The organism is Streptomyces sp. NPDC127038 (assembly GCF_042725875.1).
Lineage (GTDB): Bacteria > Actinomycetota > Actinomycetes > Streptomycetales > Streptomycetaceae > Streptomyces.
In genome coordinates, this window is sequence record NZ_JBHXDQ010000010.1 from 88,647 (window position 1) to 175,686 (window position 87,040).

Sequence of the window (87,040 nt, forward strand, 5' to 3'; positions counted from 1 at the left end):
CGGGCTCCCCCCCCACACCCCCCAACCACCCCTCACCCGGCCCCCGGCGCCCCGGCCCCTCCCCCCCCCCCCGCCCCGCCCCCCCCGCCCCCCGCCCCCCCCCCCACGGCCCGCCTCCCACCCCCATCGGGCCGGTGGTGGGAGGGGGACCGTGGCGGATCGTCAGGCGGCCGGCACGTAGGCGGCCGGGGTCCGGCCTTCGCGCAGCAGGTAGTCGGACGTCGTCCACGCCGAGCCGACCGCGAACGGGATCCCGTCGGGGCGCAGGGTGTCGCGGACGATGACCGCCCATCGTGCGCTGGTTCGGCGCAGGAGCTGCGCAGCCTCGCGTGGATTGGTGACGAGCGCGAGCACCTCGAAGCGGCCGTCCACGTTCTGGTAGATCGCGCCGGGGCGGCGCGGGCCGATCTCGGCGTCGGCCCGGGCGTGACGCGGATGCGGGCGGGGGTTGGTCGGAGTCGGCCGGTCCGGCGTCTTCTCGTGCAGGACCGGCCGCTTCGGCAGGGGCGTCCTAGTGGTCAGGGCGGGTACGGCTGTCATGCTGAGCATGCGGGTCGTCCTCTCAGGAAGGGTGACCTGCGACAAAGAACCCCCAGGGGCGCAATCCCTGGGGGTTCGTCGCGTCACGGCCCCGCCAGTTGAGGCGGGGAGTGCGTCCTGCGCACTCCGCCGACTACCGTGCCTCGCTCATGGCAGGCGCGGTCGCCAGCGGGCAGCGTAGGCTGCGGATCAGTTCTGCTGTTCGGCGTCGCGGGCGTCCATCTCGGTCATGAACTGCTCGAATTCGGCCAGGTCCGTCTCCTCGTAACCAGCGCACAGTTCTTCGAATGTGACGTCGTCGTCCATGCGTGCTCCTTGCTCGTGCTCGGGTGGATGTCGTACGGGACGCCAAGGGGCTGGTCACCCTGTGGGTGCCAGGGCCTTCGTCGTTCATCCGGATTGGCTCAGCTCGCGCGGTGTTGGGGATGCAGAGTCTCGAGTGGTACTGGCGGTGCGGCCAGCGGTGCATCGCCGTCGGGCTGCTGCGCGCGGCGGGCGTCGGCATCGCGAACCGCGGACTCGGTCAACGCCCACTGCATCTCGCGCAGCAGCCACATGGGGCGGCCGTCGCTGTCCGGCGGCGCCTGCTTCTGCGCGGCGATCTGGCTGACGGCCAAGGCGGGGGCGACCTTCGGCTTGCGCAGCACAGTGGTTGGGCGGCGATGGCCAGTTTGGGCGTGGCCGTCTTCCAGGCGCTCCTGCCACTTCTTGACCGTGACATCGACGATAAGTAGGCGGTTGCTGCCCAGGCGGCAGCGCACTGCGGCGTCCTTGCCCGCGCGGCCGGTGTCGTGCGGGACGACCTTCGGTGTCTTGGTCCCGAGGCCGGTGATCGGCACCCACGTCTCACAGTCGGGGCAGACCAGCGAGGCGCAGGCGGGACGCAGGTCAACCTGGTGGGGTTTGAGAGTAGAGAGTGATAACGCCGGGCGACCGTTGACCGTGCGGGAACGGGTCCGGCTCTGGCGGGGGCGGGCGGTGCGCTCAAAGGGCGAGGTAGGCATCTGGACTCCTCATATACGCGTGGCCGGGGCGCGTCGCGATGCTTTCTCTGCCCTGCGGGCCGCACGGCACGAGGCCGGCGTCCCGCAGGACAGACAGCGCACAGCGCTGCGACGTTCACGCAGTCGTCGCGGCCGTCAGGCTCCGGGGGAGTTCGATGAGGCTCTCAACCCCGGCCGTCCCGAGGGACGGACGACTACTGCGGTGGTGCTGAGGGGCGTAGCCCCTGCTCAGCGGTTGGGCTGATCAGTCGTCTAGGGCCGGGGGCTGAAAGCTCTCAAGAGCCGCGGCGGGAATCTGGAGTGCCCCGTCGCGAACTCCCGCGCAGCGAGCGCAGCGCCGTTGGCTGGGTTCAGCCTTCAGCTTGCCGCTCGCGATCCATCGATAGACCGTTGCGGGGTGCGTCCGCATCCGCCTGGCTACTTCCTTCACGGAGAAGTGGGTCGGCGGTGACAACGGTTCCATGAGTCCTCTCCCTCGTCGGGAACGCGACGAACGTACTACCTTTCGCGAAAAGTAGCAAGGTTCTGCATCGGCGTGCAGTTGAGCCACCAGGGCACTTATCGTGAAAGGCGGTAAGGTTCGGCGATCGCAGGGAGCGGGAGGACAAGCTGGTGAGCGACGAATGGATCAGCGCTTCGGAGCCGTATCTCGCACCGCGCAGCGTGGGGGAGCGAGATGCCTGGTCGGATGAATCCGCAGCTCGGGAACGCAAGGGCGGTCAGCAGTTGACATTCGCTGGCCCTATCGAGCCCCCAGCCGACGTCGCACGGGCTTTGGGTATCCAGGCCGGCGAGGAAGCGGTCGCACGAAAGCGGATCATCACGCTCGACGGGCAGCCAGTGGAACTCACCGACACGTACTACCCGTCGGCCATCGCGCTGGACACCCCTCTTGCCACCCCACGCAAGATCAGGGGTGGAGCTGTCACGCTTCTGGCGAGCCTCGGCTTCACGACAGCGCAAGTCCACGAGGACGTCAGCGCGCGCATGCCCACTGCCGCGGAACTGGAAGCCCTACACCTTGATGGCTCCGAGCCTGTCCTGACCCTGCTTCGCGTGCACGTCGCCGCCGACGGAAAGCCGCTGCAGGTGGACGCCATCACCATGCCGTCGAACGATCGCCACCTCCACTACAGCTTGAAGAAGCAGGGATGAGCCCCACGGCCGAAAGTGCAACCGCCGACCCGCGCCCTCTCCACGAGCGGATCGCTGCCGACCTACGCGACCAGATCAATGCCGGGGACTACCCTCCGGGCACCGCCATCCCGTCGACTGAGCAGCTCAAGACGCGCTTCAATGCCTCGAACGCCACGGTTCAGAAGGCGCTGGGTCTGCTCAAAAGGGAGGGTCTCGTCGTCGGGCGCGCGGGAAGTTCCGTGCAGGTGCGCGGACTTCGCCGCCAAATCATGACCCCGGCCTTGTACTCGGCGCCAGCAGCGCCGGGTGGGCGGTACCGGTGGATCGCTGAAGCAGAGAGGCGCGGTCAGTCCGGCACTTCAAAGCTGCTGGAGGTGGGAGAAGTCGTTCCCCCTGGCGACGTACGGGAGGCACTCGGCCTCGATGAAGGCCAGAGAGCGGTTCTCCGGAAGCAGATTCTGTTCCTGAACGAAGAACCGTGCGAGTTGGTGAAGTCGTACTACCCGTTGGATCTGGCGGCCGGCACAGCACTGATGCTGAGGAAGCGGATCCGTGGCGGTAGTCCAGCGCTGCTCGCCGAAGCTGGCTACCCGCCGGCCCGGACCCTGGATCGCGTCTCAGCCTGTATCGCTACACAAGAGCAGTACGAGGCTCTGCAGTTGCCCAGCGATCTACCGGTCCTTCGCACCCTGCGCGTGGTCCTTAGCCAGGACGATCGGGTGATCGAGGTGACTGAGATGGCAAAGGCCAGTCACCTCTACGAGCTTCAGTACGAGTTCTGACGCGGCGCAGGGCGCCTGGTGCATCCTTGCCGCATTTCGCGAAAGGTTGGTAGCTTGAGCGCGGCAGGTGGATCTCGGGAGGGGAGGCCCAACCACGGGCATCCCGCCCCTGGGCCCAACCACGGGCATCCCGCCCCTGCCCTCGAGATCGCGGCTATGGAAGGAGGCGCCCGCCGATGAGTCTTCAACCGGGCCCAGTCCAACTCCGCTCACAGGGGGAGTTGATGGATCTGGCCTCTCCGGCCCCTCGCACTCAGCGGCGAGCCGCGCGCAAATGCATTCGGGAGATTCTTCAGAGACCGACAGTTCAAACACCTGTACGTCGCCGGTATTTGCGTGCGATTCCAAGAGGAAACCGGGTCTGCCGCCCATTCCCCTTCTGACGACACGTCGTCCCTGCCATAACGGCGGCTGCCTCGGGGGAGTATCGTGGGCCCGAGCTTGATCAAAAGAATGGCCCCCACGACCTTGGACAAGTCGAGGGGGCGGGCACGACGGGTCTTGTGATGGGGACCCGACGGCCGGACGACCACCCTTTTCACAAGTCAAGGTGATCGACATGCATCAGGGTACCCGCACCCTGGCCTCGACACACAGCACCCCGCCGTGGGGTCAGCAGCGCCCGTGCGCAAGCTGGCCCTTCAGCGGGGCGTTTGCGTTGGGGCGAGCATCTCTGCCCACGCTCTCCCGCGAAGGGAGCAAATTGGCGTAATCGCGACAGGCGGCGCCCGCACAGCGGGTCTTCTAGCCGCCGAGACGCCCGGCCACCCAGGTGATTAGCCGTCACCTCGGCTATGGCGCCTCATCTGCCACCAGGGGCTTAGCAGGCCCCTGAAGGAACCGGCGAACAGTTAGCAGCTGCTGCCGGTTCGAGCTTGGTTCTCACCGAACCACGAAGTGCCAGAGGGCCCTTCGCTATACCCACTCTCATGTGAGAGAAGGACAGAACCCATGTTGCAGCATCGTGCTGCTCTTTGTCAGCCCAGCCATGCCCGTTTGGCGCATTTTATGGCGTCTATCCGGTCACAGTTTCTCTCCTGGTCCGGAGGTCTGCCACGCGAGCGGGCCACACGGAGGCTCTCGGTTGCGTTCATGTGGGCCCCCCTGTGAGCGCCGTGGCGGTTCCCGCTCCGCGTTCTTCCGTCGACAGGACACCTTGCGCTGCGGGACCCTCGCGCCAACGGCGTCGGTTGAGGGCGGTCCCGGAGGCTGCCGACCGGCCGGCTTCCACGGAGTTGGGCGACCCTCTCCAGTTGTCGAAGGGGATGCGGACTCGGCTGCTCGCGGCGGTGCGCACTCTGCTGGCCGACCCGTCGTTGGCCGGTGTGCCGGACGCGGCCCGGCTGGCGGCGGTGGTGTTGTTCGCGAAGTCGCGTGCGCCACAGGGCCGCCCCGACGACGGCCAGACGTCGACGTGGGGTGCTGAGCTGGGGCGTTGGCTCGGGGTGACGGAGTCGTCTGTCCATCACGACGTGCTGCCTGCGCTCCGGGAGTCCGGTGCGGTGCGGACACGGGTGGTGATGGACGCGAAGGGGCATCCGACCGGGCTGGACTGTCTGGTGATGCCGCTCTGGCGTGCCCGTCGTGCCGGTGTCGCCGGGCACGCGCTGGCGTTGTCGCGGGCGGAGCTGGCGGTGTTGCTGCGGTTGTGCGAGGTCTTGTTCGGGCCCGGCTGGATGCCGAAGGACAAGGCACCGATTCCGGCCGGGATGCTCGCGTCCCGTACGGGCCGGGGGGCTGCGACGGACCGGCTCGGGCTGCTGCTGATGGTGCTGTCGACGGGGTCGGCGGGCTGGCTTCAGCTGTGCCCCGGTTCGGTGGACACGTCCCGGGGGCGTCCGGCGGCGACGGTCGCGCGGCTGCTGGGCTGTACGGCGGCGGCCGGAGCGAAGGTACTCAAGCGCCTCCAGGAACACGGTGTCGCGGACGTGGTACGCAAGCAGACCGGCTCGGGCCTGAACGCGCAGTCGCGGGTCCGCTTGGTGCCGGTTGCCCAGGCCCACGGCGTGGCCGTGCGGGAGGCCCGCCCGGCGGCGAAGGCCCTGCTTTCAGACCTCGCCGATACTGCATCCGGAGATCGTGAGTCCGGCGAGACGAGCGAGACCCTTGCTCCGACTGGGATCGAGGGCCCCGGCCAGGACGGGATGACCGGATCGGCAGACCTCGCCGCAACTGCACAGCACCACGCTCTCCACGCCTCTGTTGTCGCTCCTGGTGGTTCTCTCCCGCTCTCTGGTGGCTTTTCCGGCGAAGGCCGTGGTGGGATCCACGGTCTACCGGACCGCGCGTGCGCGGGCGAGGACGGCGGCCCGCTCCGCGGGGAACAGCAGGAGAACTCCCGGTCGATCAGCAGCGAGAAGCCCGGCCGCGGGCCGGTGGACGACGGTTCGGTGCGGGTCGGGGCCGGTGAGGGCCAGGGCAGGCAGCAGCGGGGCAGGGTGCCGCTGCCACCAACGGATCTGCTGGCCGTCCTGGACCCGGTGGACCTGGTGTGGGCGCGTCTGGAACGTCCGGCCGCCCGCCGCCTGGTGGCGGCCGCCGCCCGCAGCGAGCTGGGCAAGGTGGTCGGGTTCGCCGGCCGCGTCGATGCGCCGCAGGTCCTCGCCGACCGGCTCGCCCGGCGTCTGGCCGACCAGATACGGCTGGCCGGGCCGATCAAGGACCCGGTGGGCTGGCTGATCGGCCTCGGGCTCCCGCAGCGTCAGCAATGCGGCGACGTACGGTGCGACGACCGAGTGCTGCTCGACTCCGGCCAGGAATGCCCCCGGTGTTCAGAACGGCAGGAAGACCGCCGGGAACAACGCCACGCTGTCGCGGCCGCCGTCGACGCTGCGATGCCCGGTGCCTCGCAGGCGGAGCGCCGAGCGGCCACCGCTACGCAGCTGCATCAGGACGTGACGGCCAGGGCGTGGGCGCAGGTGTACAAGTGGGACCAGGTCCGCGCCCGGCAGGCCGCCGCAGCTCAGAGCCGTATCAAAGCCGCGGCCGCGCAGCCCGAGGGCCGGGCCCCGGCCGCACCGGTGGCCCTGGTCGCGCTGCCCGCGCCCCGTCCGGCCGCCGTCGCCCCGGTCCCGGAAGTCGCGGACGTCTACGACGACCAGGAGCTGGTCCTCGAGGACCTGACCCGCGAGCAGGTGCTGGACTGGCGCAACCGCGCCGCCGCAGACCACCAGATCGTTCACGACCACATCGCCCGGTACGGCGAGCACTCCGCGCAGCGCCTGTTCACCAGGTCGTTCGTCGCGACCGTGCAGCGCCTCGCGGGCCTTGGGCACCTGGACCTCGGCTACAGCTCGTGGGGGCAGGCATGAACGGCAGCGAGGTGTCCGGCGTCGACCTGGCCCGGGTCGCGCTGCGGGCCGCGATGGAGGCGGCACGCGCCAACGGCGGCGGCCCGAAGGCGAAGGCGAAGCCGCGGATCGTGCGTACGGTGCGCCGCGACGGACGCGAGCCCATGGGCCTGGGTGCCGCGATCGGCGCCCTGGTCACCGAGCGCGCGTGGGAGCTCCCAGCCGCCGGTGCGACGCTGCGCGAACGGTGGGCGGCCATCACCCCCGAGCTCGCCGGGCACGTCGCCGCCGTGTCCTACGACGCCGACTCGGGACAGCTCACCGTATGCCCGGAGTCGGCTGCCTGGGCGACGAAGGCCCGGCTGGAGCAGACCCGGATCATCGCGGCCGCCAACCAGTCGGCAGGCCGCACGGTCGTACGCACCCTGCGGATCCTGGCGCCCGGCACGGTGTCGGTGCCCGAGCCGGCCGACTCCGATCCGGAGCCCGCGGCCGCCGGGCAGCCACGTACTCGGGAGACCGCCTCGGATGGCTACCGCCGCGCGCTCGCCGCGCACCAGGAGGCGGCACCACCGTCGCGGATGGACCCGCACATCACGGCGGCGGTGGAGCGGCAGACCGCCGCGATGCGCGAGCTGTCCCGCAGGGCGTTTCCCGAGCCCGACGCCGTTCAGGACGCTGCGTCGGCCCCGATCGAGCAGGCACTCACCGAGCGTCGCCGCCAGGCCGCGGCGACCGAGGCCGCCGCGTTACGCCGGGCCCGCGTCGAACGCCCCAGACCCGATCCAGAACTTGGGCAACGGGCCCTCTCCATCGTCTGTGAGCAGCAGCGCTGTCCGCCCGAGGTCTGGTCTAGTCGGTTTCCACCAGCTGTCCCGAGGGATTGACCCGGCAGTGGAAGAGATGGAACGGGCCGCCCCGCTCGGACAGAACAGTGGGATTGCTCGTGAGCTGCAGTACCCGCTGGCGGTAGCGCCAGCCCGTTCCGTACTGCGCCCGCCGGACACCGGAGGGGTTGGTCTCCCATTCGGCCAGGTGCTGGACCAGGGCCTCGAGCGTCTCGCCGTCCTGGAGTGTCAGGAGCGGCGAAGCGGGGGCTTCCTGCAGTACGGCGACGATGGTGTGCGCAGTCTGGGCGCTGAACCAGATCGCCGGGTTCGCGTCGGCCGCGCCGGACCGCAGCCGGACCAGGGTGTTTTCCAACGGGTCGGCCGCCCACGGCTTGCTCTTGGACAGCGCCGGCTCCTCGCTCAGCCAGGCCAGCAGAACGCGGCACTCGTGCCCGTTCAGACCGAACCCGTCGCCGGCGAACAGGGCGTGGAAGATGCGCAGCAGGACGTCGCGGCGGCGCGGCCGCTGGCGGCGCTGGACAAGGCAGTGCCAGCACAGCCAGCCCATCGGCGTGTACGGGATCTCCTCCGCGAACGCGACGCGGCCGATCATCTCGCCCGCTTCGTAGCAGTCACCGCACAGCCCGCACCTGCCCGCGACACCGGCCGCCTTGACCCACCGGGGCCGAGGCAACCGGCCGATACCTCCAGGGCGGTCGACGCGAGTGACCCGCCGCAGACGTGCGCGATAGCCCCTCCGGCCCTCCTGCTCACACACACCGAGCTCTCGGAGAACCTCCCGCAGGTCGTCGTCATCGGCGTCGGACAGGCGGGGCACGTTGACCAACTTGAAAACGCGGTCCCACAGGGCTCCGGACTCCTCGCCGACAGCCTTGGAGAGCGTGTCGACCGCCAAGGTCACCTGCTTGCGCAGGGCGGTCCCAGTCAGGGCTTCCGTCTCGTCGTCACGAGCCTGGATGTCCTCGACGGCGAACAGGGTCATCAGTGGGGGTCCGTCTCTCTGAGCAGAATCTTCGCTCACACCCTGCACCTGGTGCCCGGGGGCCGTCGGACCTCACCACCCGACGAGGGGAGCAGGATTCACTCGCCCGGCGGAGCGCGTAACCGGATGTGGGCGCGCCCTGCCGAAGTGCACTGCAGGCAGTACCCCCACGAAACTGACGTCGCCCGTGCAGCGGCCCCTCACCGCGCCCCAGCTGAACGTGCACAGTGGCAGATACGCCGAAGCTGCCGCGCGTCACCGCGCCGCGACGCGCCCCAGTGAACTCGACGCAGACGTAGTGGCGTTGAGACCTTCAGAGGCCGCGGAGACCGCCCGCTTCCTGCCCTCGCGATGGGCCGTCGACGTCGGCGATAGGCCAAATGTGCAGGTCAGGAGCCTGCATGCGTCGGCTTCAAACTGTGGACAAGATCACACTCCCTCGGGGAACCCATGATCGAACCCCTCTGTTCACACCTGATTCACAAGAACTACTGTCCCAGTTCACTGATCGAATTCAGGCCACGCCGATCCCACCACCTCTCGTAGGTGTCTTCGGCATGCCCTGGAGCGGTGGTTGTTTTGTTGGGCTGCCCTTGCACGTGCTGCAAGTGGCACATGCAAGGGGGGTTCGGGTGGCTGCAAAGCGCGCGAGATACCTGTCAGTTGGGATAGCCGGCGCACTGATGGCCGGCTTGCTGTCGACGATGTCGGTGGTCTCGCCAGGCGACGCCGCGGCTGCGGAGGATTCGACACCTGTCGTACCGTCGCAACCGCTCGGGGCGGTGCAGGCGCAGCATGCAGAAGAGGCGGGCAAGGCGCTGCCGGCGCCGAAGTGGCCGAAGGCCGCGGAGGCGATCGTTGACCTGTCGCAGGCGGCGCCCGGCGATCCGGGCACGGTGACCGCCAGCCCGTCGGCCTCTGCGGGCAGCGACGTCACTGAGGTCGCGAACGTCGTCGAGGTCGCCCCCGCGGACGACGCCAGTTCCGCCTCGACGCAGCTGTCCCGTTCACAGCTCGCCGCGGACGACACCCCTACGGCGCAGCCGACCACGTCACCCGATGCGTCGCTCCAGCCGGACGACACCGACGATCCGACCGCGGAACCCTCCGTCACGGACACGTCCGACGCGACGGCTTCGGCCTCCTCGGCCTCCGCTGACCCTGTGGCGAGTGCGTCGCCGCAGCCTTCGGACTCGGAGTCCACGCCGCCGCCCGCCACCGACGCGGATCCGGTGACGCCGGACCAGGTCGAAGTACGGGTCCTGGACCACAACGACGTCGCCCCGGCCGGCGGCATCGGCCTGGGCGTGCAGGTGACCCGTACCGACGGTGTCACCACCCCCGGGCAGGTGCAGGTCTCGATTGACTACTCGGGCTTCAAGTACGCCTACGGCGGCGACTTCGCCGACCGGCTGCAGCTGGTGAAGCTGCCCGCGTGCGCCCTGCAGACGCCGGAAGCCGAACAGTGCACGCAGCGGGAATCCGTGCCCGTGGACAACGACACCGCCAAGGGCACGCTGACCGCGACGGTCGAGGCCGAGCCCGACAGCGACGGCCTGTCCTCCCAGCTGGGCAGCGGCTCGGCCTCCGTCTACGCGGTGACCACGGGATCGTCCTCGACACAGGGCGACTACCGGGCCTCCACCCTGTCACCGACCGGGTCGTGGGACGTGTCGGCAGGCTCCGGCGCCTTCACCTACAACCTCCCCGTCAGCCTGCCCAAGCCCGCACAGGGCAGTGCGCCGTCGTTGTCCCTGTCGTACAACTCGCAGTCGGTGGACGGGCGGACCTCGGCGACGAACAACCAGGCGTCCTGGGTCGGGATGGGCTGGGACCTGAACGTCGGCTACATCGAGCGCCGCTACCGCAACTGCTCCAAGGACGGCCTGAAGACCATCGGTGACATGTGCTGGGACTCTCCCAACAGCTCGAAGGAGCCGGACGGAGCCGTCTATGTCATCAGCTTCAACGGCGTCACCTCCCAGCTCGTCCAGGACGGCACCGGCACCGGCTCCTACCACATTCAGGACGACCCGGGCTGGCAGGTTCAGCACCTCTTCGGTGGGTACGGGGCGGACGACGAGTACTGGGTGATCTCCACCCAGGACGGCAGCCGCTACTACTTCGGCTGGGGCCGCAACGAGCGCACCCAGGGTCTGACCGGATCGGTGTTCACCGAACCGGTGGTGGGCAATGACGTGGGCGAGCCGTGCCACGCGCAGTTCCCCGAGCCGTGCACGCAGGCCTGGCGGTGGAACCTCGACCGCACCGTCGACCCCAACGAGGTGGAGGCCGCCTACTACTACGACAAGGAGACGAACTACTACCGTTCCGTCGCCAACACCGACAAGGCCCGCTCCTACACCGCCTCCGGCTATCTCTCCCGCATCGAGTACGGCTGGGCCACCCAGATCACCGGCTCCATGCCCACGGGCAAGGTGGAGCTCAGCCACGTCAAGCGGTGCGTGGAACGCATGGCGGACACGGACCCACTGCGCAACGAGCCGGACCCGTGCCCGTCGATATCCTCCAGCCCCACGTCCTACCCGGACGTTCCGCTAGACCTGCTGTGCGACGGCACATCCGCGGACTACTACTGCGCGGGCAAGACGTACTACCCCACGTTCTTCAGCACGGACATGTTGTGGGACATCAAGACCTACGTGCTGAAGACCACCGGCGTTGACTGGGACCTGGTGCAGCAGTACCAGACCAAGCACGCCCTGCCCAACCCCGCAGGAACCATCGGCAAGACGCTGTGGCTCGACTACGTCCAGCACGAGGCCTACGGCACTGGCGAGGACAAGATCCTGCCCGTCGTCAACTTCGACGGCGTCGACCTGGACAACCAGGTGGGCTCCAGCGAGCTGAACTTCCGCCGCGTCAACACCATCCACGGCGACCTGGGAGCCACCACCACCGTCACCTACGGCCAGCCCGACCCCTGCGACATCGCCAACCTGCCCGACGAGTCCACCAACACCAAGGACTGCTTCTGGCAGAAGTGGACGCCCGAGGGCGGCAGCGAGAAAACGGGCTGGTTCAAAAAGTTCCTGGTCACCAAGGTGACCGTCGACCCGACGGTCACCACCAGCCAGGACGGCGCCCCGGAGATGACCACCAGCTACACCTACGGCGGCGGGGCAGGCTGGCGCTTCACCAACGACCCCCTCACGGCCGACAGTGACGAGTCGTGGTCGGACTGGCGCGGCTACCACACCGTGGAGGTCACCAGCGGCAGCGGCGCGGTCCAGCACACCGCCGTCAGCTGGCTCTACCGCGGCCTGGACGGCGACCGCACCTCCAAGACCGACCCGTCCAAGACCCGGTCGGTGACTGTCGCCGATGGTCAGAGCACCAGCTACACCGACTCGGCCTGGCTGGCGGGCCAGACCATCGAGAGCTCGATGCGCGACGACACAGGCAACTCCCACCAACGGGTCTTCCACCACTACTGGGTCCACACCACGGCCACCTACGACGGCCTGCCCGACGCACGCTTCGTCCGCGAGGACGAGACCACCACCGACACGATGGTCTCCTCCGGAACCGGATGGCGCACCCACGTCGTCCAGCACGAGTACGACGACACCAGCGACCGGTCCACCACCTACGGGCTGCCGCTGCGCATCGACGACCAGGGCGAAAAGGGTGTCTCCGACAACCAGTGCACGACCTGGGGCCGCACCGTCAACACCGACACGCTCGACAGCACGGGCGTCAAACGGTGGATGATCCTCATCCAGGACACCCGCCACTACAACACCGCCGGCGGAAGCTGCGCCGACCGCGCCTCCACCAACCAGGACTCCTACAGCTACACCCTCTACGACAATGCCGCCTCGGTGTCCGCGAACCACCCGGTCGACGGCAACACCACCGAAACCGGCGTCTACACCGTCGCCGGTGACACCGACCCGCAGCGGGAGACGTTCGGCTACGACGGCGCCGGCCGGCAGATCTGGTTCCAGGACGCCGACTCCAACCGCACCACCACCACCTACAACCCGCCCAGCAACTGGCCGGTGGACGGCATCGTCACCACCAGCGCCGACCCGGACGGATCTCCCAACTGGGCTCTTCCGCTCACTCCCTTGACCACCACTGTCTGGCTCTCGCGGCTCTGGGGCGTGCCGTACAAGACCCAGGACGCCAACGGAAACATCACCAAGATCACGCTCGATGCGGCCGGACGCGCCACCGAGGTGTGGGAGCCCACCGAAACGGGCGACAACCCGTCACTGAAGTTCGGCTACACCATCCCCACCGCGACCGGTGGAACCGTCCCGGACGCCGTCGTCGGCTACCCCATGACGACGACGTCCACCCTGCAGTCCGGCAGCACCTACCTCACGACCTACGACTACACCGACGGCCTCGGCCGCGCCCGGGAGACTGAGGCCAATATCCCGGACGGAATACCGTGGACGTACCGGCAGGTCGCGGTGACCCGGTACGACTCAGCCGGCAACGTCACCGGCACCTCCGCCAGCTTCAAGAGCGCAGGCCGCGCAGGCGGCACCGACCCGGTGAGCCCGGCCGTCGCAGACCTGCCGTCCTACACCGACCTGACCCTGGACTGGGCCGGTCGCACCACCATGTCCCAGATCCTCGTCGGTAACGGCACCAGCACCCGGGCCATCGCCGAAGGCCAGACCTGGACCGCCTACCACGGCGACTACAGCACCGTCACGTCGAACGAGCCCGGGGCCACCGACACCTACACCAACGTCTTCGGCCAAACCTCCCAGGTCGTCGAGCACAACGGCACCAGCACCTACAGCACCAAGTACACCTACGACGACAAGGGCCAGCTCAAGCAGATCACCGACCCGCGCAACAACACCACCGTCTACACCTACGACTGGGCCGGCAACGGCACGAGCGTCACCGACCGGGACTCCGGCAGCTCCACAACGAAGTACGACCACAACGGCCGCATCAGCTCGGTCTCGAACAAGGTCGACCCGCTCAACCCGCAGCTGATGACCAACACCCGCACCTACAGCTACGACCACCTCGGTCGACAGACATCCGTCAGCAGGGGCACCACCACGCTGGCGACCTGGCAGTGGGACGGGGTGAGCGGCGGCAAGGGGCAAATCACCTCCGCCACCAGCACCGACACCAACGGCAACAGCTACACCACCAAGACCGACGCCTTCGACAGCCGCGGCCGACCGACCAGCACCACCATCACCCTCCCCGCCGCCCTCACCGGCCTGGCCGGCAACTACACCACCACATACGACTACGACGCCGCCGACCACATCACCGCCGTCACCTACCCCGCCGCCGGCGGTCTGGACCCGGAGAAGGTCACCACCACCTACAACACCCTCGGTCAGCCCACCAATCTCGCCTCCGCCACGCAGACCTACGTCAAGAACACCGACTACTACGACGACCTCGGGCTGATCAAGGAGCGCGACTACGGCTCGCCCCTCGTCGGCGCCAACAAGGTCACCGCACAGCGCAACTACACCTACGACACCACCGACGGCACCCGACAGCTGACGGGCATCACCACGACCACCAGCGTCGACCAGGTCACCACCCAGCAGAGTCAGCAAGACGCATACACCTACGACAACGCCGGCCGTATCACCGAGATCCGGGAACAGGCCACCGGCCAGGACCCCCAGTCGCAGTGCTTCACCTACGACGACCAGGGCCGCCTGACCAGCGCCTACACCCGAGGCACCATATGCAGGTCCCCGGACTGGGTCGGCAACTCCGGTGGCGAGGCCCCGTACAACACGGCCTACACCTACGACCGCCTGGGCAACCTGCAGTCCGTCAAGGACACCAACAGCACCGGCACCGCCGTCAACCGGGACTACCTCTACCCCGGCTACGACGACGCCGGGACCTGGACGACGGCCAACGCCGCCCAGCCGCATGGCGTCCGCAAGATCAACATCAAGACCGACACCACGGTCACCGGAACCGAGGACTTCTTCTACGACACCGCCGGCGAGATGCTCAAGCACATCGAGCCCGGCAAGACCTCCGACTACACCTGGACCCCCCAGGGCCAACTCGCCACAACCACCACCACCGACTCCGGCGGCAGCAAACTCACCGGCTACACCTACGACGCTGGCGGAAACCTCCTCGTGCGGACCACACCGACGGAGACAGTCGCCTACCTCGGTGGCATGGAGGTGCGCAGGGCAGACAACAAGACCACCGCCACCCGCTACTACACCTCCGGCGGCGCGACCGTCGCCATGCGCACCACCACCGGCACCACCACGGGTGACACTCTCACCTACCTGATGGCCGACAGCCAGGCGTCCACCCAGGTCACCGTCGACGCCGTCACCGGCGCCACCACCCGCCGCCGCTACACCCCCTTCGGCGACGAACGCTCCGGAACCCTGCCCACCGGCACCAGCAACGGCTTCCTCGGCAAGACCGAGGACACCAGCACCGGCCTTTCACTCCTTGGCGCCCGCGCTTACGACCCGCACCTGGGACGCTTCCTCAGCCCCGACCCACTCGTCGCCCCCTACGACCCACAGAGCCTTTCCGCATACAGCTACAGCAACAACGACCCCATCAATTTCTCTGATCCCAGCGGCCTCAAGCCGGTCGGCCAATGCGGAACTAGCGGCATCTGCGCGGACGGCACCAGGGAGTGGTACACCCCCAACTCGGACGGCACCTGGACGCCCCAAACGTACGAGCAGGAGGTCGGCGATGACCGCAGCGATGGCACAAACATCACCACGACTACTGTTTCTTCAGGTGGTACAAAAATCGTCTACAAGGAAACCTCGTTCGGCAACGGGCTTTCCGTTCCCGGCGTCCTGCCCGTAGGCGAAAGTCGCAGACTTACCCAGGGCAAGGACCTCTTCAAGTTCCTTGTCTTCGACTATGCGGCGGCAGCTCAGTGCGCCAAACACCCGACCTTGAGCTGTACTGCCCGGGTCGCCGCCGACGCAATGCAGGTCAAAGTAGCAACGCTGTCAAAGCTAGGAAAGCTCGCCCTATCGGACTGTAAATGCTTCCTGGCGGGCACCGGCGTTCTCATGGCGGACGGAAAAGCAAAGAATATCGAGGATGTCAAGGTCGGTGACGAAGTACAGGCCACCGACCCGAAGACACGCAAAACAAGCCCTCGCAAGGTAACCCGACTGATCGTCACCGATAGCGACAAGCGCTTCAACAAATTGTCCATCGCTACCGCTGACGGCATCGAGTCGCTCACAGCAACAAACGGCCATCCCTTCTGGTCCCCATCAGAAGACCAGTGGATCCCTGCTGGCAAGCTCAAAGCAGGGATGACCTTGCTCACCATCGACGGTGACACAGTCATCATTACGGGGAACCACGCATACACCCGCCACGCCCGCACGTACAATCTCACAGTCGATGGTCTGCACACGTACTATGTGCTGGCGGGACAGACTCCGGTCCTCGTGCACAATTCCGGCGGATGTCCGACGGTGGGCCTCCTCAGCTCATCACACCAGGCCATCGGTGACCCCAATGCCAGGGGCGGCATCTACGCATTGGTGTCGGAGAACGGAACGGTGATGCGAACGGGTATGGCCACGGACCTGCAGTCCCGTCTTGCCACGCATCGACGGGACTACCCCGGTCTGACGGGCGTGGTTCTCTACAGGACGGATAATCGGGCTGCGAGGCGAGGTCTGGAGGAGATGGCCGAGAATTGGTACACGCCAATCTTGGCCAATCAAAGGGCGATACGTCTCATCAATCCGCGACGTCAACAATACTTGCAAGCGGCACGCGATTTTCTGGATGAATGGAGGTGAGTGGACGGTATGAGCGCTTCAGGTGTAGGGCCATTCGAGAACGACTCAGCGATGGATCTACTCGATGAGCTGCGAGGGCTTGATGAGGGCGAGGTAATCAACGCGCTGCGTGAGGCATTGTCGTCCGCGACTGAAGTCGAGCCCGGAGACTACCTTGATCGCGACTTGGGCGAGCCGGCGGTAGCTGCTTCGGCCGTTGCTTTGGCGAAGATCAAGGGAAGAGACAGTGTCCTCGAAGAGGTAGAACTGTTGGATGCGGTCCCCGAGATTCCGCCCTCCTTCTTCTCGCTGGTTGTTTCGGCTCTTTCCAGGGTGCTGGAAGAGGATTCCGAGGCTTATGGCCTGTGGGTCGATGAAGGCCGCGGGGACGAGTGGAAAGCCGAAGTGGAACGTCTCCTGAATGAAGCCAGCGAGGTCGCCCAAGGGGCATCAGGCTGACGAGACGTCTAGGTTTTTCCACTGCCGTATCTCGGCATGATTGGTGCAGAAAGTCAGAAGCCCCATCGGAGAATCCGGTGGGGCTTCTGGCGCGTCTGACGGCAACGTCCGCGGACGACGGCTACGGCGGTGGGTCGTCAGGGTCGTCGTCTTGGCCGCCGAGGGCGTGGCCCAGTGCATCGATGGCGTCACGCTGGAGTCGGGCGTGGGCGAAAACGCCGGCTATGACGCCGACGTGGGCGTGACCGGAGAGGGTGAGACCACTGGTCACAGACGGCCGACCGCTGTTGATGCCCGCAATTGGGGTCCACGCATGCGATCGTGAGGTGTGGTGTGATCCGGCGGCATCCCCCGAACGCCGGGTCACACCAGCCTCCCGTCGGGTGATGACCGCACCGCAGCCGCCTACAAGCAAGGCGTGAGGGCTGTAGCGGGCGCTGCGCCGCGCAGCGAACACACCCGAGGGCCAGCCTGGTGACCGTCGGCCCCCACCTCGCCCGCAGGCGAGTGCCTCCACTCAGTGCTGGCGCACCTGGGTCGTGCGTGACTGGACAGCTGCATCGACGATTGGCGTGCGGACTGCCCGGGACAGGCTCAGCAGCGACGGCTGTCCGGTGTCCACCACCGGTGCTCCTCCGCTGGGGGAGCGTGCTACGTACCCGCTCATCGGAACCACGAGGTCGATGTCGCCGACGACGAGAGCCAGCGTGCCTGATGGCGTGGCGGGGGAGGGGACTTCCGCGAGGGCGGCGACGGCGATCATCGCGGCTGTCCCGATCGCGTCGGCTGCCGCGGGGCTGGAGCCGGCCGCCAGTGCTTCCCGGTAGGCGTGTTGGCGGACCTGGTCGTCGAGGTGGCCGGAGAGTCGTTTGAGACCGTCGCGGATAGCGGTCTCCCGGGTGGTGAGCCGAAGGCGGACATCGCCGATCGTCCGCCAGGACGGCGGGGTACCTGGGCGCGGGGATTTGGTGGGTGCGGCCAGCAGGCGGAACAGCGGTCGCAGGCGTACGTAGGCGAGGGTGGAGTCAACGCGTGGTCCGATGACCGGGAGGATGTAGCCGGCTGATGTGAGGCAGGCGCCGAGGGCGATCAGCGGGGCGACGCGGGTGCTGAGGCCGTCCCAGGGGTGACCGAGCCAGTGCGCGGCCAGTGCCACGAACTTGACGATGCTGTAGGCGGTGGTGAACAGCCAGCCCAGCACGAGCAGGACCATGGAGGCGCGGGACCAGCGCTTGACCTGGCGGGTCCAGCGCCAGCACAGGATCGTGGTCGTCAGCGCCGCGACAGCGTGGGCGGCCAGGTAGAGAATGATCATTTCGCGGATGAACGGAGTGCTGGCGTAGTAGGTGTCGAAGTCCTCCCGGCGTTCGACCGGGGTGTGGCCCAGGGCGAACAGGATGCTCTCGGCGAGGATCACGGCTGCATAGCTGAACAGCCAGGCCCGGGCGGTACGGAAGTCGCTGCCTCGCCACTGCACGATGAGGATGAGGGACGCCGCGCTGAAGGCTGTCACCGCTCCGTACGTCAGGGGTGCCGCCATGTTCGGGACGCCGGTCACACCGTTGACCATCGCCACGGTGGGCGGTGCGCCCAGCAGGAAGCACAGTCCGGACAGGAAGATGACCGTGCAGAAGGTCCACTTGATGGGGTCTCGTCGATGACGGACCAGATCCGGGATCTGCACGGCGAGCCCGGTCCACAGAACGGCGGCCGCAACGTAGTAGATCAGCCCGTTCACTTCAGGCCTGCCGTTCCTGAAGGATGGTGGGCCATCCCGTACGGGAATCAGCCACGCGCTGCCTGGAGGGCGCCGAAGCGATGAATATCGCTCGATGCCGGCTCCGTCCGATGAGAGTCACCTTTACCCCAGCTCCTTGCCTCAATGGGGCAAATGGATGCCCTCTGGGCGACCAGCGCGCCGGGGCCTCCAGGTACGGGTCTGCCGTGCCCTTTTCGGCCTCCTCATCCTTGTTCACAGGAGGCACGCTGTCACCCGAACGGGCAGGTTCTGTAGAACAGTTGACTGTTCATCTGCTCGACCTGGGCCTATCCGGTTGGCCGCGATGCCTTGTGGCGACAGGGACGGCGACTCGGCACTCAGACGATCTTGCTGACCGGCGCCACAGCCGTGGGCCGGGGGCCGTGCTGCCGCGCCAACGGGACCGGCGTCTGCCCTGCGTCGGCGGACGCGGACGGGGGGTGTTCCGGCCTTCCTGTTGATCTCTGGCTGCCGGGACGAAGTACGAGGGTACGGTGAAGTCCCGCCCGATCATTGACCTTTGAGGAGCAGCATGTCGCATAGTGCAGTCGTCATCGGCGGTGGCTTGGCTGGCATGCTGGCCGCGTCAGCCCTGTCCCGGAGCGTCGAGGAAGTGATTGTCCTTGAACGCGACGTGCTGCCGCAGGGGCCGGAGCCCCGCAAGGGCATTCCGCAGGGCCTTCATACGCACATCCTGCTGCCCAGCGGCCGCGATGCGATCGAATCACTGATACCGGGCGCGGGCATAGGTGAGCGTCTCTCTGCCGCCGGCGCCCGTATTTCGTCCCTCACCTCGCTCCTCACCTACGGCGTTGAAGGCTGGTTCCGCCGCTGGGGGCGTGACACTCACCCGCTGACCGTCTGCAGCCGGGACCTGCTGGAGTGGACGATCCGCGAGGCCGTCCTGGAGGCAGCGAACATCACCGTCCGAACCGGGCAGGTCGTGGCGTTGGCGGGAAGTTCAGCGCGGGTCACGGGGGTCCGGCTGCGCGACCAGGACGGCCAGGAGAGCGAACTGTCTGCGGACCTGATCGTGGACGCGAGCGGGCGCGGGTCCCGGGCCGTGCACTGGCTCAAGGACCTGGGCATCACCGATATTGCGGAGTCCGTTGTCGACTCGGGGCTCGTCTACGCCAGCCGGCGCTTTCGCATCCCCAAGGGCGCCGAGGACTGGCCCCTGACTCAGGTGAACGCGGATCCGAACTCCGGGGGGCCCGGCCGCTCCGCGAACCTGGTGCCCCTCGAGAACGGCGAGTGGCTCGTCAGCCTGGGCGGCACCCGCGGCGGCGAGCCCACCTCCAGCAACGAGGACTTCGCCCGGTTCGCTCTCGACCTGCGGCACCCGATCGTGGGCGAGCTCATTGCCGGCGCCGAGCCCGTCACGGACGTGGTCCTGAGCCGGAGCACCCGCAACGGGCGCCGCTACTTCGAGAAAGCCCGCGTCTGGCCGGAGGGCTTCGTCGCCCTGGGCGACGCCATCGCCACCTACAACCCCGTGTACGGCCACGGCATGTCCGTAGCCGCGCTGGGAGCGAAGACGCTTCAAGAGGAACTGCAGAAGGGCGGCGTCGAAGCCCCCGGACTCGCGCGCCGTGTCCAGCGGGCCGCGGCGAAGCCCGTCGAGGCGGCCTGGGCGATGAGCACGTCCGTGGACCGGCAGTTCCCCGACGTGGCGGGTGATCCGCCCAACGCTCTCGAGCGGGCCCTCGGCAGGTACGTACGCCGCATGACCAAGGTGGCCACCACCTCCTACCGGGTGTCCTCCGCGATGTGTGATGTGACCACGCTCCAGAAGGACGCGCTCTGGCTGGTGCACCCCTCGCTCCTGCTGGCCACGCTGGCCGGGCCCGTTCTGCCCCCGCTGGAGGGGCCGCCGCTCACCGAGGCGGAACGCTCCTTCTTCGGCTCGTACGTTTCGACGGCCGGCTGAGCAGCGTTGGCCGGGGATGCGGGACGCGCCGTTCGGGAGCCGTCGCCGAGCGCGGTGCGGGCGCCCGGCGACGGAGAGCTGTGACCAGGGCGTGGTTCGCTGGGCGTGAGGCTTCAGGGGCGAGCCGACGGTGAGCTCACGGTCGGCGCCGTCCTGCATGCTCTGGCGCAGTGCCGTTGTGGGCGGCCTGCGTGCGGGTGCGTCGGGCGACGTTCCTGACGATGGGCGTTCGCATGGCCCGTGAGATCCGGGCGAGGTCGAGGGTGTGGCCGGGGCCGGGCTCCGGCGGGACGATGTCCGCGTGATCGGCGCCGGCACGGTGGAGCTCGATGGCGGCGGCGATCATGGCGGCTTCCGCGATGGCGGCCGCGGCGTCGGGGGCTGTCTTGCCGGCCAGGGCGGCTTCGAGGGCTTCGGCGCGGATGCGGTGATCGCACTGGTCGCGGCAGGCGACGATCCGGTCAGCGATGTAGGTCTGGCGCTGCGTCAGTCGCAGGCGCAGGGGCTGTTGCCACCAGGGCAGGGTCAGCAGGACGGGGCTGGCTGCCCCTTGGACCGGGCGCAGGGCCTTGGCCAAGGGGCTGAGCTGCCAGTACCGGACGGCTTCCTCACCGCGGGGGCCGAGCAGGGGGATCATGAACCCGGCCGCGACCAGGACGGCGCTGGGCGCAGTCATCAGCCGTGCGATTTCGATGAGGAAGTCCCAGTCGCGTCCGGTCCACCGGGCGATGACGGCGGCGGCAACGGCCGGGTCGTAGACGCAGTAGTGCATCAGGTAGCCGGCCGCCAGGATCCGCAGACCGGTCCTGAGGGTCCCGTGGACATCGTGGGACCAGCGCCAGCACAGACGGCTGGCGGTGAGCGAGGCCGCAGCATGGGCCACGATGTACAGGACGATCATCTCGCGGATGAACGGGGTGGTCGCGTAGTAGGTGTCGAATCTGAAGCGCTGCTCGACGGGGGTCGACCCCAGGGAGAAGAGGACCGCGATCAGAATGCAGCACGAGCCGTAGACGGCGATCGTGATGCGTGACAGCCGCCGTGTCTGCGTGACGTCTGGTCCGCCGCGCCAGTTCAGCACGAGGACGATGGACGCTCCGGAGAAGGCAGTCAGCAGGATGTAAATCAGCGGGACGGCGACATTGGTGATTCCCGTCAACTGCCGTAAGTAGGAAACGACGGTCGGGGCCGTGGAGAAGATCACGCCGGATCCGACGAGGAGCAGTGCGCAAATCGAGGACAGCAGCCAGTCGCGGCCCTTTGCCCGGATGAGGGCGGGGAGTTTGAGCAGACATGCCAGCAGGAGCATTCCGCCGGAGAGGTAGAAGACGGCGTCGCTGGTCATCTGCTGGCTGTGCCCTTCGGGCAGCGAACTCCGCGCACATTTCGTGTGCGGCCGCCGCGGTCAAGTGCCGTGACGTGCATCCGGTTGTGTCCATCCGCGAAAGCCGCTGTGCGGTTGGTGGTGATCCGATCAGGTGACCGTAGGCTATCGCGCTGGCAAACCTTGCCCGGTCGGCGCAATGTCTGAATACGCCCTGCGCGGGCAGCGCGTTTCCGGCACCTGATCGTCTCCTTGGACAGCCGATGAGGCGGTTGCACCACCGCGGAACGACGTGAGCGATCGATCAGGAGGGCGGCTTGGAATCGCTGTCGGCGCGCATCTCGGGATGGTCCTGCGACAGAGGGCTCTTTGCGCTCGCGGCGGCGTGAGCGCGAATCATGGCCCGGACGGTGGGCGTGCGCACAGCCTGCGCCAGCAGGAGCAGGTCCGCCTGATAGGGGTCCAGAAGAACCCTCGTGTGGCGCGCACGCTGGCGGCCCGGCTGCGTGGCAACAGCGATCATGGCGGCGGATCCGATGGCCTGGGCTGTGGTGTCGCTCGCGCCGTCGGCGATGGCTCGGGCGTAGGCAGTCTGCTGGACGTCATCATCGAGGACCGGGTTCAGGCGGCTGAGCCCGTCGCGGATTGCGGTGGTGCGTCTGGTGAGCTGGAGCTCGACATCGGCCAGGGACCTCCAGGACAGCGACACGGTGAACTGCCACCGGCTCGAGGCCGGTTGGAGGAGCTGGACCAGGGGGCGCAGGCGCAGCAGGGTGAGGCAGGTGTCGAGCGCAGGTCCTGCGAGCGGCAGGATGAATCCGATGGTGACGCCTGCAGCGCCGACACTGACCAGAAGGGGAGCGACCTGGGTACTGAGCCCGTCCGATGCGTGTCCGGTCCATCGCAGGGTGAGGGCCGTCAGCTTGGCGGGGCCGTAGCAAGAGATGCACAGCCAGCTCACCGTAAGCAGCTTGAGGCTCCTGCCCGTCCATCCGTTGGTCTGGCTGGTCCAGCGCCAGCACAGGATCGTGGTGGTGACGGCGGCCGCCGTGTGGGCGACCAGGTAGAGAATGATCATCTCGCGGATGAACGGGGTGCTGGCGTAGTAGGTGTCGAAGTCGGTCCGGCGTTCGGCGCCGGCGTCACCGAGTACGAACAGGACGGCCTCGCTGATGATGATCAGGGTGTAGGTGACACTCCACAGGCGTGAGACTCGCCGTACATGCTGGGGGCGGCCGCCGCGCCACTGGATGACCAGGACGAGGGATGCGGCGCTGAAGGCTGTCACCATGCCGTAGGCCACCGGGACCGCGGCGTTGGGGACGCCGGTGGCCCGGTTGATGGCTGCGATGACGGGGGAAGCGCCGAGTGCGAAGGACGTGCCGGCGAGGAAGATGACGGTGCAGAAGGCCCGTTTGAGCGGGTCGCGCCAGGTCCGCCGGAGGCCGGTGAGGTGTGCCGCCAGGCCGGCCCACAGAGCGGCAGCGATCAGGAAGTAGATCCACCCGCTCACTTCGTCCAGGGACCCCGGCCCAGGGAGTCCTCGATACGGCCCGCCACACCGTGAAGGTCGGGGCGGCGGCGGGTCCTGCGAAAAGCACGGAGCTCGGTGCCGAAGTGCAGGCCGAAATACTCGGCCTCGATCTCCTGCTCGGCGTCGAAGTCGGTCCGGGCTGCGTACTGAAGGTCGCTGAGGGCGCGGCCGCTGATCGGGCCGTCGCCGGAAGCGAGGAGATGCCGCACGACCTGGTGGATCGCCTCATCCTGTCCGCTCCGGGCACGTGCGGCAGCGCGTCCGGCCGAGGTGTGGGCGGTGCAGTGGCCCTGGACCATGTGCCAGATCTCGTGGCCCAGGATCACCTGCGCGTGATCGGTGTCGGCTGCGTCCTCGCGGACGGCCAGGATGTCCATGTCGGGCAGGTCGACCCACATGCCGCTGGCTGTGTCGGGCGGGAAGGTCGTCCGCATGAGGAAGACGGGCCGGCCGCGCATCGTGCTGAGCAGCGGTCCAAGGGCCGTGAAGATCTCGTCACCGTTGGTGTCCTGCTCGGCGAGGCCCCGCAGTAACCGGGTGCTTAAGGCCTTCATCTGGCTCACTGTCGCCGCTCGCACCACGGGTCCCCGTTCCTGGTGTTCGTCGTCCGCCGAAGTCCCTTGTGGCGGCTGCCTGTTGGCTGGGCTGTCACGCTACTTGCACTGTCGTCGCCGCGGGGCCGAGTGTGCTTCACTCTTGGGCCAGTTCGGCACGGGCCTGCTTCTCCAGGGTGTCGATGACGCCCTGGAGGAGTTCCCACTTGTCGGCCGGCAGCGCGGCCGCCGCGCGCAGTGCCACGGCCCGGTCGGCGCCGACCGTGTCCCCTGCGGCGGTGCGCAGTTGCTTGAGAATCGGCTGCAGGGCGTCGTTGAGGGCTGTTTCCGGATCAGCTGACAGCCAGCCGGTGGGTTCGCCGAAGAAGAACCGCTCGATTCCGGCCTGCGTGGAGGCCAACGGGCCGCCCGATCGGGCAGGACGCGCAGCCGCGTCCTTCTTGCGTCCGTTGACCATGTTCGACAGCGAGGCGCGAGAGGCACCGAAGGAACTGGCGATCTCCTCGTAGGAGTGCCGGGTCCCGTCCGGGCGCAGTCGTGTCTCCCGTAGATGGACGATGCGGCCGATGATCCGGTCACTGATGTCCTGGGCGGGCGCCTCCCCGCCGTCCAGCAGGACCGCGATGACCTCGGTCGGCACTCCGCTCTGTACCGAAAGGTCCGTCAGGTCGAGCACATCGTCGCGGGTGCGCCCGTCCGTGAGAAGGAGGTCGATCCGGCTCACGGTCTCGGCGAGCGCACTGCGCGGGTCTCTCACCGGTGGGTCTCCTGGTGTCAGGTGGGGGGCGCGAATGTGTGCTTGGGAAGACTAGCTTCTGACGGTCGACAGGGCAGCCCCAGGGCACTCAGATAGCGGTGGACGGCTACAACGGTTGACATCCCTTGCGGGGGTTGGCAGGATCACGCCACGAACTGGGAGTGGCCCACCCGTCACTGCCTTCGGCGCCGGCCCGGCGCCCGTCCGGCACCGCAACCTGCCGCCCGGGCGCCGGGCTTCGGTGCCAGTCACACAGCACGATGGCCGTCCCTTTTGGCGAAGGAACGGCCACCAATGCGAAGCGCACCACCACAGAGCAAGGACCGAATCAAAGCCCGCAGGAGTGCTCAAGCAGCGTGTTCCCGCACGCCGCAGCCGTCAGAATAGCCCTTACCGCCGCGCAAGAGATCCGTTCCCGGCAGGGCTGCCTGGCCCCCGAGCACGTCTGCACATCCCAGCATCCCAGGAGATGTTGCTGTGCTCGTGACCACCATCAAGCACCAGGCAACTGAGCGGGCGCCCTCACGCGCAGTGGACGGTGCCGCTTCCCGCGCAAGCATCCGCCGGCCGCACCAAGCTCCCGCCACGAAGCCCGCACCCCGCACCCCGGCAGTCCTGCACAGGCCCGGATCACCTGCCCGTTCCTGAACTCCCGCTCTCACCGACGGTGTTCATGAACTCCCGACGCTGACCGGCGCTGGACCGCACACGCGGGTCCGGGCGGCTCAGCACCGGCAGTCTCCGGCCGACACCCCCTGTGCCCGGCCGGACAGGGACCGACGTCCGCGCACCCTCGAACGCGGACGCGCACTACGGGCAGTCCTCCGCCCGACCGTGCTCCTCGGTCTCTCCGGGGTGCCGTCGCCCCCGGCGGCACCCCGCCCCATCTCCTCCTGACCCCGACGCCCGGGCCATCAGACGCCGAGGGCTGCCCAGATCCCGGAGCTCCCGTGCCCACCACCGCTCTGTCCGCGACCGCGTCCCATCCTCCACCTCTCCCTACGGCTGCGCGCCACTGGCCCCCTCTCGTCTGGGTGCTGCTCACCGGAACATTCGCCGTCCGGGCAGCCGGCTTCTGCTACCCGCTCCTGTCCTACCGGCTCGCCGACCTTCACCTCGGTGTGCACCGGACCAGTGCTGTCCTCAGCGCGTTCGGCGTCGGGTGGCTGGCCGGTCAGCTCCTGTGCGGATGGCTTGCGGACCGCATCGGCCAACGACTCACCCTCGCAGGAGCCATGCTGCTGGCCGCCGCGGTCTTCCCGCTGCTGGCCCAGGTGAGAAGCCCGTCTGCCGTCACCGCCGCGGCCGCCGTCTCGGGCCTCGTCTACTACGCCCCCTGGCCCATCGTCACGGCCGCCATCGCCGACACCGTGACCAGCGGTGCGGAGCGCGCCCGCATCAACGGCTGGCGGCACTTCGCCACCAACCTCGGTGCAGCGGTCACCGGAGCGGCCGGAGGCGCGCTCGCCGGACCTCTGGGCATCTCGCCCCTGGTCTGGTGCAACGCCATCGTGTGCGGCGGCTTCGCCCTCGTCGTGCTGGCCGTCATGCCACCTGGCGGAGCAGTCCGGGCAGCCCACTCGCGCGGCGGACACCGCCAGGCCCTGAGCGACACCCGGCTGTGGCTTCTGTGGCTGGCCAGCCTCGCGGCGCTGATCCCGGTCGCCGGGCTCTTCAGCATCCTGCCGCTGATGATGACCCACGACGGCCTGCCGGTGTCCGCCTACGGCTGGACCCAGCTGGCCAGCGCCGCAGCGGTCCTCGTCCTTTCCCCCCTGCTGAACCCGTGGCTGGCCCGCCGCGCCGCCCGCCCCACAGCGATGGTCGGTCACCTGGCCCTCGGATCCGTGGTCCTGGGCGCGGGAATCGGCTCGGCAGGGCTCGCCTCCACACCCGCCGGCTACGTCGTCGCAGCAGTCATCGCCGTACCCGGCGAAATCTGCGCATTCGTCGCGGCCACCGACATCCTCCACCGGATCGCCCCCGCCCCCGCCCGCGGCCTGTACGCCGGGATCTGGGGCACCACCCTGGCCGCCGCCGTCATGTCAGCACCTCTCCTGGCGGGCTGGTCGATCACCACCGGCGGAGACCAACTCGTCGGCCTCACAACCCTCGCCAGCGGCCTGCTCGGCGCCGCCTTGTGCGCACCGCTCGCAGCCCTGCTCCACCGGCCCGCTCGGCACGACACCTCCCTGCACGCACCCGCGGTCACTCAGCACCCCTGACGACCTCGCCATCCCGGACGGAACCCATGAACCTGTCCCACGCCCTCACCCGCACAGCCCCTGTTCTCGCCCTCGGCGCAACACTCGCCGTGACCATGACGGCGCCCGCCGAAGCCGACTCGGGCTGGTGGTTCAGCAGCAACTCGGGCGCCTCCGGCTACTTCAAGGCCTACGGCGACAAAACGACCGCATGTGACATCGCCACCGACGGATACCTGGCCCTCGTCCAGATCGCCTCCATCAACAACAGCCTCCTCTACCAGGTCGCCGACACCAGGAACGACGGCAGGTGCACCTCGCGCGACGCGAGCTACTTCAACCTGCAGGAGGGCGCCACCTACAAGATCCGCGTCTGCGTCGTCAGAACCGGCATCCGCCCCCAGAACTGCTCCGTGCTGCACGAGTTCACCGCTTAGCCCCCATGCCTGTCCTGCGCCGCTCCGCGCCCGCCGTGCACCATCCCTTGTCCGCCGCCGATCCCGCCCAACGTCCGCGCACCGCTCCGGCACCGTCCGAGGGCGGGTTCATCACGGCGTCGCCCTCCCGGCTGCCGGCCGCGCCCCGCGTCGGATACCGGGAGGTCCTGCACGTCCCCTGCGCCCGGCGCCTGCTGGCCGGGACCCTCATCGGCCGCATGCCCACGGCCATGGCGCCGCTCGCCCTGCTGCTCGTCACCGCCGACGCCCAGGGCTACGGCACGGCCAGCGCCGAGGCCGCGGTCTACCTGCTGGCCAGCGCAGTTGGTGGACCACTGTCCGGACGCCTGGCCGACCGGTACGGGCAGGTGAAGGCCTTCACAGCAGGCTCGGCCCTGAGCAACACAGCCCTCATCGGCGTGGTGACCGGGCCGCGCCAGACTGCGTGGGCTGTCGGGTGCGTACTCATCGCGGGGACCGTCCGGCCGGCGCTGGAGTCCGGGCTGCGTGCCCTGTGGGGACCGGCCGAGAACTCGGCCATGCCCACCCGCGCCCACCAGCAGACAGCTCTGGCCCTGGAGACGGCAGTTCAGGAACTCATCTACATCGTGGGCCCGCTCGCGGTGATGGCGATCGCGGTGCTCCTCTGCGCGCAGGGAGCGCTGCTGGCCACAGCCGCACTGGGCATGGCAGGCACCGCGGTGGTCGTCAGTACGCCGGTCTCCCGGGCCTGGCGCGCCGCACCCGGCCCGGCCGACTGGCTGGGCCCGATCCGCTCCGCACCGTTGCGCACCCTGTACCTGGCGATGGTCGGGGTGGGCATCCCGATCGGCGCCATCACCCCGCTCGCGGTGGCCGCAGCAGCCCGCTTCCACACCCCGTCCCTGGCAGGAGTGCTGCCCGCGGCCCTGTCCGCCGGTGCGGTGCTCGGCGGACTTCTCTACGGAGCCCGCACACGGCCCGGCACCCCGAACCTGACAGTCCTGTCCGGGGTGTTCGCAGCCGGCTGGCTGCCCCTGACAGCAGCCGGCCATCCCGCAACGGCCGCCGTGGCGGCGGCCGTTGCGGGGCTGAGCATGGCGGCATTGCTGGGCAGCGCATTCGTGGTCGCCGGGAGCCTCGCACCGAGCCGATCCGTCACGGAGGCCTACGCCCTTCTGGTGGCCGCGCTCGACATCGGCTGCGCGCTCGGCACGGCGGCCGCCGGGCTGCTGCCCACCGCGGCGATCCTGCCCGCCGGCGCAGCCGCAGGCGCCGCCGTCCTTGCCGCGGCCGGTCCCCCCGCCGTCACCGGCCACCGGCCCGTGTCCTGCTCCACCCCTGAGGGAGCCTAGCCTTGAGCCCGTTCACCGTCACCCGTCTTCTGCCCAGCGACGACACCACGGCCGCCCTGCACGCCGACGTCCGCCGCGGGCTGGGAGCCACGCCGAAATCGCTGCCTCCGAAGTGGTTCTACGACGCCCGCGGCAGTCTGCTCTTCGAGCAGATCACCGAACTGCCGACCTACTACGCGACACGGGCTGAGCGGGACCTGCTCAGCACACGGGCCGGCGACATCGCCGAAGCCACCGGCGCCCGCACCCTCATCGAGCTGGGAAGCGGGTCGTCGTCCAAGACCCGCCTTCTGCTGGACGCACTGCCCCACCTGCACACCTATATCCCCGTCGACGTCAGCGAAAGCGCCCTCAGGGACGCAGGTACGGTCCTGGCCCGCGAGCGGCCCGCACTCACCGTGCAGGCACTGATCGCCGACTTCACCAACCGCCTCACCCTTCCACCGGCGCCCGGGCCGCGGATCGTCGCACTGCTGGGCAGCACCATCGGCAACCTGATGCCGGTCCAACGCGCCGCGTTCTACGCCTTGGTTCGGGAACTGCTGGAGCCGGGCGACACGCTGCTCCTTGGCGTCGACCTGGTCAAAAGCGAAGACGTCCTGGTCGCCGCCTACGCCGACCAGGCGGTCACAGGACAGTTCAACGCCAACGTGCTGAGGGTCCTCAACCGGGAGCTCAACGCCGACTTCGACCTCGACGCGTTCGAGCATGTCGCGCTCTGGGACGCCAGGCGCGCGTGGATCGAGATGCGGCTGCGGTCGCGGCTCGCGCAGACCGTGAAGATCCCGGCCCTCGACATGGCCGTCTCTTTCGCCGAGGGCGAGGACCTGCTCACCGAGATCTCCGCCAAATTCACTGTTCCCGGCCTGGCCAGTGAACTGCGCTGTGCCGGCCTCGACCTGGCCCGCTGGTTCTGTGCCCCCGCGCAACTCGTCGGCCTTGCGCTCGCCACCCCCGTCCGCAGCCTGCACGACTGTCTGCACGCGACTGGCCGGAGCACCGCATGCATCCGCTGACCGGCCCCGCCTGCACCTGCCCCTCACGGATTCGGAGCGCCCCCTGATGACCGTCCCCACCCTTCACCCCACCAGCCGCGGCTCAGCCCCTGCCGTGCCGGCGACCTCCGGCGTGGCCGCAGTGGTCGCCCCCTACGGGACCGGCAAGTACTACCAGGCCGAAGTCACCACCCAGGGATGGGGCTGCGTCGCCGTCACCCCCGCCCAGGACCTGCTGCCCCCCATTTACCGGAAAGGCTTCGACCCGCGCGGCTACAGCCACGTCGTCGTCCACGACGGCGACCTGGAGTCGACCGCGCACGCACTGCGTGCGTTCGGCGTGAGCGCCGTCCTCGCCGGCACGGAGATCGGTGTGCCGCTCGCGGAGGCCCTCGCCTCGCGCCTGGGCCTGCCCGGCAACAGTCCGCGAACTTCCTCGCTCCGCCGCGACAAGGGCGCCATGGCGGCCGCGCTCCACGATGCAGGCATCGACGCACCCCACAGCCTCGCCACCGACAGCCTCACCGAGGCGCTGGCCTGGGCCAGCCTGCAGCCAGGCACGGAATTCGTCCTCAAACCGGCCGACAGTGCCGGAAGCGACGGCGTGGCCTTCTGCGACAGCCCCGACCAGATCCGGTCCGCCTGGCACCGTCTGCACCAAATCCCGAACGCGATGGGCGGCAGCAACACCACCCTGATCCTGCAAGAGCGACTGCCCGGCACCCAGTACGTCGTCAACAGCGTCTCCGCTCCGGATTCGTCCAGCGTCGCCCGGCACGCCTTCACCGAGTTCTGGGCCGACCACCGCATCGGCCACCTCTACGACCGGCTCGACCTGCTGCAGCCAAGCCGGATCATCCCGCGCAAACTCGCGACCTACACCGCACGTGTCCTGGACGTCCTTGGCATCACGACCGGTCCGGCCCACACCGAGGTCATGCACGTGCCCAACCGCGGCCCCGTTCTGATCGAAACCGGTGCCCGCCCGGAAGGCTCCTACCCTCCCGACGCGCTCCGTGCGGCCACCGGCAGCGATCACATCCGCGACGCCGTCCACGCAGCGATCACCGGGCAGCCGGACCGTCTGTCCGCCTCGCACCCGCAGCCCTTCGTCACCAAAGTCAGCCTCATCGCTCCGCGGGACGGAACGCTCGACCCGCACCTGCTGCGGTTCCTGCTGACCCTGCCGACCGTCCGCGGCCACGTCGGCGCCCTGATCGGCGGCGGCCCCGTCACCCGGACCGTCGATCTGCTGACCTCCCCGGGCCGGCTGGTCCTGGCCGCCGACAACCTCACCGCCGTCAACCAGGACTACGCCACGATCCGCTCGCTGGAAGCCTCCGGCCTCTACGCAGGGACGTCACCGCGGTGAAGCCTTCTACGCCCTGCCATGGCGCAGCGCCGTCCCCATGGTGGCCGGCCTGCGGACCAGCAGGCACGGACCTCGAACGAACCGTGGAAGCAGCTCAGGCACAGAACCGGTGCGCGCTGGCCACCTACCTGCCCATCTGCTACCCGAGCCGGCTGACGGGCATGGACGCGCTGCACCTGCTGGCGCAGGACGCCGACGTCGTCGAACTCGGTGTCCCCTATGCCGGAGGAGTGCTGGACGGCCCCGACATCCAGGAAGCCTCGCGGACCGCCCTTGCCGCCGGATTCACGATGGCGGACCTCTTCTCCCAGGCGCGGGAACTGTCTGCGAGCTCGCCAACAGCCCTGATGGCCATGTCGTACTGGCAGCCCGTCCATTCCTTCGGGCTGCGCCCCTTCGCCGAAGAGGCGGCGGCCGCCGGAATCAGCGGCGTGCTGATCCCCGACCTGCCCATCGAGGAAGCCGGCCCGTGGAGAGAGGCTGCTGCGAGCGCGGGCCTGGCCGCGGTCCCACTCGTCTCCCCGCGCACACGGCCGGACCGGCTGGCCCGCATCGTCACCGCAGCCACCGGCATGGTCTACGCCTCCGCCACTGACGGTGTGAGCGGCAACGCGCAGCCGATCAGCCCCCGACTGCCGGGCTTCATCGCCCAGCTGCGAAGCCTGACGAGCCTGCCGGTGGCCGCCGGGATAGGCATCTCCACTCCCGCCCAGGCCCGCCACGCCGCGGCATCGGCCGACCTGGTGGTCGTCGGCTCCGCGGTCATCCGCCGCATGCAGGCACGCCCGCGTGCCCAGGTGGCCGCGGCGGCCGCCGTCGCCCGCGACTTCGCCGCCGCCCTGCGCACACCGTCCACGCCCTCCCATCCCTGACGAGGACAGACATGCCGACTGTCACCATCCGCGAGTACGTCGGGCCAGGCGCCATGGACGCTCTCGCCCTGCACTGGCGCGAGCTGTATGCGGCAGACCGGGAAGCCACCCCCTTCCAGTCGCCGGCCTGGCTCGCCGCATGGGCCCGCCACCTGCCGGCCACCGCCACGCCGCTCGTGCTAGCCGCCACGAGCCACACCGGCCGATGGCTCGCCGCGCTGGCCCTGGTCCGCCACGATGACGCCCCTCGCACGCGCATCCTGCCGCTGTCCGCCCCCCACGCCGAGTGCGTACGCCCCATCGGCCCGTACGCCGAGGACCCCGGCGTGGCCCGGGCGCTCGCCTTTCACCTGCTGCTCACCGACGACGCTGGCGCCGACGTTGTGATGACCGACATCCCCGCCCCCAGCGCCCTGGGGCAAGTCCTCACCCTGCTGTGCCAAGACGTCGGCTGGGACTGCACCACGACCCCCAGCGCAGTCATTCAGCTCCCGGTCCACTACGACCGCCTGCCGACATCCACCCAACGCCAGCACACCCGCCGACGCCGGACTTGGGGGCGTCTCACCGACGCCGGCCGGTCCATCACCTACACCCGTACCCGCCACACCGCGGACCTGCTGAACGCCTTTGTTGTACTGGCCCGCCTGCACCAGCAGCGCTGGACCGGCCACGACCCGCTGCCCGGCAGCCTCACAGCCGCCGACCAAGACCAATGGCTGGCTGTGCTCCGCAACATCGGCGCCGCCCACGCCTGCATCGCCACGCTCGCCGTCGACAACCGCGTCATTGCCGCGCAGCTACTCCTCACCCGGGGCCCGCGCTGCTACTCGCTCATCCCGGCCATGGACCCCTCCCAGCGACACCTCGCCCCCGGCCACGCCCTGCTGCGCCACCTCATCGAGGACCTCACCGGCGAGGGATTCGACGCCTTGGACCTGGGTCGGACCACCGGCCTTCAGCAGGCCTACAAGCGGCAGTACGCACCCGTGTGGACCGACACGCTCTCCGCGCTGAGCGCTTCGCACGAAGCAGCCGCCTAAGGCCCGCCCATGCCGGGAGCCGAAAGGTGCCCCCGTTCTTGCCGTCCCCCCGACCGCCCGCCTTCACCGAGGAGAACACCACAGCGATGTCCCGTCACACACGTCGTCAAAGGCGCCGCCTGGCCATGCTCACCGTCGGCGTGACCACGGCCCTCACCCTCACCGCGTGCACCACGAACCCGGACGGCCAGAACGCAGCCGCTGCCGGCCGACGGTCCGCAAGCCCGGCTCCCGAGGGCGTCGTTACGGCCAGGGAAGCGTCCGCGATCGTCTCCGCCTACGAGCAGACAAACAACAAGGCGAACCTGACACAGGATTCCGACCTGCTGGCGACGGTCGAAGCAGGGGCCGTCAACGTGCAATCCCGCGCGGACTACAAGCAGTTCAAGACCTGGACCAAGAAGGAGCGGAACACCTACGGCCGCGCTTTCCGCTACGAACGCCGGGAATTCGCAATCCCTCGCAAGGGCAGCGCGACCTGGTTCGCCGTCCAGGCAACGGCAACCGGCTCAAGAAACCGCGCTCTGCTGATCTTCGACAAGATCGACAGCACGTACAAGCTGGTCATGGCCCTCTACCTCGACGACAAGACGTCGATTCCCGCGCTCGCCTTCGACAAGAACGGCTTCGCGGAACCGGCAGATCCCACGAAAGCGGTCGGGGCCCTCGCCCCGAACCAGGTAGGGGCCGCATTCGAGGACCTGGCCGAGACGGGCGGCAAGAAGAGCGGAGCCAAGCTCGCCTCCACCACCCTCACCAAGGAGGCCCGCAACCTCTACACCGACCGCGACCAGCAGGACAACAGCAAGTACGCCACCAACCGGTATTTCGCCAAGCCTCCGCGGGACCCGAGCGTCTACGCCCTGAAGCTTGTCACCGGCGGCGTGCTCGTCGCGTTCCCCAGCGCCCACACGGGCGAGACGCTGCTGCGGCCCGCATACATGGCCTCCTACAAGATCACTCCGAGCAGGCGGGAAGCCATCTACAACCCGTCCAGCAGGGTCGTCATCACCGACGAATATCAGGGCCAGGCACTCGCCGTGCTCGAGGCGAAGGGCAAGCCGCACGTGATCGCCCGCGAGTACCGGATGGTGGATTCCCGGTGACCGCGGCCATCCGTTTCTCTCCTCAATTCGCTGGTGGTCCCGCCCAAGGCAGTGACCAGCACGCGGCCGCATGGGCTGCCGATCGCGACGACCGCCTCACTGCCTTTCTCACTGCGCGCATGCGGGTCGTGGAAGCAGCCGGCTGCCGCGATGAACTGCACGCGCTCGGCTGGATCCTCACCGTGCTGCCCGCTTGGGAGGCCGCACGCAGCAACGCCAGCGGGGACCCCGTCGACGTGGCCTGCATCGCCACCGTCGGCTGGATCCTCCGGCAGGTCGCCCACAGTCGCTGGTCACGCCACCCCGAATGGACGCCCGACTTCCACCCTCAGGCCATCACCCCGGCCAACCCCATGGAGGCCAGCCGATGACCAGTCCCGACTCCCTCGACGACGAGTTCCCGTCGTACACGCCACCAGCCTGGTACACGGATCCGCTCGCCGCCGGCGGCCCGGACAGCGACGTCCCCTGGCACCCGGCCGCCGTCGCCGTCGAGGCGGGGCCCACCTGTCATGTCTGCCAGGCACGACCAGCCGCCATCACCAGCATCAGGTCCCACGCCGGGATGATCTTCTGGGGTCAGACCCGGACCATGCCCGGGCCCTTCTGCCGACAGTGCGGCATTGCACTGGTCCGCATCATGACGGCCAGGACGCTCTGGCAAGGCTGGTGGGGCCCACTCAGCCTGCTCATCCACACGCCGCTGACTCTGGCCCACAACGCGCGCGCCTACCACGCCTTCACGAAGCTGCCCGAGTCGACACCCCCGCCGGGCAGGGCCTCGATCGCGTTGGGAAGGCCCGTAGCGCGCCGCCCCCAGGCATATGCGGCGCTCGTCCCGCTCGTGTGGGGCGCGCTGCTCATCACTGCGGTTGCAAGCAGATGAGCCCCTAGCCACCCAACGAGAAAGGGGCGGTACCGCGGCCATTTGGCCGTTGCCGCCCCTCAGCCGAACGGCCCGGTCCCCACCGGGCCTTCGACCACTTCTCACGCCGATGCGAGGGATTGCCGCCCTCGCCCAGCACAACAGGTTCGCCAGAACCCGAGACCGAACGATTCCCGGCCTCCGCCACGAGGCACAGCCCCGCGACAGGAACCATGATGCCCGACCTCCCGGCACGCCGCCACGCCTACCAACAATCAGCCGCCGCCAACACCCTTGCGGTTGAGCAGAGTTCACGCGAGCGGTTCACGCTCGTCACGCAGCCAAGCGAGCAGGAATGGGACACCACCAGATCTCGGCAACTGCGTCACGCCTCAGACTTCCTGGCCGCGGCCCGCTACATGATCCGCCACCATCCGAAGGCCGGCCCCACCACCCTGCGGCTTGCCGCGGCCTTCGCAGCCCGCATGCACCGCAGCCAGCACGGCCACGTTGTTTTCAACGTGGCGGCGACTGTCGACGAGCTCGGGCTCAGCCGCCGAACCGTGCTCGCCCACGCCCGATACCTGCGCGAACTCGGACTCATAGCCTGGGTCGAGCATGGCTCGAAGCGCAATGTCCTGCGCGCCCGAGCGGGCCAGTCATGGGCCCCCGGCCACGGGTACCGCGGAACCGCGACCCTCTACGCTCCCGTCGCCCCGCCGGCCTGGGACCAAGCTCAGGGGCACAGGATCCGCGGCACCGGCTACCAAGCCCGTCTGGTGGGCTACACAGCACAGGGACGTGCCCGAGCTGTCGCTGCCGCCCGGTCCCGGTCCCGCGCGCGACAAGCACGCTCAACCCCAACTAGGCGCTGCACCCCTTCTGTTGTGGTTACCTCAGCCCCTTCTCATCTGCAGGTAGTCACGGGGGGAAAGAACAACACGCGACCCGCTCGCAAGCCGGCCCGCGTCCGGCGCAGGTCTGGCGCCCCGTTCACGCCCCTGGCGTGCCAACAAGGCATCGCCCTTGCCGAGCAGGTCCAGCGGCAGGTGTGGTGGCTCTACACCGCGTGCTCCCGTCGCATCGCCTACGCCCTGCGTCCGCTGATCGCTGCCGGATGGACTGCGCCGCAGCTGGCTGCCGAACTCGCCACCTGGGGCGTTCCCTCACATCTGAAGGACTCCGCTGCCTACCTTCGCTACGAACTGCGCCGCCGGCAGCAGCACAACGAACTCCCGCAAACCGAGATACCCGCTCATGACCAGCCCATCGACGACGGCTCCCGCTACGAAGCGATGCTCCGAAACCGCGCCACGCGCGCTCCCGCCTTCCGTCGATACGCCGACCAGACCCGTGATGCTCTCCGGGACGAACTCGCCCGCCAGCGGCGCGGCCGACGGGAGCAGTCGGACAGGCCCGTGTACCGGCCGATGCTGCGTGAACCCGAGGAGGTCTTCCTCGCGTCGCTGCCGTCCGACACCTGGACCGACGCACCCACCCCCCGGGAGATCTACGCGGCCCGCGCCCGGGGAGCGTCAGAAGGTCGAGGCCGGGCTCTGTCACGGGTGCGCTTGGACGTCCAGCAACACCTTCACGAGCACGCACAGGCAGCACAGGCCTGCGACCGGCTGCGCGAGTCCTGGCAGGACCTTGCGGATGACCAGCACGGAGCGCCGGATGAGTGAGCGAGAGCAGCCCAGAGGTACTCCTCGCTCCCGGATCCGGACTGACCAGCGTTGCCGTCCAGGAATGCCGTCTTCCTCGAGGTGGCATGAGGTTGGCCGCGGAGCAGCGAGAAGAGCCACTGCGGTCCAGCTCAGACCGTGATGGCGAAGACCCAGAGGTGTGGGTCGGGGCCGGGGATGATGACGTAGTGGACGATGGCGGTGCGGGTAGTGATGACGCGTACCGCTTCGTCCATGTCGTCGTACTTGTCGGCCTGCGGCCACGACCACGGGTCCGCGCAGGCGCGGAGCACTGCGTCGTGAAGCTCTTCCTTGTCGGGGGCGGGCAGGTTCTTGATGGTCTCGCCGACGTGCCGGGCGAAGCGGGCCGGGATGGCCGTCACGCGCCGAAGACCTCGTCCATGCTCATGGCTCCGTCCTCGGACTTTCCGTTGTCCTTCCACTTCCGGTAGGCGACGGCAGCGTGCATGCGGGCGCGGGCGTCCCGGAGATCCTCAGGCCCGTCCGCGGCGGCCTGGTCGGCTTCGAGGACGTCAGCGACATAGTCCTGGACGGACATGCCGCGGCGCTGTGCGGATGCGCGGACCTTGTCGGCCAGCTCCTGGTCGACGCGAGTGTTGAGCTGGGTGAGTGCCATACCGGAGATGTTAGCGATTTGCTAGCAAGCGGTGAAGAGGGCCGGAAGGGGTGTCCTTCGTCGACAGTGCTCAGGCGGCGGCGAAATGGAGAAGTTCGGGAACGCCGGGCGTGCTGCGGTAGGGCTGGAACCGGGGGAGGAGGCCTTCGACGAGAACGGTGCAGCGGGGTGCGCCGATGCGCCGGGCCAGGAGCAGGGCCTGGGTGGCGGCGGCTGCAGCGGCTTCAGGTTCCCTCTGGTCGAGGTGGCTGGCGGCCTGGTAGGTGAGGAACACGCCGCGGGTCTTGTCGCGTGCTGCCGGGAGAAGGTGTTCGCCCTCGGTGATGAGCTGGTGGGCGCGGCCGGTGTCGCCGAGGTCGAGGAGTGCCTGGCCTGAGTCGACGGCGAGGTCGGCTTCGGAGACCCAGGAGCACCAGGCGGGCCGGTCGGCGCCGGCGTCGCTGAAATGCTTTTCCGCTGCGGCGAGGGCCCGCAGGACGGCCTGGCGGTCGTTCTGGGCTGCGCGGGTGCGGGCGAGGCGCAGTTGGAGGAGGCACCGGGCGGCCGGGTTGCGGACGCGGGTCAGGGCCTGGTTGAGGATGCTGGCGGCTGTGGTGTGGTCGTGGCGCCATGCGGCCTGGTAGGCGAGATCGCCCAAGAGGCCGGCTCCCATGTCGCGGTCGCCGGCGGCGTGGGCGTTGTGCAGGGCCGCGACCCAGTACTCGCTGGCGGCGGTGTGCTGGCCGAGGTCGAATCGGTGCCAGGCGACGGTCTGCGCCAGCGAGGCGGCCAGCATGTGCAGGCGGTGCCCGATCGCGGGGGAGTAGCGGCCCTGTTCGATCAGGTCGGTGACGGTGGCCAGGTAGGCGTCGAGGAGCAGTGCGGTGTGCTGGCGCTGTTCGGTGGCGAGGCCGGCCAGCGGCTGGGTGGTGTTCTCCAGCAGGGTGAGCAAGTCGTCGCCGACGGGCTTGCCGTCGCGGGCTTGGGCGAGCGCGCCGGCGGGTCCAAGTGCCCAGTCCGAGGCCAGCGCTGTCAGGGCGCCGCCGGAGATCGTCAAGAAGGTTCGGCGTTCCACTGTTCGCAGGGCCTCTCTGAGGGCGGGCACGGAGCTGTCGGGGCCGAGGGCGAGCAGGCTGTCGATGCTCAGGGGAATCCAGTTCGGCCAGTCATCGGCGCGGACGATGTCCAGCGGATAGCCGAGCGCCTCGGCGATGTAGAGCTGGGATTCCTCGCCCGGCCGGACGCCCCGCTGCCACTTGCGGACCCGGGCCTCGTCGATTCCCGAGCGCAGGCCGCGACGGCGGGCCGCGGCCTGAATCGCGGCCACGAGTTGACTCATGGTCATCCCGGCAGCGAGGCGAGCCCTGACCAGTGGATGCGGGGCGGTCTCTTCCACAGCTCCATCCAATCACCGAGCGCACACCGGCGGTCACTGCTTCGAGCGAGCGGGACCCCCTCGGGACCCCCTCCAACCGGTCGACGCCATCGAACAGTTGAGCCCATTCTCGTCGTGTCGCCCTGCACGGCGGCCCGACTTCGTCCAAGTGGGAGGGGGTTCGTCATGACGTACGACCACTGATCCGTGCCGCGGTCCATCACCGCTCCGGTCCCGGCCCACGGCGCCCCCCGTCGCCGGCCGGGACCGGTCCCCGCCCCTCCACGCGAAGGAGAACCGAGTGGACACGCAGCCCGTCGGCCCGGTGAGCTACGACCCGCTGGACGATGCCACGCTCGCCGACCCGTATCCGGTGCTCGCCGAACTGCGCGCTCAAGCCCCCGCGGTCTGGCACAACGGGATGGAGTGCTGGCTCATCACCCGGTACGCCGACTGCGTCCGCGTGCTCCGCGACCACGCGCTGTTCGCCCGGGACCCGCGGCGCCTCGGCGTGAGCGTCCCCGAGGCGTCGTTGAGCGTGCAGGTACTCGACCCGCCCCGCCAGGCGCCGGTGCGTTCCCTGTTCATGACCGCACTGCACCAGCAGGACCTCCCTGCCCTCCAGCAGCGCACCCGCCAGCACGCCGCGTCCCGCCTGGCCGCTCTCACCGAACAGCCGTCGTGGGAGGCGATGCGTGAGCTGGCACAGCCCGTCGCGCTGGACGCGATCGCCGACCTGCTCGGTGTCACGCCTCCGCCCGTCGACGAGTGGGCGCAGGTGTCCGACACGATCATGCGGAGCATGGACGGCGGCCTGGACCCCGACCTGGTCGAGCCCGGCCGCTGCGCCCGCCAGCAGCTCAGCGACCTGGTGGCCTCCTGGTTCACGAGCACCGGCCGGCCCGCAGGACTGCTGGGGCACGTCCGCGCCCGCACCGCGGAGGCTGGCCCCGAGCACGCCGCCTACACGATGCACACAGCCCGCGTGATGTTCCAGGGCGGCTACAGCACCCTGACCGCGGCGATCGGCAACCTGCTCGACACCCTGGCCCGCCGGCCCGACGTCCTCACCGTGCTGCGCGAGCGGCCAGGCCTGGTGCCGGGCGCCGTTGATGAGCTGGTCCGCTTTGACGGGCCCGTGCAGGGCACCACCCGCCTCGCGGCCGCCGACGTGAGGATCGGTGACGTCGCGGTGCGCCGCGGCCAGAAGGTGACTGTGCTGTTCGCCGCTGCCAACCGCGACCCCGACGCGTTCACCACGCCCGACCAGCTCGTCCTGGACCGCTCACCCAACCGGCACCTCGGCTACGGCTGGGGCACCCACGCCTGCCTCGGCACCGTCATGGCCCAGCGCGTGCTGACCGCGCTCGTCGAGGCCCTGCTCGACACGAGGCAGGTCCTGCGATCCTCCGGGCCCGCGCGGCGCCGGCGTACGGCCACGATGCGCACCTTCGCCAGCCTGCCCCTGTCCTTCCAGCCCTGACCTCTGCCCGACCGCGCCGTACTGCCACCTAGGGAGCCTGCGTTGAGGATCCTCATCGCCAATCACATCGACCCGGCCATCCGTAACCGACGCGACCTGCGGGCATGGACGCAGCGCGCCCTCTGGGGCGCCCGCGACGGCGACCTCGTCATCCTGTGCGCGCCGCCGGACCCCGCCTTCCTCTCCTACGTCACAGGCCTGACCGGTACCGATCCGGGCCGGCTGCACCTGGTCGTCCCGCCGCCCGGCCGCTTCGGCGGTCTTCTCCTGGACCCGCAGTCCCTCACGCACCCCGACACCCTCGCCCAGGTCCGGTCCGTGCTCGACAAGACCGGCGGCGCCGGCGCGGTCCAGGAGGTGTGGGCGCTGTGGCCATCTGCGGCTGTCGCCTTGTTCGCGGCGGCGCTCGGGGTGTCCGAGCGTCTTGGCGGCGCCGCCTTCCTCGCCCAGGGCGGCGGCGAACTCGTCAACAGCAAGGCGACGTTCAGGATCCTCGCGGCCGCCGCCGGTGCGCCGGTCGCGGCCGGGACCACCGTCCGGGACCCGGGCGACGCCAGCGCCGCCACCCTGTCGCTGCTGGAGAGCTCCAAAGCAGTCGTGGTCAAGCAGGCCCACAACGGTGCCGGCGTCGGCAACGAACTCCTCGTCACCGATCGCGCGCTGGCCACCGGACATGCGGGCGCCCGTCACCTGCACCACCTCAACCCCACAGGCCTCCCGGCAGCCGTCGCCGCCTACTGGGACGAACGCTGGATGTGGGCCAGTGCCGACGGCCGCTTCCCCGTCGTCATCGAGGCATTCGTCCCCGACGCACGCACCGTGTACTGCGAGCAGCACGTCACCGACACCGCCGTACGCCCGACCGAGTCGGGCGAACTGCGCTACACCGACCGGCACCTGAGCCACGAGAGCGTCCCGCTTCGCGACCTTTCCCCGAAGGCGCGCAAGCAGCTCCTGGAGGGCTCGGCCCGCCTGGCCCGCGCCTACCAGGCGATCGGATACCGCGGCCGCCTCAGCACTGACGCGATCGTGCGGCCCGACGGACGGGTGCTGTTCACCGAGGTCAACGCCCAGATCACCGGCTCGTGGCACATCTACGAGGCCTTCGCCCACCACATCGCCCACGCGCACGCGGCCCCGGTCCGCACGGTCACCGAAGCCCACGTCCCCGCACACTGGACGGTCCCCGACGGCGCCGCCTTCCACCAGGCGCTGGCCGAGCTGGGGCTCGGCTACAGCCCGGCAACCCGGACCGGCGTGATCGTCTCCATGCCCATCGCCGACCACCCCGACGGCCGGGGCGCCCAGTTCACCTTCTCCACCGTCCACGCCGACGACGCCGGCTACCAGGCGATCTGGAACTGCCTCGACACCCGTTTCGCCACCTCCCGCCCCGCTGCGGCAGACCTTGCGGAAGGCACCCTCGTATGACCACCACCTCGCCGGCGCCTCCCGCGTCCGCGGCCCGCCTCACCCCGACATTCGACGCCGCCCGGCTCGCCCACGAGCTCGCCGCTGTCACCGGCCACGAGTGGAAGCGTCAGCGCACCCACCACGCGGCCGGGCACATCGGCCCGGACAACCCGACCGACTGGCGTGTCCTGCCCCTGCACAGCCCCGGCGGCGACCCCGACCGCACCGACCCGGGCGGCCCCGGGCCCGACGACTACACGGCAACCCGCTGGCTGCACCAGATGCCCTACCTGCAGACCGTCCTCGACCAGATACCCGCCCCGCTCAACGCCGTCCGGCTCCTCGCGCTCGGCCCGGGCGCCGCCTCGCGGCCGCACTGCGACCCCAAGTACGCACTGGAACGCGGCATGGTGCGCCTGCACATCCCGATCGTCACCCACCCCGACGCCGTCCTCATCCTCGACGGCACCGAACACTGCTGGCAGCCCGGCGAGTTCTGGTACGGCAACTTCTCCCGCGAGCACCAGGTCCGCAACACCGGTCCCGCCCGCCGGGTCCACGCGGTCATCGACGCGCTCCTGACCCGCGAGCTCGCCGCTCTCTTCCCCGCGCCGTGGCAGGACGCGGCCGCCGCTGCCGACGTGCTGTTCAACCGTCAGCCCACCCCCGACCGGCAGCCTCATCACCGCCTTCCGGCCGTCATCACCCTCCCGGCCGGGTTCACAGACTTCGCCGCCGACGCCCCCCTGACCGGGCCGGGCGTGACCGTACAGGTCACCCGGCAAGAGGACCGGCTCCGCCTGCGGACCGGCGAGCGCACCTTCGCCCTCGCGCACATCAAGGACGGCGAGTACCGCTACACCGGCTGGAGCGAACAGCGCACCCTGCGGATCGGCCCCGACCACCTCGCCGTCCACGCCCGCCACGGCCGCGCCCTCACCAGCCAGCACCTCCCCCTGCCCGTGGCCCCCGGCCGCACCAGCGCCTGACCCACCGACTCGAGGACAGCCCCATGCTGAACAGCTACGACGACTTCACCCCGCTGACCGAGATCATCGTCGGGTCCGCCGAGAACTACCTCGGACACGACCGCGACCTGACCTTCGAGCTGTTCTTCCACGAGGCCCTGGACGGCTACCGCTCCGACTGGGCCTACCCCCGCCTTGCCGCCCGCGGCGCCGGACGAGCACAGCAGTGGAAGATCAGCCGCCGCTACGCCGACGAGCTGCACCAGGACGTCGAAGCCCTCGCCGCACTGATCAGCTCCCTCGGCATCACCGTGCACCGGCCGCTGCCGCTGCCGACCGACGCCGCGGCGATCGCCGGACTGGGCTGGCAAGCCGCCCCCACCCCCGCCCTGAACATCCGCGACAACACCCTCATCCTCGGAAACGAGATCATCGAAACGGCCCCCGCGATCCGCAGCCGCTACCTGGAGACCCGCCTGCTCGCCCCGGTCTTCCGCCGCTACTTCGAAGCCGGTGCCCGCTGGTCGACGATGCCCCGCCCCACCCTCACCGACGCCTCCTTCGACCTCAGCTACGCCCGCGACGCGGCCACCACGCTCGGCGGCCCGACCGAGCCCGTCACAGACCCCCAGCCCAGCCCCTACGACGTCGGCATCGAGATGATGCTCGACGGTGCCCAGGTCCTGCGCCTGGGCCAGGACCTCATCGTCAACATCGCCCAGGACAACCACCGCACCGGCGCCGACTGGCTGGAGCGCGAACTGCAGGGCCGCTTCCGTATCCACCGGGTGTGGCGCATGGCCGACAACCACATCGACTCCATGCTCCTGGCCCTCAAACCCGGCGTGTTCCTCGCCCGGCACGCAGGCCTGCGCGATCTCCTCCCCGCAGCCTTTCGCACCTGGAAGTTCATCGTCCCGCCCGAGCCGGACCCCGGCAGCTTCCCCGCCTACAACGACACCGATCTCCTCCTCACCAGCCCCTACATCGACATCAATGTCCTGTCCCTGGACGAAGAGCGCGTCCTGGTCAACGCCGACTGCTCCGGCCTGCTGAAAACCCTGGAGGCCGAGGGCTTCACCGTGATCCCCGTCCAGCACCGCCACCGCCGGCTCTTCGGCGGCGGCTTCCACTGCTTCACCCTCGACACCCACCGCTCGGGCGGAGCCGAGGACTACCGGTGAGCGTGCCGGTCCTCCTGCTGGAGGCGGCCGGCCCCGAGGCCCGGGCACTCGCCCGGGCCGCGGCCGCCTCCGGGCACCGCGTGCACGCCGTCACCGACGCAGCCACCCATGCCTCCTACCCGGCCGAGCTGCGCCGGCTCCTGGCGGGCACGCTCGTCACCGACTTCACCCAGCCCGCACAGGCCCACGCGCAGATCACCGCGTACGGTCGTCGGATCGGAGCGCGGGCCCTGCTGACCGCCAACGAGTACCTCACCGATGTGGCCGCCCGGGCCTGCGCCGACCTCGCACTGCCGGGCAACGACCACGAGCGGGCCGGTGCGGCCCGGAACAAGGCCGGCATGCTGGCGGCGTTCGAAGCCGCCGGGGTCACCAGCCCGCGGACGATCACTGTCAGCAGCGTCGATGACCTGGGGGCCCTGCTGGCGGCCGGGCACATCACTTTTCCCTGCGTCGTCAAGCCGGCCGACGGCGCCGGATCCTCCGGCGTCACCGTGGCCACGCATCCAAAAGAGCTGCAGCATGCCTGGGACGCCGCCCGCACGGCAGAGGTGATGTACGGGCTGCCCCGCGACGAACGCGTGCTGGTCCAGGACCACATTCCAGGGCGCGAGTTCAGCGTCGAGTCCATCACGCAGAACGGCCAGCCGACCCACCTGTGCATCACCCGCAAGCACACGAGCAGCGGCCTGCACCGCGTGGAACTGGGCCACAGTCTGCCCGTGCGGCTGACGCCGACGGCCGAACACGCCATCCTCGAACAGACCGACCGGGCCATCGCCGCCGTCGGCGTCCGCAACGGCGCCACCCACACCGAACTCATCGTCAGCCCCGACGGCCGACCCACCGTCCTGGAGATCGGCGCCCGCCTCGGTGCCGGACACATCGGCATCCTCATCCACCACGCGCTCGGCATCGACCCCTGGCACGCCCTGTGGGACATCGCGCTCGGCCGACCCCTCACCGCAATCCCCACATCCTGCGGCTACGCGACCGTCCGGTTCCTGACAGCGCCCCACTCCGGGCGGCTGGTGTCCGTCACTGGCCTGCCCGAGCTGAGCCCGACCGTCCCCGCCGTCCACGTCCGCGCGGCAGCAGGCGCCCGCGTGGGGCCGGCCACGTCCAACCGCGGCCGGCTGGGCCACGTCATCGTCACCGGCGACCTCCCACGCCCTGTGGACGAACAAGCCGAGCAACTACTGAGGCGGATCACCATCACGGTCGACGAGGAGGGAGTGGCATGACGACGTCCTCCGGCCGGTCCGCGCACGACAGCCTCAGTCACCAGGTCACCAGTGCGGTGGAGTTCGACCGGCTCTTCGCACGCGAGGCAGTGGACAACGCATTCAGCGACCTCGTCCACCGAGTCGACCCCCACCTGCCGGCGGGCCTCGGCCCGTTCTCGTTCCTGTGCACGGGCCTGGTCCACCACATCAGCGAACAACTCGCCCTGCGCCAAGGACAGGTCCTTGCCGATCTGGGGTGCGGGCCCGGCGGTCCCGGCCTGTGGCTCGCCGGCCAAGCACAGGCAGTCCTGACCGGGATCGACTTCTCCGCCGTCGCCGTCGCAGCGGCCCGAAACCGTGCCGCGCAGCTGCCCGTCTCAGCAACCTTCAGCGTCGCCGACCTCTCATCCCTGCCCCTGCCCGGCCAGAGCGTCGACCGGGCCCTGTCGCTCGACGCCCTGCAGTACGTTCCCGACCACGCGAAAGCTGCCCGGGAGGCGTTGCGGATCCTCAAGCCCGGCGGCCGCCTGGTCCTCACTGGCTGGCAGCCCCGGATCCCCGGCGACGAGCGCCTCCCGACACGCCACCGTCACACCGACTGGGACCGCGTACTGCGCACGGCGGGCTTCACCGACATCCGAACGGCCGACGATCCCTCCTGGGACACCGCCTACCAGGAGATATATCGTCAGGCCCTCGCACTCCCCAGCGAAAGCGGAACCGCCCTGGCCGGGCTGCAGGGCGAGGCCCACCGCAGGCTTCCCACCGCGCACCTGCTGCGCCGGATCGCCGTCACAGCCGACCGGCGCCGGACTGTGGCCGGTTGAAACTCAGGCCAGCTGCGCGAGGACGGCAGCGACCGACTGGTAGGTGTCGCGCACACCGTCAGGGTTGTTCAGGCGGTGACGCTCCAAACGGATGGAACCCAGGTGACGGGCCTCGTAGACCAGTCCGCGCCAGGCGGCAGCGGGGGAGAGGCGGCGGGGCCCGTAGGTGTCCCAGAACGCGGCACGTTCGTCATGCTTGGCGGTGGCCATGCGGATGGTCCAGTCGGCATCCGGATCTCCGAAGAGCGTGCGGTCCAGGTCCAAGATGCCGGTGATCAAAGGCTTGGGGGAGTGCGCGTCGAGCATGGTGTTGACCGTCCACAGATCACCCGTGAGCAGACGCGGTTCGCTCACCTCATCCAGGACCTTCCCGTGTTCGGCAGCGATATCCGCGACCTTGCGCAGATCTGCGGCGTCCAGCCCGAGACGGCTCACGTCGTCAGCGATCTCCGTGATGGAGGCGATGACAGCGGCGCTCCAGGTGGGATACCCGGCGCCGGCAACCGGCCCGAAGTGCGGGCCGCGAACACTATGGACACGACCCGCGATCTGCCCAAGCTGCGCGAAGAACCCCGGCCACAGGTCCCGGGAGTAGGCGCCGAGCCGCTCAGGTGCCGGTACACCGGGCAGGTGGCTTTGCACCATCCAGTCCCGGCCGGCGATCTCCCGGGACCAGTCTGCAAACAGGACCCGCGGCACCAGATCCCCGAGGGCAGCGAAGTAGGGCACCGACGCGTATTCGTTGCGCATCAGTTCGTGCTCGGACGCGAACTGGATCTCCGGCGCAGGCGCGACGCGTAGGATGAAAGATTCTTGGGCGCCGTCGAGGTTGATCCGGTAGGTGGTGTTGTACATGCCGCCGCCGAGCTCCACGGCTGAGGCGAGCCGTGCGGCCTTCCCGAAAGCGCGCCGCGCAATGTGTTGGATGTCCTCGCCGGTGACGGGCTGCTGAAAGGCGTGCACGTCGCGGGAGATGGGGCGCAGGTCCATGAAGATCCTTCGGGCCCGAGGGCGGACAGTGTGGGGTTCAGAAGTAGGCGACTGAGTTGCGGGACCGATGCGGGGTGGTGGTGGGCTTCCCTACCCGGGCATCCCCGCGCAGGAGTTCGCCCTCCAGGGCGTACCGGCCGCGGTGCTTGCTGATCCCAGTGATCGTGGCAACGGCGAGCACGACGCCCTGGGGACTGACGATCTGCACCTCATCCTGGGCAAGAGCACGGTCCGCGTTGAACTTCCAGATGCCGCGGCCTGCTTCCCACGCCTCGTCCTCCGTCATTCCTGTACGCCACCCGATCGTCGTCCGGCGGAGACTGTCGTCGGGCGCTACGCGCCGTTCCGGTCCCAACTGGATCTGAAGCATCACACCCACCCTCTTAACTTCTCAACTTGTTCCAAAGTTACGAAGGTGCGCGAGGCTTGTCAACGACTTTGAACGTCCCCGAGGTCCGCCCGACGCGCTCAGCGTCGGAGTCGTCAGCCAGGTCTGGGGCGTGAGGTCGACTGGAGAGAAGGGTTCGTGAAGGCGGCCGCGGCCTGAGTCCGCTCCGTGGGCACCGCTACGCAGCCCCCCGCTGCGTGAAGCTCGTCGACGACCTCCTGCCACGATTTCAGCACTACCCCCATGCCACCGGTGTCCCCCAACTCCTTGACCTGCCCGCGGCCTGAAACGACGGGATCAGTAAGAGGTCGTTTTCTCCGGTCCTCGAGGATGACGATGCGGCTCTGCACTGGGTGTTCGCCAATTACGCCTGCGGAACTTGACGTTCGCCTCCTGTGCGAGTGATCGCCCCCTTACGGTGAGCGTTGTGTCCTCAACACCTGCGCCCTCGCCCTGCGGGCCCCCGCCCCCGAGCCGACGGCAGCAGCTGCGGGCATGGTGGGCCGACCGGCATGCTCTGCCACGGTTCGGTTTCTGGCTGATCAGCCGCGGTATCGCCGTGCTGGCGGCGTGCCTGGTGCTGTACCTGCTCAATGGCTTCCTGATCGGCTGGGCACCCGCCTACGAGGTGATGACCGGCATCACCTCGCCTGCGGCGGTCCACCCCCAGTGGTGCGCCTGGCCACTCTCCCTAACCGGCTGGGCTGTGATCCCCGCCATCATCGGCGCGGCCGCCGGCTACGTCATCACTGAGCAGATCCAGGCCCACCACGCGCGTGAGCTCGGCGACGTGCTCGACGAACTGCGCTATCTGGCCGAACGGCCACAAACGCCTCCCTCCGCCGGGGGAAGCCCGTGATCACCTTGCACGAGGTGTACGAACAGGGCAGCGATGCCGTCAAGGCGGCAGTCCGGTCCTTCGGCTCCCGCCATCCGGTGGCGGGAGCCGCCCCGGACGCCGAGCCAGACTGGAAGAAGGCGGAACGGCACTTTACTCACTTGATTGAGGTCATCATGGGAACCACAGCCCCCCCGCTTACCGGAGCAGCGGACATTGTGCGTTGGGCCGAGCGTGAGGCCGTTGGTTTTCTCCTCGCGGTCGATAATCCCGCCGGCTACCGGTGCCCCATCTGCGTCAAGCAGCAAAGGCCCCAGCAGTGAACCCCCGGCCTACCCTGGAGACGTGGTGACGGACGCCGAACGCACCGAGCATGCAGCCCGCCTGCGCGGACTGCTGTACCTCGCATGCCCCAACGCCGACGCTGATGCCATCACCGACACCGCCGCGGCTATCGCCGAGGACACAGCGGCTGCACCCCACAAAGCAGTTCCCGAAGCCGCACGACTCCGCCAGGCGTCTCCCGATCAGCCCAAGCTGTTTTTGTCCGGCGCGGACCTGTCCGGCGCGGACCTGTCCGGCGCGGACCTGTCCGGCGCCGACCTGTCCGGCGCCGACCTGTCGGACGCGGACCTGTCAGACGCGATTCTGACCGGAGCGATTCTGACCGGAGCGAACCTGACCGGAGCGAACCTGACCCGCGCGAAGCTGACCCGCGCGGCGCAGGCCAGCGCGGACCTGACCCGCGCCACGCGGGTCGGCGCGGACCTGACCGGCGCGGACCTGATCCGCGCGGACCTGATCCAGGCGGACCTGACCGGCGCGCGCTTGGCCAACGTGAACCTGTTCCGCGCGAACCTGACCGGCGCGAACCTGACCGGCGCGGACCTGACCGGCGCGAGCCTGACCGTCGCGAACCTGACCGGCGCCAACTTGATCGGGGCGCAACTTGCTGGTACTCGGTTTATGACTCTGCCCATCAATGCGAGGTGGGACTTGCGCACGACTTGGCCCAAGACGCTGGCGCCAATCGTCGCCGAACAATCCGACCGAGTAAGCCCTGGCGTCTACCGGGTGCGGGGAGGGCCGGCCAATGGCCGGTCAGGTTCAATGCTCGCCTGACTCGTGCTTGCCTTCCTCAGCTATGCCACAGACCTGAACCTCCTCGGAGGAAGTCGCCTACGTACGCTGGTCACTCAACACGTCGTCGAACACGCCCCCGCTGCACGTTGCTGGACGTGACACTCCTCGGGGGTCGAGGAACACCAGAACAAGCCGTCGGGATTATCTCAGGGGGCGTCGACGCCGGTAGGTGGACGTCGGGTGACGGCGAGGGCTGCGGGGTAGAGCAGGTTGTGCCCGTACCGGGCCCGGGCCCGGTCGGCGACCGCTTCGATCGCGAGCGGCTTGTCGTCGCTGCTGTCGAGGGTGAGCTGCCGGGAGGCCCGGTCGTCGGACCGTAGGGCATCGGCGCGCAGCGCGATGCCGCGGACCCGGGCGCGCTGCAGGTTCAGGGAGTCGTAGAGGGTGTAGGCGGTTCGGGCCAGGAGCACGGTGTGCTGGGTCGGTTCGGGCAGGGTGCGGCTGCGGCGGGTGGAGCTCGCGTCGGCGTAGCGGACGGTCAACGTCACGCCGGCAGCGATCTGGTCGGAGCTGCGGAGGCGGGCGCCGAGGTCGTCGGCGAGGGCCAGCAGGGCCCGCCGGTGCTGGGCCGGGTCGAGTTCGTCGCGGTCGAAGCGGTGCTCGCTGCTCATGCTGGCCGGCGTGGGGGTCGGGTCCACCGCGGTGGTGTCGTGGCCGTGGGCATGTTCGTGGAGAGTGCGGCCCGGGCGGGCGCCGAGGAGACGCTGCAGGGTGAGCTGGGGGACGTCGGCGACGTCGCCGACGGTGTGCAGCCCGTAGTCGGAGAGCGTCGCGGCCGCGCGGGCGCCCACCCCGGGCAGCTCCCGGGCCGGCCGCGGCCGCAGGAAGGCCCGGACCGCCGCGGGGGAGTCGTCAATGACCAGGCGCCGTCCGGGCCCGGTGAGCGCGCATGCCATCGCCGCGAGCATCCGGGACGGCGCAGCCCCTGCGGCGCTGCTCACCCCGAAGTACGCGAGGATGCGTAGTTGGATCAGTTCGGTCAGGCCGCGGGGGTCCTGGTGGAAATAGGGGAGCGCGCCGGTCAGGTCGAGGACGACACTGTCCGGTTCGATCATCTGCACCCGCGGGGTGATGTTCTCCAAAAGGCGTCGCAGCTGCTCGGGGAGCTCGGCGTCGAAACCGGGAGGCATGTCGAAGCGCAGGTGCAAGATGCTGCGGCTGGTCACGGCATTCACCCGGCACTTCCCTGACTGCGGTGGCCGAGCCGACGCAGGTCTGCAGACCTGGTCCCGGCGGGCTGGAGATCGGCGTACGGGTGGAGCTTCGCTCCTGCCGTGCCGTCCGTGAGGGTCCGCTGAGGCGCCGAGGTACCGGGCTGGGCGGGTGTCCGTGCGGGGGAGGGGCGGCCGAGGAGGTCGAGGGCTGCCTGCGGGCCGTGGTCGCGGCGGGCGGCGGCCACCTCGTCCAAGTCCCACACCATTTTTCCGACCACGGTGCGCCGCGGCCCGCGCGCTTCGACCGTTCCCCGCACCAGCAAGAGCCCGCTGTGGAAAACGGTATGGGCGCACGCCTCGTGAGAGTCCTCGAAGAAGGCGATGTCCACGAGCCCGGAGCCGTCCTCCAGCGTCACGAAGATCACCCGCTTGCCGCTCGGAATGGGCGGCGTCTGCGTGGAGGCCCGCACGCCGGCGACCAGCACCCTCTGGCCCGGAACCATCCCTTTCAAGTGGGCGGCGTCGGTGGCGCCGAGCTCGCGCAGGAGCCGGTGATGGTGGTCCATCAGGTGGTGCGTGACGTCGATCGACAGGGTCTCCAGCTCTGCACTCAGCCTGTCGCGGCCGGTCATCTCCGGCAGGCCGCTCGCCTGTGCCGTCACCAGTTCCCCGCCCAGGGGCAGCTGTCCCTCCCCGGCCCGGCGATTGCGGGACTGGCGGTGCAGCTCGCTCGCCTGCAGCAGCAGGTCCCGACGGGTCAGGCCGCCCGCGAGCGGGCCGAGCGCACCGATCCGGATGAGGCGCTGAGCGAGGGGCAGGGACGGACGGGCCCGTTGCCACAGGTCCTGCAGACTGTTGTACGGCTGCCCGGCGACCAGCCGCTCGGTCTCTGTCTCGCTGATCCCTTTCACCGTGGAGAGGGCGAGCCGCACGCCCCAGCGCTCGTCGGTCTTCTCGACGCAGTGCCGGGCGCCGGAAGCATTGACGTCGACCGGTAGCACGGCCACGCCGTGGCGCCGGGCATCGGCGACGATGACCCGCATCGGCCACATACCTGGGTCGTGTTCGAGGAGTCCGGCATATAGGAATGCCGGGTAGTGGGCCTTCAGGTAGGCGGACTGCAGGGCCGGAACGGCGAAAGCCACGGCGTGCGCGCGGCAGAATCCGTACGCCCCGAACTGGGAGATGATCGACCACACTTCGTCGAGCACCTGCGTGGCATAGCCGCGTTCGCCGGCGGTGCGGCGGAACCAGGCCTCCACTCTCGGCAACCGGTCCGGGTCGGCCAGGGCGCGACGGGCGACATCACCTGCGGCCCGGTCGCAGCCGGTCATCCGGACCAAGATCGCAATGATTTGCTCATGCCAGATCACGACGCCGTAGGTGTCGTTCAGTACCGGCTCCAGGTCAGGGTGCGGGTAGCGCGGAGTCGCGCCGTGCCGGGCGGCGATGAACAGCGCCGGCATGCCTCCTTTGACCGGGCCGGGCCGGAACAGACTGATGTCCGCGACGACATCCTGCATATGGCGGGGCTGGAGCCTGCCCACCAAATCTTGCTGACCTGGAGATTCGAGCTGAAAGAGTCCCACTGTGTCGCTCGCCTGGATCATCTTGAAGGCGAGCGGGTCGTCTAGGTCGACGTGATCAGGGTTGTCCAGGTCGAGGACCCGGCCCGTGGCCCGGCGGATCTCGGCGACCGCGTGGGCCATCGAGCTCTGCATCCGCACGCCGAGCACGTCGAGCTTTAGCAGGCCGAGATCTTCGACATCCTCCTTGTCGGCTTGCAACATCAGATATCCGGCCGGGGTCGGCTGCACCGGAACGCGGTCCAGCAGCGACGCGTTCGAGATGATCACCCCGCAGGGGTGCATGGCGTACCCGCGCGGCAGCGCGTCCAGGCCCTCCGCGAGCTCCCACAACGGCCCGAACTGTTGCGCGCGTCCGGCGAGTTCACGAAGCTCCGGCAGCTCCGCGAGGGCGCCTCGGATGTCGCGGGCACGGATGTGGGGGAAGCTCTTGGCGACCTCACCGATCACCTGCGGCGAAATTCCCAAAGCGAGGCCGGTGTCCCGCAGGGCGTGCCGGGCCCGGTAGGTCTCGGGCATGCCGGTGACTGCGGTCCGCTCCTTCCCGAACCGCTCGATGATCGCGTTGTACACCTCCAGACGCCGCTCCGACTCCACGTCCAGGTCGATGTCGGGCAGCGAAGTGCGACGTTCTGAAAGAAAACGCTCAAAGAGCAGCCTGTGAGACAGAGGGTTGGCTGTGGCCACGAAGAGCGAGTGATTGACCATGGAGCCCGCACCGGACCCGCGCGCCGCCACCCGGATCCCCAGGGCCCGGGTATCTGCGACCACCTGAGCCACCGCGAGGAAGTAGCCCTCGAATCCGAGCCGGCCGATCACGTCCAGCTCATAGTCGAGTTGCCGGACAGCAGGCTCGTCGAGGTCCAGGCCGCGGGCGATCATCCCGGCCTCGCAGCGCTGCCGCAGCAGCCGCATCGCCGACCCCGACTCGGGCCCCACGCCCACCACAGACGGCTCGGGAAAGTGCGGCCGCCCCATCCCCAGGTCGGCCGCGGTGAGAGTGCAGGACTGGCCGGTGGCCTCCGTCTCTGCAAGCAGACGGGTGGCCCGGGCCCGGCCGTCGCCGACGGCGCGCGCGACCTGCTCGGCGGCCGCGGCCATCGCCTGCGGCCCCTTCAGCCACCGTTCACCACTGTCCAGGAGCCGACGGTCGATGGGCCGCAGCAGCCGCGCGGCATCCAGGACGTCGGCCAGCTGGTGCTGGCCGGGGTCGGCATAGCGGACGGACTGGGACAGCACTGTCCGGACGCCGAGCTGGTCGCCCAGGCCCACGGTGCGCGCCGCCAGCCGCAGTGAGCCCGCCCCGGTGCCCTCCAGCCCCAAATACACGGCCTCCAGACGGAGCCGGTCACCCGCGAGGTCCCGCCACGGAGCGAGCAGCCGCTCCGCGATGTCGGGCCGGCCGGCGGACAGCGCCCGCATCGGCTCGGCTGACGGTCCGAGCATCACCACCAGGTCCTCATCCGCGTACGCCCGCAGGGTCGGCCACGACACGACCGGCAGGCCATCCCCGGCCTCAGCGTGCGCAGCCGACACCAGCCGGCACAGCCGCGCCCACCCCGACAGATTCTGCGCGAGCAGCGTGATCCGCAGCGGCGGCTCCAGAACGTGCGCCCCGCCGCGCGCCGGCGTCCGCGTACGAACGGCTGTGGGGTCCGGTGCGGTGAGTGGGGCAACGGCCATGTCGACGCCGAAGACAGGGCGGATACCAGCGGCCGCTGCGGCCTTGGCGAAACGGACGGTGCCCGCGACGGTGTCCCGGTCGGTCAGCGCCAGGGTCGTCATCCCGCGCTCGGCGGCGCGCTGGACGAGGACGTCGGGCAGGGAAGCTCCGTAGCGAGCCGAGTAGCCGGAGGCGACGTGCAGGTGAGTAAATCCACCGTCCAACACCTCCAGAATCTCCTGCGGCCCTCCCTGACCTGTGACCTCTCCAGGTATCCACCATAACCGTCATTCGCACAAGCGTGCGAATGGGTGAAGCTGTCACTCCTTCGCGTGCTCGTCTGACCGCTGAGCACAATCCGCTTCGGAAGACCTACGTCGAAGCCGCCGCCTGGCAGGAGTGGACGCGCGACCTACGGCCTGCCGTGGGCGCCGCCTAGGGTGGGGGCATGCCCCGTCTCCTATGGGTGCCGCCCGAGCCGTACGATCTGGCCCGCACGCTGCGGGTGCTGCGGCACGGCAGAGGTGACCCCGCCTGCCGGCGGGAGGCGGACGGCACGTGGTGGCGCACGTGCCGCACACCCCAAGGTCCCGTCACGCTGAAGATCACCGAGCATGTCAGTCCGGCTGACGGCACTGTGATCGCCGGGGACGCCTGGGGGCCCGGGGCCGCCTGGGCGCTGGAAACCCTCCCTGCCCTGCTCGGCGCCGACGACGACCCCGCCGCACTCATCCCGCGCCACCGGATCGTCGCCCAAGCCCACCGCCGGCACGCAGGCCTGCGCCTCCCGCGCACCGGCCTGGTCATGGAATCCCTCGTGCCCACCGTGCTGGAGCAGCGCATCACCACCGGCAGCGCCCACTACGCCTGGCGCCGCCTCCTCACCCGCTACGGAGAACAGCCACCCGGGCCCGCCCCAGCGGGGATGCGCGTCATGCCCCCTCCGCAGGTGTGGCGGATGATCCCGTCCTGGGAATGGCACCGCGCAGGCGTCGACCGTGCCCGGGCCACCGCCATCCTGCGCGCGTGCCAGCACGCCCCGCGCCTGGAAGAAGCCGCAGCCATGCTCCTGCCTGCCGCCGCTGCCCGCCTCCAGCTCATCCCCGGGATCGGCCCCTGGACCGCGGCGGAGACTCTGCAGCGTGCCCTCGGCGCACCAGACGCCCTCACCCTCGGAGATCTTCACCTGCCCGTGCAGATCGGATACGCGCTCACGGGCCGCCGCGACGGCACCGACGAGCTGATGCTGCAACTCCTCGCGCCCTACACCGGCCAGCGCCACCGCGCGGCCCGCCTCATCCTGCTCAGCGGCCCCCTGCCCAACCGACGCGCACACCGAGCCCCGCACAGCCGCATCGCCCACCTGTAGCGCGGGGGTCTGTCGCCTTGCAGCCGCGATACCGCGATGGCGCGCGGCCTAGAGGCGGAGGGCGCCGTGGTGGGCAGCCAGCACCAGGGGTTGACGTTGTACCTGGCGGGGACCTTGGGTGTGTTCACGTGTTCCGTGAGGAGTGAAGTGCACCGTCTTGAGATCTCTGACCTGCTGCCCCCGTGCTCCCGGTGCGGCAAGGATCTGATCATCAGCTGCATCGCGCCGAGAGACGACACTGCCGGCAGGCCGATCCACCTTCAGCTGTGCAGTGCGTGCGACGGCGAGAAGCAGGCGGCAGGTGCCCTGCTGTTCTGGTTCGCCTCGGGCGGCGGCCACGACATGGAGCGGAGCCACGAGGGGGCGCGGCTGCTGCTGGAATGGACGAAGGAGGCGATGGCGGAGCACGGGTGGTACTGGCGCGGCAATGATCTGGACGCGGCCGCGGCCGTCCCGGGCCTTGAGCATGACGAGGCGGCTGCCCGCCGGCTGATGAATCCTGGCACGACCGAGGCATCCCCCGAAATCGAGCAGATGCAGTGGGAACGCGACGCCCTGCGTGCCGAGTTTCCCAGCGCCGGTCCTGAGCAGCGGGCACAGTTGCAGCTTCGTATCCGGGAGCTGGGCGCCGCGATCGCCGAAGCACTCACCGCCGCCGATGCCACAGCCGAGGCACTGCGCGCCACCGCACCTCACCCGGCGCCCGGACCGCTGAGCCCGGAAGCAGAGCGACGCCTCCACGACCTGTTCAAACGACTGGAGGCGGAGCACAACGACCTGGACGACGACTGCTGAGCGCGCCGGTCCGGGATCGGGCAGGCCGGACGCGGCAGGGCATGATCTCTTGCCTTTCAGTGCCGGGGCCTGGTTGCCGAGAGGTACAGTGCGGACACCGGCCGGCGCATCGGCCCAAGCCCGCACCCTGGCCCATGACCGGGGCGCACCACGGCGAAGGTGCCCGCGGACCCCAGCAGGGGTCCGGACTGTGAGCATCAGTGTGAGGCGATAGTTCTGGCGGCCGCAAGGCCGTTGTGCCTTCCGCATGCCGCTCTTCGTCGCGCGCATCGGGTCATGGGGCCGGGCGCGGGAAGATGCGAGAGCCGTATGACCAAGAGCCACGGACGCAAGAGCCGGGCGAGAAACAGAAGCCGCCGCCAGGGTGCCGCCTACACCGCCGCCAACGCGGGAACCCTCCACATCCATGCCAACGGTCCGTCCAGCATGGACCTCCGGCCCGCGGATCCGAGCCGGTGGGGCATCGAGTCTGCGCCGGACCTGCGGACAGCGGCCGCCCTGATTGGCGCGTCCATCGAGCGATGCGCACCCTGCCGGCGCTCTTTGTCGGCCAGGCTCCTCGAGGCGGACCCGCTCGCGGTCGCAATGGCGGCCGGCGCCGTCTTTGGCCTGCACGCGTCGCGCGGAGCGGACGCGCGGACCTTCGCCGCCGGGCCCGCGCGGGTGTTTTTCCTCCTCGTCCAGAATGCCCGCGCCTGCGGAGGCGATGCCCGGATGCTGCCGGTCGGCGTAGAGAACATGCCTGAGTCCGACCGTGCGGAACTCCTGGACGACGCACTGGAACTGTGGGCCTTCTACGGCCGGCAGCACCCCGACCTCATCCGCGGCCAGGACATCGGATGGGCGAGCCTGTCCGACACCGTCGAAGCCGTCCCCGGCACGGATCAGGGTGGCGTCCTCCCAAGTGCTGCAGGCCGCCCACCACTGGAGACCGATCCTGCGGATCAGGCCGGCGCGCGACACGAGCGGAACAGCACCGGACACCGCGCTGCTGCCGCTTCCGGTTCGCGCCCGCAGCCCGTTCACCGATCGTCTGCGCCCCACCACCCCAGCAAGGAAAGCCGGATCCCCATGAGCGAGACCACCGAAGACGTCGCCCAGAACGCGGAAAACGCGGCCCGCTCCCTCGCCGAACTCGTCTCCGATCTTCAATACGGTGAGACCGGGCATCAGGTGCCGGCCCACCGCATCTACGCCCTCTTCACCCGCTGCGCCGAGCAGATGAAGACAGCTCTCACCCTGCTCAGGACCTCCGTGGAAAGCCTCCAGGACCAGGGGCTGCTGATGAGCGACTACCGAGGTGAGCCGCTCGAGGACGTACTCCAGCGCTACACCGAGTTCTCCGCCCTGGCGGAGCGACTCGCGGGAGAGCTGGGCGAGGCCGACTCCGTCATCGAGCGCCAAGCCCACAACGAGGCGTCCAGCGAGCAGGAACCGACCCCGGACCGCTTCATCGCCATGCTCGTTGCCGACCTGCGGCACCAGGGGATCGACTACCCGCTGGATGCCTACCGGATCTTGAGTTTCCTCACCCGCTGCGCGGGGGAGATGCGAACCGCCCTAGCCGTGCTCAAGGCCCCCGTAGAGGACCGCGAGGGCGACGAAGTCCAGCGGTACGCCGCGGCGTTGCTCATCGCGGAGCAGCTCGCGGGAGTGCTGGGCAAGGCGTACTCCGCTGCCGGGTACCTCGCGTACAAGGAGCTGGCCCGCGGACAGGAGCCGGCGGAGCGCGGTCGGGCCTGAGCGTTCGACATCTGGTGTGCCGTCCACGGAGACGGTGTTCGGAGGCCGCGGTCACCAGGTGACCGCGGCCTCCGCTACGCGGTCTTGCTGGATCGGGAGGCTGGCTGGACTCTATGCCGTCAACTCACCCCGAAAATCAATCGAGTGGGTGACATGAATGCAGTAGATGTGTGACTTAGTACTTGTTTCAGAGTGGATTCTGGTATTCTGGTGGTCAGTTGAGTACGGGGAGGGCAATTGAGCCAGTCACCGCAGGACGAGACGGTGAAGGCCGGCAGCCGGGCCGTTAAGAACGTGTCCGAGGCCCGCGAGGAACTGCACGCTCTGGTGAAGCTGGCCGAGGGCTCAGATGCCCGGTCGACGGTGATCCGCAATCGTGGCGTGCGCGCCCTTCTGGCCCCGCTGGACCACTTTCCTGCCGCCCGGCGCCCGGACGCCAACGGGCTGCCCACGCACTCCCTCGGGTCGGCTCAGAAGGAACTCGGCGACCTCATTGCGCTGGCTGCCCAGGGTCATCCCCAGGTGCTGAGACGATATGCCACCCCGGTCGCCGTCCTGCTGCCCCTCGATGGCCCGATCACCAGCACCCCATCCGACCCGGCCGCAGCGGACGCGGCAACCGCAGGAGGTGCGGTGAACACCCAGCCCACTCCCACCCGTGAGCGCGGCCGCCGCCTCGCCACCCTCGGCGACGCCATCGGCGACGTCCTGTCCACCGGCTCTGCAGCCAGTCTCTCCTTCGGCCTTGCAGGTCTGGACCAGGCGACCGGCGGCCTGCACCCGGGCCGCCTGGTCCTGGTCGCCGCCGAACCTCAGGTGGGCGGCAGTCTGATCGGTCTCGCCGCCGCCCGCACCGCGCTGGCCCGAGACGCCCGTGTCCTGTACGCGGCATCGGGCCCCAGCAGTGCGGACATCACCCGCCGCATCATCGCCGCCGAAGCCGGCGGCGACTACGCCCGCCTCAAGACCGGCGTCCTCACCCCGCACGAGCAGGAGGTCGTCGAGCGGCTGCGTCACGCGCCGCTGCTCATCGACGACGGCAGCGACCTGACCGCCGAAGCCATCGCCGACACCGCGCCCCTCGCCGACAATCTGGCACTCGTGGTCGTGGACCGGCTGCAGCGGGCCCGCAACCCGCGCCTGCCGCTGTCCGGCGAACACCTTCCCGAAGCCAGCCAGATCCTGCGGGAACTGGCCCGCACCCAGCACGTACCGGTCATCGCGGTCCTGGACACCGACGACCCGGCCATCGTCAACCTTCTGGACGCGGACGTCATCCTCACCCTGGCCACCGTGCCCGGCCAGCAGGTGACGACCGTGACCGTCGCCGAACGCGACCTGGGCATCATCGCCAGCACCAGCCTGCGTCCCGACCTCGCCCACGCCCGCTTCCTCGACACCACGCCCGCGCCCCAGGAGACCATCACCACTGAGGCCGGCAGCGGTCTGCCGGACAGCGTGGGCACTGCGGCCGACCGTGAACTGGCCGACGCCGCTCTGCCCTTCACCTCCGGAGCCGTCAAGGGACTGGCCGCGGAGGCTGTCCACCTGCTCGCGGCCCTGCGCACGGCGCTCGCAGGCGGCCAGGTGAAGGACCTGGACGAACTCCACACCGAGCTCAAGGCGATGGCCGCGGCCGGAGTGCGGACACCCGATAGCGCCGAGGGACGGCGTCTCACCGCGGCGCTGCACGCCTACAACGCCGCTGTCCCGGCCGCGGCAACCACCCAGCCGCCGGCCGACGCTGCGGTCGGTGGCACCCCGTCGGCTGGGGGCGACACCACCGCCGAAGGCGACGACGAGGACGCGGCACGGGACGATGATGACGGCCTGGTGCCGGGCGATGAGGAAGAGGAGCCGGAGGGCGCCGTCTTCCCCGGTCTGAAGATCCTCAAGGACGCGGTGCAGCGTTCGAAGATGCACCCGATCCCCGTCATCCGGACCGAGGACCGGGAGAGCGGGCCGTGGCCGCTGATCAGTGAGGACATGTCCGGCGAACCGAAGTGGGTCCACCCGGACGTCACCAGCACCCGCGTCGCGCACATCCGGGACAACGGCAAGCGGGTACGCCGCGACAAGTTCGATGTCCCCGCCTCCTTCGGGGACGGGCTGATGTGCCTGATCGACCGCAACGGCTCCTACCCCTCCGCCTGCTCTGCCGTTCCGCTCGCCCCGAACAAGCTCCTGCACACCGGCCCCCTGAACGCCTTCGACAAAAGCCAGGCCGGCATCTACCTCATCGACATCCCGGAGTGGAACGTCCCGGGCATGCCGCACCCGCTCGGACAGCTCATCGACCGGACCGACGAGCAGGGCCGCGTGTGGGTGACCACCCCGCACATCAAGCAGCTGGAACGCCTGCACCGCGACGGCCACCTCACCCAGCGGGTGAGGATCCACGACTCCTGGACCGGCAGGGCCAACGAGTCGCTGTTCAAGCCCTTCTACACCGCGGCGCGCGAGGCCCGCGCCGACCTCGTCCAGGTCGGCGGCGACGCGTACGCGGCCTACAAGACGCGCGTGTCCATCGCCCTGCGCCTGCTGTGGCCCAAGCGGCAGGAGCAGCGGTCGCCGTTCTGGCGGCCGGACTGGCGCATGAGCATGGTCGCCGAAGCCTCCGTCCGCCACTGGATGGCAGCCTTCAAAGCCGTCCAGGAGGGCCACACCCTGATCGCCCTGCGCAAGGTCGACGCCGCGATCTTCTGGACCCCCGACAAGACCCCGCCCAACACGTACCGGATCGGGACCGGGTTCGGCGAAGTGAAGGCCAAGTTCCTCCAGGCCGGCGAGTTCATCCCGGAAGGTGACGACTGATGGCCGGACCCACCGGGCGCGGCACCTCCCTCGGCGCCGCCCTGGGCGACCTCCTGCGCACCCAGGTCACCCCACGCCACCGGCTCTCCACCTACAGCGCCAAGCACTGGCACGCCCAGCTCAGCCAACTCACCGGAACCCACCGCGGCTACGAAGCCCTGGAGAGCGCCGGCCTCGACGTCCGACCCGACACCCTGATCAAGTGGCTGTCGGATCCGGAATACAACGTCCGCCGTAGCTACCGCGACCTCATCCACACCGCCTACGAGAACGTCGCCATCGTCCCCGCCGAACCCCTCCCCGACACGGTGAAGAACGGCCAGTTCGAGATCAGCGGCAAGGTCAAAACCGGTAACGACGAACGCGAACGCGGCACCCGCCGCGCCGCCCCCCTGCGCATCGACGGCCGCCGCGGCGACTGGAGCGACATCGAAACGCTCTGGCTGGCCGGCGACCTGCGCGACGACGACTTCGAAGACCGTTTCATCGACGACATCATCGTTGCCGACATCGGCGAAGGCACCGACGGCTGGGAATTCAGCGGCGACTCCTACGCCGTCGAACTCAGGTGACCCACCCGCGAAGACGTCCTCGGCGACCGCGACGTCCCGGTCCTGGGCAACGTCGAGTTCGGGCACGCCAGCCCGAACCTGCCGATGCCGGTCGGCGTCCGCGTCGGCCTCGATGCCCAGCAGCGGACGCTGTCGCTGCTCGAACCTGCGGTGCGCGACGACGGGACGGGTCGGCTGAGCATCGCGGAGGGGTTCACGACCAGCTGCGCCTCTTCGGCCGGGACTTCCAACCACGAAGGGCGGAGAGGTGGGAACCGGCCTTGTTGCGGGCGGACGCGTCGAGGGTGGTGTCCTCGGCGAACTGGGTGAGGAGTTCGATGCTCTGGTCCCAGTATCCCACCAGGTCGGCCAGGTCATAGGCGGCGTCCACACGGAAGGAGGGGTCGCTGACGGGATCCCGGATGAAGGCAGTCAGGAGGTCGGCTACCCTGCCCTCACGACCGATAATGCCCAAGTCCCGAGCCGCGGACCTACGGGTGTAGGGGTCGAGGGTGGTGTCGTGGGCGAAGGCCGTCAGCAGCTCAGCTGCCGCATCCGCATAGTCCTGCCTACTGGCCAGGTGTCCGGCCGCGGCCACGCGGGCGTAGGGGTCGAAGGTGGTGTCGTGGGCGAAGTAGGCCAGCAGCTCAGCCGCCGCATCCTCACAGCCCTCCATCCCGTCTAGCGCCACGGCCGCTTCCACACGAGCTTCAGGGCAGAAGGCGGCGTCCTGAACAAAGGCGGCTAGCAATTCGACTGCCAGGTCCTCACCATCTTCCCTATAGCCCAGCTGACGGGCCACCCATACTCGGTCGGAAGGCTCCAGGGTGGTGTCTTTGGCGAGCCGGACGACAAGGGCAAGCGTTCGATCCCAGTGGCCGCGTGTCTCAAGCAGGCTTCTGACCACGATGGTTCGGTCGAAGGCGTCCAGGGCGGGGTCTTGGAGGATGCCGGTCAAGAGGTCGGCCGCGCTGTCCTCACAGCCCTCCAGCCTGCCCAACTGCTCAGTCACCTCGACACGGTCGGAGAGATCGAAGACAGTGTTCTCGGCGAGCTGGACGAGGAGCTCGACACCGCGCTCCCGGTACCCGTCCAAGCCAGCCAGGACTTCGGCCGCCCGCATGCGGTCGTAGCACTCGAAAGCGGGGTCCTGGGCCATGGCGGTCAGGTATTCGGCCTCGCTGTCCATACACCCCTCCGTCCTGCTCAACTCCTCGGCCGCGTCCACGCGATTGCGAGGGGCGAAGGCGGTGTCGTTTGCGAGCTGGACGAGGAGCTCGATACCGCGCTCCCGGTACCCGTTCATCTTGGTCAGACTCTGGACCGCATCCAGGCGTTTGGAGGAGTCGAGGGCGGTGTTCTCGGCGAGGCTGACGAGGAGGTCGGCGCCCTGCTCCCGGTGGCCGTCCAACCCGGCCAGGCCTTCGGCCGCCCGCACCACGGCAGAGGGGTGAATGGGGGGTTCGAGGGCGATCTCCTGGGCCAAGGCGGCCAGGAGATCGGCGCCGAGCTCCCGGTGGCTGTCCAGCTCGGCCAGGCTCTGGCCCGCCGTCACTCGTTCGGAGAGTCTGAGGGTGGCATCCTCGGCCAACGCGGCCAGCAGCTCGGCGCCGCGCTCTCGGTACCCATGCATCTCTGTCAACTCGCGGGCCGCCTGCACCCGGTGGAGGTCGGCGAGGGCAGCACCTCCGGCGAAGTTCAGGAGCAGTTCGGCGCCATGCTCCCGGTGGCCGTCCAGCTCTGCCAGGCCGCGGGCCGCGTTCACCCGGTCGGAGTCGGACAGGTCGGTGTCCGCTGCATACCGGGCGAGTTGTCCTGCCGTTGCTTCAGGAGGGAGGTTCGTCCTCAGCCGCACCTGCCGGACCAGGAAGCCGCAGGCTTCCGGATGGTCGGTGACCGTTGCGAGTCTGCTGGCGGTCTCGGTTCCGATCGGGCCGGGGGAGCTGAGGAGGGCGTCGAGGACGAAGCCGAAATAGGACGGGTCGGGGCCGAAGTAACGAGGGAACCAGTCGTTCGGGAGGAGGTCGTCGAGGAGCTGGGCGCGGGCCTGTTCGTCGCGGCCGGCGTGGCGCACGGCAAGGTACTCGGTGACGGTCTGGTGGAGGAAGTCGAGGTCGTGGCCGCGTTGGACCAGGAGCCCGGTGGGTCGCAGGAGGTCGTTGAGGAAGCGGTACCAGTGCTGTTCGTCCATGCCCTCGGGGCAGGTGGCGCGGGGGTGGCGGGCCGCGGCCCGGGCGGCGGGTTCGGTGGAGCCGTGGAGTCGTTGGTGGGCAAGGTGGTCGATGATCTCGCCAAGGTGGTCGGTGGCCTGGCGGGCGGCCTGTTCGGCGTTCCGCCGGTCCGCGGGGTCCTGGTGGCGGTCGACCAGGTCGCGGACGGCTTCGGCGTGGGTGCGGGCGATGCCCTTGTGGGCGTTCTGCCGGTAGACGAGAGCGACGAACGCGCGGTAGGCGGCGCTTCGGCCCTCGGGCAGGGCCCGGCCGGGGTCGGCGGAGTAGAGGCGAGTGAGCATGAACGCCATCAGCGGGGTCCGGGCGAGGGTGTCGAGCCCGGATCCAGCGAGTTGGGAGACGAAGGCGGCGGCGTGTTCCTCGCCGCTCGGCAGGGTGTACCGGTCCAGGTCGTGGAAGCAGCGACGGGCGTAGCCGAGGAGGTCGTCGGGGGTGAACGGTTGCAGGGTGTAGCAGGTCGTCTCGGTGCCGAGGACGTCGAGTTCGCCGGGGGGCAGGGGGCGGGTCAGGACGATGAACCGGTAGAGCGAGGGGTGGGCGTCGGCCGCCGCCGTGAGGGTGCGCAGGAGACGGGTGCGGGCGCCGTGGTCGGGGATCTCGTCGAGGCCATCGACGACGACCAGCCAGGGCGTCTTCGGGACGGGGTGGCGGATGAAAAGGCCGGTGAGGTCCTGGAGCAGGCCGTGTTCGGCAAGGTCGGCGGCGACGCTGGCGGCGAGGGCCTGGGGCAAGGGTGCGGTCCCGGTCAGGGCGGTGGCTCTGGCCAGGACGGGGACGGCTGTGTCGCCCCGGTCGGCCCGGCGTCGGGCGAGCCGGCGCAGCCAGCGGTCGGTGGCTGCGGCCAGGTGGATCCGGGCCTGGGTGGACTTGCCGCCCCCGGGGCCCGCCAGCAGGACGCAGCGCGGTTCGGCAGCCCCGAAGACGTGAGCGGCGCTCAAACTCTCATCCATATCCGCCCGCTGCGGTCGGCCTGTCGCGGGCTCGGCAGCGTTCGCAGGGGGGTAGGTCTCTTGGCGCACGTGGATCTCGGCGAGCGGCGGCACGTCGTCGGACCAGGAGTAGGGGTGGGCGGTGGCGGCCTGGCGGGCGGCGGTGAGGTAGGCACGCAGTAGCCGCGGGTCGGAGGCCGGACCGGGTTCGTTGCAGGCGTCCTGCCAGACCTGTTGCCAGTACCCCTTACTGCGGTCCCACCTGCCGATGGCCCGGTGGATCTCAGCGCGTCTGGTCTCGTTGGTGCAACGGCGCGCCTTGTCCCGGAGGTCTTCGGGGGCTTCCTGGCCCGCTGCGATCAGGAGTGTCCGGACCAGCACCCAGAGCTGGCCGAAGGAACTCGGCGGGTTTCCGGCGAGCCATTCACTGACCCGCTGCTTCGACAGTGGCATCACGGTGTCCGGGATGTTGGCCGCGGTGACGGCCTGGACTGGGGTCAGTCCGGACTCCATAAACAGCCGGCCGAGTCCGTCCCTGAGGAACCGCCGACCGGGCCCCAGCGTTCCGTCGTCCTCCGTCACGCTTCTCCTCGGTGTTCTGTTTCGGTGCTGGGCACTCCGGCGCTGTCCGGCGCTGTCCGCCATGCGCAGGGCCGTGAGCTGCGGGGAAGCGATTCCTGTCCGGATAGTCCGGTTGTCCGTGACGTTCTGCCGGGGGCGGTGAAGGCTGGTGGTTGTCGCCGGTCGACCGGCCCGCGGCGGACGAGGGTGACAGGGGGGTTCGGACCGTGGGCTACGAAGCGTGGGTGCCGGTCGCGGGGCTGCTGGTGGTGGCCGGCATGGTGGTGGCCGTGGTGCACCTGGCGTTGCGGGGCACGTCCCCATCGGGTCGGGCGGCGGTGCTGATGGCGCTGGCGGAGGTGATCCGGTCCCTGGCGGCCGTGGTCCGCGGCTTCTGGGGACGGGCCTGAACGGAGCGGGGGGACGTGCCGATGCAGGTGTCGGACGGGCTGTCGGGCCGACCGGGCGGGATCCGGGCTCACCGCTCGATTCTGCCCATCCCGCAGGCGACGGAACGGGACTTCACCGGAAATGCCGGGACGGGCGGTGCGCCTGCTGATAGGTCCGGCGCCAGCACACGGTCAGGCGCTGCGCGGCTTCTTCGCGCCGGCCTTTTTGGCAGCCGTCTTCTTGGCAGCCGTCTTCTTGGCGGGCGCCTTCTTCGTTGTCTGCTTCTTGGGCATGTCGTGGACGGTGGCGTCCTCCCCGCGGGCCTGGCGGGCCTTCGCGACCGACTCCTGGAGCGCGGCCATCAGGTCGACGACCTTGCCGGACTGCGTCGGCTCCTCGGGCGCCCGCGGCGGCTCGCGGTGCTCCCGCTTGGCATCGATCATCGCCTCGACCGCCTCGGTGTACGTGTCGCGGAAGTCGCCGCCCTCCAGGTCGTCGCGGGCGAGGCTCTCGATGAGCTCGACCGCCTCGTCGATCTCGGAGTCGGACACGTCCGTGGCGCCCGGGGCGAGCGCGCCCGGGTCACGGATTTCGTCGGCCCAGCGCATTGCGTGCAGGACGATCACGTTGTCCCGGACCCGGAGCAGGCCAAGGCGCTCCCGGCCGCTCCACGCGTACTTCGCCACGGCTACCTTGCTGCTGCGCTCCAGGGCCCGGCGGAGCAACGTGTACGGCTTGGCCGCGACCTGGCCGTCCGGCTGCAAGTAGTAGCCCTCCCCGATCTGGATCGGGTCGATGGAGCCCAGCGGCACGAAAGCTTCGATCTCGATCGCCTTGGCCGTCGGCAGCGGCATCTCCCGGAGCTCTTCGTCGAGGACCGGGATGATCGTGTCCGTCGACAGCTGGTAGCCCTTGCCGATCTCGGCCGACGACACCTCGCGGTCCTCGAGCTCGCAGACCTTCCGCGTCCGCACGCGGCCCATGTCCGCCAGGTGCACACGGTGGAAGTGGACCGAGTGGTCCTCGGTCGCCGACACGACGTGGATAGGTACGGTGACCAGGCCAAAGCTGATGGCGCCGGACCAGATGGTGCGGGGCATGCAGAGTCCTCCGTGGGTGGACCCCCTCACCGCCAGGCTATGGCGGCGGCCCGACGGCCGCACGCGGGCCACTGTGGGTCCGACCAGCGATGATGTCCCCATGGCGATCACGATGCAGAACTTTGGGCTCACCTGGACCGACCCCGACGGCACCCCGTGCGCGGCAGCTGTCGCCTACGACAAGGCCAGCGCCGAGGACCGGAAGGCGCGCCTCGAAGCCGGCGGCGCCACCCACGTGGAGATCATCGAGACGAAGCCAGGTGAACTGCCAAAGGCCTGACGGCCAGCTGCCGACGCCGCTACGTTGACGCCTTCACCACGCACATCTGGGGGCTCTCCATGAAGGCTGTCTGGTACCTGCTCGCCGCCGTCCTTGGCAGCCTTGCCCTGGCTGGCCTTCGGCGCATCGCCCACTATTCCGATGTTGCAACGCTCAGCGGCGACGTAGGCATCACGCTGTTGTGCCTCGCCGGCTCATGGGGTTGCCTCAGGCGTGTAGCCATCCTTCGGGAGTCCCCTGAGCAGCCGCCTCAGGCCTGAGCCGAGGCAGCCGCATCGCCTCCCGTGGGGAGCCGGGAGGAGCGGCGGGCCCCGCAGAGCCGGACCTCATCGACGACGGAACGTAGCCAGAGGCCGGAATTGCGTAACGGGTATTCGCAAAGGTACCCGTGGGTGCATACTCGGTGTATGGCTGACACCACCATGAAAGTTGACTCCGAGACCAGGGACCGGTTCGCTACGGTCGCTGCTGCCCGCGGACAGAGCGTGCGCGCCTACCTGGCCGAGCTGGCCAGAGTCGAAGAGAACCAGATCGCGCTGAGCAGGGCGACGGCCGAGTTCCGCGGCATCATCGCCCGCCCCGGCCTGGCCGAGGCCTTCGACGACGCCTTCCCCGACGACGCACCCGGCCACCACACCAGCACGGGGCGGGCGGCCTGACCCTTGGACCTGCACATCGACATCCGCTGGCTCCTCGACCGACAAGAGGAACTGCTCGGCAAGGAGCTCGGGGTCCGGGACTACTCCGGCCTGGTGGCCGCCGTCGCCCGCCACCGGGTCAACACACCCCAGCTGGACTCCGGCGAGCCCGACGCCTACTGGCGGGCCGCCGCCCTGCTGGAACAACTGGTCCTGCTGCGCCCGCTGCCAGCTCGCAACGCGTATTTCGCGTACGGCGTGGCGGTGGCCTACATCAGAGCCTCCGGCCAGGAAGTCGACGACTCCTTCGAGCCGTGGCGGGACCTGATCACCGACATCCGCGCGCTACGACTGACCGTCTACGACATCGCCGACCGGCTGCGCTCCTGGCAGAGCACTTCGTAACCTGGCCGGGCCCATCGGATGATCAGCTTGCCGTCCAACCGGTGGTGCTCGGAGGTCCGCACCCAGTGGGACCGCACGTGCGGATCTCGATGAGTCTCTGCCGGTAAGCGGGCGCAGCGGACTGTGAGCGCTGCCAGCCTGCCGAGGTGCGTCGTCAGCGCTGCGAGGCGGCTTTGAGCTTGGCCTCGCAGACGTTGCACAGCGGGCCGGAGTGTCGCTCCGCAGTGGCGGGGCCGTAACGCTGGGTCTTGTTGTTGCAGCGAGCGCCCTGGCAAGGGCCGATGCCCTGGGTGGGAGGGATGTACTCGACCTCATCGGTGGCGGGCATAGTCGTTCCGTTCGATCTCGGGTTCGAACAGCGTACGACGGCTGCCGCGGTGATACGGGGGGCGCAGCGTGTCGTGTCACCCTCCACCCCCTGAGCTCCCGACTCCGCCTCTACAGGGAGTGCCGCGCGCTTGCAGTGGACGTGTCACTCGAAGGGGAAGTTCCGCACCCTGCGTGTCCCATGCCTCGGGAACGTGTCGTACCGTGCCCGCACTGCGTCCGTCCCCGGGGGAGTGGGAAGGCCAGATCGGGGATAGAAGGGCACCACGATGGTCGAAGACGACGGAGAGTGGGGCGAGCGGGCCCTGTGCCGAACCGCTGATCCGGACGAACTGTTCGTCGAGGGTGCGGCGCAGCACCGGGCGAAAGCGCTGTGCGCCGGCTGCCCGGTGAGGCTGGAATGCCTGTCCTTCGCGCTCGACAACCGCATCGAGCACGGCATCTGGGGTGGCGCGACGGAGCGGGACCGGCGAGCCCTGCTGCGACGCCGCCCCGCAGTGGCGTCCTGGCGAAGCCTGCTGGAGGCGGCGCGGCACCAGCACGACCAACGGACCAAAGACCTCGATGAGATCGATCTGTCTGCCACTGGCTGAACTAGCTATCCCTCGCTCCGCGCGCACGGTTCCGACTGGGTTCTCCAGATCCTGCGGATGGTTCAGCCGCGGGGCTCCCGACTCACCGACCACTCATGAGGAACACGGTCGATGCTGGTAGCGGCGGCTCGCAGTTCCGCTGCGACGTCACCCACAGTCGTCAGAGAGTGCCATGTCCCGTCCGAGCCGCGACGGCCTGCCGCACGTGGGCCGAAGCCGGCACGGCCGGGGAACAGCTCGTCACATCCGCGGCGCCGGGCACGCGTGCTGATGGCCTTCCGAGGGCAGTGCACGAGAGTGCCGTTCACTGCCCATCATGCTGAGTTCGGAAGGCTCGACGCCACCCGCACGGATCTGGGGTGCGCTCTCACGTGGGAGGCAATCCACCGGGCCCGCGCTCCCCTTCGGTGTCCGGCCTGCGAAGGCCAGATGGTCGCGCGGGTATCCGTCTTGGGGCTGCGTCACTTCGCTCATCGGCGCCGGACCCCCGACTGTCCCCTCGCTGGTGAAAGTCCCGGGCATCTTGTGCTGAAGGCCGACCTTGCGGCTGCAGCGCGTGGTGCCGGCTGGCAGGCAACGCTGGAGGTGTCCGCTGCGCACGGCGGGTGGCGCGCTGATGTCCTGGCGGTACGCGACGGGCGCCGATTCGCGCTGGAAGCCCAGCTCTCTCCGATCACCGAATCTGAAGTCAGGGAGCGCACACAGAGGTATGCCGCGGACGAGGTGGAGGTGTGCTGGTTCGACGACCGGGGCCGTGCGCGGCCGTGGATGACAGCAGTGCCATCCCTGCATCTGACGAATCCGTCGCAAGGGTTGCGCAGGGTGCGCGGCGTCATCGCCCGCTTCACCGCCGAGGCTGGGTGGCAGGCAGTCGAGCATGTCAGCCTCACCGACGCGGTGCAATGGATCCTCAGCGGCCGCCTGGTGCTGTACCCGGACGGCCACGTTCACGGTTGGAACGAAGAGCACCCGGACGGCTACAGCGGCACGTTCTGGACCGCCCCGTCCTACGCCGCCGCGGCGCTCGAGGAACAGGAGCGCCGGCAGGTTCGGGTACAGGCTGAGAATGCACGCTGGCAGAGGGAAGAAGCGGCGAAGCGGTCGAGGGCCGCAGCATTCGAGCGGTTCTGGGCGCGGACCGGGATCAGCCGGGGATGGTGGCAAGCCTTCGAGATGATCGTGTGCGGTGCGATGGGCCTCGACACGTTCTTCGGGGCTCCCTCGCCCAAGTACGGAGACGGCCGCCCGCTCTACGGGAAGAAGGGGGATTCGGTCCACGTCTTGGCAGTGGCACTGCCGGCGCGGCTGGGCGTATGGGTGGAGTCGACACCGGTGGTCGTCGACACCGTCACACGCCTTGAGCACCTGGCACAGCTCGCGTTCTGCGATGTGAAGGTGTTCCTGGCGGTGCCGGGGACCAACCGCTTCGAGACGCACTGGGTGGGACCACAGACCGTCTACTGACGCACCATCACGACGGCAGGCCAGGGACCGTGCATGACCGCACTGTTCAGCTCGACGTCCCCGGTCAATCGCCGTCACAGCGGCAGAACTTCACGCCTTTGCCCTGCTCGCAGGCCTCAGCGATGGCGCCAGTGGTGATGCACCTGTTGCACGTCGGCTTCCACGATGTCGCGCAGGTCGTCGTCGCTTGCAGGCATGTCCAGGCCCAGGGTTGCGGCGATGTGGCGGTAGGACGTGGTCATGTCCGGGTCCCCCGCGGCAACGAGCGAGGACAGGAGTGCCTGGTCGCTGGGCGTGCTCTGGTCAACGAGCGTCAGGACTTGCACGCGGTCGGCGAGGGTCATGCGGGGGAGTGCGGTTCCCAGTTGCTGTTCCAGGCGGGCCCAGGTGGTGGTCTGCTGCTCGCGTGCGGACTTCTTCAGCGCACCGCGCACGGCGGCGGCCGCGGCCTGAAGCACGTCCGGAGGCAGTTCTCGACGGACCGGATTCGGCCGGTCCTTCTTGGCCGGCCGCGACGTCTTCCTGATCCAGTACCGGGCATCGCGCTGCTCATCGGCGGACAGCCAGTCGCCCGCGGCGTCTGCGACGGTTTCCAGCTCCCGGGCGAGTTCGCGCTGTTCGTCGCGGGAGAGGTGGAAGCGCTGGGTGTCGAGGTGGTCCAGGATGAACCGGGCCCGTCGCAGGGCCGCACGGCGGTCCCGTCGTTCCTGTCGCGAGACGTTCGGTGCTGCCGTCTGCTGCGGCTTCTCCTTCTTCTTCAGCGCGGGCTGGGGCGGCTTTCTCCGTGCGGGCTCCGGCCCGGCAGCCGCTGTCGACCGTGCACGTTTGGGGCGCGGGGCCAGCAGAGGGTGGAGCACGGACCGCGGCGGGGTGTCGGGGAGGTGGTCCTGGCGTCGGACGAAGGCGCGGGCCTGGGTGAGGACACGCTGTTCCTCGGCGCTGGCTCCGCGACGGGTGAGGGCGGTGGCGGTCTGCAGCTGGGAGCGCACGTCCCAGGCCCGGCGTTCGGCGACGGCCGTTGCGAGATCGGCGAAGACCCGCTGCTGGTAGTCCTCATGGACGGCGAGCCAGGAGCAGGCTTCGGCCAGGGCCTCTTCGGCTTCCGCCCGGACCGCGGGGTCGAGCTGGTCGAGGAAGTCGGTGCCCGCGCCGCACAGCCGTCGCACATGCTCGACCGTGCCGGCGCGCTGAGCAGCCTCGAGGCCGCGGATGAACCGGATGACGTTCTCCGGCAAGGCGCCCGGACGGTGCGCCTGTTCGGCCGGGGCGGGCGTCGGGCTGGTGGAGGCGGTCTTGCGGCGCAGGATGTCTGTAGCGGCCGGGGTGATCAGGCCGTCCTCGTTCCAGGAGCACTCGGCCAGCGGCACCCACTCGGTGGGCCGGGCAAGGCTCTGCGTACCGATCCACACCCGGCGGCCGGCGCCGTCGTTCTCGCACCGGACCCGGTACACATACGGGCACCGCGACAAGATCCCCGGCTCGGGCATCACGCCCGGGCCCAGAACGGGAGTGCGGCCGGCCGCCCAGTCCGGCGCCACGGAACCGTCCATGTGGACGCGCAGCGCCAGACCGTCGTCGAGGTCAACGTCCAGGAGCGAGCCGATCGGCGCCGGGTAGGCGAAGCGGCCGGTGCGGCCGTAGTCCAGGAGGGAATGGGCCAGTGCCGCCTTCACGTACAGGTGATCGGCGCTGGAGCGTCCGACCTTGGGCCGGCGGCAGTCGTGCGGGGCGCCGCCTGGCTGCGGGTGATGCTGGAAGTGGCACTGCCGGTCGAGGTACAGCTTGTGCGCGAGCTGAGCGCCGCAGCCGCCGAGCAGGAGCCCGCACCAGAACGTGTCGTGCCCGTGCACACTGCGGAAGGCGTCCAGTTGGATGGCCTCGGTCGGCAGAACCACGGGCACGTCCGAGTGCTCGTCCCCGATCACCGCCGTCTGCACCAGCCGTGTGTCCCGCACGTAGAGGCCCCCTCCACCCGTCTGCTGTGCACGATAGATCTGCAGCAGGCGCGGCCGACAGGGCGTGAACCGCTCCGGGGCATCGGCCAACTCCGGTGACCCCTTGGCAGCGAGGGTGACGATGCCGCCGTTTCCCACCCGAGGCGGTCATTGCTCCCACTACCGTTCCAGAGTGACCATCATCGCGCCCAGCACCGCACAGCTCCCGGCAGATCCCTCATTGATCACACTCCTCTACCAGCACGAGCACCTCGTCCAAGGATTTGAGTTCGGCGACACGCTGGAAGTGTGGACGGTGACAGCGCGGATTGACGCGGACGTCCTGGCGGAGGAGCTGGCCGCGACCACCGACATGGATCAGGAAGCGCTCGACGCGGTCGAGGACGTCGCGGTGGGCCGGATGTCGTTCGTCCGAGTACGCATGTTCGGTCCCGACCATCCCTTCGAGGCGATGGACTCCTACACCGGAGACGTGGCGGGGATCGGCGAGGTGGTCCTGGACGTGGCCGACGGTGAATGGAGCGAGGCCTTCGAGGCGGCCCTCGCGCACCCGGTCGGCGACCTGCTCGTCATGGACCGGGTCGTCCTGGAGCCGGCCTGGCGCGGGTTCGGCCTGGGCCCAGTCCTGGCGGGTTCGGCAATCCGCCGACTGTCCGAGGGCTGCGTCGCGACGGTCTGCGAGCCGGGCTCCGCGGACGGCCGCGAGCTGTCGCAGGCCGAACACCGAGAGGCCTCCACGAAGCTGGGCCACGTATGGGCGAAGATCGGCTTCCAGCCGTTCCAGGACGGCGTGCATGTGCTCGACTGCCACCTGCAACGCACCCAGGACCTCCTGGCCGAGCGCCAGGAAGAATTCCGCGCACGGTGCAGGGCGTGGCGCGAGCACCACCGGCACTGAGCGGGCATCCCCGCACCACCCTGCGGACACCTCCACCCTGCTCCTACAGAGGTCCCATGCATAGGTATCGCACTGCCCACCGACCAGTCGCGGACTACGACCTGAGGGTGCGCGGGCAGACGGTGACGCGCCCGGGATCGGCTGACCAGCGTCCGGCACCCTCGCGTGGCGCTCGCGGCACTGGGGACTGCGCGTCGGCAGAGCTGAGTTGATGGCGCGGCTGCCTATCGGGTGCCCCGTGAGCGGCGGGCGCTGTCCAGCCATCTGGCGAACCTCGATCGCCGTTCACTGGCGTCCGGGACAGGCGGAGGGAACGGCGGGAGGGGCGGCACCGCGACCGGAGGAGGCGGTGGGGGAGCGGGCGCCCGATCCGGTGAGGCCGCCTCGATGGGCGGGGCGGGTTGCTGCGGTGTGATCCCTTGCTGCTCGGGCAGCGCATCCTGTTCCAACTTCAGCGCCGGCTCCGATTCGGCGGCTGGGGCGTCCGGCTGGAGAGGCAGCGTGCCCTCGGGGGCGGGGGCGGGGGCGGGGGTCGGGGTGGCTACGGGCGTTGCTGTCCCTGCCGCGGGATGGGTACGGCGTTCCGCGGCAGGTGCAGGCTTGGACCTGGGCTTGGGCGGGGTCCGGGGGTCGGGGAGGGTGATGGTGGTTCCGTCGGTGTCCCACCGGGTTGCCTGCCAGGGCTGCTTCACCCAGAGCTGCAGTTCAATCCAGCCCTGCCTGCGGGCCTTGGCCGGATCGGTGGGGAAGAGCTGCCAGTACCCGTATCCGAGGACCTGCCCCGAGCGGGTGGTGGCTCCGATCCAGTCGGGCTGGGTACTGCGCAAGGCGACGCGCAGCCGTACGGGCTTGCCGTCGATGTGGACGGGGTTTCGCGCCACGTACATGACGACGTAGGAGTCGTTGTTGCGGCCGGCGGCGTCGGCGGTGTGGACGGGGCCCCACACGGCATGGGGGATCGGGGCGGCCGTGCCGTCGAGGAGGGCCTGGGCGAGCTGGTCGGCGTCGGCGCGGCCGCGGCAGAACTCAGCCCAGGGGATGTCGCGTCGGCCGTTGGGGGCGACGGCGGCGAACTCCTCGGCGACGTCGGGGTCCTGGTCGAAGTCGTTGAGGATCCGCACGATGCGTCGGGCTGAGGCGATGGCCGCTCCGGCCTGCTTGCTGGTGATGCGGGGCCCGGCGCCGCCTGTACGGATCGGGCCGGCCACGCCGCCCGGTGTTGGCTTCTGCCCACCGGTGCCGAGGTGGTCCAACGGCGGGCAGACCAGCCGCCACTGGCCCTCCTTGCGCACCACGGTGCCGGGTGCCTGGTCGACGAGCTGCTTGCCGCGCTGGTCGAGGTCGTACCGGCAGGCCGGCGTGTGCGGGTCGATCCGGAAGTAGTGGGAGGTGCGGCTGTCGGGATCGTCGGCGTTGCCGTGCCGGGCACTGACCCGGGTCCCGCACCCGCCGCACTTCAAGGGGGCCACGTACCGCGGTGAAGGCTGGCGGTCGATCTCGGAACGGTCGTAGCGGTCCCCGCGGCTGTCGATGATCCACGGGATCCGCACTCCGCGCTTCTTCGCCGGCTTCGGCACGCACCCTCCCCTGCACCGCCCCGGACCAACGGGGTGTTCTCCCTGATCCTGCCCCTCCCCCCGGCGGCATGTGCCCGAACACTGGCGCTGGACCCCTACTGGTGGTTAACGCGCCGCTCCTCGATGAGTCGTCTGGCCTCCGCCGTCACCGCCGTCGTCATGGCCAGCATCTTCAGCAGGATCGGGCCGGAGCTGGACAGCCGGACTTGGACTACATTGCCGACTTGGCTCTGGACGGTGCGCTCCAGCAGACCAAATGTGGCCCACTCTCGGCCGTGAGCAAAACCGCTGCAGATCTGCCACACCGCCTGCGCAGAGGGATCCTTGCCCTTGTTCAGCAGTTCATCGACGTACTTGAGCTGCTGCTGGGTGCTCCACCTTCCGCACACCCCATCCGGATCGATGCCATGTCGGGTGGCGAGCTGCCGGATCTCCTGGATGCGCGTCGCGGCGGACCGGCCGGAGGGCTGTACGTCAGCTAGAACGGCGAACTGCTGACCCTTGCTGACATTCTCGTAGGCCCGTTTGAGACAGCGGCGTATCCGCTCCTGCCGGCTGTCGGGTCCCAGGAGCCAGATCGCTTCGCCGGCTGCCTCCACTGCCGCGCGGAGCAGGCTGTACGGCGCGTAGGTGTGGATCATCTTCGCTTCGAACAGCAGTGCCTGCACTGCGTGGAGGTGATCCACAGCCTGGGCGAAGCACTGGTAGGCGGCGCTGGACACCATGAGGGTGGGAACCTCGGCATCGTCACCGGAGAGACTGCTGCCGTCCTCGACCGGGAGCACGCGCTCACCGGACTCCTCCTGCCAGGCGTTGATCAACTGCAACGCCTTCTGAGCGCTGGGCGGAACGGGTATCTGCTCGTGGGACATAGCTCATGATCCCGCGCGCGGAGGGCAGACGGCACTGGATTTTGACGACCCGCGCGCCGAACAGCTCGAGGTACCTGGCTGGGGCGATCGCGGGGGCGCCGAACAGGACCGCTGGTCGCTGCAGTGGGCAGCCGACTTCCGTGACGGTCGAGGGTCTGACGTGACGGTCAGGGGGCGAGCAGGTCCTCGACTGCGAACTGGTGGGTGAGGTCCAGTAGCAGACGGTTCGCCGTCGTTCGGCGGTTGGCTGGTGAGGCTGCCAGGCCCTGGAGCGGCGCCTCGGTAAGAACGGGCTCGGGGCGGACGGTGAGGCTGCCGTCGACTTGCCTGTCGTAGTGGCTGCCGCGGTTGGCGAGCGCCAGCACGCCGCCTTCGGTCACGGCAGTGGCCAGGAGTTGCAGCATGCCGTCCCCTCCCCGGCGGTGGGCGTGGACGGCGGCCGCGGTCACCAGATCGCGGACCGCGCTCTCGAAGTCGAGCCGGCGCAGCAGGGTGGGCCCGTTCTGGAGCGCGGACGTGGCCTGGAGGGCGCCGGCGAAGGAACCGTCGTGGTGCAGCTCGATGTAGGCACGGTCGCACCGCCCGGCGTAGGGGCGGGACTCGGTGAAGACCGCCCGCCGCAGGCCGACCCGCGGGGCGAGCTGGGACAGCCGGTGCCGCAGAAGGCTGGCGCCGCCGCTCTCGGGCAGGGCCTTGAAGATCTCGGTCATGCCGGGGTCGGCCGACCTGGTGTCGAGAACCGGAGCGGTGTCGTACGGGGCCGGGACCGAGCAGACGGCAGTCACGACGACCCACACACGCCGGTCTTCTGCTGCAAGGTGCGGGTCGAGGCGCCCGGCGAGCTCCTTCAAGTGCGCCTCGGAATCCCGCCGGGCGGCGAACCGCCGCCGGTACGCGGCCTCCATCTCGGCCTCGCCCAGCCAGACTGTCTCGGAGCCGACCCGCTTCGGGTAGCGCCAGCTGTCCTTGTCCCAGGGCACCAGGTGCGGGGCCTCCGGGCTGCGCGGCACCTGCACGACGACCACCGAACGGCCCGGGGCGGCGGGCAGCGCCACGGTGTAGACGGTGAAGGCGGGAATGAAGGGCCGCACCATCGAGTTGGCGACCCCGCGGAAGCGGTCGGCCAGGGCCTGAGCGCGGGCGTCGTCGACTCCGACGACCGTGTCCGCACCGCCGGTGCCATCCTCGGTGACGCCGGTGACGATGATCCCGCCCTGCGCGTTGGCCAAGGCGGCGAAATCCTTGGCGTGCTCGCGGTTGTCCTTCACCTCGTCGGCGTCCCGCTTCCAGTCGAGATCCTCGGCTTCGCCGAGCCCGATCGCGGCAGCCTGGTCGAGCATCCCGGCGGTCACGGGACCGGGGTGGGCTCCGACAGAGCGGTGAAGTGACGTGTAGGCCATGGCCGAACCTTACGGCCGCTCCGCGAAGCGCAGTCGACTCGCCAAGGTCCCCCAGGGCTCCAGCCCTCGACCTGCCCGGCGCGCACCTGGCGGGCCTGGCGGAGCGCCGCCTGCCTCAGCGACCCAGACGGCTTCGCCTTCCGCCGGCTGCACCCGCGCTGGCACACCGTGATGGACAGCAGCCTGGAGCCGGCCTTTGCGCTGAACTGTGGCTTACGGCATGCCCTCACAGTAAAAGTCACTGGTTCGCATACGTGAGGGGAAATGCGGGTGAGTAGGCCAGCGGAGCAAGTCACCCGCACCGGCCTTCGCTGGCGACGTCGATGCCAGCGGCTTCGGCAAGCCGGTTGCCGTCAGGTTCCAGGCTTGAAGCGGCGGAACATGTCTGGGAGGAACTGCTGCAGAAGTGCCTCCGCAGCGTCGAGGTGCTTGAGTTCGCTGTGGCCGAAGCGGAACACCTCATACCCTCTGAGTTTGAGATCTCGGTCGGCGCCGACCATGTCTGCGTACTTGCCGGGATCGGGAGTGCGGCCGCGGTCGCGGGTGTAGTGCTGGGATCCGTCGACCTCCAGGACGACGCGCTGGCCGTGAGGGAGCAGGAGCAGGAAGTCCATGCGGGAGCGCAGCAGTGCTTCGGGGCCCCGTTCCTTGACCGTGCGGTGGTCCCAGTGGAGCCACACTTCGGGGAGGAGAGCTGGATCCTCGGGGGTGGGCCCGAGAATGCGGTGGTAGGCGATGAAGAGGTTCTTCTGGCCCTGCGAGTTGTCCGGCAGGCTTTTGAGGAGCCTCTGGTGCAGATCGCTGCGTGCAGCTTCAGCACTGATCTTGTGGGTGTCCTGCCACCAGGCGTGGAGATCGCGCCATCGCAGGCCCTCCATGGGGATCTCACGATCATAGACGAGGGTGTCGTCTCGACCCTCTCCAACGATCTCGATGTCGTTGTCGACCGAAGACCGGAAGCGGATGTCCGGCTTGGTCAGTGAGGCGAAGATGATGTTCTTCGGCCGCCGGTGGCCTTGGAGGCGCGTGGACACCACGGCGAATACTGGGTAGCCGCCGTCGCTGCCGACTGCCCTCAACTCGACTCCAGCGGCCCGGAGACAGTCGTTGGCCGCGCTGACAGTCTTCTCCTGGCGGTGCTCATCCAGGAGGACGTCGGCTGACACCAGGCCCTCCAGGAAGCGGGCAAACCTGGCGTCCCCGGCCTCGAACGCACCGAGGGTGTCGAAGAGGTCCTCGGTCGACCAGTCTCCAGGGTTACGGAAGACATGCCGCTCGATGCGGTCCCGCAGTGTCACCTGACGCATGCCGTTCAGGAGCAGGCCCTCGAGCTCCTCGAAGGAGAGGCCCGGGTCTTCGGCTGTCCAGAATCGGTCAAGCAGCTGCAGGAACCGGTCGCGATGTTGGGCCAACTCCGACAGGTCGAGGGCACGTGCCAGTTCACGGCGGGTCTTCTTGGGTATCTCGGGCGACGACCCTGCCCACAGCAGGTCCTCGAGTTGATACCGGATCGACGGACTCACCTGAACTCGACTCTGTTCCAGGATGCGTCGCGTGACCTGTGGAAGATCAGCGTCGGGCACTTTGCCCAGGCTCAGTTGGATCCGCTCACGTTTACTCCCGGCATCCTCCAGGACTGGTGGCATTGCCAGTTGTTCGAAGGCCGGATTCAGTTCCCGATGCGTGAGAAACCCAAGCCCTGCGACCACCTCGCCGACCAGTGCGCGAAGCGTTGAACGATCAGTACTGTCGACCATCCACCGATGGTCGCAGAGGCGGCCTGGCAGCGTGGCGCATCGGCCCGCCTCAGTCCATGGACGAAAGCGAGACGGTGGAATTGACGACCGATTCAAGCCCCGCCGATCATCCGTCGCACTCCATCTCCGAGGTCTCTCCCCCTCGCGCTGGCATCCTCACTAGCGGGGGCGGCGCGAAACTCGACTCGAAGACGCATGGCCCGGGCAGGCTGTTCGGTGAAGGCCTCCGTCCCGAGGGTGAGTCGTACAGGCGGGCACGGCGTCGAGGCGGGGGTTCGTTCAAGGTCATCCCTCGGTCAATCGGTGCCCTCTGCTGGTGGTCAGCCAGCCCCGCTCCGGTGCGCTCGCTGATCCTGATTCGGAATACTCTCTGCTTACCCGGAATCAGAAACCAGCCGGGGCGCGACAATCAGTGTCAGCGGGCAACCAGCGGACGCAAGGACTTCCGGCCGCCGTGCCGGAAGCAGGGGAGGGCACCATGGCGGCGGAATCCGAGCCGGGGCAGGGCAAGAGCCAGCGGGCGGACGTGAGCTACCCGCTGATCACCAACGGGCTGGACTATCTGCTCGACGTCGTCGACCGGCTGGTCACCGACCCGGGCGAGACGGCGAACGCCCGCGACCTGAAGTACGCCGTCCTGCACCTCCAGGCCGCCGCCGAGGTGTTCCTCAAGTCCCGCCTCCAGCATGAACACTGGACCCTGGTCTTCAAGAACCCGGCGGCCGCGACCCGCAAGGACTTCGACAGCGCGGAGTTCGAGAGCTGCACCACCGGGGACGCCTTCACCCGCCTCACCCAGATCGCCGGTCTCGACCTGCCGGACAAGGCCGTCGCCGCGGTGAAGCGGCTGGCCCGGGACCGCAACGCGCTCCAGCACTACGGCCTGACCGCACCGGCCGCCGCCGTCGAGGCCCGCGCCGCCGCGGTGCTCAACTTCCTGCTGCCCTTCATCTCCGACCACCTCGTGCCCGGCCTGGACAAGGCCCAGAAGGACGACGTCGAGCAGACCATGGGCGTGGTGCGCGGCCAGGTGCGCGGCATCGAGGCTTACCTCAAGAAGCGCATGAACGAGATCCGCGCCGGGCTCCAGGACGTCCTGGACCGCACGGTCGTCTGCCCCGAATGCGCCCAGCAGGCCCTGGTCCTGGGCGAGGACCTCCCCGTCTGCCGCTTCTGCCTCAAGGCCTGGGACGACCCGGAAGAGACCGCAGCCGAGTACGTCTTCCAGGTACACGGCCTGGACCCCGGGTACTCCGACGTCGACGAGGCCGTCATCCAGATCTGCCCCGACTGCGAGTTCAACGCGATGGTCCACGCCGAGACCGCCGCCGCCCCGGACAAACAGCGGCTCCTGTGCTTCTCCTGCGCCACCGACTTCACCGACACCAACCTCGCGTCCTGCGAGGCGGGTTGCGGGCGGGCGCTGCTGGCCGGCTCCGAGGACCTGATGTGCCCGGACTGCACCAGCTCTGCCTGGGAGAGGTTCTGACGATGCACCAGCCCCACCGAGCGGTCCCCGTCAGCGACTCAGCTACCCGGCGCCCCGGCGCCGGCCCGGTGATGGCCGACCTGTTCAGCGACCCGTTGTCCGCCGCCGCGGTACCGCTGCCCGCCGCCCGCCGGCCGGCCCGGCCGCCGCTGGAGACGCTGACCTGGCAGGAACCGGCCGCCGTACCCGAGGAGGACGCCTCATGACGTCGGCCGAGCTCGTCCCTGCCCCTGCCCTGTTCCGGCCGTACGGCGCCGCCCGGGCGCGGAAGCGTACGTGCGCACCTGTGACGCTAGGCGGATCTCCGCGTCCGCCGCCCGAACCTCACCATTGCCAGCCTGCAGAACAGGACTCGGGCGAGCCCGATGCCTCCTGGCGGGGACCGTTCTCTGGCTGGCCACCCTGTATGGGGCCTGTCCCGGGCCTGCTTGTACGCGCTGGCAGTCGGACCGGGGCCGCACTGGATGAGAGGTCCGATGTCATCCGGTCCTCAGGATCTGAAGAGCTGAATGCAGCAGGACGGGCACGTTTTCGGGCGGCACAACACGCATGGCCACGTAGGTGAGGACGAGCGTGACGATCGCGGCAAGCGCGATCCGCACTATGCTTGTGACGTCGGTGTCCTTGGCCTTGTTGATGGCTCGGCACACCACGGCTGCCATGATCAGCAGGGCCAGCAGGACGAGAACAATCATGGTGGCTGTCTTCCTTCGACGAGAGGCTTCTCACCTCTCTGAATTTCGAGCTCTGCTCTCGGATCGTCCGTAGTGGCGGTGTTCGGCGCGCCGTTGCTGCTCGGCAGCCAGGCGCCGGGCCTTGCGGCGAACTCGTTCGCCAAATGCTTCGGGGTCAACAGCGCCCACGACGCTGGCAGCCTCGGTCCACGTAGTGCCCTCGCCCTGTGCATACGCCAGCACGGCTCGCCGTTCGTCCGGGTCCAGCGCGTGCAGCACTCTGTTCAGCCGCTCGTCCGCGAACACGTGACCCGCAACCTGCGTCAGCACGTCGACTTCATCAGCGACCAGGTCGTACAGCGACAGGCCGCCGAGATCTGCGTCCAGGGAAAGCACGCGTCCGTTCCGCGTGCGCCGGCGCCACAGGGGTACCAGCTGGCGGTGGAGAGAGCGGGCCTCGGCCCGCAACCGTCCCAGGGCAGTGGAGGGGAGGTGCCCGTGTTGCAACAAGGGATCGCACCAGTCGCCCAGCGCAGCAGTCGTTATAGCTTCCCGCCACCGGTCGCTGCGTGGCAGTACCAGAATCTGCGCGGCGAACCGGTCCATCTCGTCTGGATTTGTACCCAGAGCATGGTCTGAGGAGCGGCTGAGAGCCTCGACTACTCCAGCGGCTCTGGATCTGAAGAGCACGGCCTTCATGAGGTCCGATCCGCCGCAATGCACATCGCTCGGGGGCTGCCTCGCGAACTCGTTGGTTAGCCGAAGTCCATCGTCCGTGTGGGCAACGTTCACGATCATGAGCTGGTGCCTCCCCGCGCCGGGGATGTTCGCATCAGGGGAGACAAAGGGCAGCACATAGCGCTTGTCGCCGTCTGAGCTGTTCATGCGGTTGGCACTCCCAGGTCAGCTGTCTGCTGAACGGCGGATCGGCCCGCCGAACGAGCCGGGCCGCGTCGTTGTGCAGCGCGGCGGCAGTGTTCAGCAGCGAGTCGTTTGGTCTTGCGTCGCACCCGCTCACCGAGTGCATCCGGGTCGGCGGTTCCCACCGCGGCAGCAGCCTTGGCCCAGGTGGTTCCTTCACCCGCTGCGTACGCGAACACGACTTGTCGCTCTGTACGGTGCAGGCCGCGGAGCACGGCGTTGAGTCGCTCGTCCTCGAACACGCCGCCCGGAGTGTGAGAGAGGTCGTCGACGTCGGCGGCGACCAAGTCGTAGAGCGACAGGCCGCCCAAGTCCGCGTCCAGGGACAGTACTCGACCGTGCTTTGTCCGGCGCCGCCAGAGCGGCACCAGTTGACGGTGCAGCGTGCGGGCTTCCGCCTTCAGAGCGCTGAGGGCGGTGGCGGGCAAGAATCCGTCGGTCATGAGCGGGGCACACCAGTTGCCCAGCAGCGCGGTGGTCAGGGCCTGGTTCCATCGGTCGCTGCGGGGCAGTACTAGCGAATGAGCCGCGAGAGGCTCGAGCCAGTCGCTCGTAATCTCGGAGCGCCGCACGGGCATGGAACCGGTGACCACCGAGCGAACGGTGCAAGCATGCAGCAATTCCGGATGGGCGTAGCGGACGGGCGCCAGGGTGTGCTCCATTGCGCGTTCCTTGGGCGCATTGATCTTGTGCAGGCCGTCCGCGCCTTCGACCACCATGACCTCTTGTCCCGGGGAGAGTGCGAGGAGGGTGGGATCACCGAGGCTGGGTGCCTGGACGGTGAGGGTCTCGCCTCTCGAAATGTCCTCGCCTGTGCTCTTCTGGCCGGGCAAGGGAAGTTCGACGAAGCTGGTGTCGCCGTCGGGTCCCTCAACTACGAGGGACCGACGGACCAGGACGTACACGGGGCTCACGCGGGGGTGCTCCTTGTGTGGTGAAGGGGCGGTGTCCCTCCTCGGTCCCGGGTGACGGTCGAACCGGCAATAAATCTTGGAGAAATTTTTCGCCTTGCTCGAACTCGCCGTCTTCGACGCCCTCAGGAGAGCACGAACACGCCGCCCGCTAGCCGCACGAGCAGGTCCAGGCCAGTCTCATCTAGCGTGGCCTCGCCCGGGACTTCCGCGCTCGCCTACGCCTCCGCGAAGAGCTTGAACGAACACTGCAGTGCACATCGCCGTCATCAAGCCCCGCGTCGCAGTGGATCAGTCTGGAGCAGAGGTAGCCACTGCGAGGGGAGGGCGTTCTCGGCCTGGAAGATTTCGGCGAGTGTGGTGAGGGGAAGCGTGCTAATGGTGCGGCTACGGGCCGTGCGCCATGCGCGTACGAGGCAGTTGAAGATCTCCAGGACCGTGGTCGGCGGTACGAGGTAGACGTAGTCCTCGGCAAGCATCCGCGCTGCTGGCAGGACTTTCGGTTTGGGAGACATGAGCGTGACGATCGATCCGCTGGGCGCGGATTCCTGACGTGCTGTTTCTGTGTACCTCAGGTGTCCTTGGGCCTGGCGAACATTGTCAGGCCCGACTTCTCCCGTGGCGGAGGCCTCGCTCTTTGCTTCCCAGATGATCCAGCGGGTGTCGTTGAAGATCCAGATCGTATCCGGCGCAGCGGGCTCGGAGTCGTCGTCGTTGCCGTAGCTCTCCGAGGCGCCGGCGAAGGTGCCCAGGCTGACCAGTCCGGCTTCGTAGGCCCGGTATTCGGTGCCTACCAGTCCGGTGCGTGCCTGATTGACTGCGGCTTCGAAGCGGTCGGCGCGGTGGAGGTAGGTGCGGGAGGCGATGGCGCGCATGGCGGCCTCGTCCAGGGGGTGGAGTTCTCCGAGGACGGGTGCGTGGGCTTGGTCGCTAGGGGAGACGAGATGGGCGAGGAAGCTGCTGGTCTGTCCCCTGCGCTGGAGGTCACGGTAGTAGCGGGCTCCGGTCTCCTTGTACGCATGGTCGCCGGGTTCTCGGGCCAGGCGTTCGGCCAGGCTGTAGCCGAAGTAGTTCCACAGGGCGGCGTAGCGCTGGGGGGTGCGGGCTCCGGTGAGGTTGTCGAGGACTCTTTGCACGGCGGTCAGGGCCCACTCCCACTGGCTGTTCCAGATCGCGTTCCAGGCTTCGACCTCGTATTTGGCGGCCTTCTGAAGTTCCGCTGCGCTGGGTGCGATGGCGCGCGTGTATTCCTCGCGGGCGGTGACGATGTCACCGTCGACGTCAGCCCAGTCCTGCCCGTGTTCCTGGAAGATGTGCAGGTTGTCGAGCATCTCGGCAGAGCTCGTCCCAAGGCTGTTGCGCCGTCCGAACTCGACCTCGGCATGAACCTCCGGGTGCAGGGAAGCCTGGACGTCCGGTCCGGACAGGTAGGAGGTCAGGGACTGGCCGAGGACCATGACGGCAGCCCAGTCCCGGTTGTTGCGTGTGGCGCGGCCGGCGCCCTGCACGATGCGGGCTCGGATGCGTTCCTGGAGGACTTCTGTAGCGCCGAGGGATTCGTGAAGGAAGCGTTCCTGTAGGTCGCCGCGCGCGGGCAGGCCGTCGAGCACGACGAGACGGCAGTCGTCTCCGGGTAGGTCAATGCCGTCGTAGCGGTTGTTGAGGAGCAGGAGCGTGTCGTCCTGGGCCGTGAACGCGGTCAGGTCGTCCTCGACGTCGTCGGCCTTGAGAACGGTGTGGCTGTCGGGTGTGTAGCGGGCGTTGAACTTCCGGGCGGTGGCACCGTCGGGGGTCAGGACGACGGTCCGCCCTGCGCCGGTGATGATGCCTTTCACGAACTCGGGCAGACGGGCAGGGGCCTGGGCAAGGTCGCTCGTCAGCTCGGGGAACAGGAAGAACCGGCGGCCGGTGCCCTGCTTCTCCCAGCCCTTCGGGACGGGGATCCGGGTGATCTTCTTGCGGCCGAAGGCGCGCTCGAGTTCGCCGCCGTCGCCGAGGGTGGCGCTCATGTAGATGCGGCGAGCGGGGCTGCTGAAGGCCTCGTGGTGTGCCGTTGGCGGGATCAGGGGACGGATGAGGATCTGACTGTAGGAGAGGTAGACCAGGCAGCGGTCCAGGCGTCCTTGGATGAGTTTCCAGGCGTGGGTGGCGCTGGTGCTCAGTTTTTCGGCGCGGGAGGCGGCCTCAACGACCTGCTCCAGGTGGACGGCCTGTTCGCTGATGCCGATGGGGGAGGCGAGGTATACGTACGAGGCCTGCGAGTCGTCCGTGGTGGGGGTGGTGAGCCGGTTGCAGACCAGCGGGTCCAGGGCGGACCGTACCGCGGACAGGACGTCCGCGTACGCCTCGTGTTCTGTCTCGCGGGAGATGCCAAGGCTCCACGGACTGGCCACGTAGCCTTCGGCGGCGTGGGCGTCGTCTAGGACCAGCATGGCAGCGTCACCGATGGCGGGGTTCGAGTTGAAGACGTGGCTGTAGACGGTGACGGCGATGGCCTCGCCCGCGATGTACCGGGAACGGTCTGCCTGATTCCAGGTTCTCACCTTATTGATGAGCAATACGTTCGGAATTCCGTACTCGTCGAACTTCGCTGCGGTCTGCCGCGCCAATTGTCGCGTGGGACAGACGTAGGCGATACGCTCACCGAATTTCCGGCGCTGAAATTCGCCGATGAGGCCGCCGACAAGAGTTTTTCCCGCGCCGGTGGGCAATTCGACAGCAACGTCAGGTGCGTCTGGGAGCTTCTGGTGCCAATGTCGCAGGATGTCTTGCTGGTGTCCCCACACAGCTTCGGGCCCGCGGTTCCTCAGGGCGAGAATCCGGTACAGATCTACCGGATCGTCTGGCATGGATGTGTCTGCGGGCCTCCGCTTGAACGCCAAAACTGACTCCATTCCCCCCGCCGGATCCGCAACCGGCTCGGCGCGACTCTCCCAGCGCCCCGCTAGGCACAGGGTGCCGGCCCCCTTGGCTTCCCTTGACAGACGATGAGCACACCGAAACCGCCCGGCTACCCGACGGCGTGAAGCGTTCCTCGGCGTGCGGCGACAGCCTTCTTCTGCTGCTCGCGTGCGTGGCGCTTTTGGGCGAGCTGGTCTTGGTACATCTGCACGGCTTCGTGGTACCGCTCGACGAAGTCGGGGGCGTTGAGGCGTTCGGCGGGGGCCATCTCGGCGATGGCCGCGGCGCAGTCGGCGGGGGTGAGGTAGCCGGCGAGCATGGCGTTGAGTTGGTAGACGCCATTGCGCTGCTTCTTCACCAGCTGCGCGAGGTCGAGGTGGCGCAGGGCCGCGGTGACGGCGGGCCGGCTGATGTCGAGCTTGCGGGCGAGGTCGGCCTGGTCGATCTCGATGCGGCCGCCGGCCTCGCTGAGGGCACGCAGTTTCAGGAGCGCCCTGGTGGCGGTCGTGGGCAGGTCCAGGTCCGCGACGACTCCGTCGGCGTTGACCAAAGCGAAGCGCTTCGAGCTGACAGTCACTGCGCCATCCCCTCCTCTGCTGCGCCAGGCAGCTCCCACAGGCCGTCGACAGGCTGTTCGGCGGCCTGTCGTGCCCTCTTTCGCTCGGTCCGTCGTTCGGCCCGTTCGGCTCGCATTTCTTCGACTGCTCGCCGCAGGTGGTCCAGGGACGGGAACCTCACCAGGTCGGGCAGTGAGGTGTCCTTGCGGACTTCGTTGAGGACCTCGTCCTGTTCTACCCGCACGTACTTCTTGCCACCGTCCATGGTGCGGACGAGCTCGCCGATCCGGTACGAGTATGGCGGGTTGAACTGGTAGACGCCTCGGGAGCGTTTGTACACGATCCCGTGAGTCATGATCTCCTGCAGGGCCTCGTTGACGGCTTGGCGGCTGACGTCCAGGACCCTGGCCATCTCGTCCTGCGTCAGTTCGATGCGCCCGCCCGCTCGTTGGCAGGCGATGAGCAGGAAGATCAGCCGCAGGGGGAGAGCCTCGCGGAAGTACTGGCTGATGACGAGGAAGAACTCGAGGCTGTCCAACGCGAAGGCGTTGGGGTTCTCCTCGCTGCTGTACATCTCCAAGGGAGCACGCCGACGGCTGAGTGACAGGTCCCGGTCGGGGAACTGCTGCGCCAGGTCGTCGAGGCTGCGTACCGGTGCCAGGGTGGCATCGAAGGCGGCCAGCGGGTCGGAAGGGTCAAGCTCCGCCGGCTTCCGTCGCGGAGCGGCTGGGCGGCGCCTCGGCTGAGCGGATGACACGTGGCTGCTCTCCCACTTTCGGATTTTCGACAGACGCAGTATGTCAGCCCTGCTGACGTACATGTCGGCACGCCTGACATTCGGCGCGTCGTGTGTCGTCCCTGAGGTGACACAACTCGACTCGGGGGCAGCGACCTCTCCCTGCGACGGCACCAAGCCCCCAAAATGTCAGCTGAGCTGACATTTTGGGGAGTCGTCACGTCAGCTCAGCTGACATCTCCACGGTTTGCGTCTCGCCACGCACGACTCACCGCGATCGGTCTGTCGTGCGTGAACGGGCATATCTGACATCTCTTCAGGCCCCTGACCTGCATAAACGCGGCCTCTCACCTATCTGAGGTGTCCGCATGCGCGACCGCTCCCGGTGCGACCACTTCTCCGGCCCTGCACTCAAGTCCGCGCCTTCTTCTCTCGCCGGCACCCTCCCTCGGTGGCTCATGGTTCTGCCCCAGGGATACGGAAGTCGAGTGGAACCCTTCTGGGATCGCTGGGTGTCGGTGCCCGGAGGGTGCCAGGCAGCTCCTCACGCCCTTCCCTGACAGTCCCTCACCCCCGTGCCAGGCCGACAGGGTTGGGCCCGGAGGGACCAACCCTCTCCGGATTCCTTGGAGTTCTCTCCACCACGGAATCCTTCTCTCAACTCTCTTTCTCTCTCAAGGAATCCGGAGGATTCCTGATACTCCCTCAATTCGTGCCGGAGGCACGCAGGTTTATGAATTCCGCCCGGAGGGCGAATTCATAAACC

At 69.1% G+C, this 87,040-nt stretch carries 71 protein-coding genes and 1 pseudogene; 42 read left to right on the plus strand and 30 right to left on the minus strand.

Translation table 11 applies throughout. The features are described 5' to 3' along the window. Window positions 1–162: 162 nt before the first annotated feature. The 3 genes from ACFWI4_RS10645 to ACFWI4_RS10655 form a co-directional block, all read right to left on the minus strand. Window positions 163–549 (minus strand): hypothetical protein, encoded by a 387-nt coding sequence (locus ACFWI4_RS10645; RefSeq protein ID WP_387193463.1) that lies wholly within the window; start codon window positions 547–549, stop codon window positions 163–165. A gap of 395 nt (window positions 550–944) precedes the next feature. Then, window positions 945–1,544 carry a hypothetical protein gene (locus ACFWI4_RS10650; RefSeq protein WP_387193465.1) on the minus strand — a complete coding sequence of 200 codons (600 nt, stop codon included), beginning with the start codon at window positions 1,542–1,544 and terminating at the stop codon, window positions 945–947. A gap of 244 nt (window positions 1,545–1,788) precedes the next feature. Then, the gene (locus tag ACFWI4_RS10655; protein WP_387193467.1) at window positions 1,789–2,007 is read right to left on the minus strand and encodes a helix-turn-helix domain-containing protein; all 219 of its coding nucleotides are present in this window, start codon (window positions 2,005–2,007) and stop codon (window positions 1,789–1,791) included. A gap of 149 nt (window positions 2,008–2,156) precedes the next feature. Between ACFWI4_RS10655 and ACFWI4_RS10660 the strand changes: the two genes are divergently transcribed. The 4 genes from ACFWI4_RS10660 (at window position 2,157) to ACFWI4_RS10675 (ending at window position 7,640) form a co-directional block, all read left to right on the plus strand. Beyond that, window positions 2,157–2,699 carry a UTRA domain-containing protein gene (locus ACFWI4_RS10660; protein ID WP_387193470.1) on the plus strand — a complete coding sequence of 181 codons (543 nt, stop codon included), beginning with the start codon at window positions 2,157–2,159 and terminating at the stop codon, window positions 2,697–2,699. Next, window positions 2,696–3,463 (plus strand): GntR family transcriptional regulator, encoded by a 768-nt coding sequence (locus ACFWI4_RS10665; protein WP_387193473.1) that lies wholly within the window; start codon window positions 2,696–2,698, stop codon window positions 3,461–3,463. Before ACFWI4_RS10660 ends, ACFWI4_RS10665 begins: the two co-directional genes overlap by 4 nt. Window positions 3,464–4,728: 1,265 nt before the next feature. Beyond that, on the plus strand, window positions 4,729–6,774 hold the full coding sequence (locus tag ACFWI4_RS10670) for a hypothetical protein (RefSeq protein WP_387193476.1): 2,046 nt from the start codon (window positions 4,729–4,731) through the stop codon (window positions 6,772–6,774). Further along, window positions 6,771–7,640: a DciA family protein gene (locus ACFWI4_RS10675; protein WP_387193479.1), complete on the plus strand. Its 870-nt coding sequence runs from the start codon at window positions 6,771–6,773 to the stop codon at window positions 7,638–7,640. The genes ACFWI4_RS10670 and ACFWI4_RS10675 overlap by 4 nt, the downstream gene beginning before the upstream one ends. Here ACFWI4_RS10675 and ACFWI4_RS10680 read toward each other — a convergent pair. Next, window positions 7,606–8,586 carry a hypothetical protein gene (locus ACFWI4_RS10680; RefSeq protein ID WP_387193482.1) on the minus strand — a complete coding sequence of 327 codons (981 nt, stop codon included), beginning with the start codon at window positions 8,584–8,586 and terminating at the stop codon, window positions 7,606–7,608. The genes ACFWI4_RS10675 and ACFWI4_RS10680 overlap by 35 nt on opposite strands. Window positions 8,587–9,368: 782 nt before the next feature. Here ACFWI4_RS10680 and ACFWI4_RS10685 point away from each other — a divergent pair. Both ACFWI4_RS10685 and ACFWI4_RS10690 read left to right on the plus strand, forming a co-directional pair. Next, window positions 9,369–16,373: an RHS repeat-associated core domain-containing protein gene (locus ACFWI4_RS10685; RefSeq protein ID WP_387193484.1), complete on the plus strand. Its 7,005-nt coding sequence runs from the start codon at window positions 9,369–9,371 to the stop codon at window positions 16,371–16,373. 9 nt (window positions 16,374–16,382) lie between these two features. Then, entirely contained in the window at window positions 16,383–16,811 is a 429-nt protein-coding gene (locus ACFWI4_RS10690) for a DUF4259 domain-containing protein (RefSeq protein WP_387193670.1), read from the plus strand. Between the two features lie 517 nt (window positions 16,812–17,328). Here ACFWI4_RS10690 and ACFWI4_RS10695 read toward each other — a convergent pair. After that, the gene (locus ACFWI4_RS10695; protein WP_387193487.1) at window positions 17,329–18,549 is read right to left on the minus strand and encodes an MAB_1171c family putative transporter; all 1,221 of its coding nucleotides are present in this window, start codon (window positions 18,547–18,549) and stop codon (window positions 17,329–17,331) included. 553 nt (window positions 18,550–19,102) lie between these two features. On the opposite strand from ACFWI4_RS10695, the gene ACFWI4_RS10700 reads away from it, so the two are divergent. Further along, window positions 19,103–20,500 carry an FAD-dependent oxidoreductase gene (locus tag ACFWI4_RS10700; protein ID WP_387193490.1) on the plus strand — a complete coding sequence of 466 codons (1,398 nt, stop codon included), beginning with the start codon at window positions 19,103–19,105 and terminating at the stop codon, window positions 20,498–20,500. A 136-nt stretch (window positions 20,501–20,636) separates the two neighbouring features. Here ACFWI4_RS10700 and ACFWI4_RS10705 read toward each other — a convergent pair whose 3' ends face one another. The 4 genes from ACFWI4_RS10705 to ACFWI4_RS10720 form a co-directional block, all read right to left on the minus strand. Then, complete coding sequence (locus tag ACFWI4_RS10705) at window positions 20,637–21,845, minus strand: DUF6545 domain-containing protein (RefSeq protein WP_387193493.1); 1,209 nt, start codon at window positions 21,843–21,845, stop codon at window positions 20,637–20,639. Between the two features lie 283 nt (window positions 21,846–22,128). Beyond that, entirely contained in the window at window positions 22,129–23,337 is a 1,209-nt protein-coding gene (locus ACFWI4_RS10710; RefSeq protein ID WP_387193496.1) for an MAB_1171c family putative transporter, read from the minus strand. Then, window positions 23,334–23,912: a toxin-antitoxin system, toxin component gene (locus ACFWI4_RS10715; RefSeq protein ID WP_387193499.1), complete on the minus strand. Its 579-nt coding sequence runs from the start codon at window positions 23,910–23,912 to the stop codon at window positions 23,334–23,336. The genes ACFWI4_RS10710 and ACFWI4_RS10715 overlap by 4 nt, the downstream gene beginning before the upstream one ends. Before the next feature lie 136 nt (window positions 23,913–24,048). Continuing rightward, the gene (locus ACFWI4_RS10720) at window positions 24,049–24,669 is read right to left on the minus strand and encodes a hypothetical protein (protein ID WP_387193502.1); all 621 of its coding nucleotides are present in this window, start codon (window positions 24,667–24,669) and stop codon (window positions 24,049–24,051) included. Window positions 24,670–25,619: 950 nt separating this feature from the next. Between ACFWI4_RS10720 and ACFWI4_RS10725 the strand changes: the two genes are divergently transcribed. From ACFWI4_RS10725 to ACFWI4_RS10775, 11 genes are all read left to right on the plus strand, one after another. Next, the gene (locus ACFWI4_RS10725; RefSeq protein ID WP_387193505.1) at window positions 25,620–26,894 is read left to right on the plus strand and encodes an MFS transporter; all 1,275 of its coding nucleotides are present in this window, start codon (window positions 25,620–25,622) and stop codon (window positions 26,892–26,894) included. Window positions 26,895–26,920: 26 nt separating this feature from the next. After that, window positions 26,921–27,310: a hypothetical protein gene (locus ACFWI4_RS10730; RefSeq protein WP_387193508.1), complete on the plus strand. Its 390-nt coding sequence runs from the start codon at window positions 26,921–26,923 to the stop codon at window positions 27,308–27,310. 5 nt (window positions 27,311–27,315) lie between these two features. Continuing rightward, window positions 27,316–28,644 carry an MFS transporter gene (locus ACFWI4_RS10735; protein ID WP_387193511.1) on the plus strand — a complete coding sequence of 443 codons (1,329 nt, stop codon included), beginning with the start codon at window positions 27,316–27,318 and terminating at the stop codon, window positions 28,642–28,644. A gap of 2 nt (window positions 28,645–28,646) precedes the next feature. Beyond that, a complete protein-coding gene (gene egtD / locus ACFWI4_RS10740) occupies window positions 28,647–29,660 on the plus strand; it encodes an L-histidine N(alpha)-methyltransferase (RefSeq protein ID WP_387193514.1) in 1,014 nt (337 codons plus the stop codon). Between the two features lie 46 nt (window positions 29,661–29,706). Beyond that, window positions 29,707–31,011, plus strand: coding sequence for a hypothetical protein (locus tag ACFWI4_RS10745; RefSeq protein ID WP_387193517.1), 1,305 nt, complete (start codon window positions 29,707–29,709; stop codon window positions 31,009–31,011). 83 nt (window positions 31,012–31,094) lie between these two features. Then, window positions 31,095–31,883: a tryptophan synthase subunit alpha gene (trpA, locus tag ACFWI4_RS10750; protein ID WP_387193520.1), complete on the plus strand. Its 789-nt coding sequence runs from the start codon at window positions 31,095–31,097 to the stop codon at window positions 31,881–31,883. An 11-nt stretch (window positions 31,884–31,894) separates the two neighbouring features. Continuing rightward, window positions 31,895–32,926 carry a GNAT family N-acetyltransferase gene (locus ACFWI4_RS10755; protein WP_387193522.1) on the plus strand — a complete coding sequence of 344 codons (1,032 nt, stop codon included), beginning with the start codon at window positions 31,895–31,897 and terminating at the stop codon, window positions 32,924–32,926. Window positions 32,927–33,012: 86 nt separating this feature from the next. Beyond that, window positions 33,013–34,032: a hypothetical protein gene (locus tag ACFWI4_RS10760; protein ID WP_387193525.1), complete on the plus strand. Its 1,020-nt coding sequence runs from the start codon at window positions 33,013–33,015 to the stop codon at window positions 34,030–34,032. A 119-nt stretch (window positions 34,033–34,151) separates the two neighbouring features. Then, window positions 34,152–34,403, plus strand: coding sequence for a hypothetical protein (locus tag ACFWI4_RS10765; protein WP_387193528.1), 252 nt, complete (start codon window positions 34,152–34,154; stop codon window positions 34,401–34,403). Next, entirely contained in the window at window positions 34,400–34,918 is a 519-nt protein-coding gene (locus ACFWI4_RS10770; RefSeq protein WP_387193531.1) for a hypothetical protein, read from the plus strand. Before ACFWI4_RS10765 ends, ACFWI4_RS10770 begins: the two co-directional genes overlap by 4 nt. A 212-nt stretch (window positions 34,919–35,130) precedes the next feature. Further along, window positions 35,131–36,582 (plus strand): hypothetical protein, encoded by a 1,452-nt coding sequence (locus tag ACFWI4_RS10775; RefSeq protein WP_387193534.1) that lies wholly within the window; start codon window positions 35,131–35,133, stop codon window positions 36,580–36,582. Window positions 36,583–36,713: 131 nt separating this feature from the next. Here the strand turns inward: ACFWI4_RS10775 and ACFWI4_RS10780 are convergent, their stop codons facing one another. The 3 genes from ACFWI4_RS10780 to ACFWI4_RS10790 form a co-directional block, all read right to left on the minus strand. Continuing rightward, entirely contained in the window at window positions 36,714–36,965 is a 252-nt protein-coding gene (locus tag ACFWI4_RS10780; protein ID WP_387193536.1) for a hypothetical protein, read from the minus strand. Beyond that, entirely contained in the window at window positions 36,962–37,219 is a 258-nt protein-coding gene (locus ACFWI4_RS10785) for a hypothetical protein (protein ID WP_387193539.1), read from the minus strand. The genes ACFWI4_RS10780 and ACFWI4_RS10785 overlap by 4 nt, the downstream gene beginning before the upstream one ends. Before the next feature lie 70 nt (window positions 37,220–37,289). After that, the gene (locus tag ACFWI4_RS10790) at window positions 37,290–38,543 is read right to left on the minus strand and encodes an XRE family transcriptional regulator (RefSeq protein WP_387193541.1); all 1,254 of its coding nucleotides are present in this window, start codon (window positions 38,541–38,543) and stop codon (window positions 37,290–37,292) included. Between the two features lie 331 nt (window positions 38,544–38,874). Between ACFWI4_RS10790 and ACFWI4_RS10795 the strand changes: the two genes are divergently transcribed. Genes ACFWI4_RS10795 through ACFWI4_RS10820 form a run of 6 tightly spaced genes read left to right on the plus strand, consistent with a single transcriptional unit; the run spans window position 38,875 to window position 45,674 of the window. Next, on the plus strand, window positions 38,875–40,056 hold the full coding sequence (locus ACFWI4_RS10795) for a cytochrome P450 (protein WP_387193544.1): 1,182 nt from the start codon (window positions 38,875–38,877) through the stop codon (window positions 40,054–40,056). Between the two features lie 42 nt (window positions 40,057–40,098). Beyond that, window positions 40,099–41,487: a hypothetical protein gene (locus ACFWI4_RS10800; protein WP_387193547.1), complete on the plus strand. Its 1,389-nt coding sequence runs from the start codon at window positions 40,099–40,101 to the stop codon at window positions 41,485–41,487. Next, on the plus strand, window positions 41,484–42,458 hold the full coding sequence (locus ACFWI4_RS10805; RefSeq protein WP_387193550.1) for an aspartyl/asparaginyl beta-hydroxylase domain-containing protein: 975 nt from the start codon (window positions 41,484–41,486) through the stop codon (window positions 42,456–42,458). The genes ACFWI4_RS10800 and ACFWI4_RS10805 overlap by 4 nt, the downstream gene beginning before the upstream one ends. A 23-nt stretch (window positions 42,459–42,481) precedes the next feature. After that, window positions 42,482–43,621: a glycine amidinotransferase gene (locus ACFWI4_RS10810; RefSeq protein WP_387193553.1), complete on the plus strand. Its 1,140-nt coding sequence runs from the start codon at window positions 42,482–42,484 to the stop codon at window positions 43,619–43,621. Next, complete coding sequence (locus tag ACFWI4_RS10815; RefSeq protein ID WP_387193556.1) at window positions 43,618–44,865, plus strand: ATP-grasp domain-containing protein; 1,248 nt, start codon at window positions 43,618–43,620, stop codon at window positions 44,863–44,865. The genes ACFWI4_RS10810 and ACFWI4_RS10815 overlap by 4 nt, the downstream gene beginning before the upstream one ends. Further along, entirely contained in the window at window positions 44,862–45,674 is an 813-nt protein-coding gene (locus ACFWI4_RS10820; RefSeq protein WP_387193559.1) for a class I SAM-dependent methyltransferase, read from the plus strand. The genes ACFWI4_RS10815 and ACFWI4_RS10820 overlap by 4 nt, the downstream gene beginning before the upstream one ends. 3 nt (window positions 45,675–45,677) lie before the next feature. Here ACFWI4_RS10820 and ACFWI4_RS10825 read toward each other — a convergent pair whose 3' ends face one another. Both ACFWI4_RS10825 and ACFWI4_RS10830 read right to left on the minus strand, forming a co-directional pair. Then, window positions 45,678–46,664 (minus strand): phosphotransferase family protein, encoded by a 987-nt coding sequence (locus tag ACFWI4_RS10825; protein ID WP_387193562.1) that lies wholly within the window; start codon window positions 46,662–46,664, stop codon window positions 45,678–45,680. Between the two features lie 37 nt (window positions 46,665–46,701). Further along, a complete protein-coding gene (locus tag ACFWI4_RS10830) occupies window positions 46,702–46,950 on the minus strand; it encodes a hypothetical protein (RefSeq protein ID WP_387193565.1) in 249 nt (82 codons plus the stop codon). A gap of 529 nt (window positions 46,951–47,479) precedes the next feature. Between ACFWI4_RS10830 and ACFWI4_RS10835 the strand changes: the two genes are divergently transcribed. Genes ACFWI4_RS10835 through ACFWI4_RS10845 form a run of 3 tightly spaced genes read left to right on the plus strand, consistent with a single transcriptional unit; the run spans window position 47,480 to window position 49,012 of the window. Continuing rightward, window positions 47,480–47,911: a DUF6313 family protein gene (locus ACFWI4_RS10835; RefSeq protein ID WP_387193568.1), complete on the plus strand. Its 432-nt coding sequence runs from the start codon at window positions 47,480–47,482 to the stop codon at window positions 47,909–47,911. After that, a complete protein-coding gene (locus ACFWI4_RS10840) occupies window positions 47,908–48,213 on the plus strand; it encodes a hypothetical protein (protein WP_387193571.1) in 306 nt (101 codons plus the stop codon). The genes ACFWI4_RS10835 and ACFWI4_RS10840 overlap by 4 nt, the downstream gene beginning before the upstream one ends. Before the next feature lie 22 nt (window positions 48,214–48,235). Next, window positions 48,236–49,012 (plus strand): pentapeptide repeat-containing protein, encoded by a 777-nt coding sequence (locus tag ACFWI4_RS10845; RefSeq protein ID WP_387193574.1) that lies wholly within the window; start codon window positions 48,236–48,238, stop codon window positions 49,010–49,012. Between the two features lie 167 nt (window positions 49,013–49,179). Here ACFWI4_RS10845 and ACFWI4_RS10850 read toward each other — a convergent pair whose 3' ends face one another. Next, window positions 49,180–50,199 carry a hypothetical protein gene (locus tag ACFWI4_RS10850; protein WP_387193577.1) on the minus strand — a complete coding sequence of 340 codons (1,020 nt, stop codon included), beginning with the start codon at window positions 50,197–50,199 and terminating at the stop codon, window positions 49,180–49,182. Window positions 50,200–50,204: 5 nt separating this feature from the next. Continuing rightward, window positions 50,205–53,663 carry a DNA polymerase III subunit alpha gene (locus ACFWI4_RS10855; protein WP_387193580.1) on the minus strand — a complete coding sequence of 1,153 codons (3,459 nt, stop codon included), beginning with the start codon at window positions 53,661–53,663 and terminating at the stop codon, window positions 50,205–50,207. 221 nt (window positions 53,664–53,884) lie between these two features. Between ACFWI4_RS10855 and ACFWI4_RS10860 the strand changes: the two genes are divergently transcribed. From ACFWI4_RS10860 to ACFWI4_RS10885, 6 genes and pseudogenes are all read left to right on the plus strand, one after another. Beyond that, window positions 53,885–54,805: a DNA-3-methyladenine glycosylase family protein gene (locus ACFWI4_RS10860; protein ID WP_387193583.1), complete on the plus strand. Its 921-nt coding sequence runs from the start codon at window positions 53,885–53,887 to the stop codon at window positions 54,803–54,805. A 66-nt stretch (window positions 54,806–54,871) separates the two neighbouring features. Beyond that, the gene (locus ACFWI4_RS10865; protein WP_387193586.1) at window positions 54,872–55,600 is read left to right on the plus strand and encodes a DUF6300 family protein; all 729 of its coding nucleotides are present in this window, start codon (window positions 54,872–54,874) and stop codon (window positions 55,598–55,600) included. Window positions 55,601–55,909: 309 nt separating this feature from the next. After that, entirely contained in the window at window positions 55,910–57,343 is a 1,434-nt protein-coding gene (locus tag ACFWI4_RS10870; protein WP_387193589.1) for a hypothetical protein, read from the plus strand. 237 nt (window positions 57,344–57,580) lie between these two features. After that, entirely contained in the window at window positions 57,581–60,157 is a 2,577-nt protein-coding gene (locus ACFWI4_RS10875) for a DnaB-like helicase C-terminal domain-containing protein (RefSeq protein ID WP_387193592.1), read from the plus strand. Then, on the plus strand, window positions 60,157–60,729 hold the full coding sequence (locus ACFWI4_RS10880; protein ID WP_387193595.1) for a hypothetical protein: 573 nt from the start codon (window positions 60,157–60,159) through the stop codon (window positions 60,727–60,729). The genes ACFWI4_RS10875 and ACFWI4_RS10880 overlap by 1 nt, the downstream gene beginning before the upstream one ends. A 12-nt stretch (window positions 60,730–60,741) precedes the next feature. Continuing rightward, window positions 60,742–60,885 (plus strand): annotated as a pseudogene (locus ACFWI4_RS10885) (LD-carboxypeptidase); the annotation flags it as partial. A gap of 37 nt (window positions 60,886–60,922) precedes the next feature. Here the strand turns inward: ACFWI4_RS10885 and ACFWI4_RS10890 are convergent. Continuing rightward, window positions 60,923–64,450, minus strand: coding sequence for a hypothetical protein (locus ACFWI4_RS10890; protein WP_387193598.1), 3,528 nt, complete (start codon window positions 64,448–64,450; stop codon window positions 60,923–60,925). Window positions 64,451–64,656: 206 nt separating this feature from the next. On the opposite strand from ACFWI4_RS10890, the gene ACFWI4_RS10895 reads away from it, so the two are divergent. Further along, entirely contained in the window at window positions 64,657–64,839 is a 183-nt protein-coding gene (locus ACFWI4_RS10895; RefSeq protein ID WP_387193601.1) for a hypothetical protein, read from the plus strand. Window positions 64,840–65,010: 171 nt separating this feature from the next. Here the strand turns inward: ACFWI4_RS10895 and ACFWI4_RS10900 are convergent, their stop codons facing one another. Beyond that, window positions 65,011–65,919, minus strand: coding sequence for a Ku protein (locus tag ACFWI4_RS10900; RefSeq protein WP_387193604.1), 909 nt, complete (start codon window positions 65,917–65,919; stop codon window positions 65,011–65,013). A gap of 100 nt (window positions 65,920–66,019) precedes the next feature. On the opposite strand from ACFWI4_RS10900, the gene ACFWI4_RS10905 reads away from it, so the two are divergent. The 3 genes from ACFWI4_RS10905 (at window position 66,020) to ACFWI4_RS10915 (ending at window position 67,242) form a co-directional block, all read left to right on the plus strand. Continuing rightward, window positions 66,020–66,199: a hypothetical protein gene (locus ACFWI4_RS10905; RefSeq protein WP_387193607.1), complete on the plus strand. Its 180-nt coding sequence runs from the start codon at window positions 66,020–66,022 to the stop codon at window positions 66,197–66,199. Window positions 66,200–66,606: 407 nt separating this feature from the next. Next, complete coding sequence (locus ACFWI4_RS10910; RefSeq protein ID WP_387193610.1) at window positions 66,607–66,858, plus strand: antitoxin MazE7; 252 nt, start codon at window positions 66,607–66,609, stop codon at window positions 66,856–66,858. Window positions 66,859–66,861: 3 nt separating this feature from the next. Beyond that, the gene (locus ACFWI4_RS10915) at window positions 66,862–67,242 is read left to right on the plus strand and encodes a toxin Doc (protein ID WP_387193613.1); all 381 of its coding nucleotides are present in this window, start codon (window positions 66,862–66,864) and stop codon (window positions 67,240–67,242) included. A gap of 154 nt (window positions 67,243–67,396) precedes the next feature. Here ACFWI4_RS10915 and ACFWI4_RS10920 read toward each other — a convergent pair whose 3' ends face one another. After that, on the minus strand, window positions 67,397–67,570 hold the full coding sequence (locus tag ACFWI4_RS10920) for a hypothetical protein (protein WP_387193616.1): 174 nt from the start codon (window positions 67,568–67,570) through the stop codon (window positions 67,397–67,399). A 268-nt stretch (window positions 67,571–67,838) separates the two neighbouring features. Here ACFWI4_RS10920 and ACFWI4_RS10925 point away from each other — a divergent pair, with 268 nt between their 5' ends. Beyond that, the gene (locus tag ACFWI4_RS10925; RefSeq protein WP_387193619.1) at window positions 67,839–68,162 is read left to right on the plus strand and encodes a WhiB family transcriptional regulator; all 324 of its coding nucleotides are present in this window, start codon (window positions 67,839–67,841) and stop codon (window positions 68,160–68,162) included. Between the two features lie 270 nt (window positions 68,163–68,432). Beyond that, the gene (locus tag ACFWI4_RS10930; RefSeq protein WP_387193673.1) at window positions 68,433–69,626 is read left to right on the plus strand and encodes a competence protein CoiA; all 1,194 of its coding nucleotides are present in this window, start codon (window positions 68,433–68,435) and stop codon (window positions 69,624–69,626) included. 116 nt (window positions 69,627–69,742) lie between these two features. On the opposite strand, the gene ACFWI4_RS10935 is transcribed toward ACFWI4_RS10930, so the two are convergent. Beyond that, window positions 69,743–71,581 carry a hypothetical protein gene (locus ACFWI4_RS10935; protein WP_387193622.1) on the minus strand — a complete coding sequence of 613 codons (1,839 nt, stop codon included), beginning with the start codon at window positions 71,579–71,581 and terminating at the stop codon, window positions 69,743–69,745. Window positions 71,582–71,753: 172 nt separating this feature from the next. Between ACFWI4_RS10935 and ACFWI4_RS10940 the strand changes: the two genes are divergently transcribed. Further along, window positions 71,754–72,479 carry a hypothetical protein gene (locus tag ACFWI4_RS10940; RefSeq protein ID WP_387193625.1) on the plus strand — a complete coding sequence of 242 codons (726 nt, stop codon included), beginning with the start codon at window positions 71,754–71,756 and terminating at the stop codon, window positions 72,477–72,479. A 224-nt stretch (window positions 72,480–72,703) separates the two neighbouring features. On the opposite strand, the gene ACFWI4_RS10945 is transcribed toward ACFWI4_RS10940, so the two are convergent. The 4 genes from ACFWI4_RS10945 to ACFWI4_RS10960 form a co-directional block, all read right to left on the minus strand. Then, window positions 72,704–74,056, minus strand: a complete 1,353-nt coding sequence (locus ACFWI4_RS10945) for a hypothetical protein (RefSeq protein WP_387193628.1) — start codon at window positions 74,054–74,056, stop codon at window positions 72,704–72,706. 95 nt (window positions 74,057–74,151) lie between these two features. Continuing rightward, window positions 74,152–74,928: a hypothetical protein gene (locus ACFWI4_RS10950; protein ID WP_387193631.1), complete on the minus strand. Its 777-nt coding sequence runs from the start codon at window positions 74,926–74,928 to the stop codon at window positions 74,152–74,154. A 167-nt stretch (window positions 74,929–75,095) separates the two neighbouring features. Then, complete coding sequence (locus tag ACFWI4_RS10955; protein WP_387193634.1) at window positions 75,096–76,328, minus strand: helix-turn-helix domain-containing protein; 1,233 nt, start codon at window positions 76,326–76,328, stop codon at window positions 75,096–75,098. Window positions 76,329–76,681: 353 nt separating this feature from the next. Then, window positions 76,682–78,085 (minus strand): hypothetical protein, encoded by a 1,404-nt coding sequence (locus ACFWI4_RS10960; protein WP_387193637.1) that lies wholly within the window; start codon window positions 78,083–78,085, stop codon window positions 76,682–76,684. A 478-nt stretch (window positions 78,086–78,563) separates the two neighbouring features. Here ACFWI4_RS10960 and ACFWI4_RS10965 point away from each other — a divergent pair, with 478 nt between their 5' ends. Together ACFWI4_RS10965 and ACFWI4_RS10970 are read left to right on the plus strand one after the other, a co-directional pair. Continuing rightward, entirely contained in the window at window positions 78,564–79,574 is a 1,011-nt protein-coding gene (locus ACFWI4_RS10965; protein ID WP_387193640.1) for a hypothetical protein, read from the plus strand. Window positions 79,575–79,576: 2 nt separating this feature from the next. Continuing rightward, window positions 79,577–79,780 carry a hypothetical protein gene (locus tag ACFWI4_RS10970; RefSeq protein WP_387193643.1) on the plus strand — a complete coding sequence of 68 codons (204 nt, stop codon included), beginning with the start codon at window positions 79,577–79,579 and terminating at the stop codon, window positions 79,778–79,780. A 273-nt stretch (window positions 79,781–80,053) separates the two neighbouring features. Here the strand turns inward: ACFWI4_RS10970 and ACFWI4_RS10975 are convergent, their stop codons facing one another. The 6 genes from ACFWI4_RS10975 to ACFWI4_RS11000 form a co-directional block, all read right to left on the minus strand. Next, window positions 80,054–80,269 (minus strand): hypothetical protein, encoded by a 216-nt coding sequence (locus ACFWI4_RS10975; RefSeq protein ID WP_387193646.1) that lies wholly within the window; start codon window positions 80,267–80,269, stop codon window positions 80,054–80,056. 30 nt (window positions 80,270–80,299) lie between these two features. Continuing rightward, window positions 80,300–81,133 carry a hypothetical protein gene (locus tag ACFWI4_RS10980; protein ID WP_387193649.1) on the minus strand — a complete coding sequence of 278 codons (834 nt, stop codon included), beginning with the start codon at window positions 81,131–81,133 and terminating at the stop codon, window positions 80,300–80,302. Further along, window positions 81,130–82,083 (minus strand): hypothetical protein, encoded by a 954-nt coding sequence (locus tag ACFWI4_RS10985; RefSeq protein ID WP_387193652.1) that lies wholly within the window; start codon window positions 82,081–82,083, stop codon window positions 81,130–81,132. Before ACFWI4_RS10985 ends, ACFWI4_RS10980 begins: the two co-directional genes overlap by 4 nt. Before the next feature lie 266 nt (window positions 82,084–82,349). Beyond that, window positions 82,350–84,974 (minus strand): DEAD/DEAH box helicase, encoded by a 2,625-nt coding sequence (locus tag ACFWI4_RS10990; protein WP_387193655.1) that lies wholly within the window; start codon window positions 84,972–84,974, stop codon window positions 82,350–82,352. A gap of 116 nt (window positions 84,975–85,090) precedes the next feature. Further along, window positions 85,091–85,558 (minus strand): MarR family transcriptional regulator, encoded by a 468-nt coding sequence (locus ACFWI4_RS10995; protein WP_387193658.1) that lies wholly within the window; start codon window positions 85,556–85,558, stop codon window positions 85,091–85,093. After that, window positions 85,555–86,358: a hypothetical protein gene (locus ACFWI4_RS11000; RefSeq protein WP_387193661.1), complete on the minus strand. Its 804-nt coding sequence runs from the start codon at window positions 86,356–86,358 to the stop codon at window positions 85,555–85,557. The genes ACFWI4_RS10995 and ACFWI4_RS11000 overlap by 4 nt, the downstream gene beginning before the upstream one ends. Between the last annotated feature and the right edge of the window lie 682 nt (window positions 86,359–87,040).

What these genes read in the sequence shown, in the direction of transcription:
- ACFWI4_RS10645 (WP_387193463.1), bottom strand. Translation starts at nt 549, where the DNA reads ATGCTCAGCATGACAGCCGTACCCGCCCTGACCACTAGGACGCCCCTG.
- ACFWI4_RS10650 (WP_387193465.1), bottom strand. Translation starts at nt 1,544, where the DNA reads ATGCCTACCTCGCCCTTTGAGCGCACCGCCCGCCCCCGCCAGAGCCGG.
- ACFWI4_RS10655 (WP_387193467.1), bottom strand. Translation starts at nt 2,007, where the DNA reads ATGGAACCGTTGTCACCGCCGACCCACTTCTCCGTGAAGGAAGTAGCC.
- ACFWI4_RS10665 (WP_387193473.1), top strand. Translation starts at nt 2,696, where the DNA reads ATGAGCCCCACGGCCGAAAGTGCAACCGCCGACCCGCGCCCTCTCCAC.
- ACFWI4_RS10670 (WP_387193476.1), top strand. Translation starts at nt 4,729, where the DNA reads ATGCGGACTCGGCTGCTCGCGGCGGTGCGCACTCTGCTGGCCGACCCG.
- ACFWI4_RS10675 (WP_387193479.1), top strand. Translation starts at nt 6,771, where the DNA reads ATGAACGGCAGCGAGGTGTCCGGCGTCGACCTGGCCCGGGTCGCGCTG.
- ACFWI4_RS10680 (WP_387193482.1), bottom strand. Translation starts at nt 8,586, where the DNA reads ATGACCCTGTTCGCCGTCGAGGACATCCAGGCTCGTGACGACGAGACG.
- ACFWI4_RS10690 (WP_387193670.1), top strand. Translation starts at nt 16,383, where the DNA reads ATGAGCGCTTCAGGTGTAGGGCCATTCGAGAACGACTCAGCGATGGAT.
- ACFWI4_RS10700 (WP_387193490.1), top strand. Translation starts at nt 19,103, where the DNA reads ATGTCGCATAGTGCAGTCGTCATCGGCGGTGGCTTGGCTGGCATGCTG.
- ACFWI4_RS10705 (WP_387193493.1), bottom strand. Translation starts at nt 21,845, where the DNA reads ATGACCAGCGACGCCGTCTTCTACCTCTCCGGCGGAATGCTCCTGCTG.
- ACFWI4_RS10715 (WP_387193499.1), bottom strand. Translation starts at nt 23,912, where the DNA reads ATGAAGGCCTTAAGCACCCGGTTACTGCGGGGCCTCGCCGAGCAGGAC.
- ACFWI4_RS10730 (WP_387193508.1), top strand. Translation starts at nt 26,921, where the DNA reads ATGAACCTGTCCCACGCCCTCACCCGCACAGCCCCTGTTCTCGCCCTC.
- ACFWI4_RS10735 (WP_387193511.1), top strand. Translation starts at nt 27,316, where the DNA reads ATGCCTGTCCTGCGCCGCTCCGCGCCCGCCGTGCACCATCCCTTGTCC.
- ACFWI4_RS10745 (WP_387193517.1), top strand. Translation starts at nt 29,707, where the DNA reads ATGACCGTCCCCACCCTTCACCCCACCAGCCGCGGCTCAGCCCCTGCC.
- ACFWI4_RS10755 (WP_387193522.1), top strand. Translation starts at nt 31,895, where the DNA reads ATGCCGACTGTCACCATCCGCGAGTACGTCGGGCCAGGCGCCATGGAC.
- ACFWI4_RS10760 (WP_387193525.1), top strand. Translation starts at nt 33,013, where the DNA reads ATGTCCCGTCACACACGTCGTCAAAGGCGCCGCCTGGCCATGCTCACC.
- ACFWI4_RS10765 (WP_387193528.1), top strand. Translation starts at nt 34,152, where the DNA reads ATGCGGGTCGTGGAAGCAGCCGGCTGCCGCGATGAACTGCACGCGCTC.
- ACFWI4_RS10770 (WP_387193531.1), top strand. Translation starts at nt 34,400, where the DNA reads ATGACCAGTCCCGACTCCCTCGACGACGAGTTCCCGTCGTACACGCCA.
- ACFWI4_RS10775 (WP_387193534.1), top strand. Translation starts at nt 35,131, where the DNA reads ATGATGCCCGACCTCCCGGCACGCCGCCACGCCTACCAACAATCAGCC.
- ACFWI4_RS10785 (WP_387193539.1), bottom strand. Translation starts at nt 37,219, where the DNA reads ATGGCACTCACCCAGCTCAACACTCGCGTCGACCAGGAGCTGGCCGAC.
- ACFWI4_RS10790 (WP_387193541.1), bottom strand. Translation starts at nt 38,543, where the DNA reads ATGACCATGAGTCAACTCGTGGCCGCGATTCAGGCCGCGGCCCGCCGT.
- ACFWI4_RS10805 (WP_387193550.1), top strand. Translation starts at nt 41,484, where the DNA reads ATGACCACCACCTCGCCGGCGCCTCCCGCGTCCGCGGCCCGCCTCACC.
- ACFWI4_RS10810 (WP_387193553.1), top strand. Translation starts at nt 42,482, where the DNA reads ATGCTGAACAGCTACGACGACTTCACCCCGCTGACCGAGATCATCGTC.
- ACFWI4_RS10820 (WP_387193559.1), top strand. Translation starts at nt 44,862, where the DNA reads ATGACGACGTCCTCCGGCCGGTCCGCGCACGACAGCCTCAGTCACCAG.
- ACFWI4_RS10825 (WP_387193562.1), bottom strand. Translation starts at nt 46,664, where the DNA reads ATGGACCTGCGCCCCATCTCCCGCGACGTGCACGCCTTTCAGCAGCCC.
- ACFWI4_RS10830 (WP_387193565.1), bottom strand. Translation starts at nt 46,950, where the DNA reads ATGACGGAGGACGAGGCGTGGGAAGCAGGCCGCGGCATCTGGAAGTTC.
- ACFWI4_RS10860 (WP_387193583.1), top strand. Translation starts at nt 53,885, where the DNA reads ATGCCCCGTCTCCTATGGGTGCCGCCCGAGCCGTACGATCTGGCCCGC.
- ACFWI4_RS10870 (WP_387193589.1), top strand. Translation starts at nt 55,910, where the DNA reads ATGACCAAGAGCCACGGACGCAAGAGCCGGGCGAGAAACAGAAGCCGC.
- ACFWI4_RS10880 (WP_387193595.1), top strand. Translation starts at nt 60,157, where the DNA reads ATGGCCGGACCCACCGGGCGCGGCACCTCCCTCGGCGCCGCCCTGGGC.
- ACFWI4_RS10900 (WP_387193604.1), bottom strand. Translation starts at nt 65,919, where the DNA reads ATGCCCCGCACCATCTGGTCCGGCGCCATCAGCTTTGGCCTGGTCACC.
- ACFWI4_RS10905 (WP_387193607.1), top strand. Translation starts at nt 66,020, where the DNA reads ATGGCGATCACGATGCAGAACTTTGGGCTCACCTGGACCGACCCCGAC.
- ACFWI4_RS10910 (WP_387193610.1), top strand. Translation starts at nt 66,607, where the DNA reads ATGGCTGACACCACCATGAAAGTTGACTCCGAGACCAGGGACCGGTTC.
- ACFWI4_RS10920 (WP_387193616.1), bottom strand. Translation starts at nt 67,570, where the DNA reads ATGCCCGCCACCGATGAGGTCGAGTACATCCCTCCCACCCAGGGCATC.
- ACFWI4_RS10925 (WP_387193619.1), top strand. Translation starts at nt 67,839, where the DNA reads ATGGTCGAAGACGACGGAGAGTGGGGCGAGCGGGCCCTGTGCCGAACC.
- ACFWI4_RS10930 (WP_387193673.1), top strand. Translation starts at nt 68,433, where the DNA reads ATGGCCTTCCGAGGGCAGTGCACGAGAGTGCCGTTCACTGCCCATCAT.
- ACFWI4_RS10950 (WP_387193631.1), bottom strand. Translation starts at nt 74,928, where the DNA reads ATGTCCCACGAGCAGATACCCGTTCCGCCCAGCGCTCAGAAGGCGTTG.
- ACFWI4_RS10955 (WP_387193634.1), bottom strand. Translation starts at nt 76,328, where the DNA reads ATGGCCTACACGTCACTTCACCGCTCTGTCGGAGCCCACCCCGGTCCC.
- ACFWI4_RS10960 (WP_387193637.1), bottom strand. Translation starts at nt 78,085, where the DNA reads ATGGTCGACAGTACTGATCGTTCAACGCTTCGCGCACTGGTCGGCGAG.
- ACFWI4_RS10965 (WP_387193640.1), top strand. Translation starts at nt 78,564, where the DNA reads ATGGCGGCGGAATCCGAGCCGGGGCAGGGCAAGAGCCAGCGGGCGGAC.
- ACFWI4_RS10970 (WP_387193643.1), top strand. Translation starts at nt 79,577, where the DNA reads ATGCACCAGCCCCACCGAGCGGTCCCCGTCAGCGACTCAGCTACCCGG.
- ACFWI4_RS10975 (WP_387193646.1), bottom strand. Translation starts at nt 80,269, where the DNA reads ATGATTGTTCTCGTCCTGCTGGCCCTGCTGATCATGGCAGCCGTGGTG.
- ACFWI4_RS10980 (WP_387193649.1), bottom strand. Translation starts at nt 81,133, where the DNA reads ATGAACAGCTCAGACGGCGACAAGCGCTATGTGCTGCCCTTTGTCTCC.
- ACFWI4_RS10990 (WP_387193655.1), bottom strand. Translation starts at nt 84,974, where the DNA reads ATGGAGTCAGTTTTGGCGTTCAAGCGGAGGCCCGCAGACACATCCATG.
- ACFWI4_RS11000 (WP_387193661.1), bottom strand. Translation starts at nt 86,358, where the DNA reads ATGTACGTCAGCAGGGCTGACATACTGCGTCTGTCGAAAATCCGAAAG.